We start from the raw sequence: 107757 nt of genomic DNA, 5'->3' as shown, positions 1-107757 counted from the left end.
GTTGACGCTGATGCAGTCCACCGAGAACTACACCCTCCCGGTGGCTCTCATTTCCTTCATCCAGCAGCAGACCTACTCGGGTGCCGACTGGGGCGGGTTGTTCGCCGGGCTGGTGATCGTCGTCATTCCCATGCTGGTGGTCTACCTCTGGCTGGGGCGCCGCCTGACCGAGGGGTTGACCCTGGGCATGGGCAAGTAGTGAACGTCCCCACTGGCGGCCGGCCGAATATCGTGATCATCATGGCCGACCAGTGGGCCGCCCACGCGCTGGGTTGTGCCGGCTCCGAAATCGTCCAGACTCCTTGTTTGGACGCACTTTCCGGGGCCGGCCTTCGCTTTAACCGCGCATACACCACCTTTCCGCTCTGCGTTCCGGCCCGCAGTTCGCTGGTCGCCGGGCGGTACCCCCACGAGTTGGGTATTTCCGGCAATGCCGGCGTCTCCGAGAAGACCCCGGGCCGCTCCCCCGAAAGCCTGGGGCACTGGTTCACTTCCGCAGGCTATGACTGCGCGTACGCCGGCAAATGGCATGCCCCGGGGGCCAGTGCCGTCGAGGCCGATGGGTTCGAGGTGATCCACCCCTTCGGTGATCTGGGGCTTCCCGAGGCCGCCGACGCCTGGTTGGGGACCCGGCAGCAGCAGGAGAAGCCGTTCTTGCTCTTCGCTTCCTTCGATAACCCCCACACCATTTGCGAATACGCCCGCGGACAGCATCTGCCCTATGGTGATGTCCCCCCGCCGGCTTCCGTCCGCGATGCTCCTCCCCTGCCGGCGAACTTCGCGACACCGCCAGCTAGTCCCCAGGCGTTGACGTACGAACGCACTCAGGCCGAGCCGTCCTACGGGACCTCCGAGTTCACCGCCGATGATTGGCGCCTGTATCGACACACCTATGCCCGACTCATCGAGTGGGCGGACGGACAGATCGGTTCGATCTTGGACTCGCTGGAGGCGCACGGACTGGCCGATGACACCGTAGTGCTCTTCACCAGCGACCACGGAGACGGTGACGCCTCCCACGGCTGGAACCAAAAGACCTCCCTGCAGGAAGAGACCGTCAGGATCCCGCTGCTCATGCGTGGCCCCGGTATCGGCGCTTCACAGGTCTCCGAGCAGCTCATTTCCCTCGGAGTGGATCTGATCCCCACCCTGTGCGGGGTGGCCGGCATTAATGCACCGCCGGGGGCCACCGGGCACGATGTCCTGGCGCAGCCGCGCACCAGCGACGACGGAGTCGCGATCGAAACGGCTTTCGGGACCGGCGACAAAGGCTCCACCTTGGGCCGGGCCTTCATCGGGGAACGGTATAAGTATTCGGTCTATAGTTGGGGAAAATACCGCGAACAGCTCGTGGATCTGATCGCGGATCCGGGCGAAATGCGCAATCTGGCCGCCGAATCGGCCTTCGACGAGGTATTGGAGGACTTCCGCGCCCGGCTGCTCGCCTGGTGCCTGGAGACCGGCGACGCGGCCTTCCTGAAGAAGCTCGTGCTGCCCACCGGGGTGGACCCTGCAGTGCGTGCGGGGATCTACGCGATCCCCTACTGATCCGGGAACGGCGAAGGCCCGGGTTCCTTCCCTGCTGGGAGGAACCCGGGCCTTCTGCACACCCTAGGCGTCGATGAAGCGTTCGACGGCGGTCTCCGGACGAAGCCGATCGGCGGGATCGATGTCCCCGGCAAAGGCCAGCCACTGGTAGAAACGGTCCCCCCGCCTGATCAGCTCCTGGTACAGGCGCAGGCGCAGGTCCTTGAGCACCGGGCGGTAGACCGGGACGTCCACGACGTTGTTCAGCTCGTCGGGGTCGGCCTCCAGATCGTAGAGCTCATCGATCCCCTCCGGATTCGCGATGTATTTATACCGGTAGTCCCGGATCATCCGCTGGGCGTAGGGGAAGTGGTGGCCGTGGAACTCGCAGACGATTTCGGTCCTCCACTCCTGTCCCAGGGGTGCGGTGCAGGCCGGCATCAGCGATTCGCCGCGGATGCCTTCTGCGTTGCCGCCGGCAATGTCGATGAACGACGCCGTGAAATCCTGCAACGAGACGAACTTCTCCTCGCGCCGTCCTTCTTGCCCGGGCTCCGCCACGATCGCGGGGATCCGGTAGATGTCCTCATACATGGCCGGGCCCTTGTCATTCAGGCGATGGGCCCCGGTGAACTCTCCGTGGTCGGCGGTGAACATGGTGACGGTGTCATCGGCCAGCCCCAGCTCGTCCACCACGGCCAGGATGCGGCCGATCTCGTGGTCGATCATGGCGACATAGCCCCAGTACACGGCGGTGAGCTTCTTCCACTCCTCGGTGCTGAAGGACTCCGTGGACCAGTATTCGGCGTAGGTCTGCTGGACCTGAGGTTTGCCGTGGAAGGTTTCGGCGAAGGAACCGGGCAATTCGATATCGCTCGGGTCCACCAAGTCGTACCACTGGCGTGGGATCAGGTACGGAAGGTGAGGACCGAAAATATGGCAGGACAGGAAGAACGGCGTCCCGTCGTCGTTCCCTTCGGCGCCGGTCCCCGCAGCGAATTCCCGCAGCTTGGCGATGGTCTGGTCGGCCAGCCAGGCCTCGAAGGTCGCTTCAGTCGGCTGCTCGGTGATCCCGGCAATCAGGTGTCCCTGCGAACCGTCGGAGGCCGTGGTGTAGACAGGTTCCACGATCTTGAAGGCCGGATGCCCGTGGTCCTCGAGCCACTGAACGTAGTCCGGGTCGTCGAAGGTGTTCAGTGCCCCGGCCAGGTGCTTGCCCTCGAAACCGTAGTATTCCGGTCCGCGATGGCGGCCCACATGCCATTTGCCGACGTGTCCGAGCCGGTAGCCCTGGCGGTGTAGTTCATCGGCGAACGTGGGAGTTCCGTCGGGCAATTCCTCGCGGGCACCGGAATTCCACTCGTAGTTCGCCAACAGTCCGTGCTCGAACGGATGCTTCCCCGTCAGCAACGAGGACCGTGCCGGAGTGCAGATGGCCGTCGGAGTGTAGGCCCGCTCGAACACGGTGCCGCGTTCGGCCATCGCATCCAGATGCGGGGTGTGTTCCGAACTGTTCCCGTAGCAGCCCAGCGTGTCGATGCGCTGCTGATCCGTCATCAGGAACAGGATGTTGCGCTTCTTCTGTGTCGGTTCCAACTCTATTGACCTATGCCTTCTTCGTTTCGACGTACAAGTCGCCGGTGTAGAACGTCTTCGGATCGGCGATCTTGTCGATCTTGTCGTCGGCGAGGAACTGCTCCTCCAAGCCCTTGAGCCATTTGCCGATGGTTCCGTCCTTGGTTTTCTCCTCCAGCTCGGCACTGGTGAAGGTGATCGCGACGTCGACCTGCGGCTTGAGCGTTTCCTCCCCGACCTTCAGGAACTTCGCCGAAGCCGAGAGGCTCTTTTCCGTGTTCTCCTGCCGGAAGTCGTTGGAGGCCTTGACCACGGAAATGAACTTTTGCGCGAGCTCCTTGTCCTTCTCCGCCCGGCCCGCTGCCGCAACGAAGGAGCTGGGGAAGGTCAAGTCGTCCAGGTAGTCCTTATTGGCCGCCAGTTCGACGACGTCCGGGACGCGCTCCTTGATGTTGTCGATCAACGGGTACCACAGGGCCGCTCCGTCGATTTGTCCCGAGGCGAAGGCCGAAACAGCCGTCGAGGGATCCATGGTGACGATGTCGAAGTCCTCGCGCTTCAGGCCCTCCTTCTTGAGGACCAGGTTCAGCAGCTGATCCCCCGACGTCCCCTCGGGGACACCGACCTTCTTGCCCTTCAGGTCCTCCATCGAGGAGATCCCCGGCTGGGCGATGACCCGGTCGGCGTTGGACACGGTGTTCAGCGCCCAGATCTCTGCCTTGCCCGATGCCGGAAGCCACAGGGCTCCCGACCCGATGTACGCGACATCCACATTATTGGTTCCCAGCGCCTGGATCGCCAACGGTCCATTGGTGAAGGGCACGAAGTCGGGCTTCAGCCCGGCCTGATCCCAATACCCTTCTTCGTTGGCCAGGGCGAGCAGGGCGGCGCCGTTATAGTCGGCGATGTAGCCCACCTTGATGGGCATCTTTTCCGCCCCGCCGGACGAGCCGCTGGATTCGGAGCCGGCACAGGCCGTCAGCGCGGCGATGGTGGCGAGGCCGAGGCCACCGGCGAGAAAATCCCGGCGTTTGGTGTTGTTCAGGTTCATGATGCCCTCCAGAGGTGTGCTGAGTGGATGTCGGTGGTGCGGAACGAAAACGAGGCTGGTGCCTTATCCGCTGTTTTCGGTATCGGAGTCCGGCTGGTTGTAGACCGCGTCCCAGACCTGTGAGCGGAGCTCGGAAAATTCGGGGGTCATGCGCAGGTCGTTGTCCCGCGGGTAGGGAAGGCCGACGTCAACCACCTTGTAGATCCTGCCGGGCCGGGCCGCCATGACGATGACCTTCGAGGCCAGATATACGGCTTCGTCGACGTCGTGGGTCACGAACAGGACGGTGCGCCGTTCCCGCCCCCACGTCTCGAGGAGTTGTTCCTGCATATGCACGCGGGTGAGGGCGTCCAGAGCTCCGAAGGGTTCGTCCATGAGCAGGATCTCCGGGTTGACCGCATAGGCGCGGGCAATGGCGCACCGTTGCTTCATCCCGCCGGACAGCTCCTTGGGAAGTGCCTCGGCGAACGCCGTGAGCCCCACCAGTTCCAGATAGTGGTCGACGGTGTGGCGTCGCTGCTTCGCGGGGACTTTCTGTAGTTCCAAACCGAACTCGACGTTCTTGCGTACGGTCAGCCACGGAAACAGTGCGTATTGCTGGAAGATCACCCCGGTGCGCGGGCTCGGACCGGTGACCTCCTCTTCGTCGACGAGGACCCGTCCGCTGGTCGGTTCCAACAGTCCGGCTGCTGCGTTGAGGATGGTGGACTTCCCGCATCCCGAGGGGCCGACGACGGTGACGAACTCCCCGTCGGCGACGTCCAGTGACACATCTTCTACGGCGGTGAAGATCTCTCCGCCGAGCATGAATTCCTGGTGGATGTTTTCGAACTGGATCATCGGCTTGGTGGTCGCACGAGGCATGATCGTCTTCTCTCTATCGTCGTTCTTGCCAGCGCGTGAGGCGGGCCTCAAGCAGCAGGAGGATGCGGTCCATGATCAGCCCCAGCAGACCGATCGCAATCAGGTCCACAAAGATGGTGGGGAGGTCGTAGTACAGCTGCGCCTGTTGCATGCGGAAGCCCAATCCACTGGGTGCGGCGATGAGCTCGGCGGCCACCACGGTGGCCCATGAAGCACCCAAACCCACGCGCATGCCGACGAGGATGAACGGGCTCGACGCCGGCACCACGACTCGTCGGAACACGACGAAGCTGGAAGCTCCCAGAACCCGGGCCGCGTTGATCAGCGTCTTTTCAACGGTCACGACCTCCTGGAACGTCGAGACCACGCAGGTAAGGAACGAGGCCAGGAAGATCACGAAAATCTTCGGTGTCTCGCCGATGCCCATCAGGACGATCGCCAACGGGATGATGGCCAGCGGCGGGACGGTGCGGAAGAACTGGACGTATGGCTCCAGGATGGACCGGAATAACGGGTACCAGCCCATCAGGAAGCCCACGGGGATGGCCAAGAGAACGCCCAGCAGGAAACCGCTCAGCACACGGGCCAGGCTGGCTGCGATATCCGAGATCAAAACCCCTGACTGACCCATTTCCACGCCCTTCGCCGCCACGGCGACGGGCCCGGGGATCACGACCAGACCGCTGGCCGAGACGAGCCACCAGACAGCGATGCCACCGATAACTGCTAGAACGCTGATGATCCGCAAGGTCTGCGTGGACATAGGCTGGCGGGCTTCTTTTCGCGGTGGCCGCGGGCCCGGGGTTTCCTGTGAAGGAATAGTGCCCCGCCCGCTGTCGGCGGGAGCTGTTTGCGATGTCATACAGGTCACACTATCCACTGACGCTACTTACGACAAGCACATTTACCTAAGTCATTTCTGTGCAACAAAAATTCTGGTCGATTCTTATCAAGTTCCGCTAGGCTCCAAGGTATGAATGCCCAGGGTGAACTCTCGACTACCGATAAACGGGTTGTCCAAACACTGCTTCAGGATGGCCCCACGAGTCGTTCTGGTTTGCAGCAGCAGCTGGGTTTTTCGCGTCCCACCATCTCCTCCGCGGTCACTCGTCTCATCGAGCGGGGCCTGTTGGAGGAGGCCGGTCTGGCTGCCTATGGGGCCGGACGCAACGGCAGGCCGCAGGTCCTGTTGCGCCCGCGCAGCACCATTGGAGCCGCGCTGGGAATCGAAGTGGGGCGGGCGCGCGTGGCCGTCACCGTCGCCGCTTTGGACGGAACAGTCCTCGCCCAGAAACTCACCACCTTCGAAGCCGGACCCAGTTTGTCTCACCGGCTAGGTATCGCCCTGCGTTCGGTCCGTGCCCTGATCAGCTCCGGGACCATCACCGCGGATTCGATCATCGGAACGGGTGTGGCGATCTCCGGAAGGCATCTGCCCGCCGCCGATGATCCGGACGCCACCGGCGCAGACCCCGCAGGTTTCCCCCTAGAGCGGCTGCGTCGACTCATCCCCGCCCCGGTCCTCTGGGATAACAACACCCGGTTGGCAGCACTCCGCCATCTGCGGGAGGCCCCTGCCGCGGCCACGACCGGCCTGCTCTACGTCGTCCTCTCGGACGGGATCAGCGCCGGACTGATCGACGGGACCGAGATCTTCCGCGGAGGGCACGGGGCCGCCGGGGAGCTGGGGCACCTGTGCATGGATCCGGCAGGGCCCCTGTGTTGGTGTGGCTCCCGAGGGTGCTTGGAGGCTCTGATCGGTATGGGGGCGATCCTGCGCCGCGCTACCGATCACGGGCTGGAGGTCACCGATCTGTCGGAGCTGTCCGCCCTGGCCGGCGACGGAGAGCAGCGCGCCGTCGAGCTGGTCTCTTGGGCCGGGACGCTGCTGGGTGTGGCATTGTCCAGCGCGACGATGCTCATCGACCCCCGCCGGATCATCCTCAGTGGCCAGTTGGCGCATTTGGGGGTTTCGCTCCACGAAGCTGCCCTCCGGGAACTAACCCGTCGACGCACCGCCGTCTCGCTCCCGGTCCCCGAACTCGTCCTCCACGAAGGCACTCAATACGAGGCCAGCCATGGGGCCGCCCTGCAGGCGCTGCAGCGGTGGGGCACCGATTTCATGGTCGCGATACAGTGACCGCATCCGATCCGAAGGAGAACTCCTTGTCCTGCTGCCATGGTCCGGCCCGCTCCGAGCCAGCCCACACCACCGAGGCTGCTGCTGCCGCCTCTGCCGCACCTGCCGCCGGGCCAGCAACGAAAGAGCATCGCCTGCTCGACACGGTCGAGTTGACCGGCGGAACCTTCAGCATGGGCGACGCCTTTGACGAGGGATACCCCCACGACGGGGAACTTCCGGTCCATGACGTGTCACTCTCGCCCTATTCCATCGATTCCACGACGGTCACCAACGCCGAATTCAACCGTTTCGTTCAGGCCACAGGATTCCGCACGGAGTCCGAGGAGTACGGCTACTCTGCGGTCTTCCATCTGCTGGTCGACGCCGACGACCGCGACATCCTCGGCCGCTCCAGTGATGTGCCCTGGTGGATCACCGTCCGCGGCTCCGACTGGGCCCATCCGCATGGGCCCCGTTCCTCCTGGCGGCAGGAACCGCAGTCGCCGGTGGTCCAGGTCTCGTGGAACGACGCCGTGGCCTACTGCCGGTGGGCCGGAAGGTCCCTGCCCACCGAAGCACAGTGGGAACATGCGGCACGCGGGGGCCTGGAATCTCGCCGCTACGCGTGGGGGAATGAGCTGTTGGCCACCGACGGCGGGCACCTGTGCAATATCTGGCAGGGAAGGTTCCCGGTGCAGAACACCCTCGAGGACGGCTATCTCGGACCTGCTCCGACGGGCACGTTCGCCCCCAACGGGTTCGGCCTCTACGAGATGGCGGGGAACGTCTGGGAATGGTGCGCCGATTGGTTCGACCCCAACTACTACTGCAACTCCCCGCTGAAGGACCCTACCGGGCCAGCTGCCGGCCCCGGGCGGGTGATGCGGGGAGGCTCGTTCCTCTGCCACGATTCCTATTGCAACCGGTACCGGGTCTCAGCACGGTCGGCCAACACCCCGGATTCGGCCAGCAGCAATCTCGGCTTCCGGACCGTTGCACCGGTGGCGCAGCAGCCCCGCTAGACCAGCGGGTTGGCGGCCCGCCCCTCGGTATTGACCAGTACGACGACGGAGTCTTCAGTGACGCCCAGTTCCCGGCGTCGTGCGGTCACGGCCAGGGCGTTCCGGGTCCCTGCCAGCGCTGCGGCCCCGCAGGGTCCAGCATCCTGATCCAGCTCCTCGAGATCCTGAACCCCCCGGCGACATTGGCCTTCGGTGACCCCGACGGCGGCGTCCATTCCGGCGGAGAGCAGCGGCCAGCCCAGTGAGGAAACGCTCCCGCAGTTCAGCCCGGCCATCAGGGTGGGAACCGAGGTATCCACGGTGACGGGCGCCCCGGCCTGCAACGATCGGGTCAGGCAGGCCGCGGAGTCCGGTTCCACCCCGAGCAGGGCCGGCCCTGGGCCTGGGCGGCTTCGATAATGTTCCACGAGCGCCTGGGCCAAGGAACCCACCCCCACCGGGCAGGCCAGCAGATCCGGGCTGACCCCCTGAGCCTGAAGGGCGTCGTCGATCTCGCGGAACAGGGTGGTGTATCCGTCGACGATCCACTGCGGGGCCTGGGTGTACCCCTCCCAGGCGGTGTCCTGGATCAGCACATCCCTCTCGCTGCCCTCGACCGAAGCGGCGGCCCTGGCCACGACGTCGTCGTACACTGCCTCCTCTTCCACGAGGCGGGCGCCTTCGCCCCTGATCCCCTCCAGCGCGGCGACTCCGAGTCCAGCGGGAACATGGATTCGGGCCTCCACCCCGAGCAGCCGGGCCATCCGGGCGATGGCCCGGCCATGGTTGCCATCCGTTGCCGTGACGAGCACCGGCAGCTTTCCCGGCGCGCCCTCTTGGCGCAAGAGTCCGGCCAGTCGAGGCACGGTCATCCTCTCGGGGTCCTGGCCCAGACGCTGGCAGAGCGCCCGGCACACGGCCCAGGAGGCGCCGAGGATCTTGAAGGCCGGCAGCCCCAACCTGCTGGATTCGTCCTTGAGCAGGACGCGCCCCACCCGCAGTTCGGCGGCCAGCGACGGCAGCTCAACCAGGGGCGTGGGCGCATAGCCGGCCAAGCTGCGGTGGTAGTCCAGCCCCGATCCCGCTGCTGTGGTCCGCCACCTCTTGGCGGCTGGACGGGAATACCAGGTGCTGGGTTCGCCCATGGTCATGTCTCCCTTGTGGAACGGGACACCGGGCCCGGCATCCCTGACGCGGTGTAGTGCTAGACGGCAGTGTTCTCACCGATGACGGCGGCGATGGCGTCGATTTCGATACGCTTCTCCCCCCGGAACCGGGAGACCTGCACGGTGGTCCTGGGCGGAAGGGAATGTCCTTCCAGCCGGAACAGATAGGCCTCATTGAACTCATCGAATTCATCGAAATCCGCCACGAAAACGGTCAGCTTCAGCAGGCTCGTCAGCGAGGCCCCGGCCTGGGCCAGGACCTCTTCGAGGTGGTCGAAGGCGGCGGCCACCTGATCGGTCATCGTGACCGGGGTGCTGCCATCGGCCAACGTGGGGACCTGTCCGCAGGCGTAGACGACACCGCCGAACACCGCCGCTGCCGAATAGGGGCGGACCTTCGAGTCCTGGTGCCAGTGGCGTTCGATCTCAGGCATTGTCTTCTCCTACCAGATATCCCTCGGCGGCGGCCTTGATGGTCTTCCACAGTCGTCCGTCCACCGGCAATCCGATGGCCCACGCATTTTCACGGCGTTGGGCCAGCTCCTCCGGGGTATGGAGGGCGAAGTTGTCGTCGGGGACCTCGTCCAGGGTGCGGATGAGGGTCCCGGGTTCCGCCCCGCCGACGGGGACAAAGGCCTCGGAAGTGACCCTGACCTGTCCCACGTAGCCGGCGGGGGTGGCGATACGAGTGCCATGGTGGCTTGCGGTGCCACGAGTGAGCCGAGCGACCATGACCGTCTTCCCACAACGGACTGCCGCGGCCAGTAGCGGGGCGTCTAGCAAACCGGCCTCGAGGTCGATTTCCGGGGCGACGACCACGTTGCCCTCCCGGGCCGTTGCCAGTTCGATGAGCATCGTGCCGTGCATCAGCGGCGCGACGTCAATTTTCGAGTCGATCACGTAACGGTGACCGCCGTCGTATTCGCTCCGTTCAAACGCCAGCGCGGGGGCGCTCCAGTTCAGCTGTTTCAGGCAGTCCAGCAGCTCGGCGAAACCGGTGCCGTAGTGGACCTGGGAGAAAAGCACCTGGTGGGCGGCCGCATGGGCCACCGAAGTGCAGGCCCCGTGGGCCACCATGGCCCGGAAGGCGTACTCCCTGATTTCGCGGACCGCGATGCGCACGATCCGGTCCTCGGTGCCGTCCATGTGTTCCCTCGTTTCGATGTGTTCGGAGATCACTGCCACCATCATGCATCCTTTCCGACGAAGACCTTGTCGAAAAGGTCGAGCCAGTTTTCCCCGAGCACCCCGCGGATGGTGGACTCCTGGAGTCCGACCTTCTGCAGGCCCTCGGTCAATTGCGGGAAATCTTCCGGTCCGGCGAACCAATGCGGCCAGGCCGGCCATTCGGGAGCCGGTTGGGTCGGTGGCTGCCAGCGTCCGTTGCGCAGGTACCCCACATAGTCCTGGCCCCAGTTCCGGGTGCAGTCGCTGCCCAGGCCCACCCGGTCGGGTCCGTAGTCGTCGACCATCCGGGCGACCATGGTGCAGAACTGTTCCAGACTCGTCGTCTCCCCGCCGAGCACGATCGGATACAGGCAGGCCCCGATCATTCCGCCCCGGTCGGTGACGGCACGGATGACCTCGTCGGGTTTGTTCCGCGGGTTGTCCACGAACCAGGTGGGATTCGAATGCGTGATGGCAATGGGTGCCGAGGAGGCCTCGACGGCATCCAACGAGGTGCGGTTGCCGACGTGTGAGAGATCCACCAGCATGCCCACCCGGTTCATCTCGGCGATGATGTTCGCCCCGAATCGGGTCAGACCCGAATCCGAGGGTTCGTAGCAGGAGCCGCCGACCAGGTTCTGGATGTTGTAGGTCAGCTGGGCAATGCGCACCCCCAGCTTGTGGAAGACCTCCACCATCCGGAAGTCATCGCCGAAGGAGCTGGTGTTCTGCAGCCCCATCAGCACGGCCACCCGGCCCTCGGCCTTGGCCCTGCGGATATCCGCGGCGTTGTGGGCGAGGAAGGCCAGATCGGCGTTGCGGGCGGCGAGTTGGTACCAGTCCCCGATCTCCTGCAGCGTTTCCAGGGGTCCGTGGTAGACGGCGCAGGTGGCGTTGACGCCGCTGACACCGCCGTCGATCAGTTCCTGCAGGACGGCACGGTCCCAATTATTGATCTGCAGGCCGTCCACGACGGTGGCCTGTTCATGAAGGGCGGTCATGCCGTTGCCTCCGGGGTGGGGCGCTGGGTGAAGAGCCAGTCATCGGTGATGCTGCCGTCCTTCAGATCGGCGATCCGCGGACCGCCGGAGAGCAGTGTCACGCGCAGCCAGTCGGTGGACTGCGGCGTGTAGTTTTCCATGCCGTAGACCGAGAGCTGGTAGCGCTGGACGTTCAACGGCAGGAATTCGGCACCGCGCAGATTATCGTGGACCTCGCCGTAGGCCAGCGGCCCGATGTTCTGGACCCGGGCGGTGAACTGGCGGTGCCAGGGGTGGGACAGCAGGAACTCGGCCACGCTGGTCCCGGCGTCGGCGGCCAGGAGGTCGCGGCGCAGTTCGGCGACGGCACGGGCAATATCGACGCCGTGTTGGACGTTCTCCCCGGGGTCCCGTCCGTGCACTCCCCTGCGTGGTTCCTCGTTGTCCGCCGAGGAGAACCAGAAGTAGCGGTTCTGGGCCGGATCGGCGAAGTCGTGGTCGGCCACCCACTCGTAGTCGGTGTCGATGAGGTGGGCCAGTTCCGCGCAGCTCATGCCCGGAGCCAAGGGCCTGGACTCATCACAGCGCAGCCGGGCTTCTACTTCCGCGTCGAGGTCGCCGGTCAGTTCGGTGAGGATCGTGGCGACGAGACCACGCTCCTCGGGCCCGGAGGCGGCGGCCGCCGCGTGCAGGGCCTTCCAGATCCGATTCGTCTCGGTACCCCGGAAGCTCCCGGTGGAGGACCAGCGACGCAGATCCTCCAGCAGCGGACGCACCCGGTCTGCCAGTTCCGGTCCCGGCAGGAACGGCTGGGAGACATCCAGGTCCTGCTCCTCGAGGTAGTCCATGGCGCGGTCGAACAGTTCAAGCACCCGGACCACCTCCGGGTCCGTGGTTTCGGTGCTGCGACCGGTGACCTCGGCCAGCGGCAGCTCGCGCAGTTCGGCCCACGCGTTGAGCACCTCGGGGTGGTTGATGGCGTAGGGCACCATGCCCAGACCCGTCGCGTTGCCCATGCCGAGGTAGTGGCGCCAGCCCCCGGTCAGGGTGGCGGCGTCAGGGTTGCGGTGCCGGGCACAGGCCTCGACGAGGTTGTAGCTGAATTCGCGCAGCAACCAGGCCGAGAGCATATGCGCCCGGTAGGGGGCCGAGAAGGGGTGGGCGTCGGTGAGGTGTTCGTAGTCGGCCAGACCGCATTTGCCGTTGCTGTAGAACGCGGTGCTGCGGATGACATACGGCGACCCCCCGAATTTCGCGCTGTCGGGCTGTTCACCGTGGGCCAGGCGATCGGCGACGTATTCAAAGAACCGTTCGCTGCGGTTGGCGCGGGTCCAGATGATCGAGCCGGGTTCGGCCCGGCCACGCTCCTGCAGCGGGACCTGGGTCCGGAGCCGGGCCAACCGCTCCTCATCGACGGTTCCCTCCACCAGGGCAGCGGTGATGTCCCACGCCTTGGCGATCACCCGGTCGGTGTGTTCGCCGGTCTTCTGCGAGAAGATGACGAAGCTGAACGTCATGGATTCGGCACGAATCCGGTAGACGGCGTCTCCGCAGCCATCGGCGTCGATGTCGAAGTGGGTGCGTTTGATCTTCCACCCCCGGGCCGTGGCGCGGCGGATCATGGTGCGGATGAAGCTGTGCCGGGTGGCGCGGGCTCCTCCCATGTCGGCGGGGTCCATCACTTCACGTGCGGGGCGCAGCTCCGAGGGCGACGGCAGTCGCAGCGCCGGTTCGCTGATCGATGCGGACATTTTTCATGCTCCTTCCGGTGCCAGGCGCAGGTAGGCCGTCTTGGTGAGGGTGAAGAAGTCGGAGGCGGCGTCGCTGTTCTGCTCGCGCGGACCCGGCTGGGAGGAGTCGCGCAGGCCACCGAACGGTGCATGGACCTCGGAGCCGGTGGAGGGGCCGTTGACCTTGATCAGCCCGGCCACCAGGTCGTTGAGGCAGCGCCGGATGGAACGCTCGTCGCTGGTGAACACGGAGGCGGTCAGACCGAATTCGGTGGCATTGGCCAGTTCGATGGCCTCCTGAAGGGATTCGGCGCGCAACAGGGTGGTCACGGGCCCGAAGACCTCTTCGCAGCAAATGGTCAGCTCGCTGGTGCCACCGAGCAGGGTGGGGGCCACGAAATGTCCCTCCGCGTCGGGGATCGGTGCACGCGCCAGGACCTGGGCGCCTTCGGCTTCGGCCTGCTGGACGGCCTCGTCGATATCACGGCGGGCGCGCTCGTTGACGACGGGTCCGATGCCGGCTCCTGCGTCGGTGCCGGCGCCCACATTCAGTGCGTTGAACCGTTTGACCAGTTCATCCCGGAGCTGGTCGTGGATGGCTCCCACGGCGATGACGCGGCGGGTGGCCGTGCACTTCTGGCCGGTGCTGCCGGTGGCCGCGGCGGTGATGAAGTCGGCGGCGGTGGCAAGATCGGCATCGGGCAGCACGATGGCGGCATTATGTCCACCGAGTTCCATCTGCAGCTTCGCTCCGCGTAGGACCGTCTTTTCGCGGATCCGGTGTCCGACCTCCACGGATCCGGTGAAGGTGACGGCGTCGGCCCGTGGATCGGCCACGAGTTCCGAGCCCAGGGCCCCGGGGCCGAGCAGCAGGTTCAACACACCTGCCGGGACTCCGGCTTCTTCAAGGATCTCGGCGAACATCACGGCGGTGGCCGGGGTGTCGCTGGCTGTCTTCCACACGACCGTGTTGCCCCAGAGCAGTGCCGGGGCGATCTTCCAGGCAGGGATCTGCAGCGGGAAGTTCCAGGGGGTGATCACCGCAACGGTGCCCAACGGCCTGCGGATCGTGCGGACCACTTCGTCCGGGTTGGCCGAGGGGTAGACCGCTGCGTTGGCCCGACGGGCCGACCCTGCGTTGTAGTACAGGGTTTCAATGCTGGCCCCGACTTCGCCGCGGGAGTCGGCCAGGATCTTGCCCTGCTCGCGGGTCATCAGTTGGGCGACCTCTTCGGCACGGCGGCCGAGGATCTCGGCGGCGCGGCGCAGGATGTTCCCGCGGGCGATGATGCCCATCCGGTCCCAGCCGGCGGCGGCCTGCGTGGCTGCGTCCAGGGCGTGGTCGAGCTCGGTGGACGTGGCCGTGGCGTACTGCGCCACCACTTCCTGGGGCAACGCCGGGTTGGAACTGGTGGCAGCCGGGCCGCTTCCTTCCACCCACTGGCCGTTGATGAGTTGCTTCAGGCCAAGGGTCTGCTGTCCGGGGTTGGTCACGCTGATGCTCCTTCGTGCTGCGGTGGTGCTCGTCATGTCTTTGAGGCTACGGCGCTATTTGATCGGCGTGAAGTATCTATTGCTTATGTATTGATCATCAATAACACTTAGTTCATATGGAGATCCGTCAATTGCGCTACTTCGTGGCGGTGGCCGAGGAAATGCATTTCAACCGGGCGGCAGCACGCCTGCTTATCGCCCAGCCGGCGCTGAGCCAGCAGATCCAACGACTGGAACGGGAGCTGAAGACCCGGCTGTTCACCCGCACCACCCGATCGGTGGAACTGACCGAGACCGGCAAGGTCCTGCTGGTGGCTGCCCGCAAGGTGATCCTGGAGTCCGAGCAGGCACTGCGCGGCATCGAACAGGCGGTGGAAGGCCGGACCGGCCTGCTTCGCGTGGGTTTCGTGGGGTCGGCGGCCCTGAATCTCATCCCCCGGATCGTCCCGCCGCTGCGCATCCAATATCCGGGTCTGGAGTTGGAACTCCACGAGTTGACCACCGAACAACAGCTCGGGGCGCTGGAGTCGGGGACCCTCGATGTGGGCATCGTGCGCGATGTCGAGTCGCTGCCGGGCATCACCGCCCGCGAACTGACCCGCGAGCCCCTCATCGTCGCGCTTCCGGACGACCATCCGTTGGCCCGCCGGCCGTCCCTGGCCCTGGCCGACCTGTCCGAGGCCGGCTTCGTGGTCTTCCCCCGCGACCAGGTTTCGCGGCTCTATGACGTCATTTCTGCTTTATGCCTGCACGCTGGATTCCGTCTGCGCGTCGCCCAGGAGGCCATCCAGTTCCCGACGATCCTGGGCTTGGTGGCCGCCAAGACAGGTATCGCCGTCGTGCCCGAAGGAATGCGCGCCCTCCAGCTGGCCGGGCTGCGCTATGTGCCCTTGACCGACACCACGGCCACCTCGACCGTTTCGCTGATCGTCAAGACCGACCGGGCCGAGACCCCCCTGATCGCCCGGTTCACCGCCGCCGCCACCGGTTTCGCCAGCACCGAGGCCACGGTTGGCTGAACCGTGGCCCCTGCCTGGGTGCATGCCGGCCGGACTATTCCTTGGAGGTCGGCAGCTTCGTGGTGGTCGCCGATTCCTTCTCCCCGGCCTGCTCCCCCACGGCTTCCTGCGTCGGGCCCGAACCTCGCGGGTGGATGACTCCCTGTTCGATGGCCATCCGCCGGGCATAGATCGGGGCGGCGAACACCGAGGGCAGCATCAGGAAGCCGACCGGGACCGCGGTGATCACGATGAAGGACTGCAGTCCGGAGATGCCGCCATCACCGATGGCGATCAACACGGCTGCCGCCACCCCCATCATCACGGCCCACGTGGCGCGCAGCTTGGTCGACGGTTCACCGGAAATGGTGCAGGACTGGGCGATGGCGTAGGACATGGAGTCCGTCGTCGTGGCCACGAACGTCACCGTCAGCAGCAGGAAGGCGCCTCCGACCAAACCGGAGAGCGGAAGCTGGGCCGCGATGGACATCACCACCGCCGGTAGTCCGTCCGATTCGTAGGCGGCGCCCACGCTTCCGGGGTTCTGCTGCTCGAACATGATGCCGGTTCCGCCCAGGACGCTGAACCAGACGGTGGTCAACACCGGCGGGATCACTGCCGTGCAGATGATCAGATCGCGGATGGTCCGGCCGCGGGAGATCCGGGCCACGAAGATGGCCATCAGCGGCCCGTAGCCCAGGAACCAGCCGAAGAAGAAGACCGTCCACCCCGAGAGCCAGGTCGGGTCTCCCTGGTAGACGGACATGCCCACGAAGTTGCCGATGTAGGTGCCGAAGCCGCCCAGGAAGGCCTTGAAGACGTAGCCGGCCGAGCCGAGGACGACCACGGCGGCCATCAGGGCGATCGCCAGCCAGACGTTGGCCCTGCTGAGGATCTGGATGCCCTTGTTCAGCCCGGAGGACACCGAAAGCGCCGCGATGCCGGTCAACACGGCGATGACGATCAGCTGGGTGGCGTAGTTGTTGGGGATCCCGGTCATTTCGGCTAGCCCGTAGGAGACCTGCAGGCCCAGGAACCCGACCGGTCCCACGGTGCCGGCGACGACGGCGATGATCGCCACGACGTCGGCGACGGTGCCGATCCAGCTGTGGAGGACCTTCTTGCCCATGATCGGGTAGAGCAGCGTACGCGGGCGCAGCGGCATGCCCTTGGAGTGGGCGTGGGTGATCACGATGGCGCCCAGGGTGCCCAGGATGGCCCAGGCCAGGAAGCCCCAGTCCACGAAGCTCTGCGCCAGGGCCGCGCTGGCCTGGTCGCTCTCGGATTCGAGGCTGTCCCCGTAGTAGGGCGGGGAGGCGATGTAGTGGGCGATCGGCTCGGCCGCGGCCCAGAACACGCCACCGCCGGCCAGCAGGGTGCACATGATCATGGAGACCCATTTGAACCGGGTGAATTCCGGTTTCCCGGTGCTCAGCCGTGCCTTCGCGTAGGGGGTGAAGGCCAGGATGATCGCCACGAAGAAGGTGATCAGCAGCAGGTACTGCCAGTAGGCGCCGAACCATTTGGCGGCACCGCTGAAACCGGAGTTGATGACGTTGGCGGTCCAGTCGGGGAATCCGAGGCTTGCCGCGACGAAGAGGACGACGATGCCGATGCTGATGCCGGCGACCTTGCGGTCAAGCCCCGCAGCCAAAGCGGAGGGAGGCGCATCAGCCTCGGGGGTGGTCAGGGGGGTGGGCTCAGTCATGTGTGTCTCACTTAGCTGATTGAACGCAGCCGGGTGCGAAGCGACTACCGAATAAAGTTCTTGGAGACCCGCGCCATGGTGCGCGTTCGGCACGCGGACTGCGGCACAGTCCGGCCACCCGGGTCAGGAAGGGGTTCCCCGGGATTGCTCCCGGAAAATGGCAAACCTATACGTTAGCATTTTTTCGTCGGTTGGACCCAATCGGCCTCCTGGCCACACCCCTCACCCGACCACGCACGACGCCTCCGGCGGCCCGTGGGAGCGGGGGCGTCGGAGGCGTCGTGGTGGACCGGAAGAGGCTAGCTCCAGATATCGTCTCCGCGCAGCGAGGCGTCTGCGCCGCCATCGGCGTAGATCGTCTGACCGGTGACGTGCGTATTTTCCACGCTCGTCAACCAGGCCAGCAGCCGGGCCAGCACGATCGATTCCGAGTGGTAATTCAACGGCATCGGCACGTGCTGATCCACCATGGCCCGGCCTTCGGGGGTGGAGAGCAGCTCAGTGGTCATCGGGGAGATCACGGTGCCCGGTGCGATCGCATTCAACGGGATGCCGGCGCCGGCGTACCGCTCGGTGATGCAGGCCCGACGCACCCAGCGGGAGAGGGCCCGCTTGCTGGAGGGGTAGTTCAGGTAGCCCTGCTCGGGGCCGGCCTCGGCCAGTGCGGTGCCGATCTCCACCGCGCGGTCCTCGTCCCCGGCGAGCAACGCGTCGACCAGCTCGGGGGAATTGGGCTGCAGCGAGGCCATGGAGCTGACGACGACGGCTCGGGGGGAATCGCTGTTGGCCAGGGTCGGTGCCAGCTGATCGAGGAACTCGGTAACCCCGAAGTAGTTGACCTTCACGGTGAGCGGTTTGGGCATGGAGATCCCGGCGCAGGCGATGACGGCGTCGATGCGGCCTTCGGCCAGGTCTATGGCGCGTTCGACGCCCGAGCTGCGGCCCTCGGGGGTGCTCAGATCGGCATCGATCTCTGCCCCCTTCAGGTCCACGCCGATGACGATTTCCCCGCGTTCGCGCAGCAATTGCGCGGTGGCGGCTCCGATGCCCGATCCGGCTCCGGTGATGGCATAGGTACGGCTCATGGTGTTCCTCCTGTGGTGGGTGGTTCGGTGGTTCCGAGCGTTCCTGCGAAGGATGTTGAGGCGACGGCAAAACGTTCGAGCAAGGTCACGAACGTCCGCCGGTCGGTTTCGCTCCATCCTTCAAGTAATTCGTCGACCATCCCGTCTCCTGCTTTCACGAAAGCCCCGGCGACGTGCTCTCCTGCGGGCGTCAGCTGCACTCGCTGAGCCCGGGCATCCTCGGGGTCGGTGGCCCTGACGACCAGCCCGGCCTCGGAGAGGCGCCGGATGATCTTGCTGATGTTGGAGGGGCCGGTCACCAGGTGGGCGGCGAGCGCCGAGGGGCGTTGGGGGCCCTTCTGGGCGATCACGGTGACCATGACGATCGCCGGCGGGTCCAGATGGACTCCTTCACGGGCGGCGACCCCTGTAAGGAATCCCGGCGCCGTCCATTCGCCCAGGATGCGGGTCAGGGCGGCAATCAGTGCTGGCCGGTAGTCCGTCTCGTTAGTCGTCATGGACGGTTCCCCCATCGACGGGGAGCACGACGCCGGTCACGAAGCTGGCTTCGTCGCTGAGCAGCCAGGCCACGGCGTTGGCGATCTCCGCCGGCTGTCCCAGGCGCTTCATCGGGATCTTGGAGCTGTGCTCGGCCTTGGCCTCAGCCGGCAAGGAGGCCAGCGAGGCGGTTTCGATGGCCCCGGGGGCCACGGCGTTGACCCGGATGCCCTCGGGCGCATTCTCCATGGCGACGCTCCGGGTCAGGGTGACCACTCCGTGCTTGGAGGCGCCGTAGGGGGTCAGCATGGGCGTGGACTGCACTCCGGCGATCGAGGCGACGTTCACGATGGAGCCACTCCCCTGGGAACGGAAGTATCCGATCTGGGATTTCAGCGCCAGGAAGGTCCCGCGCAGCGTCACCGACATGACACGGTCGAAGTCCGAGTTCTCGGTCTCCTCGATCCGGCGTGGCATGACGCCGACGCCCGCGTTGTTCACGGCGAGGTGGAGTCCACCGAAGGTCTTCACGGCGAAGTCGACCAGTCCGGCGACTTCCTCCGGATCGGCGACGTTGGCCCGCTGGTAGGCGGCCCGTCCACCGGCTTCGACGATTTCGGCGACCACCGCTTCACCGGCCTCGTCATTGATATCCGAAACGACGACCGCGGCGCCCTCGGCGGCCAGGCGGACCGCAATGGCCTTGCCAATTCCCGCGCCGGCTGCCGTCACCAGTGCCACTTTGTCTTCGAAAAGCATGTCCGTTTCCTACTTCCCGGTCGCTGCCTGCAGCAGTGGCCTTCTTTGATGTCTTGAGGACACAATATCATCTTTACTGTCGAGAAGACAGTAAATAATGATCGGGCTCTTCGGTTCCCTGACGGGGCTGCTGCCCTGCGTGGCCAGGAACACCCCGTCATAAGCAGTCCACGTTCCCCCGCCCGCCCGCAGCGGCGATAGCATCAGCCCATGCCCGAGAGCCGTTCCGCCGCAGATCACGGCCACGCGTTCAGGTTCCCGGCCCTGCTGCTCACCGCATTGGCGCTGCTGTCGATGGCCGGTCCGGTCGCCACCGACCTCTATCTGCCGGCCTTCCCCGCAATGGCCCGCGAGTTCGGGGTCAACGCCTCGTCCGTCCAGCTGACCCTGACCGGTTTCCTGCTGGGCATGGGAGGCGGCCAACTACTCTTCGGACCGCTCTCGGACCGGTTCGGGCGGGTCCGGCCGCTACTCATCGGCTCCTCGGTCTTCGTCCTGTCCTCGGTCGCGGTCGCACTGGCGCCCACGATCGAGACCCTCACCGCGTTCAGATTCCTCCAAGGCCTCAGTGCGGCAGCCGGCGTCGTCCTCTCCCGCGCCGTCATCTCCGACCGGGCCGTGGGAGGCCAGGCCGCCCGGCTGTTCTCCATCATGATGACCATCAGCGGCGTCGCCCCGGCGGTGGCCCCGTCCGTGGGCAGCCTGATCTTCATCACCTCGGGCTGGCGGGCCGTGTTGTGGGCGATCACCGCGATGTCGGTGGTGATGCTGCTCGGCGCCCTCTGGCAGGTCCGCGAGACACTGCCGGTCTCCCATCGCCGCACCGGACCGCTGTTCGGCGGGCTGGCGGTGGCGATCCGACATCGCCGGTTCGTGGGCTACATCGTGTTGTTCGGGGCGGCCTTCGGGATCCTCATGGGCTACATCTCCGCCTCTCCCTTCCTCTACCAGGGGGTCCTGGGCCTGAGTCCCGGAACCTTCGCGCTGCTCTTCGGGGCCAACGCCCTGGGCATGATGAGCACCGGCCTGGTTTCCGCCCGGCTGGCCACCCGGATCCCATTGCGCAACACCGTCACCGTGGCGGTGACCACCCTGGTGGCCGTGGCCGTGGCCTTCACCCTCTGCGCCCTGTTCGGGGCCCCGGGCTGGACCCTGGCGGTATTGATCTTCGCCACCACCTGCAGCATCGGGTTCGTCATGGGCAACACCACCTCGCTGGCCTTGGCCGAGGTCAGGCACGTCTCCGGCAGCGGTTCCGCCTGGCTTGGCGGGGCCCAGTTCACGCTCGGGGCGATCGTCTCCCCCTTGGGTGGTCTCGGCGGTTCAACCAGCGCCGTGCCCCTCGGATTCGTCCTGCTCGGATGTTCCCTGCTGGCTGCCGGCGCCCTTTTCGCCACCTCGGACCGTTTCCACTCCGAGGCCACCGGATGAGCCGGCCGGCCGCGGTCCGCCCCGCCCTGCCGTGGGTGATCGCCGGGATCGTCATGGTCGCGTTGAGTCTGCGCGCCCCGATCATCGCCCCCACCGCGGTGATCGCCGACATCCGCGAAGGCACCGGGCTCAGTGCCGCCGGGGCGGGCCTGCTGACCGGCCTGCCGGTGCTCCTCTTCGCGTTGGCCACCCCGCTGGCGTCGCGGGTGATCCGCCGTTTCGGCCCCGAAACCACGATCGTGCTCTGCCTGGCCGGGATCATGGCCGGCACGCTCATCCGCTCCTCGGGGCCGGCCCTGGTGGTGCTCGGCGGCACCGCGGTCATCGGCGCCGCCATGACGCTGGGCAATATCGCTGTCCCGGTGCTGATCCGCCGGGACGTCCCCTGGAATAAGGTCTCCTCGGCGACGGCCGCCTATTCGGCCACGATGAATGTCGGCTCGATGGCGACCCTGCTGGGCACCGCACCGTTGGCCGGGGTGGCCGGCTGGAGGTGGGCGATCGCCGCCTGGTCGATCGTCACCGCCGTCGGACTCATCTATTGGGTCCTGCGACGGCGCAACGCCCCGGGGGCCCCGGTTTCCTCCGGCATGGCGAGCAAGACGACTGGCCCGGCGGCGGCCCCGGCCCGCACCCCGGAACAGCGGGCCCACACCCAGCGCATCGTGGCGCTGCTAGTCTTCGCGTTCTGCGGGCAGTCGGCGGCCTACTACGCCACCACGGCGTGGCTGCCGTTGCTGCTCACCGAAACCCGCGACCTGGCCCCGGCGGCCTCGGGAGCGTCGGCCTCGCTGTTCCAGGTCGCCGCGATCCTCGGCGCCTTCGGGGTCCCGTTGCTGGCGAACCGCACCCGACTGTCGGTGGCGGCGATCGTCGTGGCGGTCTTCTGGATCACCCTGCCGGTGGGGCTGTTGATCGCCCCGCAGGCCTTCGTGCTCTGGTCGATCATCGGCGGCATCGCCCAGGGCGGCGGGTTCACCGTGATCTTCTCCGTCATCCCCCGCATCTCGCATTCCGACGCCGAAGCGGCCTCGGTCTCGGCCCGCATCCAGGGTGGCGGTTATCTCGCGGCGACCGCAGCCCCGCCGTTGGCCGGCTGGCTAAACACCCTCACCGGGGGCTGGACGGCCCCGCTGGTGTTGGTTCTGGTGGCCACACTGACCTACACGACCGGTGCCGTGACCGCGGCCCGGCTCTCCGACCGGGACTGACCCCGGCCGCAGGCCAAACGCAGGACTATCTGCTATTCACCGCCAGCGAGGCCCCGAACCCCAGCAGTGCGACTCCCGCGCCGCGGTCGGTCCAGCGGATGAAGCCCGGCTTCTGGAAGGTTCCCCGGGCCAGATGGGTTCCGTTGATGAGCAGCGAGAACCAGATCAGCGCCAACAGGTTGTGCACCCCGGCCAGCGCAATGCCCATGAGCAGTGTCGAGGTTCCTGCGGGGATGAACTGCGGGATCATCGCGATGTAGAAGACCCCGACCTTGGGGTTGAGCAGGTTCGTGCCCGCACCCTTGGCCCAGGAGAACAGCAGCCCTCGGCTGGCCCGCGCGACGGGTTGATCGGCAACGACCGTGGGTGGGGTGCGACCCAGCGAACGCCAGAGCATGGTCGCGCCCAGCCAGGCCATATACAGGGCACCGACCAGTTTGAGGATCGTGAACGCCGTTTCGGAGGCGGCCAGCAAGGCCGATGCCCCGACGGCAGCGGCAATGCCCCAGAGCATGGCACCCGAGTTGACGCCCAACGCGGTCGCGTAGCCATGGCGGCGTCCTTGGCTGATCGAAGCGCGCAGCACCAGCACGGTGTCCAGCCCCGGGATGATGGTCAACAGGGCGGCCACGACGGCGAAGGACAGCAGGGCCGATTCGATGCTCACGACTGCCATGCTAGGGCCACCGCAGCCAGGACCGCATCCGGCACGTCGCCGGGCGGGCCATCTGGAAGCAGACTACCTAGAAACCGCGCCCCGGCGTCGTGCTGTGGTCTTCGGAGAGATCATCGAACTCGGCGTCGATGGCGTTGGCGTTGGCGTTCCGATCTTTTTTGATCACCGCGGACACCACCCCCGCGACCATTGCTAGACCAAGAATGTTCATGACGATCGTAAAGACCATGGCCGACGCCCTCCCCAGTTGTTGATACGTTCTCGCAGGCGACAGAATTCATCCAAGAACCTGTCTTAAGCCCCAAGGTACAGTCTCGACCCGCCCGGCAGGGGAGGCAAGGCCGCCAGATGTCGAACCGTGACCAAGGCAACCCTGCAGGTACCGCCTTAGCGCAGAATCTGGACGGCAGCAGGCACAACGTCGATCAGTACCGCCCCGCTGCCGACCATTCCCTCGGTTTCGCCATCGCCCCCGTAAAGAATCGCCGGCTCGGCCGAGAGTGTGATGGATCTGCCGCGGAAGGTGTGCACCGTGGGCAAGTCGACGTGGGTACCTCCGTAGACCTTCGGCAAGGCACGGATCATGTCCAGCCGGCCGAAGGCCTCAATCACCACGATGTCCAAGAGTCCATCGTCGATGCTGGCTTCCGGGGCAATGCGCATACCCGAGCCGTAGTAGGCCGAATTGGCAACGGCCACGCAGGCCGCTTTGAAGATCCGCTCGGTCCCGTCGATGCCCACGGTCAACCGGGTGGGACGGAACGTGGCCAAGGCGTACAGGCCGTTCAGCGGATACTGCCACGACCGTGGCAGCCAGTGCCCGCGGGCGACCCGGTCGGCGACCACTGCGTCGATGCCTGCGTAGATCGAACCCGCCACCACTCGTGAGGTGCCGTCGGGGGCGGTGGTGGTGATGAGGTCGGTTTCCGCGGGTTCCTCGTCGAGCAGGATGGTTGCCACGGCGTGAGGATCCGTGGGCAATCCCAGCATCCTGGCGAAGTCGTTGCCCCGTCCGGCGGGGATGACCCCCAGGATCCCGCCGAGCCGGGCCACTTCTCCGGCGAGCGCCGAGACGGTCCCGTCACCTCCGACAGCGACCACCACATCGCCGCGGATGACGGCCTGGGCAAGGGCTCTTTTGCCCTCCGCCGGCCCCGAGGGGGCCACGGTTTCGACCCGGGCCCCGGACTCGCGTAGGATCCGCTCCACGCGGGCGGCCGCGGCCAGAGGGTCGCCGCTGCCGGCAGCCCGGTTGACCAGGAGGGTAAAGGATCGATTCACGCGGACCAGACTACGGTGCCGCGGGCGGCCCGCCGCTTTTCGCGTGCCGCGGTTGCTGTCGCCTCAGTCGGCGGTTCCGGGGAGTGCTGGTGCTTGCGAGCGGTAGACGTGTCCTGTCGGCGTTGTGGTTTCCACCGTGTGCCGGGCTCCGGCGACCTTGCGGGAGTGCCAGTTCAGCGCTTCCTTCGTGTGGTTGCAGCGGACACAGGTTCCCTGCCCGTTTTCCGCGACGGTCGCCCCGCCTCCGGCCCAGGCCAGGATGTGATCCATATGCCGGATGGGAGCATCGCACCACGGGCGGGTGCAGGTCTGGTCCCGTACTTCAATGAAGCGCCGCAAGCCGCGCGGGAACAGTCTGGCCCGCGAATCCAGGCCCACGAGTTCCCCCGTGGCAGGCGCCGTATAGAGCCGTCGGATCCAGGCCAGGGAGTCGGGCCCGGGCGGCGCGTTGGACTCTTGCCCGTCGGTGGGTTCCTGGGGTGTCGCTGTCGACAGACGGGCAGCCCGAGTCGCTTCGCGGATCATGTCCCGGGCGACCTGCGCCGGAACGACCCCATAGCCCTGCAGGTGTGCCGGTTCCGCATCGCCCTGGAACAGCGTCCGGTCCGTCATCACCAGCTGGAGCTCCACGCGCATACCCTCGGCCCGCTGCTGCCCGGTGACCCGTTCCACCAACGTGTCGGCCATGACCTGGCCGCGACTGCGCGCATCCCCGGTTGCCGTCGCGAGATCCGCGGCCCGGGTCAGTGCCTTCAGCACCGCAACCCCCTGGCCCACGGGCAGGGACCCGGTCAGGATGGCCATGGTATCCGGGGCCGGACGTAGGCTCACATGCCGGTCCCCCACGGCCCGGCGGGCGCGTTCGACCGCCGCCTCCGGGCTGGCCTGCTCGGCCAGATGCCGGGCCATGGCCTTCAGCTTCCGATTTCCGACCCCCTCGATGGTGCGCGGATCGGCCATCAAGGCCGCATCGACCTTCTTCCGGTCGTCCAACTCCAGGCAGGCGGTCTCACCCACCAGCAACGTGGCGCGCCACTCGCTGATCTCCCCGGCGCGGAACGCCTCATGGGTATGGGGCATTTCATCCACCATGGCCCGGGCGAAGCCCAGGAGCCGGGAGCCCTCATGCGGGGACTCGCGCCGGGCCAATGCCACCTGCGCACCGACCCCCTGCCCACGCTTTTCGGGGTCGACACCGGCGGCCGCTTCGCGTCTGACCACCCGCTCACGCAGGGCCACGGCCACCCGTGCCTGATAGGCACCGGCAGCCGACTTCACCGCTTCCAACCCGGAAAGCAGATCCACCAGACCCGCTTCGCCCAGCCGGGTTCCCCCGAGCGCCAGGGCCACCCTCACCGCCTCGATCCGGGCGAGCGCGGGCTCCGCAACCGCCGCGGCGTCGGACACCCCGGGGGAGCCCGGGGCTCCGCCGGCATTTTCTCCTACCTCATACTCGAACATGTATTCGAGTTTAGTTTTCTTCCTCCGACCCCATCCCGACGGGATCCCGCCTGTGCACAGCCATCACCGGCACGGCGCCTGTGGAGGGGACGAACAGGGCTCCTGTACTTCACCGGGAGCTTATGCGTACGTTGGCTGGAAGGGGATGCCACCCCGCCCATCCGACCAGGAAGAGGATGATTTCCATGCCACAGATCACCGGAGCCGACGGAAACACGCTGAACTACGAGGACACGGCGGGCGAAGGCCGTCCAGTCGTCCTGATCCACGGCTGGCCGCTCGATGGCACCTCCTGGGCCAACCAGGCGGGCCCCCTGGCCGAGAAGGGCCATCGCGTCATCACCTATGACCGCCGGGGCTTCGGCGCCTCCGAGCCGGCCGCACGCTACGACTACGACGCGCTGGCCGCCGACGTCGCGGCACTACTGGAGGGGCTTGACCTCAAGGACGTCACCCTCGTCGGGTTCTCCATGGGTGGCGGCGAGGTCGCCCGCTACGTCTCGGCCCACGGCGAGCAACGCCTCCACTCGATCATCTTCGCCGCGGGGGTGCCGCCCTTCCTGCTCAAGACCGACGGGAACCCGGACGGTCCGCTGGAGGAGGCGCAAGCCAACGAGATGAAGTCCCAACTGACAGCGGACCGCAACGCCTTCTTCGAGGGGTTCACCCCCGGCTTCTACTCGGCCGGGGACCAGTTGTGCGTCAGCGAGGACCAGCTGAAGGAAACCATCGCCGTGTCCTGCCGGTCCAACGAGGCGGCCGCAGTGGCCTGCATGGATGCCTTCGGCACCACCGACTTCCGCGAGGACCTGCCCAGCATCACGGTGCCTACACTCGTGATCCACGGCGATAGCGACGGCGTCGTACCCTTCGAAGGCTCTGGCCAGCGCACCCACGAAGCCATCGGCCACAGCGAGCTCGTCGTCATCGAGGGAGCACCCCACGGACTCATCGTGTCCCACGCCGGGGAATTCAACTCCGCGCTGCTGGACTTCCTCGATCGCTAGCCGACACATCTGTCTGGAGGCCCACGGTCGTTGTGATCCCCCGCAGGGGGTGTGAGACTGGGCCCTGACCCGTCGACTCCAAGGAGGGGTGTGATGCCGAAAACCGGCCTCGAGAAGGAACGTTTCGCCGCATCCCTGGACCTGCCGGGGGCCGGCTCATGAGCGAGGCCCCGCCCCGCTCATTGGCCCGCGGCCTCACCACGGCCAGTCGCTGGACCGCCAAGTCCCTGGTGCTGGTCGTCGGGTTGGTGGTGTTGTGGCTGCTGCTGCGCACCTTATGGGCGGTGGTCTTCCCTTTGTTGCTGGCCCTGCTGCTGTCCTCGTTGTTGTGGCCGCTATGCCGGGGACTCCACCGGGCAATGCCCCGCGCGCTGGCCGCCCTGCTGTCGTTGCTGGTGTTGTTGGCCGTCGTGGCGGGCGTCATCTGGGCGGCCATCCCCGCCCTCGGTTCAGGGACCCGCCGCCTGGGCGCACTCGCCCAGGAGAACCTCACCAGCTTCACCACGCAACTGCGCGATTTGCCGCTGGATCTGAGCGGGGTGGACCTGCAGCAGAACCTGGAGGACATCCTGGGCTGGGTGGGCGGCCGCTGGCAGGACATCCTGTTCGGCATCGCCTCGGGTCTGGGATCGGTGACCAGCCTCATCGTCGTGCTGCTGCTGACCCTGGTGCTGACCTTCTTCTGCCTCAAGGACGGCGAGCGCTTCCTGCCCTGGGTGTTCCACTGGACCTCGCCGGAGACCCACGTCCATGCCGGACGTCTGGGCGAACAGGCCTGGCAGGCCCTGTCCGCCTACCTGAAGACGCAGATCATCGTGGCCCTGGTCGACGCCGTCTTCATCGGGTTGGGCCTGTGGCTGCTGGACGTCCCGCTGGCCTTCCCGCTGGCGCTGCTGATCTTCTTCGCCGGATTCATCCCCGTGATCGGCGCCGTCTCCACCGGCCTGCTGGCCACCCTGGTGGCTCTGCTGGCGCACGGCTGGGCCACCGCACTGGCGACCCTGGTGGTGGTGCTGGCGGTCCAGCAGCTCGAGGCGAACCTGCTGCAGCCCTACATCGTGGGCAAGGCCCTGCATCTGCATCCGGCCGTCGTCATCGGGGCCGTCACACTCGGCTTCACTCTCTTCGGCATCATCGGGGCCTTCCTCGCCGTGCCGGTGACCGCCGTTGCAGTCGTCGTCCTGCGCTACCTGCGCGAACAAACCCAACCCGCTCCCCCACCGGAAGCCCCCGAGACGCCCTCGGACGCGGCCGACGAGGATCCGGCGTCACCCACCCCGGCATGACGAACCAACCTTCCGGTTGGTAAAGTAAGGGCATGAGTGCCGATACCCGCGACCAGATCATCGATTCCTCCCTGCGCCTGCTACGCCAGGGGGACACGGTCTCCCTGGAATCGGCGGCCCGCGAGGCTGGGCTGACCAAACCCGGGCTGATGTACCACTTCCGGACCAAGGAAGCGCTCATGCTCGGGCTGGTCGACGCGGTGATCGATCAATGGGTCGTCGAACTTTCGGCCCGTCTGGGAGATACCCCGGAACAGGCCACGGCCACCGACCGGGTCACGGCCTATCTGGAATGGACACTGGAGCGGAACTTCGACGCCTCCGATCTGGTGATGCTCACCGATCCGCGACTACGCGACCCGCTGACCGAACGGTGGAGTGAACGCTTCGGCCCGTGGTTCGCCGTGCCCGACGGCGCATCGGCGGCCCTGCGCGGACGGTTGGCAGCGGTCAGGCTGTTGGCCGACGGCATCTGGTTCGCCAGCGCCACCGACATCCTGCCCCCAGCGCAGGACGAGCTGGAGACCATCCGCACCGCCGCCGTCTCACTGTTGGAGGACCAGCCATGAAGAAGTGGCTTCTGTTGACCGGGGCCATCCTCACCGAGGTCACCGGCTCGGTGTCACTGAAGGCCGCCGTCGAACACCCCGGCTGGTATTTCCTCACCGCCGTCGGATTCGTGGTGGCCTTCGTCTTCCTCGCCGCCGTCCTGCGCGAAGGGATGCCCTTGGGCGTGGCCTACGGCATCTGGGGTGCCAGCGGTGTCGCCCTGACTGCTGCACTGTCGGCAATCATCTTCGGCGAACCATTGACGGCCACCATGCTCGCCGGGATGGGGCTGATCATTGCCGGGGTGCTGACCATCGAACTCGGTTCCCAACGCGCCGCGGAGCGTGCACATGAACAGCAAGGGACTCCAGCATGATCGGCTGGGTCCTGTTGGGTGCGGCCATCGTCAGTGAAGTCGCCGGCACCTTGTCCTTGCGCATGGCCACGTCCGGGAGTCGCCGTTGGTACGGTGCCGTCGCCGTCGGCTACCTCGTCGCCTTCTCCTGCCTGGCCCTGGCACTGCAGACCGGGCTGGCCCTCGGCGTCGCCTACGGGATCTGGGCCGCCGTGGGGGTGGCGTTGACCGCTCTGGCCAGCAAGGTCCTCTTCGGTGAACCGCTGAACTGGGTCATGACCTGCGGCATCATCCTGATCATCGGGGGTGTGCTCCTGGTCGAAACCGGGGCCGCAGCCTAGGAAGCTACCGATCGGCTCCCGTCGGCGCGGTCCGCCGGAACCCCGGCCCACACCTGCAGGGCGGCCCAGGCTGCTGCCGTGAACGGGACCGCGAGGATGGCCCCGAGAACCCCGGCGACCACGGCGCCGGTGGCCAGCGCGAGCAGGACCACCAACGGGTGGATCTGGAGCGTGCGGCCCATCACCACCGGCTGCAGCAGATTGCCTTCGAGCTGGTTCACCACGACCACCACCACCAGGACGATCACTGCCGCCACCGGGCCGACACCCAAAAGTGCGACGACGGAGGCCAGGATCCCGGTGACCGTGGCACCCAGGATGGGGATGAAGGCCCCGATGACCTCGAAGATCACTTCCCACAGCGAAGCGCCGTTGTCTTTGTCGAAACACTAGTTCTTCAGTACTTTTGAGTTTTTCAACTTAACGTTGCTTAACGCCCCAGCCTCGTTCTGTAATAGAAATCACAACGTCAAGTAGCGCTAAACACACCATCAAGGTCCACACCGAAGGAAGCCGGCATGACAGATAGCCCATCCGCGATGAAGCTCTCATATGACGAAAGCGCGCCACGCCCGGCTAAGACTTCTGCCGCCGCCGTTGCTCGCGCTTGTGGGGTCTCAGCAGCAACAGTGAGCTACGTGATGAATGGGCAGCCGGGCGTCTCGACCGAAACACGTCGCCACATCGTCAAGGTAGCCAACGAATTAGGTTACCGACCAATACGTCATGGGCGTCTTCCCGACCCGCTATTGACCCGCGTCGTGGGATTGATTCTGCCCAACATCGTCAACCAGATGTACACCGGGTGGGCACAACACATCATTGATGCAACGGCCTCCAAAGGTTTCGAGGTCTTCGTAGCCACCACCCAGGACGACGCCGAGTCCCTAGCTCAGGTCGCCTCTACATTAGCGGCCAGAAACGTGGATGGTGTCATCATCGCAGCAGCTCTGAGGGAGGACTCTAGGGCTCTGAGGACGTTGCGACAGAAACGCATCCCCTACGTCTATCTATCTCGTCGTTCCGACCATATTCCTGGGGACTTTGTCGGCATCGACGACGACGCTGCCGCCTCGGCCCTCATGACTCATGTCCTTTCCCACGGATACACAGAGATCGCAACGGTCATCGGCCCAAGGTTTTCCACTGCCTCATTGGCACGAGAGCAAGCATTTGTCCGAACCGCCGCCGCAGCCGGAATTCCCATCACTGGTCAACGAAAAATCAGCACACGACTTAATTCCGACGGCGGTGTAGTAGCCGCCGAAAAACTATTCGGCTCCCCACAACCTCCGGAGGCAATCGTCTGCGGCTCCGACGAGATTGCCATCGGCATTATGGAGCACGCTCTTTCATTGGGTCTGACCATTCCAGGCGATGTTGCCGTCGCCGGGAGTGATGGATTACCTCACAGCCGGTCTCGCCTCATTGATCTGACCACGATCGTTCAGCCGGTCCAACAGATGGCCGAGCGTTCCTTCGAGCTACTCCTCAACCAAATCACCAGTCCGCGCACCACATATGCGCATACAGTCTGCGATCACTCCATTCACATAGGTGCGACTTGCGGTTGCCCAAAGAGTATCGCTTCTCTGCATTAACGGTTTGTTTCACACTCCTCACGGCAACACCACCTTTTCCATACCCAACACCACGCAAAGGTAGCCATGTCCACTCATACGAACGCGATGGCAATGAGACCACAGCATGTCGTCAACAAACTCATTTTCCGGCGTGTCATGCCTCTACTGATTGCCGCCTATGTAATGGCATTCCTAGACCGCACCAACATTGGCATGGCCAAGGACCGCATGGAGATCGATCTCGGCATCTCCGCCACGGCTTACGGCGTCGGCGCCGGCTTGTTCTTTCTGACCTACGCCCTATCAGAAATCCCTTCTAACCTGATTATGCACAAGGTCGGAGCTCGCTTTTGGATCATGCGCATCATGATCACGTGGGGCATTCTGTCTGCTTGCATGGCTCTCGTCCAAGGGGAATGGTCTTTCTACATATTACGAATGCTCCTCGGAGTCGCTGAGGCTGGCCTCTTTCCTGGAGTCATCTACTTCTTGACCCAATGGTTCATCGCGAATGATCGCGCCAAAGCTAACGGCATGTTCCTGCTCGGAGTCTCGTTGGCTAACATCATCGGTGCTCCACTCGGTGGCGTGCTACTTACGCTGGACGGTCTAGGTGGTCTTCACGGCTGGCAATGGATGTTCATCGTCGAAGGGTTGCCTGCCTGCGCTCTAGCATTCGTAATTTGGAAGTTCTTGCCCAACAAACCGACCGACGCAAAGTTCCTCTCTAGGGCCGAGGCAGAGGACCTAGAGGCTCGCATCGCCGCTGAGGAGAAATCGGGGGCCGAGGCAGCAGGGAACTCAAAACTGATCCACGTGCTGAAAGACAAGCAGATTCTTCTAGTTGTGGCTATCTACTTCGCCCATCAAATCGCTGTGTACGCATTGAGTTTCTTCCTTCCCTCAATCATCGGGACTTATGGCGAACTAAGCACGATCCAAATCGGTCTACTTACTTCTATCCCGTGGATTTTCTCTGCAGCCGGCGCGTTACTGCTTCCCCGCTTGGCGACCAACGCCAGCCGCTCACGACTGATCGCCACATGCACAATGGTTGGTATCGTGGCCGGATTCACTCTCGGCGCAATTGGCGGTCCTGTGCTGGGTCTCATCGGATTCTGCCTCGCGGCGTTCAACTTCTTCGCGTTGCAGCCCATCCTCTTCACCTACCCGGCCACACGTCTGTCCGGGGCTGCGCTAGCAGGTGGCATTGCCTTCGTGAACACAGTGGGACTGTTCGGGGGATTCCTCGGACCATACGTCATGGGATTCCTGGAAGACGCCACCGGTTCCAAGTTCGCGGGCCTTTGGTTCATCGTCGCAATGTGCGTCATCGGTGCTGTCCTCACGCGCTGGCTAAAGCGAGGCACCGAAGATCCTGCCCTCGCCACAGTCTCTGGCCACTAGGCACTGACTTTCAGCAAATTAGACCGCCCAACATCGGACGAAAGCCTCGGATTCACACCTGAGCATCAGCGTTTGCAAATATTCTTCACCACCAAAAGGAGCAGTACCCGTGGATTACACCGGACTAAACTACGCCGGCCGCAAGGTTCTCGTCACAGCCGGGGCCGCAGGCATCGGTCTAACGATCGCCACTCGCTTTCAAGATCTGGGCGCCAAAGTATTCGTAACAGACATCAACCCCGCAGCTGTGGATTCAGCACGTGCCTCCGGCTTTTCCGCAGCGGTCAGCGATGTCTCCAATGAGGACCAAGTTCGATCCCTTATGGACACCGTTGCCACTGACCTCGGCGGACTGGATATTTTGGTCAATAACGCGGGGATCGCTGGCCCTACTGGCTCGATTGAAACCTTAGAAGCAGCGGATTGGAAAGCAACGTTCGACGTTAACGTCCACGGGCAGTTCTACTGCATCAAATATGCGCTGCCGTTCCTCCGACTCTCCACAGACGCGGCAATCGTCAACCTCTCCTCCGCCGCCGGACGACTGGGCATGGCGGGCCGCAGCCCCTACTCCGCCTCCAAATGGGCAGTCGTCGGGCTAACTAAAACGTTGGCCATCGAACTCGGTGGCGATGGCATACGTGTCAACGCCATATGCCCAGGGGCCGTCGACGGCCCCCGCATCGATGCAGTCATTGAAGCCAAGGCAAAGATGTTGAAGCGACCATTGGCTGAAGTCACTGACCTCTATCTCGGCCAGTCATCTTTGAACCGACTTGTTGAGGCAACTGATATTGCAAACATGGCAGTGTTTTTGGGCAGTGATCTCGCCCGAAGTGTCAATGGTCAGGCGATGGCTGTCGACGGCAATACAGAGAAGCTCTACTAGCCCCAGACCCTCTTCTTACGGCAACACTCTCGAGTACCACCAAAGGAATTAACATGGCCTCCAAGAAAAAAGTCATCATCACCTCCGCCGTCACTGGCGCCATCCACACGCCGACCATGTCCCCACATCTGCCCGTTACACCAGACGAGATCGCAGACGCGGCGATCGGAGCCGCGCAAGCCGGCGCCGCGGTCGTCCACATGCACGCCCGGGATCCCAAGGATGGGCGCCCTTCCCAAGATCCGAAGCACTTTGAGCCAATTCTTGAAAAACTCAAGGCCAACACGGGCGCGATCATCAACATCACGACTGGTGGCTCCCCCCATATGACTGTCGAGGAGCGAATGCTCCCGGTTGCTACTTTCAAGCCAGAATTGGCATCACTGAACATGGGATCCATGAACTTCGGGCTCTACCCGATGCTGGACCGATACGCTGATTTCGACCACGAGTGGGAGCGTGAGTCTCTGGAGAAGTCCAGAGATCTTGTCTTCAAGAATACGTTTGCGGACATCGAGACAATCCTCGGCATCGGCAGCTCAAATGACACGCGCTTCGAGTTCGAGTGCTACGACATCTCTCACCTTAATAACCTGGCTCACTTCCATGGGCGAGGGCTGGCGCGTGGCCCCCTATTTGTCCAGTCGGTCTTCGGCTTGCTGGGAGGTATCGGGGCCCACCCCGAGGATCTCATGCACATGCGCCGCACCGCCGACAGGTTGCTCGGCGAGGACTACCAGTGGTCGATCCTTGGAGCTGGTAAAAATCAGATGCCATTGGCCACTATCGGGGCCGCCATGGGCTCACACGTCCGTGTCGGGTTGGAAGATTCCCTGTGGATCGGACCAGGCCAGCTGGCAGCGTCCAACGCCGAACAGGTTTCACGTATCCGAACCATTCTGGAAGCCCTGAATTTTGAGGTCGCGACACCAGATGAGGCCCGCGAAATACTCGATCTCAAAGGCGCAGACAAGGTGGGGTTCTAAGCATGACAATGGATAAAAGTGTCGATTCTGCGGCGGAAGCCGTAGCGGATATCGGGGATGGATCCTTGATATCTGTCGGCGGTTTCGGACTATCAGGGAACCCGATGGCATTGATCGAGGCCCTCTTGGAACAAGGCGCTACGGGCCTGTCGGTGGTCTCCAATAATTGCGGTGTCGATGGGTGGGGACTTGGTGTCCTGCTTGCTGCCGGCCGGATCCGGAAGATGACTTCTTCCTATGTGGGCGAGAACAAGGAATTTGCTCGCCAGTACCTCACCGGGGAACTCGAATTGGAGTTGACCCCGCAGGGGACGCTGGCTGAGAAGCTACGAGCCGGTGGATCAGGCATCGCTGCGTTCTACACCGCTGCCGGAGTCGGTACTCAGGTGGCCGAAGGGGGGTTGCCGCAGAAGTACGACGCCGATGGGAACATTCTCCAGGGTTCGGAGCCCAAGGAAGTGCGGAGCTTCGCCCCAGGCGGGGAGAAAAACGATTTCGTTTTGGAAGAGGCCATCGTCTCCGATTTCGCGTTGGTCCACGCGCTGAAGGGCGATAAGCACGGCAACTTGGTGTTCAACAAGGCGACCCGGCAGTTCGGCCCGCCGGCAGCGATGGCCGGGAAGGTGTGTATCGCTCAGGTTGAGGAGCTCGTGGAGCCCGGCGAGATCGACCCTGACCAGGTCCATCTGCCGGGGATCTATGTGCACCGCGTCCTGGAAGTCGGTCGGGACATCGAAAAGCCAGTGGAGAAGCGCACGGTGCGCCCAGCTGGTGAAGCCGCCGGTTCGGCGACGAAGGAAGGTTGAGACGATGGCACTGACACGTGAGCAGATGGCCGAGCGGGCCGCGCAGGAACTGGTCGACGGAGCCTATGTGAACCTGGGCATCGGGATGCCGACCCTGGTTCCGAACTACATCCCCGCCGGCAGGACACTGGTTCTGCAGTCGGAAAACGGCATCCTCGGTGTGGGCCCGTACCCCCCCGAAGAGGATGTGGATCCGGACCTGATCAATGCCGGGAAGGAAACCGTGACGGTCAATCCGGGAGCAAGTTTCTTCGATTCGGCCATGAGCTTCGGGATGATCCGTGGCGGGAAGATCGACGTGGCGATCCTCGGAGCGATGCAGGTTTCCACCAACGGGGATCTGGCGAACTGGATGATTCCGGGCAAGATGGTCAAGGGCCCCGGTGGTGGCATGGACCTGGTGCAGGGTGCCCGAGAGGTCATTATCCTGATGGACCATACGGCCAAGGACGGTTCGGCAAAGATCGTGAATGAATGTTCGCTGCCGCTGACCGGTAAGGCCGTGGTGAACCGGATCATTACCGACCTGGCGGTGATCGAGGTGACCGAGGACGGTCTGGTGCTCCTGGAGACCGCTCCCGGTGTGAGTGTCGAGGAAGTCAGGGCCGCGACCGAACCAGAACTGACCCTGGGTGGAGAACTCGCCAACGCCTAGTCCATGGCAACCGTCGTGCACACGGGCCCGGTCCTTGAAAGGCCGGGCCCGTTCTGTTCTGGCCAGCAAGGTCCTCTTCGGTGAACCGCTGAACTGGGTCATGACCTGCGGCATCATCCTGATCATCGGGGGTGTGCTCCTGGTCGAAACCGGGGCCGCAGCCTAGGAAGCTACCGATCGGCTCCCGTCGGCGCGGTCTGCCGGAACCCCGGCCCACACCTGCAGGGCGGCCCAGGCTGCTGCCGTGAACGGGACCGCGAGGATGGCCCCGAGAACCCCGGCGACCACGGCGCCGGTGGCCAGCGCGAGCAGGACCACCAGCGGGTGGATCTGGAGCGTGCGGCCCATCACCACCGGCTGCAGCAGGTTGCCTTCGAGCTGGTTCACCACGACCACCACCACCAGGACGATCACTGCCGCCACCGGGCCGACGCCTAAAAGTGCGACGACGGAGGCCAGGATCCCGGTGACCGTGGCACCCAGGATGGGGATGAAGGCCCCGATGAAAATCAGCACGATCAATGGCAGGGCCAGCGGCACCTGCAGGATCAGCAGGCAGGCCCCGATCAGGACGGCGTCCACTGCGGCGACGATGGCCGTCCCACGGACGTAGCCGCCCAAAACGGCGGTGATCCGTCGGCCGGCGATCCGCACCTTGGCAAGCTGCCGGCCGCGCAGCTTTCCGGTGGCAAAGGCCCACATCTTCCCGCCGTCCTTGAGGAAGAAGAACAGGATGACGGCCATCAGCACGAAGCCCGTCGCCATTTCCGAGACGAGCGCCGCGCCGGCCATGGCCTGGTCCTGTGTTGCATCGCTGCCCAACAGCTGCTGGAAGGATTGCTGGGCATGCTTCAGCGTCGCGTCGTTGACCGGCAACGGACTATTTTTCAGCGCGGTCCACAGGTCCTTGGTCCGGTCCCCCGCCTGGTCCGCCAGGGACCCCCATTCGGCACGGATCGTCGTGATGACGCCGAGCAGGATGGCCCCGAAGGCGATGAGCAAGGCAGCGAAGGCGGTGCCCGTGGCTGGCCCCGCCGACCAGCCGTGGTGGCGCAGCCAGATCACGAGCGGGTTGATGGCCGCCGCGAGGATCAGCGCCAGGAAGAGCGGCACGATCACGACGGTGATCTGCAGGAGCCCGAAGACGACGACGGCCACCAACACCAGAAGGTACAAAATGCTGCGGGCCCGCTCACCGGCACGACTCAAACTATGGGTCCACTGCAAGCGTTCGCGTCCGTCGAGTGCCTCGTCAGGTTCAGTCATCGTGTTCTCCCGTACTGGTCCAGGGTGGATGACGGATCAGAGTCCGGGCAGCACCTGTTCGCGGACCTGCTTGCGCAGGATCTTGCCCAGCATCGAACGCGGCAGGTCGTCGATGGCCACGACCCGCTTGGGGACCTTATAGCCGGCCAGATGTTCGCGGCAATGATCGCGCAATGCTGTTTCGTCCAAGGTGGCTCCGGGTTCAAGCTCGACGGCAGCGGCCACCATTTCCCCGCCGCGTTCCAGCGGCTTGCCGAAGGCCGCGGCATCCTTCACGTCGGCGTGCAGGCGCAGCACGGTCTCGACCTCGGTGGGTGAAACGTTGAAGCCGCCGGTGACAATCAGTTCCTTGGCCCGGTCCACCACGGTGGCAAAACCGTCGTCGTCCACGGTGACGATGTCCCCGGTCCGCAGCCAGCCGCCGGGCAGCAGGGTCTTGGCGGTTTCCTCGGGGTTGTTCCAGTATCCGGAAAAGACCTGCGGGCCCTTGATGAGCAGCTCCCCCGGTTCCCCGGCGGTGACCTCCACGGCCGGGTCCTTGGGGTCCACGACCTTCATCAGGGTCGAGGGGAAGGGCACCCCGATGGTGCCGTTGCGCCGGGTGGGATGGAACGGGTTGCCCAGGGCCACCGGCGAGGATTCGGTCATCCCGTAGCCTTCGACCAGCAGGCCCCCGGAGACCGATTCCCAGAGCTCGACGACGTGGTCGGGCAGGTTCATCGCCCCGGAGATGCAGTACTTGGCCGAGCGCAACGAGATACCGCGCTCCTTCGCGGCGATGGCGGTGCGCTCGTAGATCGGCGGGACCGCGCAGTAGACGGTCGCCGGGGACTTCTTCATCGCATCCAGGACCATATCGGGGTCGAACTTCGGGAACAGGACCAACAGGCCTTGCTTGCGGATCCCGTAGGTCAGGTACAGCGTCATACCGAAGGCGTGGAACATCGGCAGAATGGCGTAGAAGATCTCCTTGCCGTACTGCGCCCCTTCCATCCAGGCCTCGCCCTGCAGCGCGTTCGAATACAGGTTGAAGTGGGTCAGCATCGCCCCCTTGGGGCGTCCCGTGGTGCCGGAGGTGTATTGGATCGCCGCCAGGTCGTCCACGTCGGGGCGCGGGTGCAGCGGATCGAGCGTGCCGTGGGAGAGCAGCTTCTTCCAGCCGGTGGTGCCCGGGGCCTTGGCGGTGAGCGAATCGCGGGTGGCCTTCAGCTTGCCCACCGGCAGGGCCAGTGCGGCGCGTTTGAGCTTCGGGAAGGCCTCGAGCAGATTGACCGAGACGACGTGGTCGATCTCGATATCTGAGGGGAAGTCGGAGAGCGCCGCGGCGGCCTTGTCCCAGACGATGGCGATGCGCGCCTGGTGGTCCTCGAACTGGTGGCGTAGCTCGCGGGCGGTGTACAGCGGATTATGTTCGACCACGACGGCGCCCAGGCGCAGCACCGCGTAGAACGCGACGACATGCTGCGGGCAGTTCGGCAGCACCACGGCCACCCGGTCCCCCGCGCGGACCCCGAGGGTGCGCAGGCCTTCGGCGGCACGGTCGACCTGCTCACCGAGCTCGCGGTAGCTGGTGCGGCGGCCGAAGAACTCCAGCGCCGGGAGGCTGCCGGCCTCGGCCACCGAGTGCTCGAGCATGTCGACCAGCGATTCGGTCGGCAACTCGATCTCGGCCGGAACCCCCGGCTGGTAGTTCTTCACCCAGGGCTGCTGCGACGCTGGCAGGTCTGCAGATGACTGATCGGGGGCACCGGTGGCGTTATCCATGAGGCCCATCTTCCCGCGAAAGGACGACGACGGCGAATCCCGTGCCTCTCCGTGCCGGGATTCCCGCCGGCGGTGGTCAGCCCTTGCTCTTGGCGAAGGAGCGCAGTTGGGCCAGGGAACCGTTGAAGACGTTGCCGTCCACTCCCCTGTTCTTGCCGATGAAACCGGTATCCGTGGCGTACTGCCAGAGCCGGTAGTCGGTCCATCCGCCGGGCAGCGTACCGGGGGTGTCCTGGGCGGAGCCGGGGTAGCGGGCCACATGCAGATCCCAGTCCTTGAACCGGGAGGAGGAGTTGGTGCACTCGTTCCACCAGGAGCTGGCGGTGTAGATCATCGGCAGCCGGCCGGTCAGGTTCCTGACCTCCACCCCGAAGGCATGGATCCAGTCGGAGAGCTCCTTCGGACTCATCCCGTAGCAGGTGTCCCCCTTGCCCTTCGGGAAGGTCTGGGCGTCATAGGGGTTCCATTCGATGTCCAGCAGCGGCGGCATCGTCTTGCCATCGGCCGACCAGCCTCCGCCATGGGCCACGAAGTCCCGGGCCTGGGTTTTTGCGCTGGAGGCGGCGGGCATGGCGAAGTGGTAGGCCCCGCGGATCATCCCGGCGTCATAGGATCCGTTGTATTGCTGGGTGAAGTCGGGGTTGGTGTACAGCGAGGTCGCCCAGGATTGGGTGGCCTTCACGTAGGCGAAGCGTGCGCCCTTGCCGTAGGCGTAGGACCAGTCCACGGTGCCCTGGTGCGCCGAGACGTCCACGCCGGGCACGCCCGGCGGACGCCACCAGCCGTTGCCGGAGGTGTACGACGGCGAGACGGCCGAGTTCGGTGTTTTCGACTGGCCTGCCGGAAGCTCTGGGATCGACACGGCCTCCCCGCCCGCTGCTCGGCCCAGTTCGGCCAGTTCCTGAAGCGTGGGGACCCGGGGGTCCCCGGTTTCGGCGATGCGTTTCTGCCCCTGTCCCATCCGGGCGGGCAGCGCCTCCTCCCCCAGTGCGTCGGAGGCCTGCTCGGCCAGGGCCTTCCGTTCGGCGGCGGGAACCTGGCCGTCGGAGAGCGCGTCGGCGATCGCCTGTCCTGCGGGTCCCGGCTGTGCCGAGTCGGAAGGGACGGGGGCGGCCGGCGCTGCGGAGGCGACCGGGACCATGGCCGTGGTCAGGGCGAAGGCCGCGGCCAAGGGGATCGCGGCGAAGCGGAAGCTGCGTGCCGGTGACGGGGTCATGGTCGGTCCTCTCATCAATGCTGTTGAGTCGTATGGCTCGTCCCCGGGCAGTCTTCCAGACACGACGTAGGCCCACAAGGAAAAGTACGACTGTTCCAGCAATGTTTCCCGACTCCCGTCACGTACCAACCAGGACGTGTCACAGCAGGCCATCAGCCCCCGGTGACGCGGGTGGCCTCCAGCAGTGCCGCGGCGCGGCGGTGGACGTCGGCGTCACGTTTCCCCAGGGTGGCGACGAGTCGTTGCAGCCGGGTGACGCGGTCGAGGTAGTGCTGGGTGAGCCGGGCGGACAGCGGCAGCGCCGCCAGGTCGTCCGCTTCGCGCCAGGCCATGACCAGGGCCCGTTCGAAGAGCCGCTGGTCGGCCTCGGCACTGGTCGAGGCGGCCCCCGCCCCCAGCACGGCCACCGTATCGAGCCGGGAATCGTCCAACCCCAGGGCCAGTTGGTCCAGTTCGGCCCGGGCCCGGCGCAGACCGGCCCCACCCCGGCCGAACCGGCCGAGGCCGGCCGAGATGGTCCCACCGAACCGCACCACCTGGGCGGCCGTGAGCAGTCCCAATGTCAGGGTCACGGTCAGCAGCCAGAACAGCAGGGCCCCGCTGATGTTCTGGTCCGGGAAACCGTTGGATTGCAGGCCGCGGGCCAGGTCTTCGAGTCCGTGGGCGACGGTGACCTCGGCCGTCCCGGGTGAGGAGACGTAGAGGTGCGGCATGGTCCAGTTCGCCGCTCCCAGCCGGCGGCCGTCCCCCAGTGCCGTGGCCCCGGCGAGCTGGCCGGGCACGGCGACTCGGCCGTCGTCGAAGACCATGACGGGCATGATCACCTGGTCCCGCCGCAGTTCGCCGGTCTTCGGGTCCAGCAGACCGGGGAACTCGTCCTTCACCCGCCACAGGGCGTCGAGGTGGCGGCCAGGATCCACGTCGACCCCCAGGTCCGAGCTCTCGTCGGGGGTCGGCTGCAGGTATTGTTCGGCGTCGCGGACCGCCAGGGTGACGTCGATGGGTTGGGGGAACTTGTCCTCGAGGTAGCCGCGGATCCCGGCCTCGGTGATCCCCTCGGCCTGCCCGTCGATGGTCAGGCTGCGCAAATGGTCGGTCCCGGTCAGTTCCCAGCCGGGACGGCCCAGTACGGTCCCGGTGATCAGCCCCGCGGCCACGGCCGAGGCCACCAGGGCGGCGGCGGTCCCCCAGATCCACCGGCTCCGGGTGCTTCGGCCGGTGGCTTCCGGGCCCAGATCGTCGGGGTGGAGCCGCCGCAGACCGCGACGGCCCCGGCCGCGGTGGGGTCCGCGGGGTGTGCGGGCCGGGGCCAGGGAGTCGTAGGCCTCGACGTCGCCGAGCAGGGCACGGGCCACGGCGTTGGCCTCGTCCAGGACCGTGAGCGCCAACGACGCCTCCCCGGGCAGGCCCAGGCTCTCGCGCAGTTCGCTCAGGTCCTCGGTGTCCCGCCGGCGGGCCCTGACCTTCCCGTGCGGGTAGCGACGCAGCACGTCGGCGATATGCCGGGCGATCCCCTCCAGGCTGCGCTCCGTCTCCGCCCAGGCCTGGACCCCGGTGCCGGTCCTGCCGCGGCCAGAACGGGCCGAGGCCTGAAGCAGGGCCCGCAACCTACCGCGCAGATCGTCCATGGTCTTGGCCGAGAACACGTCGGCCGGGGCCGCTTCGAGGCGGATGATCAGTTCGCGGGCGGCGTCGTTGATCGGGGCGGTGATCCGGTCGAAGACCGCGCCGCGCCGGGACAGGTTTCCGTGCACGGCGCCGGCGGCGAGCAGGGCATCGGCCAGGGTGGTCAGCTCGCGGGAGGAGGCCTCGAAGAGATCGACCAGTCCCCCGGTATGCAGGGTCAGCGCGGTCTCCGGGTCGCGGACGGCGGTCATGACCCCTGGCTCGCTGCGGGCCAGCTCCAGGGTCGAATCCCGCAACGTCCGCCAGGCCACGGTGTACCCGTCGGGTCGACGTCGTTCCGGGGTCGTCCGGTAGGTGACCTCGAGTGCCTCCAGATCCAGGACCACCCGGGCGAGCCGGCGTTGGGCTGCGGTCAGCCTCCGGTATCGGCTCTCCCACTTCCGGCGCCGGCGCAGCGAGAAGGCCAGGGCGGTGCCGGTGAGCAGGATCCCCAGACCGGTGCCGGCCACCCAGAACACGGGGGTGCGGATGGGCCCTCCACCCAGTACATCGGCGGCGGTTTCGGCGGCGGCCACCACGGCCAACGGGCCATGCCCGAGCCCGAGGTTGTTCACATAGGTGCTGCCGATCGCATACCGGTCATCGGACTCCTCGGAGGAGCGCAGGGCGGCCCCGGTGAAGCGGCGTTCCCTGGTCGAATCCTCCAGGTTCTTCCACTGCGTGGAGAGGACGACGTCGGCGTCCAGGTCCGTCCTGCCGTGTTGCTGGTCGGCGCTGAGGTACTCGTCGGTGACCTTGAGGGTCAAGGGCTTCCACGAGCGGATGGGGTCGGGGTGGGCGGCCTCGATGCTGGACTGGCTGATGCCGTGGCCCGGGGTCCCCTCCACCTCGATGCGCACCTGGGCTCCCGGTTCGGCGGTGACCGCGTACCAGCCGAATCCGGCGAAGAGCAGCGTGACCACCCCCAGCACCAGGGCCAGCCAGGGGAAACCGAAGCGGGGGCGGGAGTCCCCGGCGCGCATCAGGCGGCCCGTCTCGGCGGCGCTCATGCCCGCCTCCCGGCGGCCGGCGTGCGGCCGGTCCCCGCCGACTCGAGCAGGTCAAGGGCCCGGGCGAGCTGGGCCAGGACGTCGTGGGGGTCGGACGGTTCCAGCTCCAGCTCCATTTCGGTGGCCGCGGCCTGGGCCGTGAGGCGCTCGGCGACGGCATCGAGCTCGATCCGCAGCCCCTCCAACCGGTCCAGCAGCTCGTAACCGGGTTTCCGGCGCCCTCGTTTGGCCGCCCGCCGGAGGTCCTTGCCGGCCTCGTCCAACGCGCGGGTGTGTTCGATCAACACGGCCACCGCGTCGGGGGCAGCGTCGAGCTTCCTGGCCCCGGGGACATCGAGCCCGTCGGCCACCTCCTGCAGCCGGTCCCGGTGAATCTGGAGCTGGCGGTGCCAGGCCTGCTTCGTCGCCCTCCCGGTGCCGAGCAGGACGTCCACCCCGGCCAGGGCACGTTGTTGGGTTTCCAGCCGGTGAAGGATCGCCGTCAAGGTCGCAGTGTCATCGGCGGCCGCGTCCTCGGCGGCCTGTTCCTCCCCCGCGGTCCGCTCCACCAGCTGGGTGGTCAGCCGGGCGACGGAGGCGGCGACCGGCCCGGGGCTTCCCCGGCGGGGAGGGGTATCGCCGCGCTGGCTCAACCCTCCGGCCACCTCGTGGATCCGTGCCCGCAGGGACACGGCTTCCTTCTCCCGCGCCTGCTGCGCCAGCGCGCGCCGATTGCGCCGGCTGCTGGCCACCAAAGCGCCGATGCCGGCCACGACCACGACCCCCACTCCCCCCAGCACCCAGGGCAAAGGATTGGAACGGGCGTTGATCCCGGTCCCGGCGGCAACGGCCAGTTCTGACAGGCCCTGGGTGTAGTCACCCGCGGCGAAGGCCGCCTTCCCGCTGCCGGCCATCGCTTCGAGGCTGGTGTCGTCGGCCAGTTCGATCTTGCGTCCGGGGTCGATGGACACGTCGACCGGGCCGCCGTCGTTCTCGGGCAGGATCACGCCGATGGCCAACCAGTCCTTGCCCACATACCCCTCGGATTTCCCGTTCTCCACCCAGTCATCGGCGAGGGCGTCCGACTGACCGAACATCAACGAGCCACGGACCAGTTGGGCGGCGCCCTTCATCTCGGTGGGCTGCTGGTCCACCGCCAACAGGATCCGGGTGTCCCCTTTGATCCCGGCGGATTCCACCGCATCGACGATCTCCCGGGCATCCACCCGGTCGGCGGCGGCCTCGACGACGGCCAGGAACAGGTGCTCGGATTCGGCGTCCCGCCCGGGAATCCGGATCTTGCCTTCATCTTCATCGGGCTTATCGGGGGTCTGTACCGTGGGGCCTGCGGGATCCGGCGCCTCGCTGGCTACGGCGGGGCCCGCCAGCGCGCCGACCATCACGAGTCCGGCGAGCGCCGCGCACACCACAGACAGTGGACGACGGCGGTACGAGGTACTCATGGGGACTCCGGTCCGGTGCGAACGGGCAAAAATCTCTTCCCACTGTAGCCCGGGGCCGGGATACGAGTCTCGGCTCCCGGCGCTCACCCGACATCCAACGCCTAGAGGCACAGTATGAAAGCCTGTCGGAAGCCAAGTTCCCAATTCAGGACGGCTCCGGAGCCGTGACCCAATTCAAGGTAAGGCATGCAAAGTTGAACACAAATTTCCACACCGACATCACGGGCAACCTCACGTTGGGACAGCTTTACCAAGCCACCGGCCTGCAGCCCGAAGACATTCTCGTTGTCCGGCACACCCTGACCCCAAATGGATTGACAAACGAAACGGATGCGACTGGCCCACGTCTGCTCGCGTATGCCCGTGAACAAAGCCTCGGCAACAAAATCGGCAAGACTCCGCCATCGATTTGGCTGAACTTCCTGGCAACCAGTGGACGCCGAGCACGCTTCCTCACCGCCTATGAGAATCACGGCGAACTTCCAGAGGAACGCACCACCAGGCGACGGTACTTTGACCTACGAGAATCTCCCACACTCTCTGCCCTTAGAAACCGTCTCGTCATTGAGTGGACGGCGGATCCCGTCAATTGGGCCAAGACGGGCAACAAGACACTCGCTATGAAAATCGTTGAAATCGCCGACCCCCATGTGGAACCTTTCCCTGGCTTCGACTCTCTTGTGGTGGACTACAACCAGCTACAGCTGGTCGTCCACGACGATCGCTACCACCAGTGGAGGACGGCTCTCAGTGCGGTCCAGGGCATCTACCTGATCGCCGACCGAAAGACCGGTCAGCTATATGTGGGGAAGGCAGACGGCACCGAGCGATTCCTTGGGCGCTGGAGTTCCTACGCCAAAACAGGGCACGGGGGCAACGCTGCGCTGAGGGAACTGGACGGAATCGATGTAACTCATCGCCAACACTTCCAGTTCAGCATTCTGCAAGTGTTCGACCCCAGCACCCCAACTTCAAAAATTGACGCAGCGGAATCACATTTCAAGAAGGCGTTACTCACTAGAGACCACGGGCTCAACCGCAACTAGCTGCAGGTGGACCTGGCCAGCCCCGAATCGGCCAAGCCTGTCTTTGGTACTTTTCACCTGCTGGAACGAGAAGCCCGCTCTTCAGGGCACTTGGGACCATCGGCGATTTCCCCCGCCCATTCAGGAGATCACCGGCTCGGCCAGACTGCCATCGGCGCATCAGCCCCCTGCCTTTGGGCGGCAGGTAGACGCTCGCGAACACCGTACCTTCGGCACCCATGGCAAGGTGAAATCCCGGCGGGATTCGGAGACAACGCCGAGTCCACGACCATCTCCGCGTATGCCCACGGCCAGACAATGGGCAGCACAGCCGTCCGCTGGCGAGCGTAGCTAAGTTGCTCGTTCAGTCAGTCGTCGAGCAACGCTGCCGCGTACATCGGCCGCGCTGCGTCGGTGGTCGGCGGGTGAAAGAGCCCCGCGCTGGCATCGCGGAACAAACGGTTGATTTCGCTTCCGTTGTTGAACCCGCTGCCGCTGGCACACATCAGCGCAGCTTCGGCGGCGTGCCGGGCGACGGTCGATGCGTTGATGCGGGAACTGACCAATCGCAATGGCCAGCCCGCCCCGTGGTCGACGAGCTCGTCGAAGTCGCGGCTATAGGAATCCAACTGGGCCGGGACCGCCATGTACTCCATATGGGCATCAGCCAGCCGGGTCCTGAATTCCGGGACCTCGGCGTAGGTCGTTCCGGTCTTCGCCGACTTCCTGCGTTTGAGCCCCTGCGCCCCCAACTCGAGAGCACGGTGGGCGACCCCGGCATAGACCGAGCCGATGAGCAGTTGGAAGTTGCTGGTGATCGCGAAGACCAGCAGGTCGGGGTGACGACCGGTCGGGATTCTGCGGACGACCCGCTCGGGCGCCATCCGGACCTTCTCCAAGGAGGTGGCCCGGCTCTGTGAGGCGCGCATACCCAGCACGTCCCACTGGTCCGAGGCCGTGATGCCTTCGGTATCCCGCTCAATGAACCCATAGACCAGGGTCGGGTTCTCGGCGTCGGTGCTGTCCAGCCCGTGGGTGATCAGTCGCGTCCATACCGGGGACAGTGAGGTGAAGATCTTCACCCCGGTCAGCAGATAACCGCCGTCGTCCTGGGGTTCGGCGGTGGTGTTCGAGCCCTGGAGCACCCAGTCGTTGGCCGGTTCGCTGATCCCGAAGGCGAAGATCTCCCCATTCATGGATTCGCCGAACACATGGTCCAGCGACCGGTCACCGCGTTCGAACAGGGCCCGGGCAACGCCAGTGCACATGAGGTGCATGTTGATCGCCAACGCCGTCGCGGGTGCCGCTGTGGCCAGGCGCTGCTGCAGGCGGGACACCTGGTTCAGGCTCAGACCCGGGCCGCCGAATTCCTCGGGCACGAAGACGGTGAGGTAGTGCTGCTCGATCAGCTCTGACAGGTCCTCGTGGAAGAAAGTGTTCTCCCGGTCGTAACGGTCGGCACGTTCGCGGAAGCGCTCCAACAAATCCTCGGGCAGGTACTGCTCTGCCAACTCTGCATGGCGGATCTCTCGGTCTGGCATAGGTGCTCCCTCGTTATTCATTCCCACGGGTGATTAAGACCGCGCCGTTATGTCCGCCGAATCCGAAGGAGTTCGACAGCACGGCGGTGACCTGCTGGCGTCGGGCCTCGCCGGCCACGATATCCCAGCCTTCGAATTCGGGATCCTGGAGGTTGATCGTCGGCGGCAAGATCCCGTTGCGGATCGCTTGGACGGCGATGACCGCTTCGACGACTCCCGAGGCGCCGAGCAGATGGCCCATGCTCGACTTGGTGGCGCTGATCGGAATGGTCCGGGCCCGGTCACCGAGTGCGGCCTCCAGGGCGTTCAGTTCGGCGGCGTCACCGGCAGGGGTCCCCGTGCCATGCGCGTTGATGTGGTCGACCGTCTCCGCGGTGACACCCGCATCGGCCAGGCAGTCGCGGACGGCCTGCGCCGCTCCGCGTCCTTCCGGATGTGGTGCGGTGGCGTGATAGGCGTCGCTGGCGGCACCGAATCCTGCCAGTTCCGCCAGCGCAGTGGCTCCCCGGGCGCGGGCACTCTCCTCGGATTCGAGCAGAATGGCCGCAGAGCCGGCCGACATCACGAAGCCGGACCGCGCCCGGTCAAACGGTCTGGAGGCGGCGGTCGGGTCATCTTCATAGCCTGCGGCGAGTGCCCGCATATTCGCGTTCGAGGCCAGGTTCACCGCATTCAGGCAGTCCTCCATCCCAACCACCAGGACCGCGTCGGCGTACCCGTGGCGGATCCGGCGCAGGCCCTCCCCGAGGGCGATTGCCCCGCTGGCGCAGGTCGCTGATACCCCCTGCGCGGGGCCGAACGCCTGGTACCGCTGGCTGAGGATGGCTGCAGCAGCATCCGGAGCACCGTGGATCGCCAACGTCAACGGCACGGACCGTGGGCCTTTCTGGTCCAGAATGCGGGTCGCCTGTTGCATGGCATCGACCGGTCCGGAGCCGGTGGCGGCCATGATCGCGAAGCGTTGCGGGTTCCACGGCATCTCCGCCGCTTCCGGGGTCCAGCCGGCCTGTTCCATGGCCTGGTCGCCGGCGGCTATGGCCCAGTGTTGGCTGGGGCTGAGCCGGCGGGCCAGGCTGGGCTTCAGGACGGTGGTGGCGTCGAAACCTTTCACGTCGCCGCCGATGCGGACGGCAAGGTTCTCGAACTCGTGACCGTCAAGGGTGGTGATGGCGCTGCGGCCATGGACGACGTTGCCCCACAGGGTCGGAACATCCACACCGCTCGGGGTGATCGCCCCCAGCCCCGTGATCATGACGCGACGACGCTCGTTCATAAGCGCACGGCCTCTCCGTGGGCAACCAAATCGGCGACGGCAGGGCGGCGAATCTTGCCACCGACGGTGCGCGGCAGCTGCTCCATCCTGTACCAGCGGCGCGGGACGAACTGCGGGGCCAGCTCCCGACGGGCCTGGGCCAGCAGCTCGCTCTTCTCCGGCACCTCCCCTTCGATGACGAGTGCGACGACGGTGCCGAGCCGCTCGTGGGCGAGCGCTACTGCGCAGACCGCTCCCAGCTGCGGCATGCCGTCAAAGGCACGCTCGACACCGGGCAAGGAGACCTTATGCCCACCGGTGACGGCCACGTCTCCGGCGCGGCCCTCCAGCACCAGCGCACCGTCGATCAGTCGTCCCTGATCGTTCACCGTGGCCCAGCCGTCGGCTCCTTGCAGCACTGCGTCCGTTGTTCCCGGGAGGTACCCGTCGGAGCATGAGGCGGCGTGGACCCACAGGGTGCCGGGTTCGCCGTCGGACACTTCAGCTCCTTGGTCGTCACGGATGCTCACGCGGATGCCGTCGTAGACGCTGATGCGGGTGCCGTCACCGCCCCGGCTGTCGCCGATGAACCCGATTTCCGCCGCCCCGTAGTAGCTGATGAGCCGCACATCGGGTAGGACGTCGGCCAGCCCGGTGCGCAAGATCGCGGGGAGGTTCGCGCCGCCGGTGACCACCAGTTCGAGCGTCGCCAGGGATTCCGGGTTACGGCGGGCAGCATCCACCAGTGTTTGGACGATCGCGGGCACGGCCACCACGCGGGTGATCTTCTCGTCGTGGATACGCCGGCCCAATGCCGCTGGGTCGAAGGCGTCCGCGACATGGACGCTACCGCCGGAGGCGAGGCATTCAATGAGTGCGTAGAGGGTGAGGCTGTAGGACACCGGACCGGGGGCAAGGGTGGCGACGCCGGCGTACGGCTCCAGGTAGGCGCTGGAGACGGCGAAGTTCTCGCGGTATTGGTGCCGGGTCTTCAGGAAAGCCTTGGGGTTGCTCGTCGTTCCCGAGGAGAACAACAGGAGGAACGGCTCGTCACCATCCCGCACTGCTGGTTCCGCTGCCGGGGCGACGGACGTTTCCTTCTGCCTGAACTCTGCGAGCGTGATGATGGTGCCCGCCCAGCCACGCGCGACGAGACCGTCTGCCAGGTCGGTCGAGTCACTGATGACCACGCCGATTCCCGTGGAGAGGATGACACTGATCTGGTGATCCAGCGGCCACTGCGGGTCCACGGTCGCCGACACGGCACGGAACCCGGCGAGTCCCGCGATAATGCGCGAGGTGTGGAAGGCCGAGGAGATACTCACTGCCGTGATCGGGATGCCGGCGGTTTCGGCAGCCGCTTCTGGTGGAGTGGCTTGGGCGCCGTGCAGGGAATCAACGACGGCGAACATCTGCCGCGAATCGTCAACGAGCTGCGCGTACGTCAGGCGGCCGTCGTCCCCGCCGATCGCCGGCTGGTCGGGATGGTGTTCGGCCGTGTCGAGCACGGTCCGTGTAATCGGCACCCGCAGCCTCCCTTTGGTTCGACGCAATCCGGCTGGTTTATGTTTTTCAGCCAGACCCGACTCTAGTGACTCTTCCCGGAATGAGGGGAACTGGCCCCCAGCAGTTGGACTGCCTCCGAGCCGGTACCCGACAGCGGCGGCCAAAGAACCGTAGCGTGCCTTCCTCTGATTGCTTCACCATTCTGCGAGCACGCCTGGCTGAATCGACGAGTTTAACTAGACATTCGAACTCTTCGGGAGGTGGCACCCAAACTACTATGGCTGTTCCTCTTCAAGTACTCCTTAGAGCCCTTCGAAGTATGTCCGGACCACTCCGGCCATGAGTTTCCTGCGTTCCACGAGGAACTCCGGATACATACCCGCTGACACGTTCGCCAAGTTCGGCGGGATCGCGTTCTCGGCAAGATTACGTTCAAGCTCCCCCGAATCCGTGATCTCACCAAGCACGAGTGCCCCCGATTCAATCTGGGCAGCAATATCGGCCATATACACGCTGGGAGGCTTATTGCTGATACTGATATTGATCGAGGTCTCCGTCAACGCGAAGTTCGCTACCTGGTTATAGTCAGACCGGTCTGCGAAGCCATTCTTCTGCAAGAAGTCCTTGGGAACCACGTGGTGTATGTCGCCGGACTGCTGGTGCATGGCAGCGACCGTAATGCTCTTGGAAAGGAACCCACGCGCACCCCCTGCCACCTGTGCTGCGAGGAACGTCTGGAAAAAGGGGCTCGCCGTGCTCGTGGTTTCCAAGGAGTTCGGCAGGGAGACCTCCCAGAAACCATCCGTTAGTTCTGACTCTTCGATCTGTTTGAGATAGGCGGCAGCTCCCTGCGTGTTGATTCGCCGGATATCTTGTTCCCAGGTTGATTCGAAACTGCCCGAGTGTCGCGCGGTGAGCATCGACATCACGAACCAGCGTCTAACGATGCGCTTGCGCTCTCCCTCGGAGAGGGTTGCATCGGCCCGTAGTCGCAAATACAGGGCGTAGGCGAAGTTCAGGGCATTCTTTGAACCAATCATGCCCGGGGCAATGAAACCCGCTGATTTGATGATCATGATGAAGTTTTCAAAATGGTATTTTTTTACGATCTGGAGCAGCGCGGATTCAAGTTTGTCGTAGGCAACCGGGATGCGACTCTCGTCGATCTTTCGTGTTTCCGGGTCCCTGCCGGAGATTTCACCCACGATCGACGAGGCCTTGCCGCGGCTGAAACCCACCAACCCAGCGACGCGAATGATGTCTCCATAGGTCGGATCATAGAGGTCACCGGTATCGTCTTTCAGCCATGAAATCGACGAGAGGTACGTAGTTGCGGCGAAATCGGTGTCGTTGTCCTGAATATCCGAATACGCATGAGGTGCAACCGCGAGCTGGCAGAAGTAATCAATGAGTTTGCGGATATTGCGGCCGCGCTCCCCAAAGGTGGCGATCTTGCTCATCGCAAAATCTGCGCTACTCAGCGGGACACCCTTCGAATTGATCCGGATGAAGATCTCCGCAACCGTCTCGACATCCAGATCGTCATTGAGCGAGATAATACCGATTTGAGCGTTCTTCACTGCCTCGAGTCGACCAATATTGGTTTCAACCACCTGGGGATCGACCTCAGGATTGGCCTCGAAGTAGGCCTTCACGAAGCCATAGGTGGAAGTGGCGTTGAATAGCTCGCTAATGTCGGGAATCCACTCGGGATTCTTCCCGATCACCGGAGTCCACGTTGCAAACAGCTCCAATACCGGATTGAACGCGATCTTGATCCGAACAGATTGATACCGCTTATTGACGACCTTCAACCCGGCGACCGCCGCACGAAGGGCAGCAATACGTTGCTGCCCGTCAATAAGGATCTGTTGGTGGGCCGCGATCTGCGCGTCCTTGAGATAAGCGCCCACCGACTGCCAAGTGATCAGATAACCGACCGGATACCCCTTATAGAGGGAATCCATAAGATCCCGAACCTTGACACTGTCCCAAACAAACGGCCGCTGCAGCTCAGGAATGGCGATCTGCTCACGCCGAACATCCTCCAACAACTGCGTGACCGCCGACTGCGTGACTTTGTACTTCGCCATCACTCTCCCCTAACCGGCCACGAGTTGCATCAACTCGGTGTAATCAGTGACAACCCCGTAAGTCACGTTCTGGCCATTGGCCTCACTCACGGATTCGAAGAATTTACGGGCACATTCAATCTTCGCCTCCTCAACTCCTTTGAGTTGCAGGGTCGATAGGGAGCCCTTGGTCTCGGCGACGAAATAGACATGCTTCACGCTGCCCTCGGTGAAGGCAATCGCCCAGTCCGGGTTGTAGTCTCCCACCGGTGTCGGGATGAAGAACCCCCGAGGGAGCTTCGCATAAACCGCGACTTCCTTACTCGTCTCCAACTCGGCAACAAACGCCTTCTCGACCTTCGAATCAGTAACCACATAGTCATAAACATGTTTAGCCAACTTTTCCTGGCCTGCGATGAGTTCCTGTCTCGTCTGGTTCTCCGCGAAGATCGCCGTCTCGTACCGGTCCTCCAAGGAGTCGTAACTGAGGTGCTCGACGATGACCGTCGCCTTCTGTTCATTGACCAGCCGCGAAACCTCGGTAATGAACTGCTCCGGATTGATACGGAACTTCCCGAACGTGCTCGGCCCGATACCGCGCAGAATCGCCGCGACCGTACGCCGAGTCAACTGGGTCTTCTCCGTAATCTCACCCAGCAAGTCGTACTGCACCTGAGAGCCGGCGCTAATCTTCTCGGTTTCCGTCTTCGTGCTCGTAGCAGTAAACCCCTCGCCGGAGCTCAAGTCCTCGGCATCTAACGAGTCACGTTGCTGCCCTGCCTGGACGACATACTGCATCGCTGCGACATTCAGATGCTTATCCAGCGCCTTGACGCACTTACCGATCAGCTCATCCGAATCGAACTCAACCTGGTACACCGCCTTGTGGTTGATCCTCCCCCACAACTCCTGGAACTCCTTCCGCCCCAGGTTGGCATTGGGTTCAAGCTTCTTGAGCTTACGGGCATCCACTGGCTTGGGCAGATCAATGTATAGCTCGTCGACCAAAGGCCACACGAAATCAATGATCGGCAGCAGCACGTCGGACGTCGGCACAGCAAACGTCCCCGACTTCTTGACCTCCTTATAGGCCTCCGAGACGGTGTCGTCGTCGTTGAGGTAGTCATTCTTGATCAGGTACTTATAAAGCGCCAGCGCCTCCGCATCCCCAAGAGAGGATTCGCCTTCATTCGTGACGATGGTCTTACCGGTGAAGAACTTGGCGCTCGCCTTACGCGGACGGGCAGCCAGAGACTCGGAGAGCTCCTTCTGCAGGCCCGTCACAAAATCCGTATACGCCTCGTCAGTGACAACAGTCAGCTCATTGACCTGATGCACCGTAACCGGGTTATCCATCCGGTCCCCCTGCTGATCAACCGCCAACCGCAGGCCACGCCCGATCTCCTGTCGCCGAGAAACAGTGTTGTCGCTCTTCTTCAGCATCCCCATCACGAACACGTTCGGGTTATCCCACCCCTCCCGCAAGGCCGAGTGGGAGAAGATGAACCGCACCGGTTCAGCGAAGGAGAGCAGACGTTCCTTATCCTTGAGGATCAGATCGTAGGCATCCGTATCAGTAGATTGCCCCTTATCGTCGCCACGGCCGCTGATCTTGCCGTCGACTTGTCGTTTGCTCTTCTTATCGATCGAGAAATAACCCTCATGCACCGCACCCACCACGTCGCGACGCAGATACTGCTGATACGCCTCATCCAGCGGCAACTCAGCAAGAGCCTCATCCCGGATGGCCGTGTATTCCTCCTCGAACACACGGGCATACTCGCCAAGGTGGTCGTCACGCTCATAGTCGCGGTACTTGGCCACCTCATCAATGAAGAACAGAGAGAGTACCTTCACACCCTGGCTGAACAGTTCACGTTCCTTCTCCAGATGCGCCCGGACCACCTCACGGATCTGGATCCGACGCTTCGTCTCCTCCGTGACATCACCAGCAGCCAACTGACCTGCAGTGACAACGTCCCCACTACTGAGTTCGATCACGTCGCGGGTCGCGTCGATATCGGTGATAAACAGGCCGTTATAGGCTTCAATGCCATTGGAGACATCATGCAAATTCGCCCCCACATCCAAGCGCTTGACCTGGCGCTTGATCGCCCCGGCCTTGGTCTGGACCTCAATCTCGACCCGGGCATGTGGCTTCGCACCTTTCGCGATCTCGATCGCATCCAAATAAAGGTACGCGCTCGACCCGGCAAGGCCCTTGACCGTGATACCCCGCACCGCGATCTTCTTCACCAGCTTCTGGTTATACGCATCCAAAGCATCCAACCGGTGCACTTTCGTGTATTCATGATGGGGTTTATGGGTCGCCGAGTAACGCAGGACCATCAACGCATTGAACTCAGCCAAAGATTTGATCGAGGTCGAGGCATTCTTCGGTTTCCCGGATTTAGTATCGAATTCCACCCCGAAACGCTGCGGCTCATCAATGATCACGATCGGCCGGTTCGCCTTGATCACATCAATAGGACGGCGGGACTGGAAATCATCGAGCACATCATAAATCCGCCGCTGATCCTTACCCGTAGCGTTGAACGCCTGGATGTTGATGATCATCACCTGCACCCCGGCATCGGAACTGAACCGCTCCAACTCATGCAACTGGGAAGAGTTATAGACAAACGAACGAGGTTTCGTCCCATAAAACTGTTGGAAATGCTCAGCCGTGACATCGAACGATTTCTTCACGCCCTCACGGATCGCAACCGAGGGAACAACAATGATGTATTTCGACCACCCGTACCGCTTATATAGCTCCATGATCGTCTTGATATAGACGTACGTCTTACCCGTACCAGTCTCCATCTCAACCGTCAGACTCGGCGCTCCCGGGGCAGCCTTACTCTGGACCAGTTCCGTTGACAAAGGCAGATTCCGAGAACCCTGCACCTTACGGACGTTCTCCAATAACTGCGTACTGGACAGCGCAATATCGGCGTTGCGCAACCCCGAGTCCGACACAGGATTCATCTCGAACAACCCCGGGTTGGAAACCGGCTTCACCTTCCCCGGATCAACCCGGTAAGAAATACCGTCGTGTTTGGGCTGACCGGCGAAGTTCGCCACCACCGCATCCACAGCATCGGTCTGGTAGCCCTGGACCTTGAACTGAAGCTTCATCTAGATTCAGACCGCCTTCACATCAGTCACCGGCGAGACCTCACGGAAAACCTGCTCCGCATTGATCCGAGCAGCATCAGAATCAAACCCAGAATCACGGAACACAGCCCGCAACGGCTCCCGCTTGGCAATCTCTCTCACAAGCTCCGGGCTGACGTGGTCATCAAAGCACGCAATCAGCGCATCATCTTCAACGACGAATACCTCGTAACCGTCGATCTGCTCAACGGCAATAGGCATCGACAGTTCCAAACCCCAGTCCAACAACACCTGGAACAACAAATCCTCACCTGAACGATCAGGCTTCACACTGCCCTCAAGCTCCTCAAGAGCCAACTGATCAGTGGCATCCGGCGAACGAAGGACGTCGATCATGTTGGTGGTATCAATGCGAAGAGCACGGAACCCCCCATCCATATCTTTCGCACTAATCTCAGCCGCGCTAGCCACGGATTGTGCCGAACGCTGAATCCGTTCCCGTGCTATTGCGGCAATCGATGTATACCCTTGTTTTTCTGCTTCGGTTCTCGGAGCTGGACACTCATCAAGTTGCACCATAATGAATCGCCTACTGCCCCCGTCAGTAGCGTTCTGCGCCATGACCGCTTGGGCTGTAGTACCGGAACCCGCAAAAAAATCCATAATGATGTCATCACCATTAGTTACCATGTTGACCAAAGTCTGGATGACAGTTTCATCCTTCGGGAAGTCAAAGACAGGTCCGTCCATGAGACTGCGAAGTCGCTTCGATGCTGCTCGACCATCTTGATAAAACACACTGTAAGGAACTTCAAACTCTGTGTCTTGGAGGTAGCGCTTAAACGTTGGAACTGAATCCTCTGTGCTTCCAAAGAACACACGGCCCATTCTGATGTGCTCGTGCATCACCGGTTCTTGGAACAACCATCCGCGTGCTGGGATCTTTACTGGGTTCCCAGTCTCGGGGTGCAACACTTCATATTTTGGCCCGCCTCCACCAGGCCAGGAAATATCGCCTGGAAAATACACACCCCGCTGGTCAATCCGCGAATAATGTTTGTTCCGCCTGGCCTCATGGGAAACGGGAAGCGACTTGAACCACTCTCGGAGCGACGTTGACGCGGCGCTATAGTCCTCACCGTGCGCACGGACTAGCTTGGCGGCCTCCGAGTATATTTCGGTCAGCCCCTTCTTTCGGACTTTCCAAGTGACACCGCGCTCTTTAAGGACGCTGAGATTCCGCGCGTAGCAAAGAATGTACTCGTGCGAAGAGGAAATGTATTTTGAGTCATTCTTCCTTCCAGCGGCCCAAACCATCGTTCCAACAAAGTTGGTATCGCCAAACATTTCTGATGTGACACGCTGGAGACTTCCGAGCTCCGAATCATCGATTGAGATGAAGACGACTCCGTCTTCGGTGAGCAAATTCCGCGCCAATTTCAGTCGTGGCAGCATCATGCTCAACCAGTCGGAATGAAAGCGTCCATTCGACTCCGGATTCGCCGATAACTTGGCCCCGCTGTCGTCTGTCTGTCCCGACCTCGACAGGTACTCCTCCGCGCTTTCTGCGAAGTCGTCGTTATACACGAAATCATTACCCGTGTTGTATGGCGGATCAATATAAATCAGCTTGACCTTGCCCAGGTAAGACTCCTGAAGCAACTTCAACGCATCTAGGTTATCGCCTTCGATGAAGAGGTTTTTCGTGTTCTCAAAGTCCACCGATTCCTCACGCACCGGACGCAACGTCTTAGCAATCGGCGCGTTCGCAGCGAACGAAGCTGCACGCTTACCCGGCCAATCCAACTGGTAACGCTCCTGAGGCCCATCAACCACATGATCCGAAAGTTCCTGACGCAGCAAGTCGAAATCGATGGACTTCGTCGGATTACCCTCATCATCGAGAGTCTCGGTCACAACGCTAGGGAACAGTTCGGCAATCTTGCCAATATTCTTATCGGTCAAGTCGGGCGAGGTCATACGCAATTTCTCCACGGGCTACCTTTGCTGTTCCAATTCGGTTTGCTTGATCTTCAAAATACGACGTAACTCGACCTTGCGGTTGAGCTGGGGCTCGTTGCGGAGCTTACGCTCCAACGCAGTCACCTCTCGTTCGAGTTTGGCCACGGTTTGTAGTCTGTCAGCCACCCCCGTCATTTCCTCACCCGGACGCACCACCACCGGCATCAACGGGCCCAACAACCCCGTATAAAGCCCCGACAGGCTCGTCGCCGTCGGCACGGGCTCCCGTGCAGTATCGAGGTGCTGCCACACGGTCGTGTAGTAGGCGCTGATCTTCGGGGCACCAGCGACGAGCTGCTTATGCGCAGCCACCATCCGCACACGAGCCGACTCACCACCCCCACGAGTGATCTCGAAAATGATCGGAAACGGGATCGCCCTATCGATCGCGGCCAGCACCGCATCGGACACGTCCTGGGTCTTCGCGTCGATCTGAAAAACCTGGATCTCGGGCACCGCCAGACTTGCGGGAAGGTTGATCGTGGCTTCAGCGAGCTTATAGGCCCAGGTGATGCGCTGGACTTCGGAAACGAATTTCTCTTTCACCACCGCGGTGACAGTCCCGTGTGAGTAGAACTTTTCTTTCGGCACCCGGCTACCAAACTTCGCAGCAGCCGGCCAACGGTAAAGCAGATCAACCATCAGGACGTAGCCGGCCCATCATAAACGGTCAGGGCAGGGTCAATGACGGCAATGAACGCGATCAATTCAAAATCATCGAGCCCGGCAATGGCCTGCGTCAACGCAGAAGTATGCCCACCGGTGAACAGGCTATCGATATCGCGTTCCTCAGTGACGTCGATCATCGAATGAATCGCATCGGTCAGCAGATCGGAGTACCTATCCATCTCGGCGCCATCCTTTGTTGCCTTGTTGAAGGCCCTGACTACCTCGGTGACCGGTTCATCATAGGGGCGGCACCCACCACGGATCAGATCCAGCAAATGCTTCACCTCGGTGTGATCGGCCACGACAGCGCCCGCATCATCGAGGTAAACCAGATAATACGGGTGCAACCGGTTGCCCCGATTATTATTATCCTGGCCCGTGTTCACGTTCCGCAGAGCGAAGATCACACCCGGCTTCAACCCTTTGACCGGATCGGCAGGAATCACCGCATGCAACCCCTTGGGCGCCTTGGCCAGATCACCGTGTTCCTTGATGTACCCCAGCAAGTCCATCCGGAAATCGTTCATACCCAGATCCGTGATCGACACCCCCGTCCGGACATCCTCCAGCTCAATGACCTCGTCCTGGAGTTTGCGCAACTGTTCCTTCCTAAAGGCAGCGTCGGGATCCTCTTGGGACAACACATTGTCATCGGCCGTACCGGTGACGTCGGCGATCACCATCCGGTTCTCGACACGTTCCTTGAGATTGATGTACTCATCCAAAGAAATATCGGGCCAAAAGTTAACCAGTTGAATCCGTTCGTTCGTGGAACCGATGCGATCGATACGCCCGAAACGCTGAATGATCCGCACCGGATTCCAATGGATGTCATAGTTGATCAGGTAGTCACAGTCCTGGAGGTTCTGGCCCTCACTGATCACATCGGTACCTATGAGCACATCCAGTTCACGAGTCTCCTGCGGCATCATCAGATGACGCTGCTTCGACGTCGGAGAGAACATCGCCATGACCTGCTGGAAATCGAAACCGGTCCCCAACGTTGTCTTCGCCCCATGACTACCCCCGGTGATCACCCCCATCTGTGACCCTGCCTCCTGCAGGACCGGCGCCAACTCACGGTAGAGGTAGTTCGCGGTATCGGCGAACGCCGAAAACACCAGTACCTTGCGGTTGCCCTCATTAATCGGGTGGGCGACCTTCTCGGTAATGAGGTTCTTGATTCGCTGTAGTTTCAGATCATGTCCGGCGGTGACTTTGGCCATTTCCGCTAGCAGTCCACGGAGCGTTTCACGGTCGTTGGATAGGTCTCGCCGCCAGGACTCCACATCGATGTCATCCAGTTCGATCTTGATCTTCTCCCCGAAGGAAATCGCCTCGACGTTCGCGTCTTCCTCGTCATCGAGATCAAAATCCAACCCCGACAACTCCGCCGACAGACCCGAAGACGCAGCGGCGTGGGAATCCAAACGAGATAATGTCTTCTCAGCCGATCCCTCAATCCGTGACAGGGTCAGCCGAAACGCTTCCACCGAGCTTTCCAAGCGTTTGAGTAGGTTCACGGTCATCAGTTTCTTCAAACCCTGCTCACGGCCCGCCTGACCAAGATTGGCCCGCCCCGTGCCGGCGGTGACACTGTAAAGATCCTCATATTTCGCCAGCCGGCTAGGGAACACGTACGTCAACGGTGTATACATCGCCAACGTCAGGCCCTGAAGTTTCTCGAAAATCTCGTTGAACCCCGGCACCCCGGGCAAGTCGGTTAACGGCTCACGAATCGATTTCGGCGCCAGACGGGTCGGGAACGCGCCGACCTCCGTGGTGTCGTAGAACGCTTGGATATGCCGGCGGGACCGGGCAATCGTCACTGAATCGAGTAGCTCGAAGAAATCAAAGTCCAACATCTGCAGGATTCGGTCAGTGGTCCGATCCTCCACCCCCAGCTTCTGCCACTCGTTGAAGACCTTCTGGGCATCACTGAAGACCTTCTCCACCGTCGTGGAAAGATTCAAATGTTTCGCCAGGTTCTCCGACTCCCCCTCATAGGCAAGCTGGAGCTGGTTCTTCAGATCATTGAACCGGTTGTTCACCGGGGTCGCCGAGAGCATCAGTACCTTGGTCTTCACACCCTCACGGATCACCTGACGCATCAACCGTTGGTAACGCGATTCCTTCTCTTCTGCATAATCAGCATTACGGAAATTATGCGACTCATCGATCACCACCAGGTCGTAATTACCCCAGTTCACCCGATCCAGCCGCAACCCCAACGACTCGCCCCTCACCCGGGATAAATCGGTGTGAGCCAGGACGTCGTAGTTGAACCGGTCCGAAGCGAAGATATTCGTCGTTAGATTCGCGTTGTAATTCGTCCAGTTCTCCGCCAGCTTCTTCGGACTCAACACCAAAACAGACTTATTACGCAGCTCGTAGTACTTCACCACCGCCAGCGCAGTGAACGTCTTACCTAAACCCACACTGTCGGCAAGGATGCACCCGTTATAGGTCTCGAGCTTATTGATGATCCCCGTCGCCGCGTCGCGCTGGAAGTCATACAGGCTCTGCCAGACCTTCGTCTCCTGGTAACCGGTCCGATCGTTAGGCAACACATCTTCGTCGATGTCCTCCAAGAACTCCGCGAACAAGTTATAAAGAACCAGGAAGTAGATCCGTGCCGGGGAATTCTCCGTATACACGCTGGCAATATGCTCTTGTACCGCCTCGGTGACATCATCCAACTGCGCAGGATCATGCCAGATCTGATCAAAGAGGCCCAAGAAATGTCGGGTCTCAGCAGAACCCTCGAATTTGGTGACCACATTCGAAACCGCAGGGCCACTCTCATACCCCAAATCAGTGGTCGTGAACCCCTGAATCGGAAAATAAGCCACGCTGTCATCAACCGTGGCAAGCTGTTGCATCGGCTGACCCGTAGCGCTAGAACGAAAAACCGCTTTGCGGCGCACCCAATCCGCGCATTCCCTCGCGATCGCACGCTGCGTCAACTGATTACGCAACCGGACCTCGAACTCAGACCCATGCAGACTCGACTCCGTCTGACCCGCCGGGATGAAAAACTCGCGACGTTCCTTACGGAGCTGATCCGTGACCTTCTCAGTCACGAACGACGGAGAAGTGAAAATGAACTCCAACCCGGAAACCTGTTCAAGCTCCTCACGCAAAGCCTGAAAAGCAAAAATAGAGAAAGCCGACGCCGCGACACGAACCTTCGACCCCGGTTTGATCACCGCTTTGAGATCATCACCGAGCAGATCGTTGACATTATCGATCATGCGCATACTCAGCCACCTACCCCAACGAAGGAACTACCGTATCCAAAGCCAACAGTCTCACCGGATGAACACTCCCGCTCTCGGATACACAGACGGTCGGGCATGCTCACCAAGGCATTCCAGATACATGCCAGCGATTCTCGCGACCCTACCGAACACAGACTCCCGATTATAGGCTGCAATATTTCGATCACTGTGGCCCCCGACTAATTCCACGACTCGAATCTTCCCCAGCTACAGATCGTAGCCCAGTCCCCTCCGCAGGTACGCGACGTCACTCTCCTGAAGCCACAGTGTCAACCTCAGTTTCACGGCTGCTTGACGTTTCATGAAGTCGCTTGAGTGGCCCGTCAGATTCATGGACTCTCCCAGGGGCGCCCTCCTCCGAAGCCTCTGGGGGCTCCGCTGCTCCGGACGCGGGTAGGCGCCGAAGTACTTCTTCAAGAACTGCACGGCGAACTCCGGGACCGTAGAATTTAAGCACGGTCTCGAGCAAGTATCCCGCGTTTCGGGACACTAGCTCTTGTTCCAGCGGTCTCAGTAAGGGAACACCCGATCCATCTGACGCATGCCTCTCCCTCGACGTTGTCGTCTCGATCGGCGCGCTGGACGATCGTGATCCCGCACTTGAGGTGGTGCTTCTATCGTGGTCGTCAGCAGCGTCTGTCGGAGAGTCCCCTGAGACGTCTCCCCCCGTAGCGGCAGAAATTGAACTTGTGGCTCGCACCGCAGCAGGCTGAACGGGTGGCTTACGGCTAGCAACAGGATCATCTACGAGAGTAACCTTCTCGAATCCGTCACGAATAATCTGTGGAACCTCACCCGCGGGTGCCAGAACGTCCAGTCTTGAAGTAGTTCTAGTCAGCGCAATGTAGAGCAGGCGAGCCCCATTGTCCTGGTCCAGAATTTTCTGCGGTTCCACCACAACGACTGCATCAAATTCTAGGCCCTTCGAATCCTCCGGGGTAACCAGGTTGATGGACGATCCAAGTTGCCCAGCGCTCGAATCGCTCCACTTCAACTCGGCCTCTGTGAATGCATTCTGTAGTGGTTCCCAAGATTCCTTCGGTGCAATCACACCGACGAATCGTCCTTTTGAACTGTGGTGACTGGCAACTTTCGCTACTTCGCGGGCAAGCTGTCCCCTGACTACGTCGAAAAGCTCTGGAAGGGCGTTCGCACTTCGTACAATCGTCGGAGCTGTTGTTCCCGGCGCCGCCAAGGGCAGCAACCGTGCGGCAACTTCGAAAACTTCCCTAGGAACTCGGTACCCGTGCCTTAGTTCCTCAACTTTTGCAGGCAAACGAGAACGCAAGGCACTCACTGCATCCGTCCAGTCGTCGCGGGCGAACGGTCCGGTTGATTGTGCGACATCACCAACGAGGGTCATGGACCCATTGCGGGACCGCCGGCGAAGGGCAAATAACTGCATCGGCGTCAGGTCCTGCGCCTCATCGATGACGATGTGCCCCCAGAGGGGCTCATCTTCGGACATGTAGCCCTCAGCCTCGTCTATGAGCCCGAGATCAGCCATGGTCCACGGCTCCTCGGAAACTCTATCGGCAGTACTCCGATAGAGCAGTTCGATCTGCTCAGTACTCAGATAGTCGCCGGCAGCCGAACGGAGCCGCTGTTTCGAACCAAGCAATTCCCGAATAAATTGTGCAGGTGAGAGCCGTGGCCACATCCTGTCCACCGCAGCATCGACCGAGGTTGGATCCATGACATGGACTGCGGACAGTCCTGCACGAAACGCGCCGGTCTTAGCGCAGTGACTCAACAGACGCGCTTTTAGTTCGTCCCGTCCTCGTCCGTATGGTTCGGACCGCAGTTGACTGATATCTGCTTCGACGGTCTCTGGCAATATGTTGATGGTTGCCACCGAGTTTCGTCGACTAATGCGTAACGGGGTCAACGGGACCTTGATTCTGTCGTCTAGGCCACGGGCAATGACATCTGCCATTTCGGCTAGGCCCTTTACCCGTGCGATGTTGATTGGCTCATGAGCTCGGATTCCAGTATCTCCGGCCAAGAGTTCCTGTATGGACGTTTGGCGGACGCGTTGATCTCCCAAGGATGGAAGGACCTGTTGAATGTATTTCGTGAATGCCGGATTTGGGCCCACGACCAACATGTCATCTGCAGGAAGTTCGTCTCTGTAGGTGTACAAAAGCCATGAAGCCCTATGCAATGCGACTGCTGTTTTACCAGTTCCTGGCCCACCCTGGATGACCAACAGTTGGTCTTTGTCACTACGCATAAGCTTGTCTTGAGACGCTTGAATGGTGCGAACGATGTCATGCATGGTGCCCGTGCGGCCGACGGCAAGACTGTGCAGTAAGGAATCATCAGCCCCGATCTCGTCGTCTAGACTTTCGACCGCAGCTGCCAATTGTGAGAAGACTTTGTCGGCGAATGCGTCAATGTGATTACGCGTCGTCCGGTAGTCACGTTTGCGAACGAGGCCACGCCGTTCTCCGGTTGTGGCCTGATAGAACTTCTCCGCCATAGACGATTTCCAGCTGATAACGAGTTTCTCGCGTTGGTCGTCGCTGATTGCAACTTTTCCAACGTAGTACTGGTCTCCGTCGTCCAGGTCCATCCGGCCGAACGCCACCGAGTCCGTATCTGTCAGATACTGTCTGGAGTCTAAATGCTTCTTCATGGCTCGGCGTTCTGGCCCTGTACCGACCTGCAACTGCTTGGCACTGTCGAAAGTCAGGGATCTGTCGTAGCAAATCCTCGCCATATCGAAATGCTCTTGTTCGGCGAGTAGCTCACCCTCATACTCTTCAATGGTCATATGACCGCTCCCCCATTTATGGCGCCTTCTTCGCCGCTTATCATTCGTTAGTTCAAAAGTATCGTTGTAGTCCGACAAATCAGCCATCAACATTCAGCTTTCGTTGCCGGATGTTTGCAACCAAACGAATCAGAGCATAAACGGGCAAGTAGCTATCCGATTCACTCTGGATCGCATATCGCTCTTTGCAGCCGGAAACATTCGGCAGAGCTAGGGCCAGAACCGATCCTCGGCCAGATTGTTGCGTTCTGTCCTAATTCAACGCCGAGTTGCAACTGCAAATATTAGGCACGCGAGCAGGTTCGACACCCCGCAAAAGCCCATACGCTTAGACTCGGTGCAAGCAAGCCGAACAAGCACTCATGAAGGCAGGAGCGTCAGGGAGCATGTCCATCCACAACGGCCTCGCGGCCGCGCCCTACTTTCAGCGGTACGTCCGTGCTCTCCCCGAAGCGGGTCGGGGTAACCGCCCGTTGGCCCTGCTGGACCTCGATAATTTCCGTTCCAACTCAGCGGCAATGTCCGCCCGCGCCTCGGGAACGACAATCCGTGTCGCCTCCAAGTCGCTGCGCGCACGCGGCGCTCTTGAGGCGGCTTTAGCCGAGCCCGGGTATTCCGGAGTGCTGGCATTCACCCTCCCGGAAGCACTTTGGCTTGCCGAGAACGGGATTCGGGATATCCTCGTCGCCTATCCGACGGCTGATCGCGAAGCGCTGAGGCAACTTCTGCAGTCGGAGGCCAGGGAACACGTCACCGTCATGGTCGACTCCACTGAGCAACTGGCAATTCTTCGTGACGTCGCCCGGTCCGCCGACATCCCCGCTGGAGCGCGGTTCCGCGTGTGCCTGGACATCGACGCCTCCTACGCTCCGGCGCGCCATCGCACCGGTTCGCTGGCCGCCAAGCTCAAAATCGGTCCGGCGCGCTCCCCCATCACCACGGTCGAACAAGCAGTCTCCATGGTTCACGCCTGCGAACGCGCCGGCGTGAACCTCGTCGGGATCATGATGTACGAGGGACAAATCGCTGGGGTCTCCGACGGTGCCCGCACGCCCCGCGGGCTGGCAGTCCGGGCACTGCAGGCCCTGTCGAAACGGGACATCGCCCAGTGGCGGGCCGAGGTCGTTGCCGCGGTGCGTGAACTCGTCGATCTGGAATTCGTCAATGGTGGTGGCACCGGCTCCATCGAATCCACCACAGCCGAGGCCGCGGTCACTGAAGTGGCCGCCGGCAGCGGCTTCTATGGGCCCGAACTCTTCCAGCACTACCGGGGCTTCCGCCCGGCACCGGCGTTGCACCTACTCTTCGACGTCGTACGCCGCCCAGCGCCAGATACGGTCACCGTGCTCGGCGGCGGGTGGATCGCCTCCGGCCCGCCGGGTAAGGATCGATTGCCGGTCCCGGTCTGGCCCGAAGGCCTGCGCTACGCCCCGTCCGAGGGACCGGGCGAGGTCCAGACACCACTCACCGGTCCCGCAGCTGCCGGGCTGAGCGTGGGCGATCCGGTCTTCTTCCGCCATGCCAAGGCCGGGGAACCGCTGGAGCGACTGAACTCCGTCCTCGTTTACAGCAACGGCGAGATCATCGACGAATGGCCCACTTACCGCGGCGAGGGAAAGGCCTTCCTCTAGATGGCAACACGAACCATCCGGCAGGACGTCGGAATCCCCGCAGGGGCCCGACTCACCCGTGGCGCCTGGTCCTGGCGCAACTGGTCAGCCAGCGCGGTGAGCCGGCCCTCGGCCGTCGTACTCCCCCGCACCGAATTCGACGTCGCCACCCTCTTGGCCCGGGCCACAGCTCAGGGGCGACAAGTGAAGGTCGTCGGAGGGGCACACTCTTTCACCGACATCGCAGCAACCGACGGAGTCCTGGTCAGCCTGGACCGGATGCAAGGGCTCGAGCACGTGGACCCGGCCACCGGCAAGGCGACCCTGCTCGGAGGGACCCGGCTGTTCAATGTCGCGGAGCTACTCGCCCCGCATGGCTTGGCGTTGCCCAATATGGGCGATATCGACCACCAGTCGCTGGCCGGCTCGCTGGCCACCTCGACCCATGGCACCGGGTTGGCGTTCACCGGGTTCTCCGGTCTGGTGACGTGGCTGCGGCTCGCCCTGCCCGATGGGTCGATCGTCGAGTGCTCGGCGACCGAACGACCCGAGCTGTTCCAGGCAGCACGGGTCGGACTCGGGGCCATCGGCGTGGTGCTGGCAGCCACGCTGCTTTGCTTGCCGGCGTTCCAGCTGCGGGCCGTCGAGAAGCCCGAACCGTTGGCGGGAATGGTCGAATCATTCCTGGAACGCTCCGCCGCCGAAGACCATCTCGAGTTCTATTGGTTTCCCCATACCGAGACCGCGTTGGCCAAGACCAACACCCGGCTGCCGGTCGATGCCCCGCGACACCCGGTCAGCCCGCTGTCCCGGCTGCTCGACGACGAACTGCTGGGCAACGGGGCCTACGGGCTGATGTGTGCCGCCGGGGCCAAGGTCCCGACATTGATCCCCTCGTTGAACCGCCTCGCAGCGAAGACCTTGGCTGCCCGTGATTACACGGATGTGCCCCATAAGGTGTTCGTCACTCCGCGACGGGTGAGGTTCCGCGAGATGGAGTACTCGCTACCGCTGGAGGCGTTCGGCGAGGTCGTCGCCGAGCTCAAGTCGGCGATCGAAGGCTACCGGGAACCGATCAGCTTCCCCATCGAGGTGCGCACGTCGGCAGCGGACGACACGTGGATGGGAACCTCGGCTGGACGCCAGTCGGTGTACTTCGCGGTCCACCGCTATGCCCGGCAACCGCACCAGGAGTTCCTGCAGCACGTCGAGCAGGTGTTCATCGCCCACGGCGGCAGGCCACACTGGGGGAAGCTGCACTCCCGCGACGCCGAGTACCTGGCCGGCGTCTACCCTGAGTTCGACCGGTTCACCGCAGTGCGGGACGAAACCGACCCGACGGGGACGCTGCTGAATCCTTATTTACGGCGCGTGCTCGGAGCCTAACTGGCCTCCATTCCTACTTGCCCGGTGCTTCCATCGAAATAGCGAGCACTCAACGACTGACCGCACTGCCCACATCTGGAGGTCGGCCAGGTGTGGGCAGTGCGGCCGCAGCTATCGATCAATGCCCGCTCTACTCGGCACCGACCTTGTCGGCGTCGCTCCGCTTCGGAAGGACTTTTGCCAGCACTGACGGCAGGACCAGCACGGCCACGGCGATCAACAGCAGCACGACGGTGAGCGGACGGGTGGCGAAGACCGAGAAGTCACCATGGCTGATCGAGAGCGCACGTCGCATTTGGGTTTCCATCATGGGGCCGAGGATGGCCCCCAGGATGGCGGGGGCCACGGGGAAGTCGTAGACCCGCATGAAGAAGCCCGCGATGCCGATCGCGCAGACGATCAACACGTCGATCAGGCTGCTGGAGATGGAATACACCCCCAGGACGCCGAACACGAGGATGCCGGAGAACAGCAGTTCCTTCGGTATTTCCAGGATCTTGATCCACACTTTGACCAACGGCAGGTTGATGACCAGCAGCATGATGTTGCCGATGAACAACGAGGCGATCAGCGTCCAGACCAGGTCGGGCGAGGTCTCGAACAGCTGGGGCCCGGGTTGGATGTTGTAGATCTGGAAGGCCGACAGGATGATCGCTGCCGTCGCCGAGGTGGGGATGCCCAGCGTCAGCAGTGGCACCAGAACACCTGAGAAGGATGCGTTGTTGGCTGCTTCCGGCCCGGCGATTCCTTCGATGGCCCCCTTGCCGAATTCGTCCTTGTGCTTGGAGAGCCGCTTTTCCAGGTTATAGGACAGGAAGGTCGGCACCTCGGAGCCGCCAGTGGGCATGGAGCCGAAGATGAAGCCGAGGAATCCCCCGCGGATCCAGGGCTTCCACACCCGCTTGCGTTCGGCTTTGTTCAACCAGATCCGACCCGAGAACTCGACCTTTTCCTCCTTCGCCACCTGGAGTCGGGCCAGCCCGTAGAGCGCCTCCCCGATCGCGAAGAGCCCAATCACCACGACGACGATATCGACGCCACCGAGCAGTTCCGGGGCCCCGAAGGTGAATCGCTGTTGACCGGTCAGGAAGTCCAGTCCGATCAGTCCGACGAAGAGTCCCGCGAAGAGACTGATCATGCCCCGGATGATGGAGGTTCCCACCAGGGCGGTCACGGAGACGAAGGCGAGCACCATCAAGGCGAAGTAGTCGGTGGCTTGGAACGACTTGGCGAGATTGGCCACCACTGGTGCCAGGAAGGTCAGACCCAGGGTGGAGATGATGCCGGCGAAGAAGGAGCCCATCACTGCAGTCGCCAAGGCAGGACCGGCACGTCCGGCCTTGGCCATCGGGTATCCGTCGATCGCCGTCGCCACCGAGCCTGCCTCACCCGGGGTGTTGAGCAGAATGGACGTGATGGCCCCGCCATACAGGGACCCGTAGTAGATTCCCGCGAAAATAATCAGGGCGCCGGTGGGGTCGAAGCCATAGGTCAGTGGCAGCAGCAGCGACAGGGCCAGCGCGGGGCCGATTCCCGGCAGGACACCGACCAGGGTGCCGATGGTGACGCCGACGGCGGCAAAGAGCAGGTACTGCAGTTGAAAAGCATTGGCGAAGCCGTTCGCCAGTTCGGAGAAAGCATCCATGAGTGCTTAGCCCACCCCTTCCAATAGTCCGGCTGGCAGCCGCACGCCGAGCAATTCCGTGAAGCCGAGGTAGATGATGACGGAAAACAGGACGGCGACGATGATGTCGCGGATCCACTGGCGGCTTCCACCAATCCACGCAACCGCGAAGAAGAAGAGGACGGTCGCCAGGATGTAGCCCACGGGCTTGAGGATGACGGCGTAGATGACCAGACAGACGATGACGGTCCAGAGGGTTCGCCAGCGCGTCTCTGCGTGCCCTTCGTCGGCTTGCTCGCGCAACGAATAGTCTGGTTTCACCGTCGTCCTGACCAGGAATGCCAAGCCGAAAACCACCAGACCGACACCCACGATGATGGGGAAGAAGCCTGGTTTCTGTGGTCCGAATCCGCCTCTGGAACCGATCTGGAAAGCCGTGACCAGGACCACCGAGGCGCCGATAACTATCACCGCGGCGGCGATCCTGGTTCCGAACTTCCCACGCGAGAGAAGCGCGGAGTCGGTGCTGCCCTGGGTCACTCGACGATCCCCAGATCCTTCAGGGTCTTGGAGATGTCCTTATCTTCCTGCTCAAGGTAGTCCCCGAATTCGTCGCCGGTCATCAGGTAGTCCTCCCAGTTGTTGGTTTCGAGGGTCTCCTGCCATTCGTCGGTATCCCGCATGTCCTCGATGGAGGAGACGACGGCGTTGCGTTGCTCATCGGAGATTTCCGGAGGCGCAACAACGCCGCGCCAGTTGGCGATGGACACGTCGTACCCGGCATCGATGACGGTCGGGGCTTCAACGCCCTCGATGGGTTCCTCGCTGGAGACTGCCAACAAGCGCATCTCACCGGCATCCACCTGATCCGAGAACTCGGCCAGGCCGGAGGCCGCAACGGTGACATCTCCGGAAAGAATCGCCGGAGTCAGCTCGCCGCCACCGGAGTAGGGGATGTAGTTGATCTTGTCCGGGTCGATATCGGCTGCTTCGGCCAACTGGGCCACCATGATCTGGTCCACACCGCCCACGGAGCCGCCACCCCAAGCGATACTGCCCGGATCGGCCTTGAAGTCCTTCATCAGCTGTTCAAAGGTCTCATACTTCGAATCAGCCGACACCGCAATGGCTTCATATTCGGCCGTCAGGCGGGCAATCGGCGTCGTGTTCCCCAGGTCGACCTGCGAATCGGTTTGCTCGATGGCGCCGACTAGGATCTTGCCGATGACCATCAGCTGGTGCGGGTCGCCGGCATTTTCGCCGACGAACTGTGTCAGGCCGATCGTCCCTGAACCGCCCGGGACGTTGTAGACCTCGCTGCCGTTGTCGGTCACGCCGCCTTCGGTCAGTGCCCGTCCGATCGAGCGGGCCGTCATGTCATAGCCACCGCCCGGGTCGGCAGGGGCCATGATTTCGATGGCTTCCGTGGGGTAGTCGTCAGCAGCCTCGCCGCTACCACTTCCGCTGCTTCCGCTGCAGCTGGTCAGTGCCAACAACCCCACGGCGAATGGTGCGCTCCACTGGGCCAGCCGGCGTTTTCTGGAGACGTTCTTCGGTGTCTTCATGGTGTTCGTCCTCTTCGATGCGGGTGCGATGTGTTGGCACGGCAGCCACTGCTGCTGACGTGTCGAAGCCAACGCTATAGTGGTCCAGATCACTGTGGAGGCTTGTTCGACATACGGCGCATACTGCTCGTTGAATGGCTTCTGCTCATTCTGTTCACGCCATCCAAGCCCAAGGAGGGAGTGCGATGAGCCCGCGCACGGAACCCGTGGACCAGACCCGCCGCCCTGCCGCGCCCCCACGGGATGAGCCTGCGCGGCCACGGCGGAAACCCTGGCGGGTCCACCTTCCGGGACGGAACTTTGCTGCCCAGACCCTGTTCCTGCAGCTCACCGTCGTTTTCCTCGTCGTCGTGGTCACCGCCTCGGTGCATGGGTGGCTGACCTATCAGCATTTGGGCCAAGAAGCTGAGCACCGGGCCCTCTCGGTCGCCCGGACCGTTGCGGCCTTCAGCGACGTCCGCGCCGAAGTCGCCGAGCTCACTGCCGCCAACATTGCCCAGGTGCCACATAGCAGGCTGTCCAACGGGCCCCTGGTCCCGCTGGCGAAGGATCTCCGCGCCCGCACCGGTGCCCTGTTCGTGGTGATCACCGATGATGAAGGCATCCGGCTCACCCACCCCAACCCCGAACAACTGGGACAGAAGGTCAGCACCGATCCGACGGAGGCGCTCAGCGGATACGAAGTCACCAATCAAGAGCGCGGAACCCTGGGTTTATCAGCCCGCGCGAAGGTCCCCATCTATGCCCCGGATTCGCAGACCACGGTGGTGGGTGAAGTCAGCGTGGGGTTCGCCATGGACGACATCCTGGCCAACCTCCGCAGCGATATTCTCCCGGTGGCGCTCACGGCCATCAGCGCCCTGGGAATCGGCGTCCTCGGATCCTGGCTACTGGGACGGCGGTTGCGGCGACTCACGCTGGGGTTGGAACCCGAGGAAATCACGGCCCTCGTCCAGGACCAGGAAGCGGTCCTTCGGGGAGTGGACGAAGGGGTCATTGGTGTTTCCGCGGAGGGCCGGATCACCGTACTCAACGCGGAGGCCCATAGTCTTCTCGGGCTCGGTGCCGACGAGGATCCCGTCGGCAGCCTGCTGGACGAAGCAGGGTTGCCGGGCTCTCTCTCGCGGCTGGTGCAGGAAGCCGCCCCCACGTCCCCCTCAGTTGAACAAATGATCGATTCGCGGGTGTTGATCCTCAGCGCACGGGCCGTTCGGCGCCAGGGGCATGGCCAGGACCTCGGGACGGTCATCATGTTGCGTGACCGAACTCAGCTGCAGTCCCTCACGCGTCAGCTGCAGGCGGTCAGTGCCATGACAACGGCGCTGCGCGCACAACGGCACGAATTCGCCAATCGACTCCACACGGTCTCCGGACTGCTGGGCATTGGCGAACACCGGCAGGCGGAAGAGTATGTCGGCGGGATTCTCGCGACCGGACCGCTGAAATTCCCCATGGAACAGGCGGAACTGCTCACGGACCAATATCTGCGGGCCTTCATCGGCGCGAAAAGCGTTGAAGCCGCCGAACGTGGCATTCACCTGCGCATCGGACCGGAGACGAACGTGCGCGGCCGGGTGACGGCGGCCCATGACGTCACGACGGTCATTGGCAACCTCATCGACAATGCCATCCATGCTGCCGTGCACGGCAGCAACGCGGAACGCTGGGTCGAAGTGGAGGTCCTTGACGAGCTGACGGACGACGGCGGGACACTCCATTTGGTGGTGGCGGACTCCGGCGACGGCACGGCAGAGGCAGAACGTATTTTCGAGGGGGACTTCACGACGGCGGCGTCCACTCCCCTGGCGACGCATGGGCAGGGGGTCGGGCTCCCCTTATGCCGGCAGATCGCCCGCGACCGCGGCGGAGAAGTCTGGCTTGCCGAGGAGGGTAGCCCGGGCGGCCCGGGAGCCGTGTTCTGTGCTCGGCTTCCCGGTACCGTGGAGCATAAGAAGACCCCACCGTTGGAAGGATGGCATGAGCAAGGATCTGCGCGTACTCATCGTCGATGATGACTTCCATGTGGCCAAGCTCCACGCCACCTACGTGAATACGGTTCCCGGGTTCACCGCTTTGGACCCCGTCGGAACCGCGGATCAGGCACGGCTGGCTGTAGCCGCCCAACATCCCGATCTCGTGTTGCTGGACGTCTACCTTCCGGATGCTCTGGGCCTGGACCTCCTACAGACGCTGGACACCGATGTCTTCATCCTCAGCGCCGCAGCGGAGGCATCCTCCGTGCGGCAGGCGATACGTCGCGGTGCCATCGGGTATTTGATCAAGCCCTTTGCCGCCGAGCAGTTGAGTCAACGGCTCCGCGGCTACGCGCGCTATCGGCGCCTCCTGACAGGAAATCAGGGTGTTGATCAGGACACGATTGAACGCGCCATCCGTTCCTTGAGCCCCACCATGGGAGCAGGGCCCAGCCACGCACGGAGTGCAACGGAGGCTGCCGTGCTGGAGGCGTTGGAACCCGGCCGGCAATGTTCCACCATCGCCGTGGCCCAACAAGTCGGCGTTTCCCGGGCCACCGCCCAGCGGTACCTCTCCGCGCTGGTGGAAGACGGAACAGCCGAGATCCATTTGCAGTATGGGAACACCGGGCGTCCCGAACACCGCTATGCCCGGAGTGATTTTGGCCTCTGAGGATCCCCACTTCGTGTTGATCCGACTCTCCCCGGAGTTCGAACGGCTCACGGGGGTCAGTTACGAAACTGGTTCAAGGGGGACGCTTCTAAATCCGTATCTGCGGCTCGCGCTGCGAACGGAGTAGCGGCCAAACCGTGGGTGTCCTCGTGTTGTACTGTTCCCATGCTGTCAACGTTGATCTGGTTCCTCGTCCTAGCCGTCATTGTCTTAGTCGGCCTATTCATTTTAACTGCTCGGCGGCATAAACGGGACTTGGCGAGTGCCATGGCGCAACGGACCCAGGATCATCTCGTCCATGCGAACGAGCGGGATCGTCTGGGTCAGTCCCTTCAGACAACGCGGAAGCAGTCTGCGGCTGAGCGCGATCGGCTAGAACGGTCACTTGCCTCAAGCCACGAGAACGATGTGATGCGGCTGAATGAGCTTCACAACGCCAAGATCACCGAGAGCGAATCCAGCAACGAACTTCTGAAGCGACAGCTGGATGACGCGCGAGAGTTCTTCCGAAAAGGCATGAAATGGGACCTGGCATCCCGAAATGCCATCGTCAGTATTTGCCGGTCCCTGTCCGTCAGCGGATTCCTTGCAACCAACGTGGTCTTTGACCCGTCGGCGACTAGCAAGACCGAACACTTTGCGGCACAAATCGACCATGTTCTTGTCACCGACTCATTCGTCCTGATCATCGAGAACAAGCGCTGGAAAGGCCTCGTTTTTGCCGATAAGCACCCCAGCGCGGTGAGCCCCCACTTCCAGCATCTGGTTGATGAATCCGACCTCCAAGATCACTTCGCCGTGCAAATCGTGCCAGACAGCAGCGCGAGAACTCTCCTGACCGTGCGGACTCATCCACAGCCTGACGCCCCGTGCCGCCAAGTTCGAAAACAGGCCATGCGGCTTCGCGATTTCTTCATGTCGAAGCTAGAAGACAGTCCATGGATCGAGACCTCGGTTTTCTACTCGCATCCAGACTTCCATTTCGAAGGAGGGCGAACATGCGCCGCCAACGGTCGCACCCCAACAAGAATCGCTGCTGGATCACAGGAGCTGCATTCTGTCATCGGCAGCATTTTGCAGGACCGCCACTCCCAGAAAGTTCCCGTCCAGACCAGTCGAATCGGAACCGTATTGAAGGAGTACGGAGCCGACATCGTCGGTTTTGGGCAGTATAAGGAACGTTGGGGTAAGCCTCTCCTGCCGACACAGCAGTTGAACGCCCAACGTTCACAACAGCGGTCCGACTAAATCAAGCCGGGGTGTTCTATTCGCTTCTGATCGCTGGCGTACTGCCTTGATGAACACAGCCGTCACCGGCACGTCTGTCGGGGTGGCCTCTTCAAGAGCACCAACCATTTGGACAGCGTTGACAGCCTCGACGTCTGCGGACTGCGGACGGTAAGTGCCCGTTCACAAGCCCACTTAGCGGAATTGACCCACGTCAAGGAACCGCGAACCGTCGCTGGATAGTCTCAAAGCATCAACACAGACTTCGGCGCCCCCACCGGCGCCGGGCACTGGCAGATCGCCAGCGCATCACAGACGAAGGGAGTCACCAAAATGACCACCGCCGGAACCACCACCCACACCCTCCTCCGCGCAGAGGGCTTCTCCTGCCCCTCCTGCGTCAGCAAGATCGAAAAGCAGGTCGGCAAGCTCACCGGCGTGGAGAACGTGAAGGTCCACTTCGCCTCAGCCCGCATCGAGGTTGACCACGATGAGAGCAAGACCAGCGTCGACGACATCGTCGCCGTGATCGCCAAGGCCGGCTACCAGGCCGCCCCCTCGGCCTTCTAGCCAGACTCCCCCTCGAGCAGAAAGGTTGTGCCACGGTGAACAGGTTCCAGAAATGGCTTCACGGTAGCTGGTCCATCCCGGTCGCCTCCGGCATCCTCATCCTCATGTCCTTCGCCCTGCAGTACCTCGGCGCCGGAATGTGGAATCGTGCGGTCAGTCCGCAATGGTGGATCGACGCCGGTGAACACGCCACCAGCACCGCCGAGGTATTCACCTTGGCGGACACCTTCATGCTCGCCGCCGCCGTCGTCGCCGGCTACAACATCGTCATCAAGGGCGTCCGGGCGCTGACCGCCAAGCTCATCGGCATCGACCTGCTCGTCTCGATCGCCGCGATCGGCGCCGTCATCATCGGCAACTTCTGGGAAGCCGCAGCCGTCACCTTCCTGTTCGCCATCGGCCATGCCCTCGAGGCGGCCACCATGAACAAGACCCGTTCGGCACTGGCCGAACTGGTCGCCGTCGCCCCCGACGTCGCCATCGTGTTGCGCGATGGTGAACAGCGGGAGGTTCCCGCCCACCAGGTCCGGATGGGCGAGATCGTGCTGGTGAAGAACGGCGCGAAGATCCCCGTGGACGGCCAGGTCGTCTCGGGTACCGGTGCCATCGACGAAGCCTCCATCACCGGGGAATCGCTCCCGGTGGAGAAGACCACATCGGATCATGTCTTCGCCGGAACCGTCTCCCGCGGCGGATTCCTGCAGGTTCTGGCCACGGGCATCGGCGCGGACACCACCCTGGCCCGCATCATCCACCGCGTGGAGGAGGCCCAGGACGCCAAGGCCAAGACCCAGGCCTTCATGAACCGCTTCTCCTCCTGGTACACCCCCGGCGTCATGGTCCTGGCCCTGGTCGCAGGCCTCATCAGCGGCGACGTGGTGTTGGCCCTGACCCTTTTGGTCATCGGCTGCCCCGGCGCCCTGGTCATCTCCATCCCCGTCGCGATCGTCGCCGGCATCGGCCGCGCCGCCCGCAACGGCATCCTCATCAAGGGTGGCGAATATCTGGAGACCTCCGCGAAGATCTCGGCGGTTGCCGTGGACAAGACCGGTACCCTCACCGAGGGTCGGCCACAACTGACCGATGTCGTCGTCCTGGATCCGGCACTGGATCGCACCGAGGTGCTGCGGTGGGCCGCTGCCGCCGAGGCCGGTTCCGAGCACCCACTCGCCCGCACCATCATGGACTCCGCCCGCGACGAAGGCGTGGGCCCCGAGGGCATCCCCGGGGCGGTGACTCCGGTTCCCGGCAAGGGCATCGTGTCCGACGTGGACGGCCAGCGGGTACTGATCGGCAACCCGGCGTTGCTGGAGCAATACGGCATCACCAACGACGCCGGATCCTCCGATGCGGCCGAGCAACTCGCCGCGGCGGGCAAGACCCCGATGATCGTCGCGGTCGATGGCCGGGTGAACGGCGTCGTCGCCGTCGCCGACCAGATCCGCGAGGACTCCGCCGAGATGGTGGCCCGGTTGCACGCTGCCGGCGTGAAGAAGGTCGTCATGCTCACCGGCGACACGCGGTTGGTGGCCGAGTCCATCGGCCAGGCCACCGGCATCGACGAGATCCATGCGTCCATGCTGCCCGAGGACAAGCTCGACGCGGTGGCGAAGCTGCAGCGCGAGGGGCATACGGTGGCCATGGTCGGTGACGGGGTGAATGACGCCCCGGCCTTGGCGATCGCCGATATCGGTGTGGCCATGGGAGCCGCCGGTTCGGCGGTGGCCGTGGAGACGGCGGATATCGCCCTGATGGGTGACAATCTGCTCAAGCTGCCCGAATCCATTAGTCTGGCCAAGCGGACGGTGAACGTGATGAAGCAGAACATCGCGATCTCGCTGATCACCGTGGTGCTGCTGGTGGCTGGCGTCTTCGCCGGTGGGGTGACCATGTCACTGGGCATGCTCGTCCACGAGGGCTCCGTGCTGGTGGTCATCCTCAACGCGATGCGCTTAATGCGCAACGCCCAGGGGGCGACGTCGATGTCGAAGGCCCTGCGCACCCCGGCCAAGCGCGAGGCGTCCGAGGCAGTCGACGCCTAGGCGCCGCAGCAACACCTCAAGGAAGCGCCGACCGCGGGGGTACCCGCGGGGCCGGCGCCTGAACAGAATCAACTAATTTTCATGAGCACGGCAGGAGGAATTCAGATGTCCACGGCACTGGTTTTCAACGACTACGGCGGACCCGAAACCCAGGAACTCATCGACCGCCAGAGCCCGGCTCCGGGTCCCGGCGAGGTGGCGATCGAGGTGCAAGCAGCTGGAGTGAACCCTGCCGACTGGAAGCTTCGCGAAGGTCTGCTGGGCGAGAACGGGCAGCTCCCGGCACCGCTGGGGCTTGAGGCCTCCGGTGTGGTCACCGCCGTCGGGGACGGGGTGGAGGATTTCACCGTCGGAGACGAAGTGCTCGGCCTGGTGGCTGAGGGCCATGGTGGTTTCGCCCAGCACACGGTGCTGACGGCTTCGAAGACCGTGGGGAAACCCGAGGAGATCTCCTTCGCCGACGCGGCCACCATCCCGGTGGCCGGCGCCACGGCCTACGATGTCACCCACCAGGTCGAACTGGAACCCGGGCAGAGCCTGCTGCTCTTGGGAGCCGCCGGGGGCATCGGGCTGATGGCCGCCCAGATCGGCAAGGTCCACGAATTCACCGTGATCGGTGTGGCCGGTATTGCTGACCAGAAGCTGGTGGAGTCCACCGGCGCCACGTTCATCGAATCAGGCGACGGAGCCGCCGATCGGGTGCGCCGGGTGGCCCCGGAAGGTGTGGACCTGATCGTGGATCTGGTGGGCGGCCGGCCGCTGCGGGACATGGCGCCGTTGGCGAAGAGCCCGCAGAACGTCATCTCCACCGTCGAAGAGGCCACGGTCCAGGAGCTCGGTGGCGCCGCCGTGGTGCGGACCACCGAGGCACTGGAGAAGATCACCGACGTCATCAAATACGGGCTCGTCGACCCACACGTTCGCGCACGCTTCCCCCTGACCGATGCACAGGAGGCCATGGCCGCCGTCGAGACCGGCCACCTGGCAGGAAAGGTGGTTGTTGAACCATGACCGAACCGCGCGACGAACACCTGGACCATCCAGGGCACGGAGACCCACCCCGGTCCGGGCAGACGATGGCGCAGGAGCATACGCACCCGCCAGGGGATGACGCCCACCACGACCACCATGACGGTCACGGCGGGCATGGTGGGCACGAGGGCCATGCCGGGCATGGGGTGGGCATGTTCCGGACTCCCTTCTGGGTCACTCTGGTCCTGTCCATTCCGGTGGTCTGGCTCAGCCCGCTGGTCGCGTCCCTGCTGGGCTACCAGGTTCCCGAGTTTCCGCTCTCAGGGTGGATCGCCCCGGTCCTGGGGACGTTCATCTACTTCTACGGCGGCGCCCCGTTCCTGAAGGGCGGCCTCCAGGAAATCCGATCCCGCCAGCCGGGCATGATGCTGCTGATCGCCATGGCCATCACGGTGGCCTTCCTTGCCTCCTGGATCACCTTCCTGGGCCTCGGCGGCTTCAGCCTGGACTTCTGGTGGGAACTGGCCCTGCTGGTGGTCGTGATGCTCCTGGGCCACTGGATGGAGATGCGAGCCCTCGGTTCGGCCTCCTCCGCCCTGGATGCCCTCGCCGAGCTGCTCCCCGACGAGGCGGAGCGGATTCCCGAGGACGGTGGAGACCCCGTCACGGTGTCCATCTCGGAACTGGCGGTAGGGGACATCGTCCTGGTGCGCTCCGGGGGCCGGGTGCCGGCCGACGGCGTCATCACCGACGGCAGTGCCGGTTTCGACGAGTCGATGATCACCGGCGAATCCAGCACAGTGGCCCGCGGATCGGGTGAGACAGTCGTTGCCGGGACGGTCGCCACCGATAATTCCGTGCGCCTGCGCATCGAGGCCACCGGCGAGGATACGACCCTCTCGGGGATCCAACGGATGGTCTCCGAGGCCCAGGAGTCCACCTCCCGCGCCCAGGCCCTGGCCGACCGTGCCGCTGCCTTGCTGTTCTGGTTCGCACTGGGGGCCGCGATCATCACCGCGATCGTCTGGGTGGCGATCGGCCAGCCCTCCGATGCGGTCACCCGCACCGTCACCGTCCTGGTCATTGCCTGCCCGCACGCCCTGGGTTTGGCGATCCCCTTGGTCATCGCCATTTCCACCGAGCGGGCAGCGACGGCCGGGGTCCTGATCAAGAACCGGCTGGCGTTGGAGAAGATGCGCACCGTCGACGTCGTGCTCTTCGATAAGACCGGCACCCTCACCGAGGGCGCCCACGCCGTCACCGGCACCGCCACCACCGGCGGCATTTCCGAGGACGAACTGCTGCGGTGGGCTGCCGCGGCCGAATCCGAATCCGAGCACCCCGTGGCCCGGGCCATCACCACGGCCGCCGAGGCAGCTGGCCCCGGATCCGGCTCTTCGCTGACGGCGACGAACTTCCAGGCCGCTGCCGGTCGCGGGGTGAAGGCCGAGGTCGACGGCGTCGAGGTGATGGTCGGCGGGCCCAACATGCTGCGCGAGTTGGGGCTGGAACCCACCCCCGAGCTACGTGAAGACGTCGCCGGATGGATCGACCGGGGAGCCTCCATCCTGCATGTGGTCCGGGACCGGGTGGTCTTGGGCGCCATCGCGCTGGAGGACCGGGTTCGGCAGGAGTCACGCGAAGCGGTCGACGCCTTGCGCTCACATGGGGTGAAGGTCGCGCTGATCACCGGCGACGCCCAGCAGGTGGCCGATGCCGTGGCCCGGGATCTGGGTATCGACGAGGTGTTCGCCGAGGTCCTGCCACGCGATAAGGACGCGAAGGTCACCGAACTTCAGCAGCGGGGCCTCAGCGTGGCCATGGTCGGTGACGGCGTCAACGACGCCCCGGCCCTGGCCCGCGCCGAGGTGGGCATCGCGATTGGCGCCGGGACCGACATCGCCGTGGAATCCGCCGGCGTGGTCCTGGCGGGTAACGACCCGCGCTCGGTGGTGTCCCTGCTGGTGCTCTCCCGGGCCAGCTACGCCAAGATGCTGCAGAACCTGTGGTGGGCCGGAGGCTACAACATCATCGCGGTCCCGCTGGCCGCCGGTGTCCTGGCACCCATCGGGTTCGTCCTCTCCCCCGCGGTCGGGGCGGTCCTGATGTCGTTGTCCACGATCATCGTGGCGCTGAACGCCCAGTTGCTCCGTCGCGTGGAACTGGCCCCGGAGAGAGTCGCCGGCACCCGATCCGACCGGTGACGGCCGGGTGGCGATGGCGCCGATCGATCCGCCCGGACCGCCTTGACCCACATCAAGGCGGTCCGGGCCAGGTTGCGGTGGAATGGAATCACCCACGTAGGGAACCATCGTTCAGGAGGCAGCCACCATGCACACCGCATCATTCCGTACCCCACCCTTCACCTCCCCCACGTGCGTCCAGGACCTGGAAACCGCCCTGCCCCGGCAGGCCGGGATCACCTCGGCCACCGTGGAGTTCGAGGAGCGGAAGGTCAACGTCGAGTTCGACAGCATGAAGACCAATGTCGAGAAGATCGCCGATCTGATCACCGGGTTGGGCTATCCGGTGCTCTCCACCAAGCTCTGGTAGCTGTCCGCCGTGTCCGGCGTCGGAGACCTAGACTGGGATGCACCGCGACGGCAGCTGTTCCCGCCGTCGCAGACGACGTCGAAGGAGGCGGCCCACGATGAGCCCCCAGGAATCGGTGACCCGCTGATGAGCACCACCCCGGCAGGTCACGACCACCGGGACCAGTGTGTGGCGCTGGTCCCGATCTTCGCGCACCTGGATCCCGACGAACAGCATGAGATCGCTTCCCGCGCGCGCCAACGCAGTTTCCGAAGGGGTGAACTGCTCTACTCCCCCGGGGATGAGGATCGCTCCTTGATGATCGTCCACCGCGGGAAGGTCAAGACCTACCGCGGCAACGAGTCGGGCCATGAACAGATCCTGCGGGTCCTGGATCCGGGAAGCTTCATCGGTGAGACGGCCTTCCTCCACGCCGGTCAGTCGGACCACTATGCCTTGGCGCTGGAGGACGCGGAAATCTGCTCCCTGCACCACGAGGACATCCGCGGGTTCCTGGTCAGCTATCCGACGATCGCGTTGAAGATGCTCGAGACCGTCACCGAACGGCTCGAGCAGACCGAACGGACGCTCAGTTCCTATACCGGCGAGGACGCCGGATCGCGGATCGCCGGATATCTGTTGGAGAGCGCCGACCCGGCCACCGGGGCGCTGACTCTGCCGATGTCCAAACGCGATCTGGCCTCGCTGTTGGGCACCACCCCGGAGACGCTCAGCCGGCGCTTGGCGGCCTTCACCGAGGCCGGCTGGATCGACCAGTCCTCCGGCGGGCGGATCCACGTGCTGGACCGGGGGGCGTTGGCCCGGGCCTGAACCGGCCGCGGATCCACCGGCTCCCGGCCCACCGTGCCTACGGCCGGGGTGTCAGTTCGAAGACCTCGGCGAGCAGGGCGTGGGACTTCATTTGCGCCTGGTGATCGGTCATCATGTTCATCGCCATGAGTTCGTCGATCTGCCCGGCCTCGGCCAACTGCATCAGCTGGTCCCTCACCTGTTGCGGGTTCCCGACGATGAAGCGTCCTTCCGATCCGGCCCGGGCCTGTTCCTCGCCGGCGGTGTAGCGGTGGTTCGCGGCCTCTTCCACCGTCGGCGGGGCGTGGTGGATCTGTCCGGTCCCCCACCGGGCCCACTGCAGTTCGGCCGGTCCGGCCAGATACCGGGCCTCCTCCGCGGTCTCGGCACAGACGACGATGGTCGACAGCATCGAATACGGCGCCTCACGATACGCCGAGGGCTGGAAGGCCTCCCGGTAGGCGCGCAGTACGGGGATCGCCATTGCCGGGTTGATCTGTCCGGCGAAGGCGAAGCCCATGCCCAGTTGCGAGGCGATCCGCATGCCCCCGTCGCTGGAACCGAGCATGAACAGCTCGGGGCGCAGGGAGGCCTCCGGGGACGGGGTGATGTCCCGGTACGGGTGGTCCTCGGGGAAGTCCCGGTCGAAGAACGCGAGCACCTCGAGCAGCAGGTTCATCAGCCCCTGGCCGGTCAACGGCTCCTGGTTGTTCCGCAGGGCGGCATTGGTGATCGCGCTGGTCCCCGAGGCCCGCCCCATCCCCAGGTCGATGCGGCCGGGATGCAACGCCTCGAGGATCGAGAAGTTCTCCACCACGCGCAGCGGACTGTGGTTGGGCAGCATCACCCCTCCGGAGCCGACCCGGATGTTCTTCGTCAGCGCGGCGGCATGGGCGATGAGCAGATCGGGGGAGGTGCTCATCTGGTGTTTGCTGCTGTGGTGCTCGGTGAACCACAGCCGGGTGAATCCGAGCCGGTCGGCCTGCTGGGCGGCCTCGGTCGCATGCTGTAGGGCCTGTTCGGCCGATTCGCCGTTGTACAGGCCAACGCCTTCAAGGATGGAGAGTTTCATGGGTGGTCCTTCCAGCCGGGAACCTGCCGTCCCCGGATCTTCGTCAAACATGGTGCCTGGGTTCTTCCCCGGCCTAGGGGGCGGCCGGCGGGGTGGTGTCTGCGGGGTCCTCCAGCGTCTCATCGTCCATGGGGGCGTCGAATTCAGCGTTGGTCAGCCGCCAGTAGGCGCCGCGGGCGGCCAGCAGTTCGTGGTGGTTGCCCTGTTCGACGATGGCCCCGTCCTTCATGACCAGGATCAGGTCCGCATCGCGAATGGTGGAGAGCCGGTGGGCGATCACGAACGCCGTCCGGTCCTCCCGCAGCTTGAGCATGGCCCGTTGGATGAGCAGCTCGGTGCGGGTATCGACCGAGGAGGTCGCCTCGTCGAGGATGAGCAACCGCGGGTCGGCCAGGAACGCCCGGGCGATGGTCACCAGCTGGCGTTCGCCCACACTGAGGTTGGTGGCCTCGTCTTCGAGCATTGTCTCGTAGCCCTCCGGCAGCGCGTGGACGAAGCGGTCCACATAGGCCGCCGAAGCCGCCTGGGCCAGTTCCTCCTCGGTGGCGTCGGGTCGGCCATAGAGGATATTCTCGCGGATGGTCCCGGCGAACAGCCAGGTATCCTGCAGCACCATCCCGGTCCTGGCCCGTAGGTCCTGCCGGGTCATCGACCGGGTCTCCACGGCGTCGGATCCGTCCTCGGCGCAGCCCAGGCTGATCGCCCCGGAGTCGATGTCGTAGAACCGCATGATGAGGTTGACCAGGGTGGTCTTGCCCGCACCGGTGGGTCCGACGATCGCCACCGTGCTGCCTGGGCTGGCGGTGAGGTTCAGCCCCTCGATGAGCGGGGTGTCGGCGTCATAGCGGAAGGACACGTCCTTGAACTCCAGGTGGCTGGCGTGCTCGGGCACCGTCTCGGCGGGATCGGCTTCTCGGCTCCGCTCCTCCGCGTCGAGCAGCTCGAACACCCGCTCGGCGCTGGCCACCCCCGATTGGAGCAGGTTCGCCATCGAGCCGAGTTGGCTCAGCGGTTGGGTGAACTGCCGGGCATATTGGGTGAAGGCCTGCACGTCACCGATGGACAGCTGGCCGGAGGCGACCCGCAGGCCGCCGACGACGGCGATTCCGACATAGACGAGGTTCCCGATGAAGGTCATGCTGGGCATGATGATCCCGGAGACGAACTGGGCGCCGAAGCTGGCCCGGTAGACCTTCGCGTTCTCTTCCCGGAAGGCCTGCTCGACCTCCTGCTGGTGGCCGAAGACCTTGACGATCGCGTGCCCGGAGTAGGTTTCCTCGACCCGGGCGTTCAGGATCCCCGTCTGTTTCCATTGCTCGGCGAACATCCGCTGCGAGCGGCGGGCCACCAGCACGGTGATGAGGATGGTCAGCGGGATCGTCACCAGGGCGATGGCCGCCAGAGTGGGTGAAATCAGGAACATCATCAGCAGCACCCCGATCACCGTCAGCAACGAGGTGATGACCTGGCTCAGGGTCTGCTGCAGCGATTGGCCGATGTTGTCGACGTCGTTCGTGACCCTCGAGAGCAGTTCCCCGCGCTGGACCTTGTCGAAATAGCGCAACGGCAGCCGGTGGAGCTTGGCTTCGACCTGCAGACGCAACCGGTGGGCCGCCCGCTGGACGACGACGTTGAGGATGCGGGCCTGCACCAGCCGGAAGGCGCTGCCGAAGAGATAGACCGCCAGGACCAGTGCGAGGATCATGCCCAGCTGGGTGAAGTCGATCCCGGCGCCGGGGACGAAGTCCATCGAGCGCAGCATGTCAGCCTGGTTGGTCTGCCCGTGGGCGACGAGCTGGTCCACGACATCGGCCTTGCTGGTGCCGGCCGGGAAACGCAGGGAAATGAACCCGGCGAAGACGACGTTGGTGCCCTCGCCCAGCAGCTTGGGGCCGATGACGGTCAGCCCCACGCTGATCACCCCGAGGATGACGACCCAGATGATCCGTGACGCATCCTGGCGCAGGGTGCCCAGCAGCCGTTTGGCCGAAGGGAAGAAGTTCAACGCCTTCGCCGTGGGCGCCCCACCCCCGGGTCCGCGGCCCCCGGGACCGCGCCGAGGTGCCGGGGACGAGGCGCTCGAGGTCCGCTGCCCGCTCATGATGCCGCCTCCACGCTCTGCTGGGATTCGACGATCTCGCGGTAGGTTCCGCAGCTGTCCAGCAGCTGGGCATGCGGCCCGGCTCCGACGACCTCGCCGTGGTCCAGCACGATGATCTGGTCGGCGTCGCGGATGGTGCTCACGCGTTGGGCGACGACGATGCGGGTGGCCTCCGGCAGTTGGGCGTCCAGGGCCCGGCGCAGGGCGGCATCGGTGGCCACGTCCAGCGCGGAGAAGGAGTCGTCGAAGATGTAGATCTCGGGGCGTTTGACCAGGGCCCGGGCGATCGCCAGGCGCTGGCGTTGCCCGCCGGAGACGTTCGTGCCTCCTTGGGCGATCTCCGCCTCCAGTCCCAACGGTTTGGCGGCGACGAAATCGCGGGCCTGGGCGATCTCCAGGGCCTGCCAGAGATCCTCGTCGGTGGCCTCCGAGTTCCCGTAGCGCAGGTTCGAGGCGATGGTCCCGGAGAACAGGAACGCCTGTTGCGGGATGAGCCCGATGCGCTCCCACAGCTCATCCGGGTCGAGGCTGGCCACCTCGGCGTCGTCCACTGACACGGTGCCGCCGGTGACGTCGAAGAGCCGTGGCACCAGACCGATGAGGGTCGACTTGCCGGACCCGGTGGACCCGATGATCGCCGTCGTCGTCCCCGGGCCCACGGTGAAGGAGATGTCCTTCAGCACCGGTTGGTCGGCGCCCGGGTAGGTGAACTCCACCTGTTCGAAGGCGACAGCCCCGGTGCGCCGACCGGGGCTGACCGGTTCGGCGGGGGCGAGCACCGAGGTGTCGGTGTCCAGTACGTCCCCGATGCGCTGGGCGGAGACGGCGGCGCGCGGGATCATCACGAACATGAGCGCGGCCATCATCACACCCATGAGGATCTGCATCATGTATTGGAGGAAGGCGAACAGCGTGCCGATCTGGGCGTTGCCGTCCTGGACCTCGGAGGCACCGAACCAGATGACAGCGACGCTGGAGACGTTCATGACCAGCATGATCGCCGGCATCATCAGGGCCATCAGGTTACCGGCGCGGATGCCGACCTCGGCCACGCCTTCGCTGGCGGTCCCGAAGCGGGCGCGCTCCTCCTTCTCGCGGACGAAGGCGCGGATGACCCGGATGCCGGTGAGTTGTTCGCGCATGATCTGGTTCAGCCGGTCGATGCGCTTCTGCATCAGTTGGAAGGCCGGAACCATGCGCACGACGACCAGGCCCACGATCGCCAGCAGCACCGGGATGCTCACCACCATCAGCCAGGACAATCCGACGTCCTGCCGCACGGCCATGATCACCCCGCCGATGGCGAGCATGGGGGCGGAGACCATCAGCGTGGAGGTCATCTGCACCATCCGCTGGACCTGCTGCACGTCATTGGTGTTGCGGGTGATCAACGACGGGGCCCCGAACTTTCCGACCTCGCGTTGGGAGAAGCCCACGACCCGATGGAAGAGTCCGTCGCGCAGATCCCGGCCCATCCCCATCGCGAGTTTGGAGCCGAAATACACGGCGACGATGGCGCAGGCGACCTGGACCAGGGTGACCGCGAGCATCAGGGCGCCGGTGGACCAGATGTAGCCGATGTCGCCGGTGACCACACCCTGGTCGATGATGTCGGCGTTCATGGTCGGCAGCAGCAGCGAGGCGAAGGATTGTGCCAGTTGGAACACCAGCACCCCGAGCAGCAGCGGCCAGGCGGGTTTGATGTAGCGAACCATGAGTTTCCAGAGCATGGTCAATCCTTCCTGGCCTGGCCGGCCGCGACGTCGTCGTCCGCGGCTTGTCCGATGATTCCGTGCAGTGCGAAGTCCACCAGTTCGTCGTCGCTGAGTGGGACTCCCCCGCCCATGCGTGGTGCCGAGGCGGCGATGACCAGCAGGCGGATCAGGGCGCCGAGTTTCTGCGCAGGGATGTTCAGGCGCGCGGCGTCGGTGGCGAAGGCCGCGGCGGCGCTCTGTTCGAAATGACCTTCGCGGCGGTGCTTCATGTATTCGTGGGCTTCCCCGGGATCCAGCAGGGAGATCATCGTGAAGACGCCTTGGGCCCTGGCCCGGGCGGTGCGGATCAGCACCCGCAGCTTCTGGGCCACGTCCAGGTCCGGATCCTCCAGTTCCGGGCCCAGCCCCTGGTGGGTCTGGTCGAAGAAGGCATCGACGACCCCTCGGACCAGTGCCGCCTTGTCGCCGAAGACCCGGAAGATGGTCCCCTCGGCGATGCCGAGGTGGTCGGCCAGCTGGCGGGAGGTCACCGAGGCTCCGTGTTCGAGGTAGAGAGGGATCGCCGAGGTGGCGATCATCGTCCGCCGTTCCTCCGCCGACATGGGCCGGGCACGGGCCGGCTTGGGCCCCTTGCTTTCATCCACCCCTCCAGCGTAATGAGTGAGCGCTCACTCCGCAATGTCCCGGGTAGCCCCCGCACCCGGCTTCCCGAAGGAATAGGAAGCACCGTTCACGGGTTGACGCCCCCGTGAAGAACATCGGATTCCTGTCCTTCGGTCATTGGACCGACCACCCCCAGTCCGCCACGCGCAGCGCCGCCGATGCCCTGCTACAGGGCATCGATCTCGCGGTCGCCGCGGAGGAGCTCGGTGCCGACGGCGCCTACTTCCGGGTCCACCACTATGCCCAGCAATACGCGTCCCCGTTCCCGCTGCTCGCCGCCATCGGCGCACGGACCAGCAGGATCGAGATCGGCACCGGGGTGATCGACATGCGCTATGAGAACCCCCTCTACATGGCCGAGGATGCCGGGGCCGCCGACCTGATCTCCCAAGGACGCCTGCAACTGGGCATCAGCAGGGGGTCCCCCGAACAGGTCATCGACGGTTGGCGACATTTCGGCTTCTCCCCCGCCGAGGGCGAATCCGATGCCGAGATGGGCCGCCGGCATACCGAGCGCCTGCTTGAGGTGCTCACCGGGGAGGGCTTCGCGGAACCAAGCCCGCACCCGATGTTCCCCAATCCTGGCGGGTTGCTCCGGGTGGAACCGCATTCTCCCGGCCTGCGTGAGCGCATCTGGTGGGGATCCGGCTCGAATGCCACTGCCGTCTGGGCCGGGACGCTGGGCATGAACCTGCAAAGCTCCACGCTCAAGGACGATGAATCGGGCAAGCCGTTCCACGTCCAACAGGCGGAGCAGATCGAACTGTACCGGCAGGCCTGGAGGGAGGCCGGGCACCAGCGGGAGCCCCGCGTATCGGTCAGCCGCAGCATCTTCGCGCTGACGGATGAACGGGATTGGCAGTACTTCGGCCGCGACCGCTACAGCTCGGACCAGGTGGGCAACATCGATGAGAAGACCCGGGCCATCTTCGGTCGCTCCTATGCCGGGTCCCCCGAGGAACTCATCGAGCAGCTGGGCCGGGACGAGGCGGTCGCCGCGGCGGACACCGTGCTAATGACGGTCCCCAACCAGTTGGGCGTCGACTACAACGCGCATGTCATCGAGTCGATCCTGGAGCATGTGGCCCCGCCCCTGGGCTGGCGGTAGAGGCAGCACCGCCCGGGCCGGCCTCGGCCCGGGCCAGGGTGCTACTGCTGCGGGATGTCCGCTCCGGCCCAGGCCTTGGCGAAGAACCGTGCGGACCGTGATTTCAGCAGGTCGGCGTAGTCGTCCGGCTCCATGGCCTGCGCCGAATCCTCCGGCACATCGCTGGTGAACGCCGAGACGCCCAGCCCGGCTTCGTGGTTCTTCACCTTCAGGCCGGCGGCCTCCAGGAGCGTGGGGTACAAGTTCAGCTGGTCCACGCGGGGGCGCATCTCACTCTTCTTGTCCTCGCCCGGAATCCAGAACCGGTTGAAGATGGTGCGGTTGGGGTGGTCGTCGAGTTCCTCGTGGAAGGCATCTCCACCGCCCATGTGCTTGAGGTGGTCGCCCATGATCACCACGGCGGTGTCATCGAGGTACCCCTTGTCCTCCATGTAGTCCACGAATCCTGCCACTTGGGTCATGGAGCAGAAGAACATCGAGGTGACTTCGCTTTCCGTGTCCTGATCGCAGTAGTCGTAGATATGAGCCGGCTCGTGGGTGTCGAGAGTCAGCATGGAGAGGTTGAACGGCTGGCCGGACTTCTTCGACTCGGCATGGAGTTCGTCGATCTCGTCCTCGGCGTGGCTCATGAGGCTCTTGTCGCTCAGGCCCCAGTCGCTGCGGAAGTGGCTGGCCGGTTCACCGGCGGCCCGCCAGTCGGTCAGGCCCTTGACGTCGGAGTAGCCGTGGCCTTCCAGGAAGGTGTCCTTGGCGGAGAACTTGCCGTTGGCGCCACCGAGGAAGACGTTCTTATATCCGTGGTCGTCCAGGATGTCACCCAGGCAGGTGATTCCCCCCAGATAGGACTCCACGTCGCTGCCGAGCTTGTTGAGGGCACCGCTGCCGACCGCGGAGTCCATGCCCTTCAGCGGGATGCCGCACTGCGTCGAGGTGATGCCGGACATGGTCCAGCCTCCGCCCTCGTACTGCTGGAAGTCCTCCACGCTCTGCCAGCCATCCTTGGCCTGGGTGACGTCCTGAAGGGGCTCGAAGGCATTCTTCTCGAAGAGCTGGTCGTCGGCCAGGGTGGCTTCCCCGGATTCGAGGTAGATCACCACCAGGTTGCGCTGGTCCTTATCACTGGTGATGGTCGGTTCGACGTAGTAGTCGTCGATGTCGTACTGGGAGTTGCCGGACTTGATGTAGTCCGCCATGCCGACGGTCGAAGAGAAGGCGGTGGTCCCGCCCACGACCAGTCCGGCCACGGCGACGGTGGAGACGGTCCGGACGAACCACGGCGAGCGCCGCGGACGTCGCTCGGAGGGGTTGCGGAAACGTTTGCGCAACCAAGAGTAATGCCATACCGCGATCCCGACCGTAATGAGTAGAGGCAGGACAACGACCAACAGGATGCCGATCCACACCAACGATCCGCCTCCACCATCGGTTTCCACGGAGACGAGATTCAGGAGCATCTGCCCCACGGAGATCTTGCCGAAGAAGATGCGGATGCCAATAGCGGCGAAGAGTAATGAGAGTCCGGCAAAGATCAGCGCATAGATCAGGATCCGCCCGGTAATGACACCGACCCGTCGGGTCGCATGGAGAATCGGAGAAGACATAGCTGCACACCTCGCATTCCAGATGCCCGCGCGTTCGCCGATCACCCTAGACATCCAACCCGTTTTCGGGCAAAAAGTAGCCTAGTGATGCTAGGCCATCCGTTCAATGGTACTTCACCTGCCGTCCACCCGTCATTGACCACACCACGGACGGCGGTGCCTGGCACCGCCGGAAGCTCTCCGAGCGACGAGGCGGGGTGCCCTCAGCCGCTTGGCTTCCGTGCCGTGGTGACCCGCTCGAGGATGAATCCGACGACGGCGATCACCGCGCCGATCAGGGCGACCGGGATCGAGACCAGCATGCCGATTCCTGCCCCGATGTTGGCGCCGGTGTCCGGCGGCGTGAAGACGGAAGCCGCCACGAAGATCACCACCGTCAATCCCACACCCACGGCCAGGACGATGAGTCCGGCCTTCGTTACGCTGCTCATGCGCGAAGCATGGCACAACCTCCCGACGAACAACAGTGGACCAACACTTGTTGCCCACGTCATACTCCCCGTATAGTGTCCAACAGATTACGTGTTCAACTATCGAATATGAAGTTCAAATATAGAACACGCTACCCTGATCAGCACAACGAAGTGAGGACATCCCGTGCAGTTCCACCACCACGGCTACGTTTCCGGCGATCCGCGCATCGAGCCCGCCGCAGGCGTCGGCATCGACCGCCCCGAGGAGCTGCCCGAGCAGGTCGATGTACTCATCGTCGGCTCCGGCCCCGCCGGCATGCTCGCCGCAGCCCAACTCGCCGAATTCCCCAACATCAACACCCGGATCATCGAACGCCGCGGCGGTCGCCTGGAGATCGGCCAGGCCGACGGCATCCAGGCCCGCAGCGTCGAGACCTTCCAGGCCTTCGGATTCGCCGACCGGATCACCTCCGAGGCCTACCAGATCACCGAGATGGCCTTCTGGCGCCCGGACACCGAGAACCCCACCCACATCAGCCGTGGCGGCCGCGCCGTGGACGACGCCACCGGCGTCAGCGAGTTCCCGCACCTGATCGTCAACCAGGCCCGGGTGCTGGACTACTTCGCCGACGTCGCCGCCCACTCCCCCTCCCGGCTGACCCCCGACTTCGGCTGGGAGTTCGAGGGCCTCGAAGTCACCGGAGAAGGCGATCACCCGGTGAAGGTCTCGCTGGTGCGCAGCGCCGGGGAGGACGAAGGGACGAAGAAGACGGTCCACGCCAAATACGTCATCGGCTGCGACGGCGCCCGCTCCAAGGTCCGCTCGGCGATCGGCTGCACCATGGCCGGGGACAAGGCCAACCACGCCTGGGGCGTCATGGACGTGCTGGCCAAGACCGACTTCCCCGACATCCGCACCAAATGCGCCATCCAGTCGCACGACGGCGGATCGATTCTGTTGATCCCGCGCGAGGGCGGGCACCTCTTCCGCATGTACGTCGACCTGGGCGTGGTCCCCGAGGACGACCACGGCAAGGTCCGCACCACCTCCATCGAGGAGGTCATCTCCCGCGCGAACGACATCCTGCACCCCTACACGGTCGACGTCCGCCACGTCGCCTGGAACAGTGTGTACGAGGTCGGCCACCGGCTGACCGACCGGTTCGACGACGTGGCTCCCGACCGGATCGGGATCGATGCCCCGCGCGTGTTCATCACCGGTGACGCCTGCCATACCCACTCGGCCAAGGCCGGTCAGGGCATGAACGTCTCGATGCAGGACGGTTTCAACATCGCCTGGAAGCTCGCCCACGTGCTCGAGGGCCGCAGCCCCGAATCGCTGCTGTCCACCTACTCGGCCGAACGCCAGGTCGTGGCCAAGAACCTCATCGACTTCGATAAGGAATGGTCCACCATGATGGCCAAGAAGCCCGAGGAGTTCGACACCCCCTCGGAGCTCGAGGACTTCTACGTCGCCACCGCCGAGTTCCCCGCCGGCTTCATGACCGAATACGCCCCCTCGGTGGTCACCGGCGAGACCACGCACCAGGAGCTGGCCACCGGCTACCCCGTGGGCAAGCGGTTCAAGTCGGCCATGGCCTCACGGGTCTGCGACACCAACCCGCTCCACCTGGGCCACCAGGCCACCGCCGACGGCCGCTGGCGGATCTACGTCTTCGCCGATGAAGCCACCGCCGGCGCCGACTCCCCCACCACGGAACTGGCCGAATGGCTGACCGTCGCCCCCGGCTCCCCGCTGGCCGCCACCCCCGAGGGGATGGACCTCGACGCTTGGTTCGACGTGCGGGTCATCTACCAGCAGCGCCACGAGGACATCGACATCAACGCCGTCCCCAAGGTCTTCAAGCCCGAGGTCGGGCCGTTCAAGCTCGACTACCTGGAGAAGGTCTTCGGCGTCGTGCCCGGCGAGGATATCTTCGACGAACGGGGTATCTCCCGGAAGGGCGCCATCGTCGTCGTCCGCCCGGACCAGTACGTGTCCCACGTGCTGCCGCTGACCGCCACGGACGAGCTCGCCGCGTTCTTCGCCCCCCTGCTGGCGGTCGAGGCCATGAAGTAGAGACAGCCCACCACTGCAGCAGAACACCGCACGACGCCGGAGCCTTGGGTTCCGGCGTGGTGTCGCGTTCGGAAGACCCTGCGACCCAAAGTGTCGGGCGTGCCCACTACCTTCGAAAAGGACCGGCAACCAAGGGGGGAATCTCATGCTCGGTCTCGATACGGCGCATTGGCAGGACATCGTCGGACAACTGCTCGACCGCACGCGCACCCGGGCGGTGATCTGGTCCCCCATCTCCGCAGACGACGACGAGGCAGAGTGGACATGGGGCTTCAGTTGCCGTTTCACAGCCGGCCGGACACGCTTCTCCCTGCGCAATAATGCTGCCGAGTCCGCCTTCGAGTCGTGCGTGCGCCGGCTGGAGCCGGGCGGGCATGAATTCTCCAATACGCTGCGCGTCAACGCCGAGGGTGCCAAGGGGAGGACCCCGCTCAAGGAGCTGCACGAGGCGGTGGCGGATGAGGTTGCCTTCGCGCGACGTCTCAGTGCCGTGGAAAACGCGTCCATCACCTTCCGGCAGCTGGTGGATGCCATCCAGGGAATCGAGCCCGGCGAGGTCTACCTTTCGGTCCGGGAGTTCGAGGATCTTGACTACCACGGGCATTTCGACTTCGACTCCGAGCAATGGCATGCCGTGGTCGATGCCCTCTACGACCGAACCCTCGACGGCAGCCTCGTCTGGGACCCGGTGGGAACGCCGCAACGCCTCACGGGCCAATACGTCGCCCTCCTGCCCGCCGAAATCTCGATCGGCCTCATCATCGACGAGGCCAATGAGTACGACGAACGTGGGCCTGACGGGCGGTTCTACCAGCTGCGCCTGCTGGACACCTCGCTCGCCGATGAGATCGAGGAGCTGGGAGACCTCAAGAAGAACGATGCCATTCATGCCTGCGAGGACGCCGATATGAAGGACGAACAGCTGGCCCATTGCACCGCAACGCTCGATGCCCTGCACGACCTGTTGTGCCACGACCTGGTCATTCAGGAGAACGCCTTCCGGGCCATCGCCTTGGAGGAGACGTTCCGCAGTCTCATGGCCTCGATCGAAGCCGGTTCGGACCAAGCGTCCTGAACCGTCCCGCACGGGGTATACGGGCCCCGCCAACGGCTCCGGCCCGTACCATGGACCCTAGCCACCAAGAACAGTACCGGCCGGCAAGGAAAAGATGGATTTCTACGCAATCAGCTCCCTGCGTGACCACCACGCCGGGTGGTCCCTGCTGCGCGCCCAGAACGCACCGCTGGCTCTGTCCTTCTTCATGCAGGCATTCACCGGACCGAACCAGCGCAATATCGGTCGCCAGCAACTCATCGACCTGCTCGAGGACCTCCTGTTCGTGCTGCGCGAGGCGGCGGAGGAGGACGCCTTCCCCAAGCCAGCCGCCGAATACCTCGACGATTGGGCTGCCCCAGAACGGTCCTGGCTCCGCAAGTACTACGTCCCCGACCAGGACGAACCCCGCTATGACCTGACCGCCGCAGCCGAGGATGTGATCCGCTGGGTGGAGGGCCTGCGCGGCCGGGATTTCGTGGCCACTCAGTCACGGCTGACCAGCATCTTCGCGGTCCTGCAGCAACTGGTCCAGGAATCGGAAACCGACCCGGAGGTCCGCCTGGACGAATTGCAACGCCAGCGCGACGGGATCGACGCGCAGATGCAGCGCATCCGCGACGGGCATCTGCGCGTCATGAGCGCCCCAGAGGCTCGAGACCACTTCCAGCAGCTGACCACACTCGCCCAGGACCTGCTCTCGGACTTCCGCGAGGTCGAGCAGAACTTCCGCGCCCTGGACCGGGCGGTCCGGGAACAGATCACCACCTGGGAGGGTAGCCAGGGCGATCTGCTGGCCAGCATCTTCGCCAACCAGCAGGACATCAGCAGTTCCCTCCAGGGCCGCACCTTCCAGGGGTTCTGGGACTATCTGATGTCCCCGCAACGGCGTAGCGAACTGCAGGACCTGCTGCACCGGGCCACCCGCATCGAAGCGCTGGCGCAGGAACCGAATCTGCAGGCTCTGGCCCACCTCCACCAGGACTGGCTTCCAGCAGTCGAGCAGACGCAGAACACCGTCCGCCAACTGTCCCAGCAGATGCGTCGGCTACTCGATGACAAGGTGTTCCTGGAGAATAAGCGCGTCATGCAACTGATCCGCGGCGTCGAATCCGGTGCCCTGGCCACCCGGGACCAGCCTCCGTCGGGTCCGTTCGTGGACATCGCCGCACCCGCCGTCCACGTGGCGCTGCCCTTCGAACGCCCCCTCTACGAATCTAGTCGCAAGGTGCTGGTGGACGACGACGTGGTCACCGCCGACGACACCGATCTCGACGCCGAAGCCCTCTTCACTCAGTTCCACGTCGATCCGGGGCGGCTCAACGCGAATATCGACGCCGTGCTGGCCGGACTCCCGCAGGCAACGCTGGCCGAGGTCACCGGCGCCTATCCACTGACACAGGGATTGGCCGAGATCGTGGCGTACTACCAGTTGGCCACCGACTCTCCCTGGGCCTCCATTGACGCGCAATCCACCCAAAAGCTCTCCTGGACGTTGCCCGATGGCAGCATCCGCGAGGCGGACATCGACCAGATCATCTTCGTGAGGCCGACATGAGCACCGAAACAACCGAAACGGGCACCGGAGCGGCCAGGACGCCGGAGGAACTACCCGGCGTCGTCACCCGGCTGTTCAAGGGGGTGCTCTATGCCGAGGTGGACCCGAAGAACTGGCAGTCCCTCCTGGGTCTGGAATCCCAGGTCCGCGACTACGTGGCCGTGCTCGGACTGGATCTGATCCTGGACGAGCCGGAAGGGTATGCGTTCCTGCGCTCACGAGATGATCCGGAGAACCAGCTCCCGCGGCTGATCCCCCGCCGCCAGCTGACCTTCAACGTCAGCCTGCTACTGGCGCTGCTGCGCGGACGCATGCTCGAGTTCGACACCAACAGCAGCGAACTGCGGCTGATCATGACCGAACAGGACCTCGCGGACATGGTCTCGGTGTTCCTGCCCCCATCCAGCAACGAAGCCCGCGTCCTGGACCGTCTCGGCGCAGACATCAAGAAGGTGGTCGATCTCGGATTCCTGCGCAAACTGCGTGGCCAGCCGGGCACCTACGAGGTGATGCGCATACTCAAGGCCTTCGTCGACGCCCAATGGCTGGAGGAGTTCGATGCGCGACTGGCCGACTACCGTTCCTCCCTGGCACGGGACGGCTCCGCGGCCACGCCCTCGACCACGGAGGGGGGCGCATGAGCACCGACCTGCAGGACAGTCTCTTCAGCCTGGATGAGGAACCCGACGAGGGCGACACGGCACCGGGTTTCCGGCTACGCCGTCTGGAACTGCTCAATTGGGGCACCTTCCACGAAGGGGTCCGGACCTTTCGACTCGACGGCTCCAACAGCCTGCTCACCGGCGACATCGGCTCCGGGAAGTCCACGGTGGTCGATGCCATCACCACCCTGCTGCTGCCAGCGCACCGGATCGACTACAACAAGGCCGCCGGAGCGCAGAAAAAGGAACGCACCCTGATGTCCTACGTCCGGGGCTTCCACAAGAGCGCGCGTGGTGCCGGTGGGGAACATTCCCGGCCGGTGGCGCTGCGCCGGCCCGGGACCTTGTCGGTGGTGCTCGGCGTCTTCCACAACGACCAGCTCGACAAGACGGTCACGTTGGCCATCACCCTGTGGGCCACCCAGGAGGCCGGGCAGCCCAACCGTTTCTACTCACTCGCCGAGACCGGTCAGTCCATCGCCGAGGACTTCTCCCACTTCGGACAGGATCCGGCGAAACTGAAGAAGAAACTGCGCGCGGCCGGTACGGTCGTCCACGATACCTTCGACCCGTATTGCAGCGCCTTCAAACGCCAGTTCGGAATCGGCGGCAACCAGGCCATGGACCTGTTCCACCGCACCGTATCCATGAAGCAGGTCGAGAACATCACCTCCTTCGTGCGGACCAATATGCTCGAGGACGACGATGCCGGCACCCGGGTGGCCAACCTCATCCACCACTTCGACAACCTGAAGAAGGCGCACGAAGCAGTGTTGCGCGCCAAAGACCAGATCACCCTGCTGACGCCGATCCGCGACGGTGCCGCCCAGCATGCCCGGCTGAACCACGAGGACGAACAATCCCGGGCCCAGCGCGACGCGCTGCATCCATGGTTCACCGACCGGCAGCTGGCTTTAGGTCGTGAGCACCACGCGGAGCTGGAGGCCACCGGAACCCGACTGCACGAAGACGCCCGGACGCTGGGCGTGGACATCACGCGTCGGCGCCACGAACTCTCCACCGTTCGCGAGGACATCCGCACCAACGGAGGAGGCCGGCTGGCAGCCATCGATGCCGAGGTGTCGACCCTGGAGGAGGAACGGGGACGCCAACGCGCCCGATTCGATTCCTACGCGGACGCCGCCACCGCGCTGGGGCTGCAGGTTCCTCAGGACCGCGTGCTCTTCGACCGCAACCGCTCCCGTTTGGAAGAGGTGGAGGCCGGACTCCAGTCCCGCTCCGAGGAACTGCAGGAGCGACGAACCACCGCGCGGATCGAACGCGCGGAGCTCGACCAGCGGCTGGCCGATCTCGGGGCGGAACTTACTAGTCTGGGGTCCCGACCCAACCTGTTGCCGCGACCACAGCTCGAACTGCGCAGCCGCCTCTGCGAGGGAACGGGCGTCCCTGAATCCGCGCTCCCCTATGCCGGGGAACTGCTGCAGGTCCGTGACGGCGAAGGCTCTTGGGAGGGGGCTGCGGAACGCACCCTGCACGGTTTCGCCCTGTCGATGCTGGTGCCCGCCGCCCACTATGCGGCAGTGAGCGCCTGGGTCGACGGGAACAACCTGCGCGGCCGGCTGGTCTACCGCCGGATTGCCGACACTCGGCAGGCCAAGGCCGCGGAACCGGGAACCCTGGCCGCGAAGATCGCTGTGAAACAAGGAACCCCGTTCCGGGATTTCCTGCTCGACGAGCTGGCCAGCCGGTTCGACTACTACTGTTGTGACAGCCTCGAGGAATTCCGCCGCTACCCCCGGGCCCTGACGATGAACGGCCAGCTCAAGGGTGGGCGCGGGCGGCATGAGAAGGACGATCGCCGGGACATCACCGACCGCCGCAACTTCGTGCTCGGGTGGGACAACCAGGCCAAGATCGCCCGCTTCCTGGCCGAGCGGGAGGATCTGCAGAGCCGACTGGCGGCCACCCAGCGGGAACTGGCTGCGGTGGACGAACCGTTGGGCACCCTGGCCCGGCAGCATCAGCAGCTGGGAACCGTCCGGTCGATCGCCGACTTCACCGAAATCGGCTGGCAACTCACCGTTCGCCGGGTGGAGGGTTTGCGCCGGGAACGGGCGGGTCTCGAGGCGAGCAACGACGTGTTGGCCCAGTTGACCGCCCGCGAGAGCGAACTCGCGGACGAGGTGACGCGGTTGGAGGGGAAGGACCGCAAGCTCAGTGAGCGCCTCGGCGCCAACGAGCACGCCACTAGGTCGATCGCCGAGACGATCACCGACTGCCGGGAAACCCTCGCCGAGACCCCGCTGACCGACGATGAGAGGGTGCTCGCCGCTGTCAGGCAACTGACCACCCAGGCCCTGGACGGCAAGGAGCTGACCTATAAGAACACCAGTAGCGTCGAGAGCACGGTCAGGAACCGCCTCACCGACGCCATCGACGCCCTGTTCAAGCGGCTGACCCGCGCGGCGGAGAACACCGTGCGGCAGATGTCCGACTTCCGCAACAGATACCCGAACGAAACCACGGAAATGGACGCCACCCTGGAGGCAGCCGATGACTACACCCGGCTGCTGGACGAGCTGGTGGACAACGGTCTGCCCCGTTTCGAAGCGCACTTCAAGGAGTCGCTGAACCAGAACACCATCCACGAGGTCGTTGCGTTCAACGCCTTTCTGGACAGCCGCGTTCAGGACATCCGCAGTCGTATCCGGGAAATCAACCGTTCCCTGGCGGGCATCGAGTACAATCCCGGCCGACATATCCAATTGGAACCGCAGAGCAGCACCGACCTGGAGGTGCGCCAGTTCGGACTCGATCTGCGGGCATGCTCGGAGGGCAGCCTCGGCGACACCGATCAGTATTCCGAGCAGAAATATCTGCAGGTCGAGCGTCTCATCGAGCGGTTCCGCGGCCGCGAGGGCTACACGGCACTGGACGAGCGGTGGACCACAAAGGTCACGGATGTGCGGAACTGGTTCACCTTCTCCGCCTCGGAAAAATGGACCGAAACCGGCGAGGAGTACGAGCACTTCACCGATTCCGGCGGCAAATCCGGCGGACAGAAGGAGAAACTGGCTTACACCATCCTTGCCGCGGCGCTGGCGTTCCAGTTCGGCCTCGGTGCGGGATCGCCGACCGGGCGCGGCGGTGCCGGTCGCAGCTTCCGTTTCGTGGTCATCGACGAGGCCTTCGGCCGCGGCTCCGACGAGTCCGCCCGCTACGGGCTGGAACTCTTCCAACGGATGAAGCTGCAGTTGCTCATCGTCACGCCGCTGCAGAAGATCCATGTCATCGAACCCTTCGTATCCCACGTCGGATTCGTGGCCAATCCCCACGGCGATGACTCACAACTACGCAATATGACCATCCAGGAATATCGAGACGAACGTGAACGACGTGCCCTCTGAGTCTCCCGCCAATCGCTGGACGGGCGTGGCGGAACTGCGGGCGCTTTCCCGGACCACCTGGAATCGTGGCTCCTTGCTCCGCGAGCTGATCGATCCGACGCAGACCTATCCCCGCCGTCGTCCGCTGAAGAAACCCACGGCCGCCCAGCTACGCACCGATTTCGGGGCGGCGAAGGCGTGGGCCGGGGAACTATTCGCAGCCTCCGGGGACTTCACGATGGAAACCGTGGACCTCGGGCGCACCACGATCGGCAGCAACGCGGTACCGTCCGCCGTGGTGTTCGCCTCGGCCCGCGAGGAAATCGCCTTCGTCGGGAAAGGCCGGGAGGCGCAGCGCTTTGTTTCACTGACCGAGCGGCTCGTGGGCGTGGAGCCGCTGTTGAAGACCTGGGCGCTCAAACGACCGCTGGAACTGCTCGATTGCGGGCAACGGGCCATCACCGCGGCACGGGTGGCCCTTTGGCTGCAGGAGAACCCCAGTCCGGGCATCTACCTCCGGCAATTGAGCCTGCCCGGCGTGGACACCAAGTTCGTGGAGGGCCATCGGCGCATCATCGAGGCGATGGCAACGATCCTGGCGACCGGGGCTGCAGCCAGCGGTGAGGCTCCTGCCGCCGACGCATCCCGGGAGACCGACTCCCCCGCTGCTGCGGAGCCTGCGTCCTTGCTGGTCACGCCCAGCTCCCCCGCCGCGCGCTTCGCCCAACGACACGGATTCCTGCATCCGCCCGAACGCGTACGGTTCCGCATGCTGGATCCTGCCATCCCGGTCCTGGGCGGCGCGCGGGACCTGACCATCACGGCGGAGGCCTTCGCGAGTCTCGAGCTGCCAGTGGAACGCGTGGTGGTGACGGAGAACCTCGTGAACTTCCTGGCGCTGCCGGAGCGCCCGCGCACTCTGGCACTTTTCGGAGGCGGCTACGGATTCTCCATGCTGCGCGATGCCCGCTGGCTCCACGGATGCCAGGTGCACTATTGGGGTGACCTGGATACGCACGGTTTCGTGATCCTGGACCAGTTGCGTTCGTTGCATCCCGGGGTGGCCAGCGTCCTCATGGACGAGGCAACGTTGCTGGGCCACCGTGAGATCTGGGGTATCGAGCCGACCCCGTCGCGCGCCACGCTGACCCGGCTAACGGATCCCGAAGCTTCCGTTTACCAGGCGTTGCGCGACGATGAACACGGCCCTGCCGTCCGCCTGGAACAGGAGCTGATCCGATGGCAGTGGGTGCTTGACCGCTTACCCTGACCCGGTGTCGTCGACGGCGTCGTGCTGCTCTTGTGCCCGGCAAAGTCATGGACCACCCCGGTCACCGCGCGTAGCGTGGGTGGCAGGCCACCCGTGGCAGCCCGACCACCGTGGGCGGCCGTGGCCCGAGGAGAGACGGCCGCATGGCGAATAAACCAGCACGATCGCTTCTCCTCCCACTCTCCATCCTCGCGATACTTCTCGCCTGCGGATTCACCGTGGTCGACGGGAACGTGAGTTGGTCCTGGGACCCGGCTCCGTGGGTGGCCGGCCTCTTGGTTGTTGCGGGCCTGCCCCTAGGTGGCTGGCATGTCGTCCAGCGCTCCCGGCACTCCCCTCGCCCCAGTTCTTAGCCTGCCAACAGACCTTCCTCGCCTCCAGGTGCTGCCCGGGAGGATGGGGCTTTTCTTACAGACCTCGCTGATCACGCCGGATCGGGTGGTCCTGTGGAATCTGGACCAGCACGATCCGCGTTCCATCAGGGTCCTCGACCCAGGCCTCGATGAGTCCCCACGGCTCCTGACGGGCTTCCCGCACCGCCGTGACTCCGCGGGCAGCGATCATTTCCAGCTCGGCAACGACGTCGCGCACCTGTAGCCACAGGACCAACGACGACGGGGTGCCAGGTTCCCTCGTACCGGAGACCTCCAGCAATCCGTTGCCCAGAAAGAATACGATGCCCGTCTGCTCTCCGGTGCCGAACTCCCGGGAGACCCCCAGATCGAGGACGTCACGGTAGAACGCCTGGGTTTGCTGCAGATTCACCGGGCGCAGGAGCACGCGGCTCGAAAGGATATCCATGTCCCGAGTCTGCCGTGATCAGGCCCCCGGATGCTAGAGGTTGCAGGAACCCATCGGCCTCCCGCTGGCCGGCACGTGCACCAAAACCGGATGGGGAGTTCTCCCCATGGACGGCGGGCCTGCGCATCTGAGAGGCTCATGGCGGCCAAGGGGGCCAATCCTGACCACACAGCTACCACTTTTCCGGGGGAAAGCCATGGCCTACAAGATCGATCCTGCGCAATTGCACGCGATCCTCCTCGACGTTGCCGCCGATGGGGAATCACTGCGTTCCGCAGCAAAAGACACCAAATCGTCGGGCGACGACGCAAGCGGCAACTTCGGGAATGCCACCACCGTCTCCGCGGCGTTCGGCCGTTTCTGGAGCCCCCGTGATGACATCGGCCAGCGGGTGGCCAGCCTGGTGTTCCGCAAGACCACCTCCGTGTCCGACGCCGCCCTCGCCTTGATCCACGCCGATGGGGAGATGTCCACCGAAGCATCGACGGCCTTGGACCGCGTACCCGTCGCGTATCAGACACCGCCGATCTTCGACGTCGGCAAGCCCGCGTCCCCGTTCACCTTCTCGAGGTAGGGCCGATGACATCCCTTGGAACCTTTCCCCGCATCGACGTCCCTTGGGACGATCTCGAAGACTCCGCCATGGATATGGACACCCGGGCCGGTACCACGTCGAGCTATCTGAAGGATGCACAGACAGCCTGGAAACGTCTTCCCGGTGCCTACGAGCATGATGAAACCCAAGCCACGGTCTATGCAGCCCTCGATGACCTGACGACGCCGCTGGACGACTGGAGCAATGCGCTGTGTCTGACAAAAACAGCGATCTGCGATTTCGTCGATACCGGACGGAAACTGCAAAAGGAGTCCGAATCACTGGATGCTGCCTTGCCGGGTCTGAAGTCCAAGGTCGAGGCCGATCCGGACGGGGAGGACTCCGGAACCACTTCGGAGGTGACCGACTTCAACGAACGTGCGCGGCAGCTGCGAAGCGACTGGGAAACGGCCCAATCCACGGCAGCGGAGGCCTTGGGTGGCATTACTGCGGGGACCGGCAGCACCCTGCCGATGTCCGAGCCGCTCGGCGGGTCCTCCCTGCCGAAGGTGTCCTGGGCCGACTTCACCTCCGGACTCGATGAGGATTTCGGCAAGGTCAGACCCGAGGACTTGCTGGCTTCCCTGCGCGGCTTGTCTTCCGACGAGCTGAGGGTCTGGGCCAACGTCAACCCCGAGGCTGCCGAGGCCCTGGCCAATAATGAGCTCAGGGCCGGAACCACCCCCGGTTCCGCGGAAGCCACCATGCTGACCGCCATGGAGGACAATGACGAGCTCACCCGCGAGGGTATCGCCGGTATCCGCGACGCCTGGTCGGGCTTGAGCGATAAGAGCCGGGAGAAGTTGCTGCTGTTGTACCCGGGGAAGTTCGGTAATCTCAACGGCGTGCCGATGGCCGCCCGCGCCACGGCAAACATCATCACGGTCGCCGGGTTCCGCGAACAGGTCCGTCGAAAGCAAGCCACCGCGGATCCCGAACCGAACATCAACGACTTCACCGCAGACGCCTTCTCCAAACCCGGCCATGATCGGGTTCGTGCCTACGAGGCTCAGGGTTTGTTTGAAGCGGCACATCAGGAGTGGGAAGAGAGGAAGCATAATCTGCAGAGCCAGGCCGAGGGTCTCGAATATGCCTGGGAACATGAAACCCAGGTCGTCATGGTCTCGCTGGACGGTGACGGGCGCGTGGTTTCCATGAAAGGAACCCCCTCCGAGGACACCGACACGGTTTCCACCCTGGTTCCAGGTACGGGCGCCGACCTCGGCGAGCTCCAGAGTTACACCGAGCGGTTGGATGCGGTCGATGGCGCCCCGTCCCCCCGGAAGGTCTCCTTCTACTGGCAGGGGGCCGACCTGCCGAATGAGGTATCGGACAACCTGACCAGCAAATACAACGAGGAGGGTTCGTCGAAGCTTGCCGCCTTCGACTTCGCGGTCGACGCAGAGATTCCCGACGATGCCCGCAGCACTTACGTGGGATACAGCGCCGGCGGCTCACTCCTCGGCACGGCCGAGCGCGAAGGCCTGAACTCGGACAACATCGTGTACGTCGCTCCTGCTGGTACAGGCAATAATGTTGGCAGCATCGAAGATACCGGCCCCTCCGAAGATGACAATAATTCAGAAGCCAACCGTTATTGGGTCCAGACCCGCGATGACCCGATCCATTGGGCACAGGACTTCGGCGGCGGATACCACGGGAGGGCGTGGTGGTCAGGGAGCTACCCGGATCAACAAATGGGCGCCCACCGTTTGGAGTCGGGCTTCCTCGACAGCAGCGACCCCAAGTCCATCGTGAAGGGCCATGTCGAGTACTTCAAACCGGGCTCGACCTCGGCTCAGAACATCCAAGAGGTCATCGAAGGCGGGAACGTCAGCCTATTCGTAGAAGACCGCCAGCATCCTGGTCCTCGTGCAGGTACTTTCTCACCGTTCGCGAGAAACCCCGAGGACTACGCTTACGGCAAGCTGGAGACTGTGCCGACAGAGAGCTTGGAACAATGACCCGTCACCAACGATTCGCCGCCGGCGCCCTTGCTGCCCTGGCCCTTATGCCTATTTTGGGAGGCTGCTCCATGTCCACCACCCCGAGTCCCGCAGACGCCTCGAAGTCCTCGGCGTCGCTCAAGGAGGAATTCACCCGGTTGATGCCTCCGTTCCTCACCACATTGTCCGAGGGTGCCGAGATGGGCTATAAACGAGTCCGCGAGGAAAGTTGCCTGGCCCATGAGGTGGACAATCCACAGGTCAATACGTCCTGGCTCGGCTGGGCTATTGGTGAAGCCAGCAATACTGCCGCAGCAAACCAGTCACTCGACGATCTGGAAAAGCAACTCGTCGACGACGGCTGGGAGAAGGAGAACGAAATCGAGAAACCCGATACCGACGTCGGCGGCGTTCGGAAGCTGTTCTTCCGGAAAAGCGACCTTGGCATCACCACGGAGCTTCATCGCTCGTCCGGCCAGGAGACGCTCGACATCAAACTCACCTCGCGTTGCGTCGATCAGCCCGTCGAACACCGGATGCAACGTTCTGAACTCGACCCCGGCTACGGCAAGAGCAGCCAGTACTACGACGACTGGAAATAGGCCTTCCAGCCCGATGCGGACAACCGACACCGACGGAAAGCCAAAGAACCCGTGAACCACCACCCCGGACACTCCGGCCGGAAACCCAAGACCGTACCGCGACTGCTGACGGTTGCTGCGGGCCTTGCCGTGATCATGTTCCTGATGTCCGGATGTTCAACGAGTAGCACGCCCGATCCCTCTGAAGCCTCGAGTGCCTCGACAGCTCGGGGCCAGCAAGTCGGGCCACTGCTCCTAGAGCTATCGGAGGTCGTCGGAGACGACGCTGACCTGAAGGTCGACGATGCCCGTGAGGAAACATGTCTGCGCCCTGAAAACGACGCCCCGCAGACGAAAACCCGCTGGGTTGGCCTGGCCACCGCTGCGGTCAAGGGCGATGCCCGGAGCAAGGCCCACCACGCCCTCGACCGAATCGACCAGCACCTACAAGCTGACGGCTGGGAAAAGAAGAACGAGGTCAAGCGCCATGAAGGGGAAGCCCGCATGCTCTTCTTTGGCAAAGGCGATCTAGGAGTCACCGCCGAACTCAGGAATGGCTCCAAGTACGCCAAGCCGTCCATGGAGGTCTTTGTCTCTACTCCCTGCATCGACCAACCGGTCGAACACCGGATGCAACGTTCTGAACTCGACCCCGGCTACGGCAAGAGCAGCCAGTACTACGACGACGCCTAGAAAGAAGTGACGCCAGCGGACCGATGGTCCGCTGGCGTCCAGATCGTTCGGGGTCGACCGTACTACTCCTGGCGGAGGCGCAGCCCCTGCATCCCGCCATCGACGGCCATGGAGGTTCCGGCCACGGAGCCGGAGAGTGGGCTCGCGAGGTAGGCCACGGCACCGGCAACTTCCGATGCGGCAACCAGACGTCCGTGCGGCTGACGGGCGTTGAGGGAGGCCCGTTCGGCTGCGGGGTCTTCGGCGGAGTCCAGCAGGCGTCCGATCCAGGGGGTATCCACCGTTCCGGGGTTGACGCAGTTCATGCGGATGCCTTCGCGGATGTGGTCGGCAGCCATGGCCAGCGTCAAGGAGAGCACGGCGCCCTTCGAAGCAGAATACAGCGCACGCTGCGGCAGCCCGGCCGTGGCGGCGATGGAACAGGTGTTCACGATGGCCGCCGAGTCCGACTGGCGCAGATGCGGAAGCGCGGCGCGACTGACCCGAGCGATACCGATCACGTTGATGTTCAACACGCGAGCCCATTCGGCGTCGTCATTGGCAGCAATATCACCCTGGGCACCGATCCCGGCATTGTTGACCACGATATCCAAGCGACCGAACTTGGCTACGACGGCGTCGACGGCGGAGCGCACTGACTCATCATCAGCGACATTGCATTCGACGCCGAAGTACTCGCTGCCTGCGGGGTTCAGATCCAGCACGGCCACCTGCGCTCCACCGGCGACCAGACGATCGGCGACGGCGGCCCCAATACCTGAGGCACCGCCGGTGACGATGGCGACGAGGTTCTCGAATTCGTTGTTCATACTGCTTCCTTAGCTGTTGCGCGGTAGAACTCCTGGCGCTGCCGGCCGAGTCCTTCGATTTCGAGCTCGATGACGTCACCGGGCTGGATGTAGGGGAAGCGTCCGGACAAGGCGACTCCCTGCGGGGTGCCGGTCAACAGGACATCGCCCGGTTCCAGGAGCATGTATTGGCTGACGTGGTGCACCACGGTGGCCAGATCAAAGATGAGATCCTCCGTGCTGGAGTCCTGCCGCGGTTCGCCATTGACCCAGGAGCGCAAACGGAGCTTTTCGCCGTCGAGCTGATCGGCGGGAACCATCCACGGGCCCAGCGGCGTGGATGCTGGCAGGGACTTGCCCTTGGTCCACTGCCCGGCGGCACCGGGGATCTGGTATTCGCGTTCGGACAGGTCGTTGGCCTGGACGAAACCGGCAATGCACGCAGCTGCTTCTTCGATGCCGGAAAGATAGGTTGCATCCTGGCCGATGACGATCCCCAGCTCCACCTCCCAGTCGTACTTCTGGGCCGACGGAGGAATGGGCGCGGCGTCATAGGGTCCGCAGACGGTGTTGGAGGGCTTGAGGAAGACCACGGGGATCGTCGGCGGCTCCGCACCGGACTCCGCCGCATGGGCGACATAGTTCATGCCGATGCAGACCACGGATCCCGGCCGGGCAATCGGTGAGCCGACGCGGACCCCTTCCGACCCGATCTCCGGCAGGCTTCCCGACTCCAGGGCTTCACGGGTGCGGGCCACACCGCCGCCGGCCAAGAACCTTCCGTCGATATCGTTGGTCAGTGACGACACATCGAAGTATTTCTCCTCGCCGTCGGCTTCCTGGGCAATGACCACCGGCTGTTCTTCGCCGGGGGCGCCTAGACGCGCAAATTTCACGTTCATTTTTCCTCCGTCACAGCTCTAACATCCGAACTCTTCATCTATATTATCTGCTAAACCTCACAAAAGAGACTTATTGACAAGAGAAAGATCGGATGTTTGGGTTGAGCGCAGAGTCAGAATCGCCAGAGTGCGGTGTTGCCCGGTTCTCCATCAGGGAAATTTCCAGGGACACCGCGAAACTAGGAGCACCATGAGCGTCATCACCTCGGTGGATGTCTATGACATCCGCTTCCCCACTTCGCTGGAACTCGACGGTTCGGATGCCATGAACCCGGACCCGGACTACTCGGCCGCGTATTTGACGATCGGCACCGATGCGGGCGACGGTTTCGAGGGCCATGGTTTCGTGTTCACCATCGGCCGCGGCAACGAAATCGAAACCGCCGCCATCAAGGCACTGGCCGACCACGTCATGGGTTCCAATGTCGAGGAACTGCTCGGTGACATGGGCACCACCTGGAAGATGCTCAACAACGATTCACAGCTCCGGTGGCTCGGCCCCGAAAAGGGCGTGATGCATATGGCCATCGGTGCCGTCGTGAACGCCCTCTGGGATCTGAAGGCCAAACGGGCCGGGATGCCGCTCTGGGATCTGTTGGCCTCCATGAGCCCCGAGGAACTCGTGGCCCTGGTGGACTTCCGCTACCTCAGCGATGCGCTGACCCCCGAGGAAGCATTCGAGATCCTCCGGCGTGCAGAACCCGGCAAGGCCACGCGCCGTGCCGAGCTGCTGGCCGGGGGCTACCCGGGCTACACGACGACCCCGGGATGGCTGGGCTACAGCGACGAGAAACTGGCCCGGTTGTCCAAGGAAGCCGTCGCCGAGGGGTTCAAACAGATCAAGCTCAAAGTCGGGGCCTCGTTGGACGACGACATCCGCCGCGTGCGCATTGCCCGCGAGGCCGTGGGGCCGGACATCGGGGTCGCCGTGGACGCCAACCAGCGGTGGGACGTCGCCGACGCCATCGACTGGATGTCACATTTGGCCCCCTACGGCATCGCCTGGATCGAGGAGCCCACCAGCCCCGACGACATCCTGGGTCATGCCGCCATCGCCCGCGGCGTTGCACCGATCCCGGTGGCCACCGGCGAACATGTCCAGAACCGCGTGGTCTTCAAGCAGATGCTGCAGGCAGGGTCCCTGCAGGTCCTGCAGATCGACGCCGCCCGGGTGGCCGGGGTGAACGAAAACGTCGCGATCCTGCTGCTGGCCGCCAAATTCGGGGTCCGCGTCTGCCCGCACGCCGGCGGCGTGGGGCTCTGCGAAGCGGTCCAACATCTGTCCATGTTCGACTTCGTGGCCGTTTCCGGTGAGCTGGAAGGCCGGATGATCGAATTCGTCGACCACCTGCACGAGCACTTCATCACCCCCGTGGACGTCCACGGCGGGAACTACTGGCCACCGTCGACCCCCGGCGCGGGAACGGAGATGTTGCAGAAGTCCCTCGCCGACTACAGTTTCCCCGATGGACCCGTCTGGACCGGACAGCCGGTTTCCGCATCATCCGGAAGTGGATCTTTCCCCGAACCAGGAGCCACCGATGCCTGAAACCATTGCCCTGCACACCCAGCTCAAGCCCGGCGCCGAGCAGGACTACGCCGACGCCCACGCGGGGATCCCCGCCGAACTGGTCGCCGCCCTGAAGGAGGCCGGAGTCCGCAACTGGCGCATCTGGCGCAGCGGTCTGGACCTCTTCCACGTCCTGGACGTGGACGATTACCAGGCCATGCGCCATGCGATCGCCGACCATCCAGCCAATGTCCCCTGGCAGGCCCGGATGGCCGAAATGCTGGCCGTCGAAGACGACTACTCGGGCGACGACTCCGGCATTCCGCTGGTGTGGGCGCTGCCATGAGCACCGCCGCACCCGGAGCCGGCGGTGCGCCCGAACTGGGTCGACTGGGTTTCGGTGCCGCGGGCATCGGCAACCTGTACAAGGCGATGCCCGACGACCAGGCAACCGCCATCGTGGAAGCCGCCTGGGACTCGGGCGTCAGGTACTTCGATACGGCCCCGCACTACGGCCTCGGTCTGTCCGAGCGCCGTCTGGGGGCCGTGCTGGCCACCAAGCCACGGGATCAGTTCGTCATCTCCACGAAGGTGGGACGGCTGCTGGCCCCCAACCCGGACGCGTTGCCCGGTGGTTCCAACGCCGGAGCCCGTGACGACGAGGGCTTCGACGTGCCCGCCACCAGCCGCCGTGTCTGGGACTTCTCCGAGGCGGGGATCCGCCGCAGCCTCGAGGAGTCCCTGGAACGACTCGGTCTGGACCGCGTGGACATCGCCTATCTGCACGATCCCGATGTCCATGACCTCCAGGCAGGCATCGACCAGGGTCTTCCTGCCTTGGAGCAGCTGCGCGCCGAGGGACTCATCCGGGCCATCGGGGTCGGCACGAATTCCGCGCAGGCGGCGCTGGAATGCGTTGAAGCCTCCGATCTGGATCTGGTCATGCTGGCCGGACGCTACACCCTGCTGGAGCAGCCCGACGGGCCGCTGCTGGAGCGCTGCCTCGAACGCGGCACCGGTCTGGTGAATGTGGGGGTCTACAACTCCGGGCTACTAGC

General features: G+C 64.0%; 89 protein-coding genes and 1 pseudogene. 45 read left to right on the top strand and 45 right to left on the bottom strand.

Annotated features, from left to right (window positions below):
- Both ACT3S2_RS08280 and ACT3S2_RS08275 read left to right on the top strand, forming a co-directional pair.
- Nucleotides 1-199 (top strand): annotated as a pseudogene (locus ACT3S2_RS08280) (carbohydrate ABC transporter permease); the annotation flags it as partial.
- On the top strand, nt 199-1548 hold the full coding sequence (locus tag ACT3S2_RS08275) for a sulfatase family protein (RefSeq protein WP_444561513.1): 1350 nt from the start codon (nt 199-201) through the stop codon (nt 1546-1548). The pseudogene ACT3S2_RS08280 and the gene ACT3S2_RS08275, both read left to right, overlap by 1 nt.
- A gap of 63 nt (nt 1549-1611) precedes the next feature.
- Here the strand turns inward: ACT3S2_RS08275 and ACT3S2_RS08270 are convergent, their stop codons facing one another.
- From ACT3S2_RS08270 to ACT3S2_RS08255, 4 genes are all read right to left on the bottom strand, one after another.
- The gene (locus tag ACT3S2_RS08270) at nt 1612-3123 is read right to left on the bottom strand and encodes a sulfatase-like hydrolase/transferase (RefSeq protein ID WP_241895507.1); all 1512 of its coding nucleotides are present in this window, start codon (nt 3121-3123) and stop codon (nt 1612-1614) included.
- Nucleotides 3124-3133: 10 nt separating this feature from the next.
- A complete protein-coding gene (locus ACT3S2_RS08265; protein WP_086994324.1) occupies nt 3134-4153 on the bottom strand; it encodes an aliphatic sulfonate ABC transporter substrate-binding protein in 1020 nt (339 codons plus the stop codon).
- Nucleotides 4154-4216: 63 nt separating this feature from the next.
- Nucleotides 4217-5017: an ABC transporter ATP-binding protein gene (locus tag ACT3S2_RS08260; RefSeq protein ID WP_086994322.1), complete on the bottom strand. Its 801-nt coding sequence runs from the start codon at nt 5015-5017 to the stop codon at nt 4217-4219.
- A gap of 13 nt (nt 5018-5030) precedes the next feature.
- Entirely contained in the window at nt 5031-5780 is a 750-nt protein-coding gene (locus ACT3S2_RS08255; RefSeq protein ID WP_443384030.1) for an ABC transporter permease, read from the bottom strand.
- A gap of 210 nt (nt 5781-5990) precedes the next feature.
- Here ACT3S2_RS08255 and ACT3S2_RS08250 point away from each other — a divergent pair, with 210 nt between their 5' ends.
- Complete coding sequence (locus tag ACT3S2_RS08250; RefSeq protein WP_443384029.1) at nt 5991-7157, top strand: ROK family protein; 1167 nt, start codon at nt 5991-5993, stop codon at nt 7155-7157.
- Nucleotides 7154-8161, top strand: a complete 1008-nt coding sequence (locus ACT3S2_RS08245; protein ID WP_443384028.1) for a formylglycine-generating enzyme family protein — start codon at nt 7154-7156, stop codon at nt 8159-8161. Before ACT3S2_RS08250 ends, ACT3S2_RS08245 begins: the two co-directional genes overlap by 4 nt.
- Here ACT3S2_RS08245 and ACT3S2_RS08240 read toward each other — a convergent pair.
- The 6 genes from ACT3S2_RS08240 to ACT3S2_RS08215 are packed head-to-tail and all read right to left on the bottom strand — an operon-like array spanning nt 8158 to nt 14713.
- On the bottom strand, nt 8158-9285 hold the full coding sequence (locus tag ACT3S2_RS08240; protein WP_443384027.1) for a diaminopropionate ammonia-lyase: 1128 nt from the start codon (nt 9283-9285) through the stop codon (nt 8158-8160). The genes ACT3S2_RS08245 and ACT3S2_RS08240 overlap by 4 nt on opposite strands.
- A 59-nt stretch (nt 9286-9344) precedes the next feature.
- Complete coding sequence (locus ACT3S2_RS08235; RefSeq protein ID WP_444555163.1) at nt 9345-9740, bottom strand: RidA family protein; 396 nt, start codon at nt 9738-9740, stop codon at nt 9345-9347.
- The gene (locus tag ACT3S2_RS08230) at nt 9733-10497 is read right to left on the bottom strand and encodes a hypothetical protein (RefSeq protein WP_444555162.1); all 765 of its coding nucleotides are present in this window, start codon (nt 10495-10497) and stop codon (nt 9733-9735) included. Before ACT3S2_RS08230 ends, ACT3S2_RS08235 begins: the two co-directional genes overlap by 8 nt.
- Nucleotides 10494-11474, bottom strand: a complete 981-nt coding sequence (locus ACT3S2_RS08225; RefSeq protein WP_443384024.1) for a membrane dipeptidase — start codon at nt 11472-11474, stop codon at nt 10494-10496. Before ACT3S2_RS08225 ends, ACT3S2_RS08230 begins: the two co-directional genes overlap by 4 nt.
- Nucleotides 11471-13204 (bottom strand): hypothetical protein, encoded by a 1734-nt coding sequence (locus ACT3S2_RS08220; RefSeq protein WP_443384023.1) that lies wholly within the window; start codon nt 13202-13204, stop codon nt 11471-11473. Before ACT3S2_RS08220 ends, ACT3S2_RS08225 begins: the two co-directional genes overlap by 4 nt.
- Before the next feature lie 3 nt (nt 13205-13207).
- A complete protein-coding gene (locus ACT3S2_RS08215) occupies nt 13208-14713 on the bottom strand; it encodes an aldehyde dehydrogenase family protein (RefSeq protein WP_444555161.1) in 1506 nt (501 codons plus the stop codon).
- 80 nt (nt 14714-14793) lie between these two features.
- On the opposite strand from ACT3S2_RS08215, the gene ACT3S2_RS08210 reads away from it, so the two are divergent.
- Nucleotides 14794-15696 carry a LysR family transcriptional regulator gene (locus ACT3S2_RS08210; RefSeq protein WP_444555160.1) on the top strand — a complete coding sequence of 301 codons (903 nt, stop codon included), beginning with the start codon at nt 14794-14796 and terminating at the stop codon, nt 15694-15696.
- A 34-nt stretch (nt 15697-15730) separates the two neighbouring features.
- On the opposite strand, the gene ACT3S2_RS08205 is transcribed toward ACT3S2_RS08210, so the two are convergent.
- The 4 genes from ACT3S2_RS08205 to ACT3S2_RS08190 form a co-directional block, all read right to left on the bottom strand.
- Nucleotides 15731-17383 (bottom strand): BCCT family transporter, encoded by a 1653-nt coding sequence (locus ACT3S2_RS08205; protein ID WP_443384020.1) that lies wholly within the window; start codon nt 17381-17383, stop codon nt 15731-15733.
- A 299-nt stretch (nt 17384-17682) separates the two neighbouring features.
- The gene (locus ACT3S2_RS08200; protein WP_443384019.1) at nt 17683-18468 is read right to left on the bottom strand and encodes an SDR family oxidoreductase; all 786 of its coding nucleotides are present in this window, start codon (nt 18466-18468) and stop codon (nt 17683-17685) included.
- Nucleotides 18465-18965 carry a MarR family winged helix-turn-helix transcriptional regulator gene (locus tag ACT3S2_RS08195; protein WP_443384018.1) on the bottom strand — a complete coding sequence of 167 codons (501 nt, stop codon included), beginning with the start codon at nt 18963-18965 and terminating at the stop codon, nt 18465-18467. Before ACT3S2_RS08195 ends, ACT3S2_RS08200 begins: the two co-directional genes overlap by 4 nt.
- Nucleotides 18955-19704, bottom strand: coding sequence for an SDR family NAD(P)-dependent oxidoreductase (locus ACT3S2_RS08190; RefSeq protein ID WP_444555159.1), 750 nt, complete (start codon nt 19702-19704; stop codon nt 18955-18957). The genes ACT3S2_RS08195 and ACT3S2_RS08190 overlap by 11 nt, the downstream gene beginning before the upstream one ends.
- A 210-nt stretch (nt 19705-19914) precedes the next feature.
- On the opposite strand from ACT3S2_RS08190, the gene ACT3S2_RS08185 reads away from it, so the two are divergent.
- Nucleotides 19915-21135 carry a multidrug effflux MFS transporter gene (locus tag ACT3S2_RS08185; protein WP_444555158.1) on the top strand — a complete coding sequence of 407 codons (1221 nt, stop codon included), beginning with the start codon at nt 19915-19917 and terminating at the stop codon, nt 21133-21135.
- The gene (locus ACT3S2_RS08180) at nt 21132-22346 is read left to right on the top strand and encodes an MFS transporter (protein WP_444555157.1); all 1215 of its coding nucleotides are present in this window, start codon (nt 21132-21134) and stop codon (nt 22344-22346) included. Before ACT3S2_RS08185 ends, ACT3S2_RS08180 begins: the two co-directional genes overlap by 4 nt.
- Nucleotides 22347-22371: 25 nt before the next feature.
- Here ACT3S2_RS08180 and ACT3S2_RS08175 read toward each other — a convergent pair whose 3' ends face one another.
- The 4 genes from ACT3S2_RS08175 to ACT3S2_RS08160 form a co-directional block, all read right to left on the bottom strand.
- Nucleotides 22372-23022 (bottom strand): LysE family translocator, encoded by a 651-nt coding sequence (locus ACT3S2_RS08175; protein ID WP_444555156.1) that lies wholly within the window; start codon nt 23020-23022, stop codon nt 22372-22374.
- 67 nt (nt 23023-23089) lie between these two features.
- Nucleotides 23090-23251 carry a hypothetical protein gene (locus tag ACT3S2_RS08170; RefSeq protein ID WP_441380806.1) on the bottom strand — a complete coding sequence of 54 codons (162 nt, stop codon included), beginning with the start codon at nt 23249-23251 and terminating at the stop codon, nt 23090-23092.
- 158 nt (nt 23252-23409) lie between these two features.
- Nucleotides 23410-24303, bottom strand: a complete 894-nt coding sequence (locus ACT3S2_RS08165; protein WP_444555155.1) for a diacylglycerol/lipid kinase family protein — start codon at nt 24301-24303, stop codon at nt 23410-23412.
- A gap of 63 nt (nt 24304-24366) precedes the next feature.
- Nucleotides 24367-25764: a DUF222 domain-containing protein gene (locus tag ACT3S2_RS08160; protein WP_444555154.1), complete on the bottom strand. Its 1398-nt coding sequence runs from the start codon at nt 25762-25764 to the stop codon at nt 24367-24369.
- A 185-nt stretch (nt 25765-25949) separates the two neighbouring features.
- Between ACT3S2_RS08160 and ACT3S2_RS08155 the strand changes: the two genes are divergently transcribed.
- From ACT3S2_RS08155 to ACT3S2_RS08135, 5 genes are all read left to right on the top strand, one after another.
- Nucleotides 25950-26771: an alpha/beta fold hydrolase gene (locus ACT3S2_RS08155; RefSeq protein ID WP_444555153.1), complete on the top strand. Its 822-nt coding sequence runs from the start codon at nt 25950-25952 to the stop codon at nt 26769-26771.
- 158 nt (nt 26772-26929) lie between these two features.
- Complete coding sequence (locus ACT3S2_RS08150) at nt 26930-28057, top strand: AI-2E family transporter (protein WP_087000793.1); 1128 nt, start codon at nt 26930-26932, stop codon at nt 28055-28057.
- A 32-nt stretch (nt 28058-28089) separates the two neighbouring features.
- Nucleotides 28090-28626, top strand: a complete 537-nt coding sequence (locus tag ACT3S2_RS08145; RefSeq protein WP_087000791.1) for a TetR/AcrR family transcriptional regulator — start codon at nt 28090-28092, stop codon at nt 28624-28626.
- Nucleotides 28623-28982, top strand: coding sequence for a DMT family transporter (locus ACT3S2_RS08140; RefSeq protein ID WP_087000789.1), 360 nt, complete (start codon nt 28623-28625; stop codon nt 28980-28982). Before ACT3S2_RS08145 ends, ACT3S2_RS08140 begins: the two co-directional genes overlap by 4 nt.
- A complete protein-coding gene (locus tag ACT3S2_RS08135; RefSeq protein ID WP_443390151.1) occupies nt 28979-29302 on the top strand; it encodes a DMT family transporter in 324 nt (107 codons plus the stop codon). The genes ACT3S2_RS08140 and ACT3S2_RS08135 overlap by 4 nt, the downstream gene beginning before the upstream one ends.
- Here the strand turns inward: ACT3S2_RS08135 and ACT3S2_RS08130 are convergent.
- Nucleotides 29299-29655 carry an AI-2E family transporter gene (locus tag ACT3S2_RS08130; RefSeq protein ID WP_443390150.1) on the bottom strand — a complete coding sequence of 119 codons (357 nt, stop codon included), beginning with the start codon at nt 29653-29655 and terminating at the stop codon, nt 29299-29301. The genes ACT3S2_RS08135 and ACT3S2_RS08130 overlap by 4 nt on opposite strands.
- 165 nt (nt 29656-29820) lie before the next feature.
- Here ACT3S2_RS08130 and ACT3S2_RS08125 point away from each other — a divergent pair, with 165 nt between their 5' ends.
- The 7 genes from ACT3S2_RS08125 (at nt 29821) to ACT3S2_RS08095 (ending at nt 35794) form a co-directional block, all read left to right on the top strand.
- Nucleotides 29821-30903, top strand: coding sequence for a LacI family DNA-binding transcriptional regulator (locus ACT3S2_RS08125; RefSeq protein WP_241895399.1), 1083 nt, complete (start codon nt 29821-29823; stop codon nt 30901-30903).
- A 66-nt stretch (nt 30904-30969) separates the two neighbouring features.
- A complete protein-coding gene (locus ACT3S2_RS08120; RefSeq protein WP_179204198.1) occupies nt 30970-32292 on the top strand; it encodes an MFS transporter in 1323 nt (440 codons plus the stop codon).
- 109 nt (nt 32293-32401) lie between these two features.
- Nucleotides 32402-33181 (top strand): SDR family oxidoreductase, encoded by a 780-nt coding sequence (locus ACT3S2_RS08115; RefSeq protein ID WP_086994179.1) that lies wholly within the window; start codon nt 32402-32404, stop codon nt 33179-33181.
- Nucleotides 33182-33234: 53 nt separating this feature from the next.
- A complete protein-coding gene (locus ACT3S2_RS08110) occupies nt 33235-34167 on the top strand; it encodes a 3-keto-5-aminohexanoate cleavage protein (protein ID WP_086994176.1) in 933 nt (310 codons plus the stop codon).
- A gap of 2 nt (nt 34168-34169) precedes the next feature.
- Entirely contained in the window at nt 34170-34973 is an 804-nt protein-coding gene (locus ACT3S2_RS08105; RefSeq protein WP_444561512.1) for a CoA transferase subunit A, read from the top strand.
- Between the two features lie 4 nt (nt 34974-34977).
- Nucleotides 34978-35628, top strand: a complete 651-nt coding sequence (locus ACT3S2_RS08100; protein ID WP_087000227.1) for a CoA transferase subunit B — start codon at nt 34978-34980, stop codon at nt 35626-35628.
- A 34-nt stretch (nt 35629-35662) separates the two neighbouring features.
- Nucleotides 35663-35794, top strand: coding sequence for a hypothetical protein (locus ACT3S2_RS08095; RefSeq protein WP_444554057.1), 132 nt, complete (start codon nt 35663-35665; stop codon nt 35792-35794).
- On the opposite strand, the gene ACT3S2_RS08090 is transcribed toward ACT3S2_RS08095, so the two are convergent.
- The 5 genes from ACT3S2_RS08090 to ACT3S2_RS08070 form a co-directional block, all read right to left on the bottom strand.
- On the bottom strand, nt 35791-36894 hold the full coding sequence (locus ACT3S2_RS08090; protein WP_444554058.1) for an AI-2E family transporter: 1104 nt from the start codon (nt 36892-36894) through the stop codon (nt 35791-35793). The two genes, ACT3S2_RS08095 and ACT3S2_RS08090, sit on opposite strands and share 4 nt — an antisense overlap.
- 36 nt (nt 36895-36930) lie before the next feature.
- Complete coding sequence (locus tag ACT3S2_RS08085; protein ID WP_444561511.1) at nt 36931-38658, bottom strand: long-chain-fatty-acid--CoA ligase; 1728 nt, start codon at nt 38656-38658, stop codon at nt 36931-36933.
- Between the two features lie 76 nt (nt 38659-38734).
- Entirely contained in the window at nt 38735-39874 is a 1140-nt protein-coding gene (locus ACT3S2_RS08080; RefSeq protein WP_444561510.1) for a GH25 family lysozyme, read from the bottom strand.
- Between the two features lie 152 nt (nt 39875-40026).
- Nucleotides 40027-42549 (bottom strand): DUF5129 domain-containing protein, encoded by a 2523-nt coding sequence (locus tag ACT3S2_RS08075; RefSeq protein ID WP_444561509.1) that lies wholly within the window; start codon nt 42547-42549, stop codon nt 40027-40029.
- Nucleotides 42546-43991 carry a hypothetical protein gene (locus ACT3S2_RS08070; RefSeq protein WP_444554062.1) on the bottom strand — a complete coding sequence of 482 codons (1446 nt, stop codon included), beginning with the start codon at nt 43989-43991 and terminating at the stop codon, nt 42546-42548. Before ACT3S2_RS08070 ends, ACT3S2_RS08075 begins: the two co-directional genes overlap by 4 nt.
- Nucleotides 43992-44155: 164 nt before the next feature.
- Here ACT3S2_RS08070 and ACT3S2_RS08065 point away from each other — a divergent pair, with 164 nt between their 5' ends.
- Nucleotides 44156-45037 carry a GIY-YIG nuclease family protein gene (locus ACT3S2_RS08065; protein ID WP_444554063.1) on the top strand — a complete coding sequence of 294 codons (882 nt, stop codon included), beginning with the start codon at nt 44156-44158 and terminating at the stop codon, nt 45035-45037.
- A gap of 347 nt (nt 45038-45384) precedes the next feature.
- Here the strand turns inward: ACT3S2_RS08065 and ACT3S2_RS08060 are convergent, their stop codons facing one another.
- The 9 genes from ACT3S2_RS08060 to ACT3S2_RS08020 form a co-directional block, all read right to left on the bottom strand.
- On the bottom strand, nt 45385-46557 hold the full coding sequence (locus tag ACT3S2_RS08060) for an acyl-CoA dehydrogenase family protein (RefSeq protein ID WP_444554064.1): 1173 nt from the start codon (nt 46555-46557) through the stop codon (nt 45385-45387).
- 13 nt (nt 46558-46570) lie between these two features.
- Nucleotides 46571-47830 carry a beta-ketoacyl-[acyl-carrier-protein] synthase family protein gene (locus tag ACT3S2_RS08055; protein WP_444561508.1) on the bottom strand — a complete coding sequence of 420 codons (1260 nt, stop codon included), beginning with the start codon at nt 47828-47830 and terminating at the stop codon, nt 46571-46573.
- Nucleotides 47827-49335, bottom strand: coding sequence for a class I adenylate-forming enzyme family protein (locus ACT3S2_RS08050; protein ID WP_444554066.1), 1509 nt, complete (start codon nt 49333-49335; stop codon nt 47827-47829). The genes ACT3S2_RS08055 and ACT3S2_RS08050 overlap by 4 nt, the downstream gene beginning before the upstream one ends.
- Before the next feature lie 282 nt (nt 49336-49617).
- A complete protein-coding gene (locus tag ACT3S2_RS08045) occupies nt 49618-51408 on the bottom strand; it encodes a GmrSD restriction endonuclease domain-containing protein (RefSeq protein WP_444554067.1) in 1791 nt (596 codons plus the stop codon).
- 9 nt (nt 51409-51417) lie between these two features.
- A complete protein-coding gene (locus tag ACT3S2_RS08040; protein ID WP_444554068.1) occupies nt 51418-54528 on the bottom strand; it encodes a type III restriction-modification system endonuclease in 3111 nt (1036 codons plus the stop codon).
- 6 nt (nt 54529-54534) lie between these two features.
- A complete protein-coding gene (locus ACT3S2_RS08035; RefSeq protein ID WP_444554069.1) occupies nt 54535-56502 on the bottom strand; it encodes a site-specific DNA-methyltransferase in 1968 nt (655 codons plus the stop codon).
- A 3-nt stretch (nt 56503-56505) separates the two neighbouring features.
- A complete protein-coding gene (locus ACT3S2_RS08030; protein ID WP_444554070.1) occupies nt 56506-57171 on the bottom strand; it encodes a DUF4391 domain-containing protein in 666 nt (221 codons plus the stop codon).
- A complete protein-coding gene (locus ACT3S2_RS08025) occupies nt 57171-60458 on the bottom strand; it encodes a helicase-related protein (RefSeq protein WP_444554071.1) in 3288 nt (1095 codons plus the stop codon). Before ACT3S2_RS08025 ends, ACT3S2_RS08030 begins: the two co-directional genes overlap by 1 nt.
- Before the next feature lie 268 nt (nt 60459-60726).
- The gene (locus tag ACT3S2_RS08020; RefSeq protein ID WP_444554072.1) at nt 60727-63348 is read right to left on the bottom strand and encodes a HelD family protein; all 2622 of its coding nucleotides are present in this window, start codon (nt 63346-63348) and stop codon (nt 60727-60729) included.
- Nucleotides 63349-63641: 293 nt separating this feature from the next.
- On the opposite strand from ACT3S2_RS08020, the gene ACT3S2_RS08015 reads away from it, so the two are divergent.
- Nucleotides 63642-64886 carry an alanine racemase gene (locus ACT3S2_RS08015; RefSeq protein ID WP_444554073.1) on the top strand — a complete coding sequence of 415 codons (1245 nt, stop codon included), beginning with the start codon at nt 63642-63644 and terminating at the stop codon, nt 64884-64886.
- Nucleotides 64887-66251, top strand: a complete 1365-nt coding sequence (locus ACT3S2_RS08010) for a D-arabinono-1,4-lactone oxidase (RefSeq protein WP_444554074.1) — start codon at nt 64887-64889, stop codon at nt 66249-66251.
- A gap of 130 nt (nt 66252-66381) precedes the next feature.
- On the opposite strand, the gene ACT3S2_RS08005 is transcribed toward ACT3S2_RS08010, so the two are convergent.
- From ACT3S2_RS08005 to ACT3S2_RS07995, 3 genes are read right to left on the bottom strand one after another with little or no spacing between them, the layout of a single operon-like run.
- Complete coding sequence (locus ACT3S2_RS08005; protein ID WP_086996160.1) at nt 66382-67896, bottom strand: tripartite tricarboxylate transporter permease; 1515 nt, start codon at nt 67894-67896, stop codon at nt 66382-66384.
- A 6-nt stretch (nt 67897-67902) separates the two neighbouring features.
- Nucleotides 67903-68415 carry a tripartite tricarboxylate transporter TctB family protein gene (locus ACT3S2_RS08000; RefSeq protein ID WP_086996157.1) on the bottom strand — a complete coding sequence of 171 codons (513 nt, stop codon included), beginning with the start codon at nt 68413-68415 and terminating at the stop codon, nt 67903-67905.
- On the bottom strand, nt 68412-69440 hold the full coding sequence (locus ACT3S2_RS07995) for a Bug family tripartite tricarboxylate transporter substrate binding protein (RefSeq protein ID WP_444554075.1): 1029 nt from the start codon (nt 69438-69440) through the stop codon (nt 68412-68414). The genes ACT3S2_RS08000 and ACT3S2_RS07995 overlap by 4 nt, the downstream gene beginning before the upstream one ends.
- A 185-nt stretch (nt 69441-69625) precedes the next feature.
- On the opposite strand from ACT3S2_RS07995, the gene ACT3S2_RS07990 reads away from it, so the two are divergent.
- The 9 genes from ACT3S2_RS07990 to ACT3S2_RS07950 all read left to right on the top strand — a co-directional run bounded on the left by ACT3S2_RS07990 (nt 69626) and on the right by ACT3S2_RS07950 (nt 80260).
- The gene (locus ACT3S2_RS07990) at nt 69626-71452 is read left to right on the top strand and encodes an ATP-binding protein (protein WP_444554076.1); all 1827 of its coding nucleotides are present in this window, start codon (nt 69626-69628) and stop codon (nt 71450-71452) included.
- Entirely contained in the window at nt 71418-72086 is a 669-nt protein-coding gene (locus ACT3S2_RS07985; protein ID WP_443346573.1) for a response regulator, read from the top strand. Before ACT3S2_RS07990 ends, ACT3S2_RS07985 begins: the two co-directional genes overlap by 35 nt.
- A 267-nt stretch (nt 72087-72353) precedes the next feature.
- Entirely contained in the window at nt 72354-73334 is a 981-nt protein-coding gene (locus ACT3S2_RS07980; RefSeq protein ID WP_444554077.1) for a nuclease-related domain-containing protein, read from the top strand.
- Nucleotides 73335-73646: 312 nt separating this feature from the next.
- Entirely contained in the window at nt 73647-73883 is a 237-nt protein-coding gene (locus ACT3S2_RS07975; RefSeq protein WP_086996142.1) for a heavy-metal-associated domain-containing protein, read from the top strand.
- Nucleotides 73884-73918: 35 nt separating this feature from the next.
- Nucleotides 73919-75925, top strand: coding sequence for a heavy metal translocating P-type ATPase (locus ACT3S2_RS07970; RefSeq protein ID WP_444554078.1), 2007 nt, complete (start codon nt 73919-73921; stop codon nt 75923-75925).
- A 105-nt stretch (nt 75926-76030) separates the two neighbouring features.
- Complete coding sequence (locus ACT3S2_RS07965; RefSeq protein WP_444554136.1) at nt 76031-76936, top strand: NADP-dependent oxidoreductase; 906 nt, start codon at nt 76031-76033, stop codon at nt 76934-76936.
- Complete coding sequence (locus ACT3S2_RS07960; protein ID WP_443411455.1) at nt 76933-79101, top strand: heavy metal translocating P-type ATPase; 2169 nt, start codon at nt 76933-76935, stop codon at nt 79099-79101. Before ACT3S2_RS07965 ends, ACT3S2_RS07960 begins: the two co-directional genes overlap by 4 nt.
- Before the next feature lie 127 nt (nt 79102-79228).
- The gene (locus ACT3S2_RS07955; protein ID WP_443383191.1) at nt 79229-79450 is read left to right on the top strand and encodes a heavy-metal-associated domain-containing protein; all 222 of its coding nucleotides are present in this window, start codon (nt 79229-79231) and stop codon (nt 79448-79450) included.
- A gap of 126 nt (nt 79451-79576) precedes the next feature.
- Nucleotides 79577-80260 (top strand): Crp/Fnr family transcriptional regulator, encoded by a 684-nt coding sequence (locus tag ACT3S2_RS07950; RefSeq protein ID WP_443383188.1) that lies wholly within the window; start codon nt 79577-79579, stop codon nt 80258-80260.
- Nucleotides 80261-80297: 37 nt separating this feature from the next.
- Here ACT3S2_RS07950 and ACT3S2_RS07945 read toward each other — a convergent pair whose 3' ends face one another.
- The 4 genes from ACT3S2_RS07945 to ACT3S2_RS07930 form a co-directional block, all read right to left on the bottom strand.
- Complete coding sequence (locus ACT3S2_RS07945) at nt 80298-81311, bottom strand: LLM class flavin-dependent oxidoreductase (protein ID WP_443411456.1); 1014 nt, start codon at nt 81309-81311, stop codon at nt 80298-80300.
- A 73-nt stretch (nt 81312-81384) separates the two neighbouring features.
- Nucleotides 81385-83412 carry an ABC transporter ATP-binding protein gene (locus tag ACT3S2_RS07940; RefSeq protein ID WP_444554079.1) on the bottom strand — a complete coding sequence of 676 codons (2028 nt, stop codon included), beginning with the start codon at nt 83410-83412 and terminating at the stop codon, nt 81385-81387.
- The gene (locus ACT3S2_RS07935; RefSeq protein WP_444554080.1) at nt 83409-85142 is read right to left on the bottom strand and encodes an ABC transporter ATP-binding protein; all 1734 of its coding nucleotides are present in this window, start codon (nt 85140-85142) and stop codon (nt 83409-83411) included. Before ACT3S2_RS07935 ends, ACT3S2_RS07940 begins: the two co-directional genes overlap by 4 nt.
- Before the next feature lie 2 nt (nt 85143-85144).
- Entirely contained in the window at nt 85145-85771 is a 627-nt protein-coding gene (locus ACT3S2_RS07930; protein ID WP_444554081.1) for a TetR/AcrR family transcriptional regulator, read from the bottom strand.
- 104 nt (nt 85772-85875) lie between these two features.
- Between ACT3S2_RS07930 and ACT3S2_RS07925 the strand changes: the two genes are divergently transcribed.
- Nucleotides 85876-86898 carry an LLM class flavin-dependent oxidoreductase gene (locus ACT3S2_RS07925; protein ID WP_443383174.1) on the top strand — a complete coding sequence of 341 codons (1023 nt, stop codon included), beginning with the start codon at nt 85876-85878 and terminating at the stop codon, nt 86896-86898.
- 41 nt (nt 86899-86939) lie between these two features.
- Here the strand turns inward: ACT3S2_RS07925 and ACT3S2_RS07920 are convergent, their stop codons facing one another.
- On the bottom strand, nt 86940-88499 hold the full coding sequence (locus ACT3S2_RS07920) for a sulfatase-like hydrolase/transferase (RefSeq protein ID WP_444561507.1): 1560 nt from the start codon (nt 88497-88499) through the stop codon (nt 86940-86942).
- 203 nt (nt 88500-88702) lie between these two features.
- Entirely contained in the window at nt 88703-88930 is a 228-nt protein-coding gene (locus ACT3S2_RS07915; RefSeq protein ID WP_444554083.1) for a hypothetical protein, read from the bottom strand.
- A 166-nt stretch (nt 88931-89096) separates the two neighbouring features.
- On the opposite strand from ACT3S2_RS07915, the gene ACT3S2_RS07910 reads away from it, so the two are divergent.
- The 6 genes from ACT3S2_RS07910 to ACT3S2_RS07885 all read left to right on the top strand — a co-directional run bounded on the left by ACT3S2_RS07910 (nt 89097) and on the right by ACT3S2_RS07885 (nt 98883).
- Nucleotides 89097-90992 carry an FAD-binding monooxygenase gene (locus ACT3S2_RS07910; RefSeq protein ID WP_444561506.1) on the top strand — a complete coding sequence of 632 codons (1896 nt, stop codon included), beginning with the start codon at nt 89097-89099 and terminating at the stop codon, nt 90990-90992.
- Nucleotides 90993-91137: 145 nt separating this feature from the next.
- Entirely contained in the window at nt 91138-92067 is a 930-nt protein-coding gene (locus ACT3S2_RS07905) for a hypothetical protein (RefSeq protein WP_444554085.1), read from the top strand.
- Between the two features lie 94 nt (nt 92068-92161).
- Nucleotides 92162-93604, top strand: a complete 1443-nt coding sequence (locus tag ACT3S2_RS07900; protein WP_444561505.1) for a DUF3375 domain-containing protein — start codon at nt 92162-92164, stop codon at nt 93602-93604.
- A complete protein-coding gene (locus ACT3S2_RS07895) occupies nt 93601-94245 on the top strand; it encodes a DUF4194 domain-containing protein (RefSeq protein ID WP_444554086.1) in 645 nt (214 codons plus the stop codon). Before ACT3S2_RS07900 ends, ACT3S2_RS07895 begins: the two co-directional genes overlap by 4 nt.
- Nucleotides 94242-97634 carry an ATP-binding protein gene (locus tag ACT3S2_RS07890; protein WP_444561504.1) on the top strand — a complete coding sequence of 1131 codons (3393 nt, stop codon included), beginning with the start codon at nt 94242-94244 and terminating at the stop codon, nt 97632-97634. The genes ACT3S2_RS07895 and ACT3S2_RS07890 overlap by 4 nt, the downstream gene beginning before the upstream one ends.
- Complete coding sequence (locus ACT3S2_RS07885; protein WP_443383152.1) at nt 97624-98883, top strand: Wadjet anti-phage system protein JetD domain-containing protein; 1260 nt, start codon at nt 97624-97626, stop codon at nt 98881-98883. The genes ACT3S2_RS07890 and ACT3S2_RS07885 overlap by 11 nt, the downstream gene beginning before the upstream one ends.
- A gap of 408 nt (nt 98884-99291) precedes the next feature.
- On the opposite strand, the gene ACT3S2_RS07880 is transcribed toward ACT3S2_RS07885, so the two are convergent.
- Nucleotides 99292-99684: a VOC family protein gene (locus tag ACT3S2_RS07880; protein ID WP_443383149.1), complete on the bottom strand. Its 393-nt coding sequence runs from the start codon at nt 99682-99684 to the stop codon at nt 99292-99294.
- A 196-nt stretch (nt 99685-99880) separates the two neighbouring features.
- Here ACT3S2_RS07880 and ACT3S2_RS07875 point away from each other — a divergent pair, with 196 nt between their 5' ends.
- The 4 genes from ACT3S2_RS07875 to ACT3S2_RS07860 all read left to right on the top strand — a co-directional run bounded on the left by ACT3S2_RS07875 (nt 99881) and on the right by ACT3S2_RS07860 (nt 103499).
- The gene (locus ACT3S2_RS07875; protein ID WP_444554089.1) at nt 99881-100258 is read left to right on the top strand and encodes a hypothetical protein; all 378 of its coding nucleotides are present in this window, start codon (nt 99881-99883) and stop codon (nt 100256-100258) included.
- 5 nt (nt 100259-100263) lie between these two features.
- A complete protein-coding gene (locus tag ACT3S2_RS07870) occupies nt 100264-102243 on the top strand; it encodes a hypothetical protein (RefSeq protein ID WP_444554090.1) in 1980 nt (659 codons plus the stop codon).
- Between the two features lie 71 nt (nt 102244-102314).
- A complete protein-coding gene (locus tag ACT3S2_RS07865) occupies nt 102315-102827 on the top strand; it encodes a hypothetical protein (RefSeq protein ID WP_443383140.1) in 513 nt (170 codons plus the stop codon).
- A 51-nt stretch (nt 102828-102878) separates the two neighbouring features.
- The gene (locus ACT3S2_RS07860; RefSeq protein ID WP_443383137.1) at nt 102879-103499 is read left to right on the top strand and encodes a hypothetical protein; all 621 of its coding nucleotides are present in this window, start codon (nt 102879-102881) and stop codon (nt 103497-103499) included.
- Nucleotides 103500-103561: 62 nt separating this feature from the next.
- On the opposite strand, the gene ACT3S2_RS07855 is transcribed toward ACT3S2_RS07860, so the two are convergent.
- Both ACT3S2_RS07855 and ACT3S2_RS07850 read right to left on the bottom strand, forming a co-directional pair.
- Entirely contained in the window at nt 103562-104308 is a 747-nt protein-coding gene (locus tag ACT3S2_RS07855; protein WP_444561503.1) for an SDR family NAD(P)-dependent oxidoreductase, read from the bottom strand.
- On the bottom strand, nt 104305-105189 hold the full coding sequence (locus ACT3S2_RS07850; RefSeq protein ID WP_444561502.1) for a fumarylacetoacetate hydrolase family protein: 885 nt from the start codon (nt 105187-105189) through the stop codon (nt 104305-104307). Before ACT3S2_RS07850 ends, ACT3S2_RS07855 begins: the two co-directional genes overlap by 4 nt.
- Nucleotides 105190-105379: 190 nt before the next feature.
- Between ACT3S2_RS07850 and ACT3S2_RS07845 the strand changes: the two genes are divergently transcribed.
- The 3 genes from ACT3S2_RS07845 to ACT3S2_RS07835 all read left to right on the top strand — a co-directional run.
- Complete coding sequence (locus ACT3S2_RS07845) at nt 105380-106738, top strand: L-fuconate dehydratase (protein ID WP_444561501.1); 1359 nt, start codon at nt 105380-105382, stop codon at nt 106736-106738.
- The gene (locus ACT3S2_RS07840) at nt 106731-107045 is read left to right on the top strand and encodes an L-rhamnose mutarotase (RefSeq protein WP_443383127.1); all 315 of its coding nucleotides are present in this window, start codon (nt 106731-106733) and stop codon (nt 107043-107045) included. The genes ACT3S2_RS07845 and ACT3S2_RS07840 overlap by 8 nt, the downstream gene beginning before the upstream one ends.
- On the top strand, nt 107042-107757 hold a 716-nt coding region (locus ACT3S2_RS07835; protein WP_444561500.1), incomplete at its 3' end, for an aldo/keto reductase. The genes ACT3S2_RS07840 and ACT3S2_RS07835, both read left to right, overlap by 4 nt.

This window comes from Arthrobacter sp. AOP36-A1-22, assembly GCF_052377615.1.
In the GTDB taxonomy this organism is placed as follows: domain Bacteria; phylum Actinomycetota; class Actinomycetes; order Actinomycetales; family Micrococcaceae; genus Arthrobacter_H.
Note: the sequence above shows the minus strand (reverse complement) of the source record. Positions and strands in the feature narration are given on the sequence as shown.

Coding starts and splice junctions, on each gene's coding strand:
- ACT3S2_RS08265 (WP_086994324.1), bottom strand. CDS start 4,153: ATGAACCTGAACAACACCAAACGCCGGGATTTTCTCGCCGGTGGCCTC.
- ACT3S2_RS08260 (WP_086994322.1), bottom strand. CDS start 5,017: ATGCCTCGTGCGACCACCAAGCCGATGATCCAGTTCGAAAACATCCAC.
- ACT3S2_RS08255 (WP_443384030.1), bottom strand. CDS start 5,780: ATGTCCACGCAGACCTTGCGGATCATCAGCGTTCTAGCAGTTATCGGT.
- ACT3S2_RS08250 (WP_443384029.1), top strand. CDS start 5,991: ATGAATGCCCAGGGTGAACTCTCGACTACCGATAAACGGGTTGTCCAA.
- ACT3S2_RS08240 (WP_443384027.1), bottom strand. CDS start 9,285: ATGGGCGAACCCAGCACCTGGTATTCCCGTCCAGCCGCCAAGAGGTGG.
- ACT3S2_RS08235 (WP_444555163.1), bottom strand. CDS start 9,740: ATGCCTGAGATCGAACGCCACTGGCACCAGGACTCGAAGGTCCGCCCC.
- ACT3S2_RS08230 (WP_444555162.1), bottom strand. CDS start 10,497: ATGATGGTGGCAGTGATCTCCGAACACATCGAAACGAGGGAACACATG.
- ACT3S2_RS08225 (WP_443384024.1), bottom strand. CDS start 11,474: ATGACCGCCCTTCATGAACAGGCCACCGTCGTGGACGGCCTGCAGATC.
- ACT3S2_RS08220 (WP_443384023.1), bottom strand. CDS start 13,204: ATGTCCGCATCGATCAGCGAACCGGCGCTGCGACTGCCGTCGCCCTCG.
- ACT3S2_RS08215 (WP_444555161.1), bottom strand. CDS start 14,713: ATGACGAGCACCACCGCAGCACGAAGGAGCATCAGCGTGACCAACCCC.
- ACT3S2_RS08210 (WP_444555160.1), top strand. CDS start 14,794: ATGGAGATCCGTCAATTGCGCTACTTCGTGGCGGTGGCCGAGGAAATG.
- ACT3S2_RS08205 (WP_443384020.1), bottom strand. CDS start 17,383: ATGACTGAGCCCACCCCCCTGACCACCCCCGAGGCTGATGCGCCTCCC.
- ACT3S2_RS08200 (WP_443384019.1), bottom strand. CDS start 18,468: ATGAGCCGTACCTATGCCATCACCGGAGCCGGATCGGGCATCGGAGCC.
- ACT3S2_RS08195 (WP_443384018.1), bottom strand. CDS start 18,965: ATGACGACTAACGAGACGGACTACCGGCCAGCACTGATTGCCGCCCTG.
- ACT3S2_RS08190 (WP_444555159.1), bottom strand. CDS start 19,704: ATGCTTTTCGAAGACAAAGTGGCACTGGTGACGGCAGCCGGCGCGGGA.
- ACT3S2_RS08185 (WP_444555158.1), top strand. CDS start 19,915: ATGCCCGAGAGCCGTTCCGCCGCAGATCACGGCCACGCGTTCAGGTTC.
- ACT3S2_RS08180 (WP_444555157.1), top strand. CDS start 21,132: ATGAGCCGGCCGGCCGCGGTCCGCCCCGCCCTGCCGTGGGTGATCGCC.
- ACT3S2_RS08175 (WP_444555156.1), bottom strand. CDS start 23,022: ATGGCAGTCGTGAGCATCGAATCGGCCCTGCTGTCCTTCGCCGTCGTG.
- ACT3S2_RS08170 (WP_441380806.1), bottom strand. CDS start 23,251: ATGGTCTTTACGATCGTCATGAACATTCTTGGTCTAGCAATGGTCGCG.
- ACT3S2_RS08160 (WP_444555154.1), bottom strand. CDS start 25,764: ATGTTCGAGTATGAGGTAGGAGAAAATGCCGGCGGAGCCCCGGGCTCC.
- ACT3S2_RS08155 (WP_444555153.1), top strand. CDS start 25,950: ATGCCACAGATCACCGGAGCCGACGGAAACACGCTGAACTACGAGGAC.
- ACT3S2_RS08150 (WP_087000793.1), top strand. CDS start 26,930: ATGAGCGAGGCCCCGCCCCGCTCATTGGCCCGCGGCCTCACCACGGCC.
- ACT3S2_RS08145 (WP_087000791.1), top strand. CDS start 28,090: ATGAGTGCCGATACCCGCGACCAGATCATCGATTCCTCCCTGCGCCTG.
- ACT3S2_RS08140 (WP_087000789.1), top strand. CDS start 28,623: ATGAAGAAGTGGCTTCTGTTGACCGGGGCCATCCTCACCGAGGTCACC.
- ACT3S2_RS08135 (WP_443390151.1), top strand. CDS start 28,979: ATGATCGGCTGGGTCCTGTTGGGTGCGGCCATCGTCAGTGAAGTCGCC.
- ACT3S2_RS08125 (WP_241895399.1), top strand. CDS start 29,821: ATGACAGATAGCCCATCCGCGATGAAGCTCTCATATGACGAAAGCGCG.
- ACT3S2_RS08120 (WP_179204198.1), top strand. CDS start 30,970: ATGTCCACTCATACGAACGCGATGGCAATGAGACCACAGCATGTCGTC.
- ACT3S2_RS08110 (WP_086994176.1), top strand. CDS start 33,235: ATGGCCTCCAAGAAAAAAGTCATCATCACCTCCGCCGTCACTGGCGCC.
- ACT3S2_RS08105 (WP_444561512.1), top strand. CDS start 34,170: ATGACAATGGATAAAAGTGTCGATTCTGCGGCGGAAGCCGTAGCGGAT.
- ACT3S2_RS08100 (WP_087000227.1), top strand. CDS start 34,978: ATGGCACTGACACGTGAGCAGATGGCCGAGCGGGCCGCGCAGGAACTG.
- ACT3S2_RS08090 (WP_444554058.1), bottom strand. CDS start 36,894: ATGACTGAACCTGACGAGGCACTCGACGGACGCGAACGCTTGCAGTGG.
- ACT3S2_RS08085 (WP_444561511.1), bottom strand. CDS start 38,658: ATGGATAACGCCACCGGTGCCCCCGATCAGTCATCTGCAGACCTGCCA.
- ACT3S2_RS08080 (WP_444561510.1), bottom strand. CDS start 39,874: ATGACCCCGTCACCGGCACGCAGCTTCCGCTTCGCCGCGATCCCCTTG.
- ACT3S2_RS08075 (WP_444561509.1), bottom strand. CDS start 42,549: ATGAGCGCCGCCGAGACGGGCCGCCTGATGCGCGCCGGGGACTCCCGC.
- ACT3S2_RS08070 (WP_444554062.1), bottom strand. CDS start 43,991: ATGAGTACCTCGTACCGCCGTCGTCCACTGTCTGTGGTGTGCGCGGCG.
- ACT3S2_RS08060 (WP_444554064.1), bottom strand. CDS start 46,557: ATGCCAGACCGAGAGATCCGCCATGCAGAGTTGGCAGAGCAGTACCTG.
- ACT3S2_RS08055 (WP_444561508.1), bottom strand. CDS start 47,830: ATGAACGAGCGTCGTCGCGTCATGATCACGGGGCTGGGGGCGATCACC.
- ACT3S2_RS08045 (WP_444554067.1), bottom strand. CDS start 51,408: ATGGCGAAGTACAAAGTCACGCAGTCGGCGGTCACGCAGTTGTTGGAG.
- ACT3S2_RS08040 (WP_444554068.1), bottom strand. CDS start 54,528: ATGAAGCTTCAGTTCAAGGTCCAGGGCTACCAGACCGATGCTGTGGAT.
- ACT3S2_RS08030 (WP_444554070.1), bottom strand. CDS start 57,171: ATGGTTGATCTGCTTTACCGTTGGCCGGCTGCTGCGAAGTTTGGTAGC.
- ACT3S2_RS08025 (WP_444554071.1), bottom strand. CDS start 60,458: ATGCGCATGATCGATAATGTCAACGATCTGCTCGGTGATGATCTCAAA.
- ACT3S2_RS08020 (WP_444554072.1), bottom strand. CDS start 63,348: ATGTTGATGGCTGATTTGTCGGACTACAACGATACTTTTGAACTAACG.
- ACT3S2_RS08015 (WP_444554073.1), top strand. CDS start 63,642: ATGTCCATCCACAACGGCCTCGCGGCCGCGCCCTACTTTCAGCGGTAC.
- ACT3S2_RS08010 (WP_444554074.1), top strand. CDS start 64,887: ATGGCAACACGAACCATCCGGCAGGACGTCGGAATCCCCGCAGGGGCC.
- ACT3S2_RS08005 (WP_086996160.1), bottom strand. CDS start 67,896: ATGGATGCTTTCTCCGAACTGGCGAACGGCTTCGCCAATGCTTTTCAA.
- ACT3S2_RS07995 (WP_444554075.1), bottom strand. CDS start 69,440: ATGAAGACACCGAAGAACGTCTCCAGAAAACGCCGGCTGGCCCAGTGG.
- ACT3S2_RS07990 (WP_444554076.1), top strand. CDS start 69,626: ATGAGCCCGCGCACGGAACCCGTGGACCAGACCCGCCGCCCTGCCGCG.
- ACT3S2_RS07985 (WP_443346573.1), top strand. CDS start 71,418: ATGAGCAAGGATCTGCGCGTACTCATCGTCGATGATGACTTCCATGTG.
- ACT3S2_RS07980 (WP_444554077.1), top strand. CDS start 72,354: ATGGCGCAACGGACCCAGGATCATCTCGTCCATGCGAACGAGCGGGAT.
- ACT3S2_RS07975 (WP_086996142.1), top strand. CDS start 73,647: ATGACCACCGCCGGAACCACCACCCACACCCTCCTCCGCGCAGAGGGC.
- ACT3S2_RS07965 (WP_444554136.1), top strand. CDS start 76,031: ATGTCCACGGCACTGGTTTTCAACGACTACGGCGGACCCGAAACCCAG.
- ACT3S2_RS07960 (WP_443411455.1), top strand. CDS start 76,933: ATGACCGAACCGCGCGACGAACACCTGGACCATCCAGGGCACGGAGAC.
- ACT3S2_RS07955 (WP_443383191.1), top strand. CDS start 79,229: ATGCACACCGCATCATTCCGTACCCCACCCTTCACCTCCCCCACGTGC.
- ACT3S2_RS07950 (WP_443383188.1), top strand. CDS start 79,577: ATGAGCACCACCCCGGCAGGTCACGACCACCGGGACCAGTGTGTGGCG.
- ACT3S2_RS07945 (WP_443411456.1), bottom strand. CDS start 81,311: ATGAAACTCTCCATCCTTGAAGGCGTTGGCCTGTACAACGGCGAATCG.
- ACT3S2_RS07940 (WP_444554079.1), bottom strand. CDS start 83,412: ATGAGCGGGCAGCGGACCTCGAGCGCCTCGTCCCCGGCACCTCGGCGC.
- ACT3S2_RS07935 (WP_444554080.1), bottom strand. CDS start 85,142: ATGCTCTGGAAACTCATGGTTCGCTACATCAAACCCGCCTGGCCGCTG.
- ACT3S2_RS07920 (WP_444561507.1), bottom strand. CDS start 88,499: ATGTCTTCTCCGATTCTCCATGCGACCCGACGGGTCGGTGTCATTACC.
- ACT3S2_RS07915 (WP_444554083.1), bottom strand. CDS start 88,930: ATGAGCAGCGTAACGAAGGCCGGACTCATCGTCCTGGCCGTGGGTGTG.
- ACT3S2_RS07905 (WP_444554085.1), top strand. CDS start 91,138: ATGCTCGGTCTCGATACGGCGCATTGGCAGGACATCGTCGGACAACTG.
- ACT3S2_RS07900 (WP_444561505.1), top strand. CDS start 92,162: ATGGATTTCTACGCAATCAGCTCCCTGCGTGACCACCACGCCGGGTGG.
- ACT3S2_RS07895 (WP_444554086.1), top strand. CDS start 93,601: ATGAGCACCGAAACAACCGAAACGGGCACCGGAGCGGCCAGGACGCCG.
- ACT3S2_RS07890 (WP_444561504.1), top strand. CDS start 94,242: ATGAGCACCGACCTGCAGGACAGTCTCTTCAGCCTGGATGAGGAACCC.
- ACT3S2_RS07880 (WP_443383149.1), bottom strand. CDS start 99,684: ATGGATATCCTTTCGAGCCGCGTGCTCCTGCGCCCGGTGAATCTGCAG.
- ACT3S2_RS07875 (WP_444554089.1), top strand. CDS start 99,881: ATGGCCTACAAGATCGATCCTGCGCAATTGCACGCGATCCTCCTCGAC.
- ACT3S2_RS07870 (WP_444554090.1), top strand. CDS start 100,264: ATGACATCCCTTGGAACCTTTCCCCGCATCGACGTCCCTTGGGACGAT.
- ACT3S2_RS07865 (WP_443383140.1), top strand. CDS start 102,315: ATGTCCACCACCCCGAGTCCCGCAGACGCCTCGAAGTCCTCGGCGTCG.
- ACT3S2_RS07855 (WP_444561503.1), bottom strand. CDS start 104,308: ATGAACAACGAATTCGAGAACCTCGTCGCCATCGTCACCGGCGGTGCC.
- ACT3S2_RS07850 (WP_444561502.1), bottom strand. CDS start 105,189: ATGAACGTGAAATTTGCGCGTCTAGGCGCCCCCGGCGAAGAACAGCCG.
- ACT3S2_RS07845 (WP_444561501.1), top strand. CDS start 105,380: ATGAGCGTCATCACCTCGGTGGATGTCTATGACATCCGCTTCCCCACT.
- ACT3S2_RS07840 (WP_443383127.1), top strand. CDS start 106,731: ATGCCTGAAACCATTGCCCTGCACACCCAGCTCAAGCCCGGCGCCGAG.